This window comes from Paenibacillus puldeungensis (assembly GCF_042678945.1).
GTDB classification, from domain to species: domain Bacteria; phylum Bacillota; class Bacilli; order Paenibacillales; family Paenibacillaceae; genus Fontibacillus; species Fontibacillus puldeungensis.
The window spans coordinates 57,672-173,014 of sequence record NZ_JBHTLM010000004.1 but is presented as its reverse complement, the minus strand read 5'-3'; the positions used below and the strand labels follow the sequence as shown (position 1 = coordinate 173,014).

General features: G+C 48.0%; 111 protein-coding genes, 4 tRNA genes, 1 pseudogene and 1 other annotated feature (2 of these 117 cut by a window edge). Of the genes and pseudogenes, 26 read left to right on the top strand and 90 right to left on the bottom strand.

Annotation, left to right across the window (positions count from 1 at the left end; genetic code table 11):
* The 11 genes from fmt to ACFQ3W_RS07610 all read right to left on the bottom strand — a co-directional run.
* Positions 1–330 carry the 5' end (the start) of a methionyl-tRNA formyltransferase gene (gene fmt, locus ACFQ3W_RS07660; protein ID WP_379318278.1) on the bottom strand. The gene continues 615 nt to the left of window position 1, outside the view, so 330 of the gene's 945 nt are visible here — the first part of the coding sequence; the start codon lies at positions 328–330; its stop codon lies off the left edge, out of view.
* A 9-nt stretch (positions 331–339) separates the two neighbouring features.
* A complete protein-coding gene (gene def / locus ACFQ3W_RS07655) occupies positions 340–825 on the bottom strand; it encodes a peptide deformylase (RefSeq protein WP_379318276.1) in 486 nt (161 codons plus the stop codon).
* A gap of 275 nt (positions 826–1,100) precedes the next feature.
* The gene (gene priA / locus ACFQ3W_RS07650) at positions 1,101–3,635 is read right to left on the bottom strand and encodes a primosomal protein N' (protein ID WP_379318274.1); all 2,535 of its coding nucleotides are present in this window, start codon (positions 3,633–3,635) and stop codon (positions 1,101–1,103) included.
* The gene (coaBC, locus tag ACFQ3W_RS07645) at positions 3,632–4,852 is read right to left on the bottom strand and encodes a bifunctional phosphopantothenoylcysteine decarboxylase/phosphopantothenate--cysteine ligase CoaBC (RefSeq protein ID WP_379318272.1); all 1,221 of its coding nucleotides are present in this window, start codon (positions 4,850–4,852) and stop codon (positions 3,632–3,634) included. Before coaBC ends, priA begins: the two co-directional genes overlap by 4 nt.
* Positions 4,853–4,930: 78 nt before the next feature.
* A complete protein-coding gene (rpoZ, locus tag ACFQ3W_RS07640) occupies positions 4,931–5,152 on the bottom strand; it encodes a DNA-directed RNA polymerase subunit omega (protein ID WP_379318270.1) in 222 nt (73 codons plus the stop codon).
* 32 nt (positions 5,153–5,184) lie between these two features.
* Complete coding sequence (gene gmk / locus ACFQ3W_RS07635; protein WP_379318268.1) at positions 5,185–5,769, bottom strand: guanylate kinase; 585 nt, start codon at positions 5,767–5,769, stop codon at positions 5,185–5,187.
* A gap of 14 nt (positions 5,770–5,783) precedes the next feature.
* On the bottom strand, positions 5,784–6,044 hold the full coding sequence (remA, locus tag ACFQ3W_RS07630; protein ID WP_018751582.1) for an extracellular matrix/biofilm regulator RemA: 261 nt from the start codon (positions 6,042–6,044) through the stop codon (positions 5,784–5,786).
* A gap of 51 nt (positions 6,045–6,095) precedes the next feature.
* Positions 6,096–6,983: a YicC/YloC family endoribonuclease gene (locus ACFQ3W_RS07625; protein ID WP_379318635.1), complete on the bottom strand. Its 888-nt coding sequence runs from the start codon at positions 6,981–6,983 to the stop codon at positions 6,096–6,098.
* Between the two features lie 38 nt (positions 6,984–7,021).
* Positions 7,022–8,917, bottom strand: coding sequence for a bifunctional homocysteine S-methyltransferase/methylenetetrahydrofolate reductase (locus ACFQ3W_RS07620; RefSeq protein WP_379318266.1), 1,896 nt, complete (start codon positions 8,915–8,917; stop codon positions 7,022–7,024).
* 931 nt (positions 8,918–9,848) lie between these two features.
* Positions 9,849–10,685 (bottom strand): diaminopimelate epimerase, encoded by an 837-nt coding sequence (gene dapF, locus ACFQ3W_RS07615; RefSeq protein ID WP_379318264.1) that lies wholly within the window; start codon positions 10,683–10,685, stop codon positions 9,849–9,851.
* Between the two features lie 126 nt (positions 10,686–10,811).
* Positions 10,812–13,616, bottom strand: a complete 2,805-nt coding sequence (locus ACFQ3W_RS07610; protein WP_379318262.1) for a calcium-translocating P-type ATPase, SERCA-type — start codon at positions 13,614–13,616, stop codon at positions 10,812–10,814.
* A 218-nt stretch (positions 13,617–13,834) separates the two neighbouring features.
* Between ACFQ3W_RS07610 and ACFQ3W_RS07605 the strand changes: the two genes are divergently transcribed.
* Positions 13,835–15,610: an Rqc2 family fibronectin-binding protein gene (locus ACFQ3W_RS07605; RefSeq protein ID WP_379318260.1), complete on the top strand. Its 1,776-nt coding sequence runs from the start codon at positions 13,835–13,837 to the stop codon at positions 15,608–15,610.
* Between the two features lie 80 nt (positions 15,611–15,690).
* Here ACFQ3W_RS07605 and ACFQ3W_RS07600 read toward each other — a convergent pair whose 3' ends face one another.
* The 9 genes from ACFQ3W_RS07600 to ACFQ3W_RS07560 all read right to left on the bottom strand — a co-directional run bounded on the left by ACFQ3W_RS07600 (position 15,691) and on the right by ACFQ3W_RS07560 (position 24,632).
* Positions 15,691–16,572: a PHP domain-containing protein gene (locus tag ACFQ3W_RS07600; RefSeq protein WP_379318258.1), complete on the bottom strand. Its 882-nt coding sequence runs from the start codon at positions 16,570–16,572 to the stop codon at positions 15,691–15,693.
* Positions 16,573–16,606: 34 nt separating this feature from the next.
* The gene (locus ACFQ3W_RS07595) at positions 16,607–17,512 is read right to left on the bottom strand and encodes a selenium metabolism-associated LysR family transcriptional regulator (RefSeq protein ID WP_379318256.1); all 906 of its coding nucleotides are present in this window, start codon (positions 17,510–17,512) and stop codon (positions 16,607–16,609) included.
* Positions 17,513–17,634: 122 nt separating this feature from the next.
* On the bottom strand, positions 17,635–18,072 hold the full coding sequence (locus ACFQ3W_RS07590; RefSeq protein ID WP_379318255.1) for a hypothetical protein: 438 nt from the start codon (positions 18,070–18,072) through the stop codon (positions 17,635–17,637).
* Positions 18,073–18,332: 260 nt separating this feature from the next.
* Positions 18,333–18,596, bottom strand: a complete 264-nt coding sequence (locus ACFQ3W_RS07585; RefSeq protein ID WP_379318254.1) for a YlbG family protein — start codon at positions 18,594–18,596, stop codon at positions 18,333–18,335.
* Positions 18,597–18,678: 82 nt separating this feature from the next.
* The gene (locus ACFQ3W_RS07580) at positions 18,679–19,116 is read right to left on the bottom strand and encodes a YlbF family regulator (protein WP_379318252.1); all 438 of its coding nucleotides are present in this window, start codon (positions 19,114–19,116) and stop codon (positions 18,679–18,681) included.
* A gap of 106 nt (positions 19,117–19,222) precedes the next feature.
* Positions 19,223–21,163 (bottom strand): helicase-associated domain-containing protein, encoded by a 1,941-nt coding sequence (locus tag ACFQ3W_RS07575; protein WP_379318250.1) that lies wholly within the window; start codon positions 21,161–21,163, stop codon positions 19,223–19,225.
* On the bottom strand, positions 21,160–22,848 hold the full coding sequence (locus ACFQ3W_RS07570; protein ID WP_379318248.1) for a DNA repair helicase XPB: 1,689 nt from the start codon (positions 22,846–22,848) through the stop codon (positions 21,160–21,162). The genes ACFQ3W_RS07575 and ACFQ3W_RS07570 overlap by 4 nt, the downstream gene beginning before the upstream one ends.
* Positions 22,849–22,995: 147 nt before the next feature.
* Entirely contained in the window at positions 22,996–23,418 is a 423-nt protein-coding gene (locus ACFQ3W_RS07565; RefSeq protein ID WP_379318246.1) for a CBS domain-containing protein, read from the bottom strand.
* Positions 23,419–23,462: 44 nt separating this feature from the next.
* The gene (locus ACFQ3W_RS07560; RefSeq protein ID WP_379318244.1) at positions 23,463–24,632 is read right to left on the bottom strand and encodes a M20 family metallopeptidase; all 1,170 of its coding nucleotides are present in this window, start codon (positions 24,630–24,632) and stop codon (positions 23,463–23,465) included.
* Positions 24,633–24,866: 234 nt separating this feature from the next.
* On the opposite strand from ACFQ3W_RS07560, the gene ACFQ3W_RS07555 reads away from it, so the two are divergent.
* Both ACFQ3W_RS07555 and ftsW read left to right on the top strand, forming a co-directional pair.
* Positions 24,867–25,208 (top strand): YugN family protein, encoded by a 342-nt coding sequence (locus ACFQ3W_RS07555; protein WP_379318242.1) that lies wholly within the window; start codon positions 24,867–24,869, stop codon positions 25,206–25,208.
* Positions 25,209–25,220: 12 nt separating this feature from the next.
* A complete protein-coding gene (ftsW, locus tag ACFQ3W_RS07550) occupies positions 25,221–26,471 on the top strand; it encodes a putative lipid II flippase FtsW (RefSeq protein ID WP_379318240.1) in 1,251 nt (416 codons plus the stop codon).
* 77 nt (positions 26,472–26,548) lie between these two features.
* Here ftsW and ACFQ3W_RS07545 read toward each other — a convergent pair whose 3' ends face one another.
* Positions 26,549–26,911 (bottom strand): Asp23/Gls24 family envelope stress response protein, encoded by a 363-nt coding sequence (locus ACFQ3W_RS07545; RefSeq protein ID WP_379318238.1) that lies wholly within the window; start codon positions 26,909–26,911, stop codon positions 26,549–26,551.
* A gap of 166 nt (positions 26,912–27,077) precedes the next feature.
* Here ACFQ3W_RS07545 and cax point away from each other — a divergent pair, with 166 nt between their 5' ends.
* A complete protein-coding gene (gene cax, locus ACFQ3W_RS07540; protein ID WP_379318236.1) occupies positions 27,078–28,148 on the top strand; it encodes a calcium/proton exchanger in 1,071 nt (356 codons plus the stop codon).
* Between the two features lie 159 nt (positions 28,149–28,307).
* On the opposite strand, the gene ACFQ3W_RS07535 is transcribed toward cax, so the two are convergent.
* From ACFQ3W_RS07535 to ACFQ3W_RS07515, 5 genes are all read right to left on the bottom strand, one after another.
* The gene (locus ACFQ3W_RS07535; RefSeq protein WP_379318234.1) at positions 28,308–28,595 is read right to left on the bottom strand and encodes a DUF1507 family protein; all 288 of its coding nucleotides are present in this window, start codon (positions 28,593–28,595) and stop codon (positions 28,308–28,310) included.
* A gap of 182 nt (positions 28,596–28,777) precedes the next feature.
* Positions 28,778–29,023 (bottom strand): HPr family phosphocarrier protein, encoded by a 246-nt coding sequence (locus ACFQ3W_RS07530; RefSeq protein ID WP_379318232.1) that lies wholly within the window; start codon positions 29,021–29,023, stop codon positions 28,778–28,780.
* An 81-nt stretch (positions 29,024–29,104) separates the two neighbouring features.
* Positions 29,105–30,220 carry an aminopeptidase gene (locus tag ACFQ3W_RS07525; RefSeq protein ID WP_379318230.1) on the bottom strand — a complete coding sequence of 372 codons (1,116 nt, stop codon included), beginning with the start codon at positions 30,218–30,220 and terminating at the stop codon, positions 29,105–29,107.
* 147 nt (positions 30,221–30,367) lie between these two features.
* On the bottom strand, positions 30,368–31,216 hold the full coding sequence (locus ACFQ3W_RS07520) for a hypothetical protein (RefSeq protein ID WP_379318228.1): 849 nt from the start codon (positions 31,214–31,216) through the stop codon (positions 30,368–30,370).
* Between the two features lie 186 nt (positions 31,217–31,402).
* On the bottom strand, positions 31,403–33,385 hold the full coding sequence (locus ACFQ3W_RS07515; RefSeq protein ID WP_379318225.1) for a sensor domain-containing diguanylate cyclase: 1,983 nt from the start codon (positions 33,383–33,385) through the stop codon (positions 31,403–31,405).
* Between the two features lie 471 nt (positions 33,386–33,856).
* Here ACFQ3W_RS07515 and rpsD point away from each other — a divergent pair, with 471 nt between their 5' ends.
* Entirely contained in the window at positions 33,857–34,456 is a 600-nt protein-coding gene (gene rpsD, locus ACFQ3W_RS07510) for a 30S ribosomal protein S4 (protein WP_379318223.1), read from the top strand.
* Positions 34,457–34,512: 56 nt separating this feature from the next.
* On the opposite strand, the gene tyrS is transcribed toward rpsD, so the two are convergent.
* Together tyrS and ACFQ3W_RS07500 are read right to left on the bottom strand one after the other, a co-directional pair.
* The gene (gene tyrS / locus ACFQ3W_RS07505; protein ID WP_379318221.1) at positions 34,513–35,769 is read right to left on the bottom strand and encodes a tyrosine--tRNA ligase; all 1,257 of its coding nucleotides are present in this window, start codon (positions 35,767–35,769) and stop codon (positions 34,513–34,515) included.
* Positions 35,770–36,002: 233 nt separating this feature from the next.
* On the bottom strand, positions 36,003–36,149 hold the full coding sequence (locus ACFQ3W_RS07500; protein WP_379318219.1) for a hypothetical protein: 147 nt from the start codon (positions 36,147–36,149) through the stop codon (positions 36,003–36,005).
* Between the two features lie 177 nt (positions 36,150–36,326).
* Here ACFQ3W_RS07500 and ACFQ3W_RS07495 point away from each other — a divergent pair, with 177 nt between their 5' ends.
* Positions 36,327–39,425: a transglycosylase domain-containing protein gene (locus ACFQ3W_RS07495; protein WP_379318217.1), complete on the top strand. Its 3,099-nt coding sequence runs from the start codon at positions 36,327–36,329 to the stop codon at positions 39,423–39,425.
* A 181-nt stretch (positions 39,426–39,606) separates the two neighbouring features.
* Here the strand turns inward: ACFQ3W_RS07495 and acsA are convergent, their stop codons facing one another.
* Positions 39,607–41,331, bottom strand: coding sequence for an acetate--CoA ligase (acsA, locus tag ACFQ3W_RS07490; RefSeq protein ID WP_379318215.1), 1,725 nt, complete (start codon positions 41,329–41,331; stop codon positions 39,607–39,609).
* A gap of 299 nt (positions 41,332–41,630) precedes the next feature.
* Here acsA and ACFQ3W_RS07485 point away from each other — a divergent pair, with 299 nt between their 5' ends.
* Together ACFQ3W_RS07485 and ACFQ3W_RS07480 are read left to right on the top strand one after the other, a co-directional pair.
* Positions 41,631–42,263 (top strand): GNAT family N-acetyltransferase, encoded by a 633-nt coding sequence (locus ACFQ3W_RS07485; RefSeq protein ID WP_379318213.1) that lies wholly within the window; start codon positions 41,631–41,633, stop codon positions 42,261–42,263.
* A 60-nt stretch (positions 42,264–42,323) separates the two neighbouring features.
* Positions 42,324–43,502, top strand: coding sequence for an acetoin utilization protein AcuC (locus ACFQ3W_RS07480; RefSeq protein ID WP_379318211.1), 1,179 nt, complete (start codon positions 42,324–42,326; stop codon positions 43,500–43,502).
* Positions 43,503–43,529: 27 nt separating this feature from the next.
* Here ACFQ3W_RS07480 and ACFQ3W_RS07475 read toward each other — a convergent pair whose 3' ends face one another.
* From ACFQ3W_RS07475 to ACFQ3W_RS07460, 4 genes are all read right to left on the bottom strand, one after another.
* The gene (locus ACFQ3W_RS07475) at positions 43,530–44,252 is read right to left on the bottom strand and encodes a 5'-methylthioadenosine/adenosylhomocysteine nucleosidase (protein WP_379318632.1); all 723 of its coding nucleotides are present in this window, start codon (positions 44,250–44,252) and stop codon (positions 43,530–43,532) included.
* Between the two features lie 160 nt (positions 44,253–44,412).
* A complete protein-coding gene (gene ccpA, locus ACFQ3W_RS07470) occupies positions 44,413–45,417 on the bottom strand; it encodes a catabolite control protein A (RefSeq protein WP_379318209.1) in 1,005 nt (334 codons plus the stop codon).
* 112 nt (positions 45,418–45,529) lie between these two features.
* Entirely contained in the window at positions 45,530–45,871 is a 342-nt protein-coding gene (gene ytxJ / locus ACFQ3W_RS07465; protein ID WP_379318630.1) for a bacillithiol system redox-active protein YtxJ, read from the bottom strand.
* 113 nt (positions 45,872–45,984) lie between these two features.
* Positions 45,985–46,428, bottom strand: a complete 444-nt coding sequence (locus ACFQ3W_RS07460) for a hypothetical protein (protein ID WP_379318207.1) — start codon at positions 46,426–46,428, stop codon at positions 45,985–45,987.
* Positions 46,429–46,652: 224 nt separating this feature from the next.
* Here ACFQ3W_RS07460 and ACFQ3W_RS07455 point away from each other — a divergent pair, with 224 nt between their 5' ends.
* On the top strand, positions 46,653–47,189 hold the full coding sequence (locus tag ACFQ3W_RS07455) for a type 1 glutamine amidotransferase domain-containing protein (protein WP_379318628.1): 537 nt from the start codon (positions 46,653–46,655) through the stop codon (positions 47,187–47,189).
* Positions 47,190–47,295: 106 nt separating this feature from the next.
* Here ACFQ3W_RS07455 and ptsP read toward each other — a convergent pair whose 3' ends face one another.
* From ptsP to ACFQ3W_RS07425, 6 genes are all read right to left on the bottom strand, one after another.
* Complete coding sequence (ptsP, locus tag ACFQ3W_RS07450) at positions 47,296–49,038, bottom strand: phosphoenolpyruvate--protein phosphotransferase (protein ID WP_379318205.1); 1,743 nt, start codon at positions 49,036–49,038, stop codon at positions 47,296–47,298.
* Between the two features lie 157 nt (positions 49,039–49,195).
* Entirely contained in the window at positions 49,196–49,624 is a 429-nt protein-coding gene (locus tag ACFQ3W_RS07445) for a CoA-binding protein (protein ID WP_379318626.1), read from the bottom strand.
* 36 nt (positions 49,625–49,660) lie between these two features.
* Entirely contained in the window at positions 49,661–50,953 is a 1,293-nt protein-coding gene (aroA, locus tag ACFQ3W_RS07440; RefSeq protein ID WP_379318203.1) for a 3-phosphoshikimate 1-carboxyvinyltransferase, read from the bottom strand.
* Positions 50,954–50,977: 24 nt separating this feature from the next.
* Positions 50,978–51,490: a shikimate kinase gene (locus ACFQ3W_RS07435; RefSeq protein ID WP_379318201.1), complete on the bottom strand. Its 513-nt coding sequence runs from the start codon at positions 51,488–51,490 to the stop codon at positions 50,978–50,980.
* A 203-nt stretch (positions 51,491–51,693) separates the two neighbouring features.
* Positions 51,694–53,103 carry an NADP-dependent phosphogluconate dehydrogenase gene (gene gndA, locus ACFQ3W_RS07430; protein ID WP_379318199.1) on the bottom strand — a complete coding sequence of 470 codons (1,410 nt, stop codon included), beginning with the start codon at positions 53,101–53,103 and terminating at the stop codon, positions 51,694–51,696.
* A 193-nt stretch (positions 53,104–53,296) separates the two neighbouring features.
* On the bottom strand, positions 53,297–53,893 hold the full coding sequence (locus ACFQ3W_RS07425) for a hypothetical protein (protein ID WP_379318197.1): 597 nt from the start codon (positions 53,891–53,893) through the stop codon (positions 53,297–53,299).
* 353 nt (positions 53,894–54,246) lie between these two features.
* Between ACFQ3W_RS07425 and ACFQ3W_RS07420 the strand changes: the two genes are divergently transcribed.
* A complete protein-coding gene (locus ACFQ3W_RS07420) occupies positions 54,247–54,876 on the top strand; it encodes a YktB family protein (RefSeq protein WP_379318195.1) in 630 nt (209 codons plus the stop codon).
* A 24-nt stretch (positions 54,877–54,900) separates the two neighbouring features.
* Here ACFQ3W_RS07420 and ACFQ3W_RS07415 read toward each other — a convergent pair whose 3' ends face one another.
* Positions 54,901–56,175, bottom strand: a complete 1,275-nt coding sequence (locus ACFQ3W_RS07415; protein WP_379318193.1) for an MFS transporter — start codon at positions 56,173–56,175, stop codon at positions 54,901–54,903.
* A gap of 189 nt (positions 56,176–56,364) precedes the next feature.
* Between ACFQ3W_RS07415 and ACFQ3W_RS07410 the strand changes: the two genes are divergently transcribed.
* Positions 56,365–57,840, top strand: coding sequence for an aminotransferase class I/II-fold pyridoxal phosphate-dependent enzyme (locus ACFQ3W_RS07410; protein ID WP_379318191.1), 1,476 nt, complete (start codon positions 56,365–56,367; stop codon positions 57,838–57,840).
* Positions 57,841–57,900: 60 nt separating this feature from the next.
* Here the strand turns inward: ACFQ3W_RS07410 and ACFQ3W_RS07405 are convergent, their stop codons facing one another.
* Together ACFQ3W_RS07405 and ACFQ3W_RS07400 are read right to left on the bottom strand one after the other, a co-directional pair.
* Positions 57,901–58,272, bottom strand: a complete 372-nt coding sequence (locus ACFQ3W_RS07405; RefSeq protein ID WP_379318189.1) for a DUF1292 domain-containing protein — start codon at positions 58,270–58,272, stop codon at positions 57,901–57,903.
* Positions 58,273–58,383: 111 nt separating this feature from the next.
* Positions 58,384–58,938 carry a copper amine oxidase gene (locus tag ACFQ3W_RS07400; RefSeq protein WP_379318187.1) on the bottom strand — a complete coding sequence of 185 codons (555 nt, stop codon included), beginning with the start codon at positions 58,936–58,938 and terminating at the stop codon, positions 58,384–58,386.
* 181 nt (positions 58,939–59,119) lie between these two features.
* On the opposite strand from ACFQ3W_RS07400, the gene ACFQ3W_RS07395 reads away from it, so the two are divergent.
* Positions 59,120–59,854, top strand: a complete 735-nt coding sequence (locus ACFQ3W_RS07395) for an MBL fold metallo-hydrolase (protein WP_379318185.1) — start codon at positions 59,120–59,122, stop codon at positions 59,852–59,854.
* A 77-nt stretch (positions 59,855–59,931) separates the two neighbouring features.
* Here the strand turns inward: ACFQ3W_RS07395 and ACFQ3W_RS07390 are convergent, their stop codons facing one another.
* Both ACFQ3W_RS07390 and ACFQ3W_RS07385 read right to left on the bottom strand, forming a co-directional pair.
* On the bottom strand, positions 59,932–60,171 hold the full coding sequence (locus ACFQ3W_RS07390; protein WP_379318183.1) for a DUF3892 domain-containing protein: 240 nt from the start codon (positions 60,169–60,171) through the stop codon (positions 59,932–59,934).
* 67 nt (positions 60,172–60,238) lie between these two features.
* Positions 60,239–60,694, bottom strand: coding sequence for a GNAT family N-acetyltransferase (locus ACFQ3W_RS07385; protein WP_379318181.1), 456 nt, complete (start codon positions 60,692–60,694; stop codon positions 60,239–60,241).
* A 79-nt stretch (positions 60,695–60,773) separates the two neighbouring features.
* Between ACFQ3W_RS07385 and ACFQ3W_RS07380 the strand changes: the two genes are divergently transcribed.
* Positions 60,774–60,926 (top strand): hypothetical protein, encoded by a 153-nt coding sequence (locus ACFQ3W_RS07380; protein WP_379318179.1) that lies wholly within the window; start codon positions 60,774–60,776, stop codon positions 60,924–60,926.
* A 24-nt stretch (positions 60,927–60,950) separates the two neighbouring features.
* On the opposite strand, the gene ACFQ3W_RS07375 is transcribed toward ACFQ3W_RS07380, so the two are convergent.
* A complete protein-coding gene (locus tag ACFQ3W_RS07375) occupies positions 60,951–61,196 on the bottom strand; it encodes a hypothetical protein (RefSeq protein WP_379318177.1) in 246 nt (81 codons plus the stop codon).
* A gap of 148 nt (positions 61,197–61,344) precedes the next feature.
* Here ACFQ3W_RS07375 and ACFQ3W_RS07370 point away from each other — a divergent pair.
* The 3 genes and pseudogenes from ACFQ3W_RS07370 to ACFQ3W_RS07360 all read left to right on the top strand — a co-directional run bounded on the left by ACFQ3W_RS07370 (position 61,345) and on the right by ACFQ3W_RS07360 (position 63,133).
* Positions 61,345–61,417 (top strand) — tRNA-Val (locus tag ACFQ3W_RS07370).
* Positions 61,418–62,045: 628 nt separating this feature from the next.
* Positions 62,046–62,159: pseudogene (locus ACFQ3W_RS07365) on the top strand (excalibur calcium-binding domain-containing protein); the annotation flags it as partial.
* Between the two features lie 497 nt (positions 62,160–62,656).
* On the top strand, positions 62,657–63,133 hold the full coding sequence (locus ACFQ3W_RS07360; protein ID WP_379318175.1) for a hypothetical protein: 477 nt from the start codon (positions 62,657–62,659) through the stop codon (positions 63,131–63,133).
* A 25-nt stretch (positions 63,134–63,158) separates the two neighbouring features.
* Here ACFQ3W_RS07360 and ACFQ3W_RS07355 read toward each other — a convergent pair whose 3' ends face one another.
* Entirely contained in the window at positions 63,159–63,641 is a 483-nt protein-coding gene (locus tag ACFQ3W_RS07355; RefSeq protein ID WP_379318173.1) for a VOC family protein, read from the bottom strand.
* A complete protein-coding gene (locus ACFQ3W_RS07350; protein ID WP_379318171.1) occupies positions 63,622–64,464 on the bottom strand; it encodes an HAD family hydrolase in 843 nt (280 codons plus the stop codon). Before ACFQ3W_RS07350 ends, ACFQ3W_RS07355 begins: the two co-directional genes overlap by 20 nt.
* Positions 64,465–64,692: 228 nt before the next feature.
* Here ACFQ3W_RS07350 and ACFQ3W_RS07345 point away from each other — a divergent pair, with 228 nt between their 5' ends.
* Positions 64,693–64,857, top strand: coding sequence for a hypothetical protein (locus tag ACFQ3W_RS07345; protein WP_379318169.1), 165 nt, complete (start codon positions 64,693–64,695; stop codon positions 64,855–64,857).
* Between the two features lie 234 nt (positions 64,858–65,091).
* The gene (locus ACFQ3W_RS07340) at positions 65,092–65,628 is read left to right on the top strand and encodes a DoxX family protein (RefSeq protein WP_379318167.1); all 537 of its coding nucleotides are present in this window, start codon (positions 65,092–65,094) and stop codon (positions 65,626–65,628) included.
* A gap of 57 nt (positions 65,629–65,685) precedes the next feature.
* On the opposite strand, the gene ACFQ3W_RS07335 is transcribed toward ACFQ3W_RS07340, so the two are convergent.
* Entirely contained in the window at positions 65,686–66,297 is a 612-nt protein-coding gene (locus ACFQ3W_RS07335; protein ID WP_379318165.1) for a phosphatase PAP2 family protein, read from the bottom strand.
* Between the two features lie 223 nt (positions 66,298–66,520).
* On the opposite strand from ACFQ3W_RS07335, the gene ACFQ3W_RS07330 reads away from it, so the two are divergent.
* Positions 66,521–67,168: a helix-turn-helix transcriptional regulator gene (locus ACFQ3W_RS07330; RefSeq protein WP_379318163.1), complete on the top strand. Its 648-nt coding sequence runs from the start codon at positions 66,521–66,523 to the stop codon at positions 67,166–67,168.
* Positions 67,169–67,224: 56 nt separating this feature from the next.
* Here ACFQ3W_RS07330 and ACFQ3W_RS07325 read toward each other — a convergent pair whose 3' ends face one another.
* A complete protein-coding gene (locus ACFQ3W_RS07325; RefSeq protein ID WP_379318160.1) occupies positions 67,225–67,476 on the bottom strand; it encodes a DUF1450 domain-containing protein in 252 nt (83 codons plus the stop codon).
* A 189-nt stretch (positions 67,477–67,665) separates the two neighbouring features.
* On the opposite strand from ACFQ3W_RS07325, the gene ACFQ3W_RS07320 reads away from it, so the two are divergent.
* Entirely contained in the window at positions 67,666–68,283 is a 618-nt protein-coding gene (locus ACFQ3W_RS07320) for a superoxide dismutase (protein ID WP_379318158.1), read from the top strand.
* Between the two features lie 97 nt (positions 68,284–68,380).
* Here the strand turns inward: ACFQ3W_RS07320 and ACFQ3W_RS07315 are convergent, their stop codons facing one another.
* On the bottom strand, positions 68,381–69,406 hold the full coding sequence (locus ACFQ3W_RS07315; RefSeq protein ID WP_379318156.1) for a LacI family DNA-binding transcriptional regulator: 1,026 nt from the start codon (positions 69,404–69,406) through the stop codon (positions 68,381–68,383).
* Between the two features lie 112 nt (positions 69,407–69,518).
* Here ACFQ3W_RS07315 and ACFQ3W_RS07310 point away from each other — a divergent pair, with 112 nt between their 5' ends.
* Positions 69,519–70,433, top strand: coding sequence for an ROK family protein (locus ACFQ3W_RS07310; RefSeq protein WP_379318154.1), 915 nt, complete (start codon positions 69,519–69,521; stop codon positions 70,431–70,433).
* 31 nt (positions 70,434–70,464) lie between these two features.
* Positions 70,465–71,409, top strand: a complete 945-nt coding sequence (manA, locus tag ACFQ3W_RS07305; RefSeq protein WP_379318152.1) for a mannose-6-phosphate isomerase, class I — start codon at positions 70,465–70,467, stop codon at positions 71,407–71,409.
* Between the two features lie 106 nt (positions 71,410–71,515).
* Here the strand turns inward: manA and ACFQ3W_RS07300 are convergent, their stop codons facing one another.
* The 5 genes from ACFQ3W_RS07300 to ACFQ3W_RS07280 all read right to left on the bottom strand — a co-directional run bounded on the left by ACFQ3W_RS07300 (position 71,516) and on the right by ACFQ3W_RS07280 (position 76,834).
* Entirely contained in the window at positions 71,516–72,034 is a 519-nt protein-coding gene (locus ACFQ3W_RS07300; protein WP_379318150.1) for a DinB family protein, read from the bottom strand.
* A gap of 19 nt (positions 72,035–72,053) precedes the next feature.
* Positions 72,054–72,266: a DUF3006 domain-containing protein gene (locus ACFQ3W_RS07295; protein WP_379318148.1), complete on the bottom strand. Its 213-nt coding sequence runs from the start codon at positions 72,264–72,266 to the stop codon at positions 72,054–72,056.
* Positions 72,267–72,272: 6 nt separating this feature from the next.
* The gene (locus ACFQ3W_RS07290; protein ID WP_379318146.1) at positions 72,273–73,121 is read right to left on the bottom strand and encodes a ComEC/Rec2 family competence protein; all 849 of its coding nucleotides are present in this window, start codon (positions 73,119–73,121) and stop codon (positions 72,273–72,275) included.
* Between the two features lie 149 nt (positions 73,122–73,270).
* Positions 73,271–75,538: an Ig-like domain-containing protein gene (locus ACFQ3W_RS07285; protein WP_379318144.1), complete on the bottom strand. Its 2,268-nt coding sequence runs from the start codon at positions 75,536–75,538 to the stop codon at positions 73,271–73,273.
* 495 nt (positions 75,539–76,033) lie between these two features.
* Positions 76,034–76,834 carry an HNH endonuclease gene (locus ACFQ3W_RS07280; RefSeq protein ID WP_379318142.1) on the bottom strand — a complete coding sequence of 267 codons (801 nt, stop codon included), beginning with the start codon at positions 76,832–76,834 and terminating at the stop codon, positions 76,034–76,036.
* Positions 76,835–78,177: 1,343 nt separating this feature from the next.
* Here ACFQ3W_RS07280 and ACFQ3W_RS07275 point away from each other — a divergent pair.
* Positions 78,178–79,161 (top strand): hypothetical protein, encoded by a 984-nt coding sequence (locus ACFQ3W_RS07275; RefSeq protein ID WP_379318140.1) that lies wholly within the window; start codon positions 78,178–78,180, stop codon positions 79,159–79,161.
* Positions 79,154–79,279 (top strand): hypothetical protein, encoded by a 126-nt coding sequence (locus ACFQ3W_RS07270; RefSeq protein ID WP_379318138.1) that lies wholly within the window; start codon positions 79,154–79,156, stop codon positions 79,277–79,279. The genes ACFQ3W_RS07275 and ACFQ3W_RS07270 overlap by 8 nt, the downstream gene beginning before the upstream one ends.
* A 558-nt stretch (positions 79,280–79,837) precedes the next feature.
* On the opposite strand, the gene ACFQ3W_RS07265 is transcribed toward ACFQ3W_RS07270, so the two are convergent.
* The 15 genes from ACFQ3W_RS07265 to ACFQ3W_RS07195 form a co-directional block, all read right to left on the bottom strand.
* Complete coding sequence (locus tag ACFQ3W_RS07265) at positions 79,838–79,978, bottom strand: hypothetical protein (protein WP_379318136.1); 141 nt, start codon at positions 79,976–79,978, stop codon at positions 79,838–79,840.
* Positions 79,975–80,271, bottom strand: coding sequence for a hypothetical protein (locus tag ACFQ3W_RS07260; protein ID WP_379318134.1), 297 nt, complete (start codon positions 80,269–80,271; stop codon positions 79,975–79,977). The genes ACFQ3W_RS07265 and ACFQ3W_RS07260 overlap by 4 nt, the downstream gene beginning before the upstream one ends.
* A gap of 173 nt (positions 80,272–80,444) precedes the next feature.
* Positions 80,445–80,530: transfer RNA gene (locus tag ACFQ3W_RS07255), tRNA-Leu, on the bottom strand.
* Between the two features lie 90 nt (positions 80,531–80,620).
* Entirely contained in the window at positions 80,621–81,091 is a 471-nt protein-coding gene (locus ACFQ3W_RS07250) for a DUF523 domain-containing protein (protein ID WP_379318132.1), read from the bottom strand.
* 172 nt (positions 81,092–81,263) lie between these two features.
* Entirely contained in the window at positions 81,264–81,548 is a 285-nt protein-coding gene (locus ACFQ3W_RS07245) for a hypothetical protein (RefSeq protein WP_379318130.1), read from the bottom strand.
* Positions 81,549–81,724: 176 nt separating this feature from the next.
* On the bottom strand, positions 81,725–82,087 hold the full coding sequence (locus tag ACFQ3W_RS07240; RefSeq protein WP_379318128.1) for a YmaF family protein: 363 nt from the start codon (positions 82,085–82,087) through the stop codon (positions 81,725–81,727).
* A gap of 500 nt (positions 82,088–82,587) precedes the next feature.
* Positions 82,588–83,583, bottom strand: coding sequence for an arsenic resistance protein (locus ACFQ3W_RS07235; RefSeq protein WP_379318125.1), 996 nt, complete (start codon positions 83,581–83,583; stop codon positions 82,588–82,590).
* Positions 83,584–83,836: 253 nt separating this feature from the next.
* A tRNA-Ile gene (locus tag ACFQ3W_RS07230) sits at positions 83,837–83,910 on the bottom strand.
* Positions 83,911–83,921: 11 nt separating this feature from the next.
* A tRNA-Met gene (locus ACFQ3W_RS07225) sits at positions 83,922–83,995 on the bottom strand.
* A 60-nt stretch (positions 83,996–84,055) separates the two neighbouring features.
* Positions 84,056–84,196, bottom strand: a complete 141-nt coding sequence (locus tag ACFQ3W_RS07220; protein ID WP_379318664.1) for a hypothetical protein — start codon at positions 84,194–84,196, stop codon at positions 84,056–84,058.
* A gap of 165 nt (positions 84,197–84,361) precedes the next feature.
* Positions 84,362–85,870 (bottom strand): ABC transporter substrate-binding protein, encoded by a 1,509-nt coding sequence (locus ACFQ3W_RS07215; protein ID WP_379318123.1) that lies wholly within the window; start codon positions 85,868–85,870, stop codon positions 84,362–84,364.
* On the bottom strand, positions 85,867–86,760 hold the full coding sequence (locus ACFQ3W_RS07210; protein WP_379318121.1) for an ABC transporter ATP-binding protein: 894 nt from the start codon (positions 86,758–86,760) through the stop codon (positions 85,867–85,869). Before ACFQ3W_RS07210 ends, ACFQ3W_RS07215 begins: the two co-directional genes overlap by 4 nt.
* Positions 86,761–86,763: 3 nt before the next feature.
* On the bottom strand, positions 86,764–89,655 hold the full coding sequence (locus ACFQ3W_RS07205; RefSeq protein ID WP_379318119.1) for an ABC transporter permease: 2,892 nt from the start codon (positions 89,653–89,655) through the stop codon (positions 86,764–86,766).
* Positions 89,655–90,758 carry an efflux RND transporter periplasmic adaptor subunit gene (locus tag ACFQ3W_RS07200; RefSeq protein WP_379318117.1) on the bottom strand — a complete coding sequence of 368 codons (1,104 nt, stop codon included), beginning with the start codon at positions 90,756–90,758 and terminating at the stop codon, positions 89,655–89,657. Before ACFQ3W_RS07200 ends, ACFQ3W_RS07205 begins: the two co-directional genes overlap by 1 nt.
* A complete protein-coding gene (locus tag ACFQ3W_RS07195; RefSeq protein WP_379318115.1) occupies positions 90,721–91,584 on the bottom strand; it encodes an ABC transporter ATP-binding protein in 864 nt (287 codons plus the stop codon). Before ACFQ3W_RS07195 ends, ACFQ3W_RS07200 begins: the two co-directional genes overlap by 38 nt.
* 222 nt (positions 91,585–91,806) lie before the next feature.
* Between ACFQ3W_RS07195 and ACFQ3W_RS07190 the strand changes: the two genes are divergently transcribed.
* Positions 91,807–93,414, top strand: coding sequence for an S-layer homology domain-containing protein (locus tag ACFQ3W_RS07190; RefSeq protein WP_379318113.1), 1,608 nt, complete (start codon positions 91,807–91,809; stop codon positions 93,412–93,414).
* Positions 93,415–93,663: 249 nt separating this feature from the next.
* On the opposite strand, the gene pyrE is transcribed toward ACFQ3W_RS07190, so the two are convergent.
* The 10 genes from pyrE to lspA all read right to left on the bottom strand — a co-directional run bounded on the left by pyrE (position 93,664) and on the right by lspA (position 105,818).
* Positions 93,664–94,305: an orotate phosphoribosyltransferase gene (gene pyrE / locus ACFQ3W_RS07185; RefSeq protein WP_379318111.1), complete on the bottom strand. Its 642-nt coding sequence runs from the start codon at positions 94,303–94,305 to the stop codon at positions 93,664–93,666.
* Between the two features lie 2 nt (positions 94,306–94,307).
* Complete coding sequence (gene pyrF / locus ACFQ3W_RS07180) at positions 94,308–95,057, bottom strand: orotidine-5'-phosphate decarboxylase (RefSeq protein WP_379318109.1); 750 nt, start codon at positions 95,055–95,057, stop codon at positions 94,308–94,310.
* A gap of 56 nt (positions 95,058–95,113) precedes the next feature.
* On the bottom strand, positions 95,114–98,326 hold the full coding sequence (gene carB / locus ACFQ3W_RS07175) for a carbamoyl-phosphate synthase large subunit (RefSeq protein ID WP_379318107.1): 3,213 nt from the start codon (positions 98,324–98,326) through the stop codon (positions 95,114–95,116).
* 3 nt (positions 98,327–98,329) lie between these two features.
* Positions 98,330–99,466 carry a glutamine-hydrolyzing carbamoyl-phosphate synthase small subunit gene (gene carA, locus ACFQ3W_RS07170; protein ID WP_379318105.1) on the bottom strand — a complete coding sequence of 379 codons (1,137 nt, stop codon included), beginning with the start codon at positions 99,464–99,466 and terminating at the stop codon, positions 98,330–98,332.
* Positions 99,467–99,591: 125 nt separating this feature from the next.
* Positions 99,592–100,896, bottom strand: a complete 1,305-nt coding sequence (locus tag ACFQ3W_RS07165; RefSeq protein ID WP_379318103.1) for a dihydroorotase — start codon at positions 100,894–100,896, stop codon at positions 99,592–99,594.
* A gap of 74 nt (positions 100,897–100,970) precedes the next feature.
* Complete coding sequence (locus ACFQ3W_RS07160; protein ID WP_379318101.1) at positions 100,971–101,882, bottom strand: aspartate carbamoyltransferase catalytic subunit; 912 nt, start codon at positions 101,880–101,882, stop codon at positions 100,971–100,973.
* Position 101,883: 1 nt separating this feature from the next.
* The gene (pyrR, locus tag ACFQ3W_RS07155; RefSeq protein ID WP_379318099.1) at positions 101,884–102,429 is read right to left on the bottom strand and encodes a bifunctional pyr operon transcriptional regulator/uracil phosphoribosyltransferase PyrR; all 546 of its coding nucleotides are present in this window, start codon (positions 102,427–102,429) and stop codon (positions 101,884–101,886) included.
* Positions 102,430–102,960: 531 nt separating this feature from the next.
* Entirely contained in the window at positions 102,961–104,214 is a 1,254-nt protein-coding gene (locus ACFQ3W_RS07150) for an LL-diaminopimelate aminotransferase (protein ID WP_379318097.1), read from the bottom strand.
* 153 nt (positions 104,215–104,367) lie between these two features.
* Positions 104,368–105,324, bottom strand: coding sequence for an RluA family pseudouridine synthase (locus tag ACFQ3W_RS07145; protein WP_379318095.1), 957 nt, complete (start codon positions 105,322–105,324; stop codon positions 104,368–104,370).
* A complete protein-coding gene (gene lspA, locus ACFQ3W_RS07140; protein ID WP_379318093.1) occupies positions 105,321–105,818 on the bottom strand; it encodes a signal peptidase II in 498 nt (165 codons plus the stop codon). Before lspA ends, ACFQ3W_RS07145 begins: the two co-directional genes overlap by 4 nt.
* Before the next feature lie 211 nt (positions 105,819–106,029).
* Here lspA and ACFQ3W_RS07135 point away from each other — a divergent pair, with 211 nt between their 5' ends.
* Complete coding sequence (locus tag ACFQ3W_RS07135; RefSeq protein ID WP_379318091.1) at positions 106,030–106,767, top strand: TraR/DksA C4-type zinc finger protein; 738 nt, start codon at positions 106,030–106,032, stop codon at positions 106,765–106,767.
* On the opposite strand, the gene ACFQ3W_RS07130 is transcribed toward ACFQ3W_RS07135, so the two are convergent.
* The 10 genes from ACFQ3W_RS07130 to ACFQ3W_RS07085 all read right to left on the bottom strand — a co-directional run.
* Positions 106,754–107,071, bottom strand: a complete 318-nt coding sequence (locus tag ACFQ3W_RS07130) for a DUF5665 domain-containing protein (protein WP_379318624.1) — start codon at positions 107,069–107,071, stop codon at positions 106,754–106,756. The two genes, ACFQ3W_RS07135 and ACFQ3W_RS07130, sit on opposite strands and share 14 nt — an antisense overlap.
* Positions 107,072–107,255: 184 nt before the next feature.
* The gene (gene ileS / locus ACFQ3W_RS07125) at positions 107,256–110,351 is read right to left on the bottom strand and encodes an isoleucine--tRNA ligase (RefSeq protein WP_379318089.1); all 3,096 of its coding nucleotides are present in this window, start codon (positions 110,349–110,351) and stop codon (positions 107,256–107,258) included.
* Positions 110,352–110,402: 51 nt separating this feature from the next.
* Positions 110,403–110,714 (bottom strand) — a binding site (T-box leader).
* A 220-nt stretch (positions 110,715–110,934) separates the two neighbouring features.
* Entirely contained in the window at positions 110,935–111,441 is a 507-nt protein-coding gene (locus tag ACFQ3W_RS07120; RefSeq protein WP_379318087.1) for a DivIVA domain-containing protein, read from the bottom strand.
* A gap of 124 nt (positions 111,442–111,565) precedes the next feature.
* Positions 111,566–112,348, bottom strand: a complete 783-nt coding sequence (locus tag ACFQ3W_RS07115; RefSeq protein ID WP_379318085.1) for a YlmH family RNA-binding protein — start codon at positions 112,346–112,348, stop codon at positions 111,566–111,568.
* A gap of 10 nt (positions 112,349–112,358) precedes the next feature.
* Entirely contained in the window at positions 112,359–112,631 is a 273-nt protein-coding gene (locus ACFQ3W_RS07110; RefSeq protein WP_379318083.1) for a YggT family protein, read from the bottom strand.
* An 8-nt stretch (positions 112,632–112,639) separates the two neighbouring features.
* A complete protein-coding gene (locus tag ACFQ3W_RS07105; RefSeq protein ID WP_379318081.1) occupies positions 112,640–113,086 on the bottom strand; it encodes a cell division protein SepF in 447 nt (148 codons plus the stop codon).
* The gene (locus ACFQ3W_RS07100) at positions 113,086–113,778 is read right to left on the bottom strand and encodes a YggS family pyridoxal phosphate-dependent enzyme (protein WP_379318079.1); all 693 of its coding nucleotides are present in this window, start codon (positions 113,776–113,778) and stop codon (positions 113,086–113,088) included. Before ACFQ3W_RS07100 ends, ACFQ3W_RS07105 begins: the two co-directional genes overlap by 1 nt.
* Before the next feature lie 8 nt (positions 113,779–113,786).
* Positions 113,787–114,647 carry a peptidoglycan editing factor PgeF gene (pgeF, locus tag ACFQ3W_RS07095; RefSeq protein ID WP_379318622.1) on the bottom strand — a complete coding sequence of 287 codons (861 nt, stop codon included), beginning with the start codon at positions 114,645–114,647 and terminating at the stop codon, positions 113,787–113,789.
* 64 nt (positions 114,648–114,711) lie between these two features.
* Complete coding sequence (locus tag ACFQ3W_RS07090; RefSeq protein ID WP_379318077.1) at positions 114,712–115,023, bottom strand: YlmC/YmxH family sporulation protein; 312 nt, start codon at positions 115,021–115,023, stop codon at positions 114,712–114,714.
* 211 nt (positions 115,024–115,234) lie between these two features.
* A protein-coding gene (locus ACFQ3W_RS07085) for an FAD-dependent oxidoreductase (protein ID WP_379318075.1) crosses the window boundary here: on the bottom strand, positions 115,235–115,343 show its 3' end. The gene runs 1,841 nt beyond the window's last position; 109 of the gene's 1,950 nt are visible here — the last part of the coding sequence; its start codon lies off the right edge, out of view; the stop codon is at positions 115,235–115,237.

Below are 115,343 nucleotides of genomic sequence, written 5' to 3'. Positions count from 1 at the left end.
CAGCGAGCCGTGGACATTCAAGCAACCATACTGTGGTAAATCAAGTACGCCTTTCGGCAAAATCTGTCCATACGCCGCTGTCACGATCAAATCAGGGCGAAGTGCTGCCACCTCCGCTACCGCTTCCGGCGCTCGCATCCGGAGAGGCTGCAACACGGGAAGCCCGTGCCGCAATGCCGCTTCCTTGACCGGAGTGGGAGTCAATATTTTTTTCCGCCCTTGCGGGCGATCCGGCTGGGTCACAACCCCAACTACATTGTAGCCTTCCTTCAGCAATGCCTCCAAAGATGGAACCGCAAAATCCGGAGTACCCATAAATACGATATTCATCGACTCACATTACTCCTTTTTCTCTTCCCCTTCTGGGGTAATTTCGTAGATTCTTTCCGCAACATCCGTATACAGAACGCCGTTTAAATGGTCGATTTCGTGTTGAAACGCTCTTGCTAGCAGCTCAGAGCCTGTATAGGTCACTTCGTTTCCGTTCCGATCCAGTCCTTTCACTGTAACAGTCATAGCCCGGCGCACATCCCCGCGGTATCCTGGAATGCTAAGGCAGCCTTCCGGTCCGAACTGCTCACCTTCCGTGGACACGATTTCCGGATTAATCAGCTCAATTAAACCGTTCTCGTCGCCGACATCTACTACAATCGCCCGCTTCAAAATACCGATCTGCGGAGCGGCAAGTCCTACTCCCTCTGCGTCGTACATTGTATCCGCCATGTCTGTCAGCATCTTCTGGACATTCGGGGTGATTTTCTTAATTTCCTTTGCTACCTGATGCAGCACTTCATCTGGTTCAATTACAATAATTCGAATTGCCATCAAGGCACTTCCTTTCCTCAAAGAACTATAATGATTCTAAGTGTAATTTGTGCATTTACTTTTAGCATTTGGATGTATTTCTACGTATTAACTGCAAAAAGTACAGCTAAATCGAAGTAAAATGTACGTCGCCATGGTTTTTAATCTATGTAGATGCACTTTTTACAATTAAATGAACAAAAATAAGATAAAATTCAAAAATAAATGTAGAAAATGCATCTATTTTAGCCCCTGTGGGCTCGGCTATTCAGAAAAATTCTTCGGCTGTATTAAAACTACATCAGCATTTGCGGATCGACATCGATGCTGATTTGGAAGTCGCCGTCCTTCAGTTGATCAAGCGTGGTCGCAGCTGTCTCTCTAACGAGGCTCACCGCGTCCAAATCCCCGCGATATTTCACCATGCATTGGAACCGATAGCGGTTCTTAATGCGCGGAATAGGTGAAGCCACCGGACCGAGAATATCGAGTGCACTAGGGGTAAGTCTATCCAGACTTCCGAACCATCCTAACCGCTGCGCTTTGGCGCGTAAATCTCCGGCAAAGTTTTCCGCCATCCGTAATAGTAACGGTAGTTTCTCGTGAGACAGGGTTACTAAAATAAGTCGGCTATATGGAGGATAGTAAAGTGCTCTCCGGTGCTTCAGCTCCTCTCGCACAAAGGAGGTGTAATCATGTCCGCTGGCATGCACGATCGAATAGTGCTCCGGCATATAGGTTTGGATAAACACCTCGCCCGGCAGCTGATGCCGCCCTGCCCGACCAGCAACCTGCGTCAGCAGTTGAAACGTCTTCTCTGCCGCGCGGAAATCCGGAAAATTCAGCGCCGTGTCCGCCGCGATGACCCCTACGAGCGTTACGTCCGGAAAATCCAGGCCCTTCGCAACCATCTGAGTTCCTAACAGGACGTCGCCTTTTTTGTCACGAAAAGCTTGAAGTAATTTTTCGTGAGAACCCTTCTCACTGGTTGTGTCCACATCCATGCGAATGACGCGGATGCCCGGGAACAGCTTGGCTAGCTCTCCTTCCACCCGTTGGGTGCCCGTACCAAAATAGCGAATATGCTCGCTGCCGCATTCCGGGCAAACTGATGGTGCCGGTTCGGCATAACCGCAATAATGGCAGCGCAAATTGTTAGATTTCTGATGGTAGGTCAGCGAAATGTCGCATTCGGGACAACCGGCCACGTATCCACAGGTACGACACATCACAAACGTAGAGTACCCGCGTCGGTTCAGAAAAAGCACAGTCTGCTCGCCGCGTTCAAGTCGAGCAGCTATCCCTTGGTGCAGTGCCCGACTAAACATCGAACGGTTTCCTTCCTTCAGTTCTTCCCGCATATCGACGATCTGAACCGCGGGAAGCTGACTGCCTGATGGGCGCTGCTTCATTTCCAGCAGGACCGGCGCGAACTCTTCATGCCGATCTCCACCCCCGGAGCGAGCAGCATGGTAGCTTTCCAGCGAGGGAGTAGCCGAGCCTAAAATAACGGCGGCCCCGTGCTGCCGGGCCCTCCGCACAGCCACATCACGGGCATGATATTTCGGCGTCTCCTCCTGCTTGTAGGACGTTTCATGCTCCTCGTCCATCACGATCAGCCCTAAATTTTGAAACGGAGCAAATACCGCCGAACGAGCGCCGATTGCCACTTCTACGCGCCCTTCCCGGATTTTGCGCCATTCGTCATAACGTTCCCCCGTCGATAACCGACTGTGCATGACGGCAACCTTGCCGCCAAAACGGCCTTTGAACCGCTCGACCATTTGTGGGGTAAGCGATATTTCCGGGACGAGCACGATCGCCTGCCGTCCGAGTGAAATGCACCGTTCTATCGTTTGCAGATACACTTCCGTTTTCCCGCTGCCCGTCACGCCGTGGAGCAAAAATACTTCATGGCGGTGTGCATCGAGCGCCGCGATAAGCCTCCGGTAAACATTCTCCTGCTCAGGTGTGCGCTCCAGTGGCGTGCTCCCTTTGAAATGACGGCCTTGGTAAGGATCGCGAAACACTTCCACGTCCTCGATCACCGCAAATCCTTTCTCGGCCAGCTTTTTTACCGTTCCCGCTGTTACCCCCAGCGTAGAGAGGACCTCCTGAAGGGAGATTGGAATACCAACCTCCAGAAGAAACTCAAGCACTTCCTTCTGCCGTTTGGCCTGTGCAGTAAAGGAAGAAAGCGCAGCCTCGGCCTCATCGCCCTGAACCGCTACCGAAACGCTTTTTATCGTTTTTTTGCGGACCTTGTCCTTGATGACTTGACTTTCTGTTAATGTCCCCCGGCGAAGCAGACCTTTGAGGATACCCGGGTACGCCGGAAACCTGGCGCTTAGATGGTCCATCAAGACGTGACCCGAAGCCCTTACATATGCGACGATTTGCTTTTCCTCATCCGTCAAAATCGGTAGTACCGACATGCCCTCCTCATCTTGGGGAAGTTCGTCATTGTCGGCTACGCTGATGTAGCGTTCCGTCTTTCCCTTCAAAGCCGTCGGGATCATCGCCTGCAAGGTAGCAATCATACTGCAGGCATACTTGCGACTCATCCAACTTGCCAGCTCCACCAGATCCTGCGGAAGCGGCGGAAGCAAATCAAGCATCTCTTGAATCGGCTTCATACGAGCAGCGTCCATCTCCGGCTGCTCATGCAGCGAGATGACGAAGCCCTGAATGGTTCTCCGTCCGAATGGTACGGCAACCCGGCTTCCAATTTCCAACCAGCTTGCCATAGATTCAGGGATTAAATAATCAAAAGGCCGATCGGTTTCCCGGCTCGGCACATCGACGATCACTTTGGCCATTCTGTATGTCATTGCCGAGAACCCGCCAACCGGGCCGCCGCCAGCTCCATAATTCGCAAGGCTACTTCTTCCTTGGCCATGCGAGGAATGGACTGAACTAGGCCAGATGCATCGTAAATGTTGACAACATTTGTATCAGAGCCAAATCCAGCTCCTTCCGCCGTTACGTCGTTGGCAACAAGCAGGTCGCAGTTTTTGCGCTTCAGCTTGTCCATGGCGTGCTTCTCCAACTCATCCGTCTCAGCAGCAAAGCCTATAAGAAATTGATGCGTCTTTTGTTTGCCTAACGATTCCAAAATGTCGATGTTTTTCACTAGTTCCAGAACGAACGCTTCATCGCTCTTCTTGATTTTGTGCCGGGCGGTTTCCTTGGGCCGATAATCCGCGACGGCTGCAGCCTTGACGAGAATATCGGTCTCTTCCCAAACGGCCGTCAACGCTTCATACATCTCCTGGGCAGATGTCACCGTAGTTACCGGAATTTCAGGAGGAGGCGACACCTGCGTGCTTCCAGCGACGATCATAACCTCAGCCCCTAGGCGCTGTGCCGCTTTGGCTATAGCGAAGCCCATTTTCCCCGAAGAATCGTTGGAAATAAACCGGACCGGATCGATTCGTTCAACAGTGCCGCCTGCGGTAACGACAATCCGCTTCCCAGCCAGCGGTCTCTCGGCAAGCTTTGCTTGACGCGCAAAGAAATCTTCCACCACCGAGGCAATCGTTTCCGGTTCTTCCATCCGTCCCTTTCCGGTATAGCCGCATGCCAAAAGCCCCTCTCCGGGCTCAATCATCATGACACCGCGCGAAACCAGTTCCTCCATGTTCCGGGTCACAGCCGGATGCATATACATATGCACATTCATAGCTGGAGCCAGCATGATCGGAGCCTGCGTCGCCAGCAGCGTTGTAGATAGCATATCATCAGCGATACCTGCGGCCATTTTACCGATAATGTTAGCCGTTGCCGGCGCAACCAGAACGAGGTCCGCCCAATCCGCCAAATTAATATGCGCAATCGATTCCGGGTGCTTCTCATCAAAGGTATCGGTATATACAAAATTTTTGGACAACGCCTGTAGCGTTAGTTCCGTGATAAATTTCGTCGCAGATTCGGTCATGATCACCCGCACTTCAGCGCCCTCTTTGACAAGCTTGCTGCATAAGGAAGCGGCTTTAAAGGCGGCGATTCCGCCGGTGACGCCAAGCAAAATCTTTTTGCCGGATAACATTCGGTATCTCCTCGCTTTCTCCCTACAGAAAAAAATAACAACCTCGCGGTTGTCAAAAAGCAGCCCGGAGGCCGGAAATTATTCTTTTTCTGAGGTTTGTTCCCCAGCTTCATAGTTAACCTTGATGTAATCGCCATAAATTTCTTCCAAAGCTACGCCGACTTGTTTATGCGATTTTGGCTGTTTCAGTTCGCTTTTTTCCCCTTCGCGAAGCAGTCTGGCTCTTCGGGAAGCTGCCACAACTAAGGAATATTTACTGTCAACTTTTTCGAGCAACTTGTCAATAGATGGATACAGCACAAGTAACACCTCTTCTTTTCGCTTATCGCTGCTTAATTTTTGCACTCTTTTCTAATCTTGCAATGTTCGGCAACGATGATGGATTGTATTCTTTTGCAGGCAAGATCGATTTCGTCATTGACGACGGCATAATCATAATTTTCCATCAGTCCGATCTCATGGGCCGCCACTGACATTCTATGATCGATCGTCGCCTGATTTTCCGTTCCACGTCCCTGAATCCGTCCTTTGAGCTCATCGAGCGATGGCGGAAGCAAGAAAACAAACACGCCTTTTGGAAATTTCTCCTTGACCTTGAGAGCACCTTGGACCTCAATCTCCAAAATGATGTCCTTGCCACTATCTAGCGTTTCCTCTACAAAATCTCGTGGAGTTCCGTAAAAATTGCCGACGTATTCAGCGTATTCCAGGAGTTGATCATTGTTAATCATCTCTACAAATTGTTCACGGGTCTTAAAGAAATAATTGACGCCGTTTTCTTCTCCAAGACGGGGCTGACGAGTCGTTGCGGAAACAGAATAAACCAACTCCGGCATACGCTGCCGCAGTTCGGTGCAAACCGTACCTTTTCCGACACCCGACGGTCCCGATAAAACGATAAGTAACCCTTTACCCATAATTCTCTCCATTTTTATTCGTCGTTGTCTTCATCTTTGGTGGACAGACGATGTGCGACCGTCTCAGGCTGAACCGCTGACAAAATGACATGATCGCTATCCGTGATGATCACAGCACGAGTCCGGCGTCCATAAGTAGCATCGATCAGCATATGGCGGTCTCTCGCCTCCTGAATAATCCGCTTGATTGGAGCAGATTCCGGGCTGACGATTGAAATGATTCGGTTAGCCGATACGATATTTCCAAAGCCGATATTAATAAGTTTAATTGCCATATTTAGGTAGTTCCCCCTATTTGCTTGACTCACCTTGCGTTAAAAGTCACGTTATTCGAGATTCGCCGCTTGTTCGCGGATTTTCTCTAGCTCCGCCTTCATTTCAACGACAAGGTTGACTAGAGCCAAATGATTGGCTTTAGATCCAATCGTATTGGTTTCCCGGTTCATTTCCTGTATGAGAAAGTCCAGCTTGCGACCAACCGGTTCTGAAGCTTGGAGCAGTCCGAGGCATTGCTCAAAGTGACTCTTCAATCGAATCAACTCTTCATCAACATTGGACCGATCTGCAAACACGGCCACTTCCATCGCAAATCTCTGTTCATCAAAAGGTCCCTCAAGCAGCTCGGCAAGCCGTCCCTTGAGCCGACTTTTGTATTCCTTCACAACCTCCGGCGAAATACGCACCATCTCGTTGTGAATCTCCACCAGCCGGTCAAGCCGCTGCTTCAAGTCAGACACTAAATGCCGCCCTTCCCGCTCGCGCATGCTGACGAGTCCGCCAATAGCTTCCTCGAGCCCTTCGCTTAGCACTCGCTCCCATTCTGACTCCATTCCGTATAAGTTAGAAGAAAGATCCGAAGTGGATAAAACGTCAGGCAGGGAAAGCAAATCCTTGGCGCTGAGTTTGGCGTCCACAGCATAGCGGTTCCCAAGCTCTTCTGCGGCCCGTAAGTAAGATTCAACTACAGGCCGATTCAGTACCATTGGAAGGGAGCTTGCATCCTCAAGTTCTTTGCTGATATATACGTCAATTCGTCCCCGTTTAATATGGCGCTGAACCAAACGCCTTAGTCCGTCTTCATAGCACGTCCATTCCCTCGGCATCCGAAGTACGATTTCCGCGTATCTATGATTGACGGATTTAATCTCGAATTGAACGATAAAACCGTCATAATGTTTAACGGCTCCACCGTAACCTGTCATACTGTGCGACAAAGGCATCACATCCGTTACCCTATTGTAATTGATTATTTTCAGTGAGACAAGTGGGGTGAACTTTGTTTCGACTTCTCCCGAACATATTTCAATAAAGCGACATTCATTTCATAGAACATAAATGGCGTCATCAAATAGATTCCGTTAAAATGCTCCATCGCCGTATCCAGAAGCTCCTTAGCGATTTCAACCCCCATGGCGCGCCCTTCAGGACCCTGCAATCCCTCCATGCGCTTGCGAACATCGTCCGAGAGCTGAATTCCTGGGACTTCATTGTGCAAATATTCAGCGTTTTTGCCGCTGGCGAGCGGCATAATGCCGATAAATATCGGAATATCTAAATGTGCCGTCGCTTCTTTAATCGAAACGATCAATTCCGAGTCATACACCGGCTGCGTCATAATAAAATCGGCACCTGAGGCAATTTTTTTCTCCAGCCGCTCTACCGCTTTGTGCAAATGCTTAACGTTTGGATTGAAGGCTGCGCCCACCACGAATTTAGCTTTTTGTTTCAGCGGCTTGCCAGAGAAAGAAATTCCGTCGTTCAGTTGTTTAATCATGCGGATAATTTCAAAAGACGTCATATCGTACACCGAGCTGGCTGCGGGCAGATCTCCAAACCGCGCCGGATCCCCTGTTACGGCAAGCACATGGTCAATACCCAAAGCGTCAAAGCCCATCATATGCGACTGCGTCCCGATCAGATTGCGATCCCGGCAGGCGATATGAACGAGCGGACGAAGTCCAAGCTCGGTTTGTACAAGATGTCCGAGCGCCATGTTGCTCATGCGCGTCACCGCGAGCGAATTGTCCGCCAGTGTTAAGGCGTCGACTCCGGCCGCCTTGAGCGCAGCCGCTCCCTCCATGAATTTGCCGATGTCCAGATCACGCGGCGGATCAAGCTCAACAATAACTGTATGGCGTTCCTTCACCAGCTCCGTAATGCTTGGATCGGCTGAGCGGCCTTGTCTTTCCCCAGTTGGCTTGGCTTCAGCAGACTCCTCCATCTGGAGACGAATGGTAGAATTAGCCCCCGGGAGTTTTCGTTCGTCCGCCAAAGGCTTTGGAACATATTCACTGAGGGCTTTCGCTGTCGCCGCAATATGCTCGGGCGTCGTACCGCAGCAGCCTCCAATTATGCGGACTCCCATATCCGCAAACGATTTAGCACATTCGCCGAAATATTCGGGAGATGCTCCATATACATATTTTCCATCCACATAGTCCGCCAAACCTGCATTCGGAAATACCGACATCGGAATGTCAAGCGGCCCATGCAGTCCGGCCATTACGCTCATAATGCCTTTAGGTCCCGAATGGCAGTTAAAACCGAGCACGTCGGCGCCTTCCTGCAGAAGCGTGCCAAACGCTTCCGGGATCGCAAAACCGTCCAGTGTGCGCCCAACCTGATCAACGGCAAATTGGCAGATAACCGGGATCTGCGTCAACTCTCTTGCACGCTGTAACGCGATCCTCATTTCCTCCAGATCGTAGAACGTTTCAAATAGCAGCGCGTCAACATCCTCGGCCAGTAGCGCAGCAATTTGCTGTCCAAAATGGATTCTAAGATCTTGAGTAGAAACATTCGCCCGCTTGCCGCCGCGAATCGAACCAATCGCTCCCGCTACATACGCATTGCTTCCTGCGGCTTCCTTCGCGATACGCACGGCCGTGCGGTTGATCTCTTCCACTTTATGCTCAAGCCCAAAATTCGATAGCTTATAATAATTGGCCGAAAATGTATTCGTCTCCAGCAATCTGGCTCCCGCCTCAATGTAATGCCGATGTACATCGCCAATGACGTCGGGGCGAAGCAGATTAAATTCTTCATATGATATGCCGACCGGGAACCCCAATTGGTACAAATACGTACCCATCGCCCCATCGCCGACCAAGACCTCTTTTTCCCAACATTTTCGCAAATCCGGCTTCATGCTGCTGTACCTCCTGACTGCCCGATAAGGCGGATCTCTATACCTGGGATTGTCCAGGCGCAAACTTATTCATAATAATGTATCATAAATCGCTCCGAATGGTAAGATTAATTGCAATAAGTGCATTCGAAAAATCGGATTAAGAAAAACACCTGACGGTGTCCTTTGAGATAGCCTTGACTTCTACATTGGAGTGATGGGAGGGATGGGTATGGGGTTTCACCCGCTGTTAAAGTCGTGTTCCTATGGAATGGATGATATGGTAAGAACACGACTTTAAAGGCGGGCCGTAAACTTTCCACCCCATACCCATCCCCTCTTCTGTTCTACTTCCTGCTCCCTGCAGCTGTTGAATCTCACCGATCTTCAATCCGGTACTCATGTCTACGAATCCCTATGTGCCCCGGGATCAATATAGGTTCTTGCCTCCCTCACCACCCACCACTAAATGTATTTAATGCAGCTATTTTGGAGTGAAGTGTGAATTTTTGGATTTTAACTGCAAAATGTACATCTAAAATGGATCGATTTGTATTGGCAGGGCTATTTTGTTCCTTTTAGTTGCACTTTTTACATTTAAATGCTCAATATTCCCAATAAGGAGATGTTTAACTGTACGAAATGCATTTAGTAAGTTTACGGTAACGGCAAGTCCTACGATACCATTCTTCACTCGTTGAGAGCGAGGAGCAGAAGTCCAAATTTTCGCCCCTTATCTTCATTTTCTGCTAAGAATAAGCTTCAATTCACATTTCGGTTTGCTATGAATCAAGCAGACAAAAAGAGGGACTACCTGGCGCACTTTGTCCAGATGTTGAATAGTAGGACTCCGGTGAAATTTTATAAATTCTATTTAAAAAGCCGGAAACCCGACAACTTCGGGCTTCCGACTCTTTACTCTTTCACAAAGCAAGTATCAAGCGACCGATCCTTAAAGCTGTATGCTGCCTTTATACACCGCTTCGGCCGGCCCGGTCATATATACGTGATTGTCCCGCTCATCCCATTCGATAAACAGGTCTCCGCCTTTTAGACCAATCCATGCCGCCCGATCCGTTAGTCCGTTGAGGACAGAGGATACCAGCGTAGCGCAAGCGCCTGTCCCACAGGCCAGCGTCGGACCTGCTCCGCGCTCCCAGACCCGCATTTCCACGCGGTCCCGGCTGGTGATGGTAGCAAACTCGACGTTTATTTTTCTCGGAAAATAAGGATGTACTTCGAGCTTTGGCCCCCATGTCGTCAAGTCGAAATGTGGAGCATCGTCCACATAGATAACGCAATGCGGATTGCCCATGGAAACCGCTGTAAAGCGAAACTCACGGCCGTCTGCCTCGATCGGCTGATTCAGCACCGGATTTTCGGACAGCGTCGTCGGAACGGTCAGACCGTCCAGAATCGGCTCACCCATATCAACGCGAACCGTTTTAACGACGCCCGATTCCACCTTCAGGCTTACCTGCTGCACGCCCGCGCCCAGCGTCTCAATCGTGATTTGCTCTTTGCCAATATGCCCGTGGTCATAGACGTATTTGGACACACAGCGAATCGCATTCCCGCATTGCTCGGCTTCGGTACCGTCCGAATTGATGATGCGCATTTTGAAATCCGCCTTCTCTGACGGAAGGATAAACACCAGGCCGTCCCCGCCCACGCCAAAATAGCGGTCGCACCATTTTATCGCAAGCTCGGATACGTTGTCCGGGAGCTGCGTTTCGCCATAAAATACTAAAAAATCATTGCCCAGTCCATGCATTTTCGTAAATTCCATATCTAAACCCCATTCCTTTACAACTTTGCGAGCTGCATATGCGTACCTGTTATTATACACCATTCTTTGGCAAAGCTTGCCTGATGAGGTTAGTCTATAATTTGGCGGGCTGAAAATCTATTGATTTTATGCACGAATATTTGTACTTTTCGCGGTTACTAATGGACGCGGTCCGCTTGGACGACGGCGACGTTTTCCGGACCAAACGCTTCCGGCTCCCATCAGGAAGGTCGGAATTCCGGCGGCTACAAGGGTAATGGCCCATTCACGCATTCCGAGCGGCACCGTTTTAAAAATCGGCTGCAGCGGCTCAATGTACATAACGCCTAAGAGCAGCGCGATCGAGGACAAGACAGCGACGACCAGGTAACGATTTTGCAAAATGTTGCGATGGAAAATCGACCGGGAGCTGCGGCAATCAAATACGTGGATAAGTTGGGCCATAACCAGCGTTGCAAAGGCTACCGACTGCGCCTTGACAAGCTGAGCCGCGTTGTCCGGTGCCGCCTGCAGCGTTAACCAGAAGGCACCAAGCGTACAAAAGCCGATCAAAAAGCCACGGCTAATGATTTTCCAGCCTAAACGTCTGGCAAAAATGTTTTCGTTCGCTCCGCGCGGCTTATGCTCCATCAAGTCTTTTTCCGGCTGATCCACCCCAAGCGCCATAGCCGGCAAGCCATCGGTGACGAGGTTTACCCACAAAATCTGGATCGGCAGCAGTGGAAGCGGCAGCCCGGCCAGCATCGCGAAAAACATCGTCAAAATTTCACCGACGTTAGAGGCAAGCAGATAGCGGATAAATTTCCGGATGTTCTCGTAAATGTTCCGACCTTCTTCAATAGCGGCGACGATTGAGGTAAAATTGTCATCGCTCAAGATGAGCGAGGAAGCCTCTTTGGAGACGTCTGTGCCCGTCATACCCATCGCTATGCCGATATCCGCCGCTTTGATGGCCGGGGCGTCGTTGACGCCGTCCCCGGTCATTGCTACGACATGGCCTTTACGCTGGAGCGCTTTGACGATTCTAAGCTTATGCTCAGGAGATACACGAGAATAGACAAAAATGTTTTCCACGCTGTTTTCCAGTTCCTCGTCGCTTAGCGCTTCGAGCTGCTGTCCTGACATGGAGGACCCGCCTCGAGGCAAAATGCCGAGGTCGGACGCAATCGCCTCTGCGGTAAGACCATGGTCGCCGGTAATCATCACGGTTTTAATGCCTGCCCGCCGGCAAACGGTAATGGCATCCTTCGCTTCACGCCGCGGCGGATCTATCATCCCCGTAAGGCCCACAAAAATCAGCTGCGATTCTACACTATCCTCATGGTCAGTGCCTTCGTGGGGCTTTAAATCGCGATAAGCCATACCCAGCACGCGCAGTGCGCTCCGGGCCATGCTCTCGTTAGCCGCCTGAACCCGCTGTCTTAGCGTTCCGGTAAACGGAACAACCTTGCCTTCCCAGAGGATGTAGCTGCAGCGCTCCAGCAGCATATCAGGCGCTCCTTTGACGAAGACCATTTTCCCGCCTTGATGCGAAACGATAACGGACATTCGTTTTCGTTTCGAGTCAAAAGGAAATTCCTTATCCCGGATGTACATGCTGCCCAGAGCTCCCGGGGACAGGCCCATTTTCGAAGCTAACGTCACCAAGGCACCTTCGGTAGGATCCCCCTTCAACTTCCACACGGAACCAGTGGGAACTACTTCTTCCTTCGTTTTTTTTCGGCCACGCTGCTCCTGGTCATCCTCATAAATAACTGCATTGCTGCAGAGCGAGCTAATTTGCAGCAGTCTTCGCAAGCTTTGATCTTTACGTACATCGACCGGGCTGCCTTGTTCATGAATGTCGCCTACTGGCTCATAGCCTTCACCGGCCACCTCCATCGCTCGCCCTTCAAGCCATACTCGGGTTACCGTCATCTTATTTTGCGTAAGCGTACCTGTTTTGTCCGAGCAAATGACCGATGCACAGCCGAGCGTTTCTACGGATGGCAGCTTGCGCACAATCGCCTTCCGCTTGATCATCCGCTGCACCCCAAGAGCTAGCGCAATCGTAACGATTGCCGGCAGGCCCTCCGGAATTGCCGCCACCGCCAAGCTAACCCCGGCAAAAAACATGCTGCTGGCTTGCTGGCCCTGCAGAATCCCCAGTAGTACAACGACGACTGTTAACCCCAGCGCCATGTAAATCAAAATTTTACCGAGCTGTTCTAAGCGGCGCTGCAATGGTGTTTCCTGAACCTCTGTATTTTGGATCAAGTCGGCGATTTTGCCCATTTCCGTGTCCATCCCGGTCCGAATGACGACCCCTCGTCCGGTGCCGCGCGTAATCATCGTGCCCATAAAGCCGATGTTCTTCTGATCGCCTAACGGAACGTCCGACTCTGCGAGCACCTCGCTATGTTTGCCTACCGGATGAGATTCGCCCGTTAATGCCGATTCCTCTACGTCCAGGCTGTTCGTGGAAAACCAGCGAACATCCGCCGGAATTCGATCGCCGCTTTCAAGAATAACGATATCGCCAGGAACCAACTCCCGGGCAGGAATATGCTTGACCTTGCCCTGCCTTACCACATTCGCATGTGGTGCGGACAACTCCTTAAGCGCACGCAGAGAGCGCTCCGCTCGAAATTCCTGTATAAATCCAAGAACCCCGTTTAGAACAATGATCGCTATGATCGTCACCGCGTCCAAATATTCACCGAGAAATCCGGAAATCAGCGTAGCGCCCATGAGCACCAACATCATAAAGTCCTTAAACTGGTTCAAGAACAACAAAATCGGGGAAATCCGCTCTCCTTCCTGAAGCTCATTCCAGCCGCTCTCCTCACGTCTTCGTTGCGCTTCCTCATCGGTCAGGCCCTGTTCACGCGTGACGCCGAACCGCTCCAGAAGCGCTTCACTTCTCCACTGGTGCCAGTTTTTTTGTTCCATCCTCCCTATTCCCCTTCCGTTTATTGTGCAGTTTCTGCGTGAAGGCTTTTCCACCTAGGGTAAATGTATTCCGGCCAGTCCCAAATTATCACAGCGGTCCTCTTAAGTTTTTGCCTGAAGTATGGCATCATAGAGGAGTCGCCACCTTTTCACGGCGGCCTAGATCAGGTGTTAGTTATCATACGATTTACATTTATAGAGACAGGAGATTATTACTTATGGCACTCGACGGCATTGTTACCCGAGCTATCATACACGAACTGCAATCGTGTATAGGAGGGCGCATCAATAAAATACATCAGCCCGCGGCCAGCGATATCGTCTTCAACCTGCGCACACAATCAGGTAATCGGCGTCTATTGCTATCGGCAAACCCGACTTATCCGCGGGTGCACTTCACGGAAGAGTCATTTCCGAATCCACTGGAAGCCCCTATGTTCTGCATGCTTCTACGCAAGCACTTTGAAGGCGGCACAATTGAAGCTGTCACCCAGGTGGGCATGGAGCGGATCATCCATATCGATGTACGTCAGCGGGATGAGCTTGGGGATCTTTCCCTGAAGCGGATTATCATTGAATTAATGGGGCGGCACAGCAACATCATTCTGGTCGACCCTGCCACCGATATTCAGCTCGACGGTATTCACCATGTGACTCCTGCGATCAGCAGCTTCCGAATCGTGATGCCCGGGTTCACATATACGAAACCGCCGGAGCAGCACAAGCTGAACCCGCTGGAGGCAGGGTATAGTGAGTTTCTAAGCGCCTATCATGAAGCCGAAGAGAGCGAGAAAGACGGGGCGCCAAAAAGCATGTGGCTTGTGGAAGCCTTTAACGGGTTAAGCCCGCTGATTGCAGGTGAAATCTACGCCCGTGCCGACATGGAAAGTCCGGCTGCCGTAGAAGGGGGAATCGCCAGCTCCGCCGAAGCGTTGTGGCAAGCTTTTTCCAAAATGATGAAGGACATCCGTGAGCATCGCTATTCCCCGGTAACAGGAGAAAATGCCAAAGGAAAAAGCGTATTTTCGGCCGTTCATTTGGCGCAGCTTCAAGGCGATATTCGCACCTATCCGTCCATCAGCGAATGTATGGAGGATTACTATGGGGACAAGGCGCTTCGAGATACGGTAAAGCAAAAAACAAGCGATCTGCTGCGGTTTTTGCAAAACGAACGGAACAAAAACGTCAAGAAGCTGTCGAATCTGGAAAAAGATCTAAACGAGGCGGAAGACGCCGATCGTTACCGCATCTGGGGTGAACTGCTGCTCCCATCCCTACACGAAATTCGCAAGGGCGACCGCTTTGTAGAGCTTGTAAACTACTACGATGAAGAGCAAAAGCTAGAGAAGATTCCGCTTGATCCGCTGCTCACACCGTCGGAAAACGCTCAGCGATATTTTAAAAAGTACAACAAATTCAAAAACAGCCTGGCCGTCATCGACGAGCAAATGAATCTGGCACGCGAGGAAGTTACCTATTTGGAAGCCCTGCTTCAGCAGTTGAGCGATGCCACGCTAAGCGATATCGATGAAATCCGCGAAGAGCTAACGCAGCAGGGATACCTTCGAGACCGGAGCAAAAAAGGCAAGAAAAAGAAAAAGAACGATCGACCAACGCTTCATGTGTACACCTCTTCGGAAGGGATTGAAATGTATGTTGGTAAAAATAATTTACAGAACGAATATGTGACGAATCGGCTCGGTAAGCCAAACGACACTTGGCTCCATACGAAGGATATTCCGGGATCGCATGTGCTGATCCGCAGCGAAGCGTTCGGCGAGGCTACCCTGAATGAAGCGGCACAGCTTGCAGCTTTCTATAGTCAGGCCAAGCAATCGAGCAGCGTGCCGGTCGACTATACGCTAATCCGCTATGTCCGGAAGCCAAGTGGAGCCAAGCCGGGCTTCGTCATTTACGACCACCAGCGGACGTTGATCGTTACTCCGGACGAACAGCTCATAAAAGGGCTGCACAACGTTGTAAAAAACGGCTAATCTCACTGAAAAAGGCCCCTACTCTCCTTTGGGAGAGCAGGGACCTTTCTTTTTTGTCCATAACACACTAGCGTTTAGGGTTAAGAGGAGCCTAATTGTCCAGCCAAAGCCGCCTGCTTCAGCCGTTCCACCGTCTCTTCAGCTACATAGCGGCTGCCTAAATCACCATGAAACACAACACCCTGCCGAACACCGTGATAATCCGAGCCGCCGGTTGGGATCAAACCATACTGGTCAGCTATGGCCAGATAACGCTGCTCGTCTTCAGCGCCGTGATCGGAGTGGAACACCTCAATCCCGGCCGGCTTGCCGCTCTCGATGATCTCCGTAACCAAATCGTCATTACTGTACAATCCCGGATGAGCCAAAACCGGTGCTCCGCCGGCCTCACGGATCCACTCCATCGCCTCAACCGGGCCAATTCTCGGTAGAGAAGCATAGCCCGGTTTTCCTTCGGCCAGATATCGGTCGAATGCATCTCTCATGTCCTTCGCAAACCCTTTTCTTACTAAAGTGTCCGCGATATGAGGTCTGCCCAGGCTTTCGTCCGGACGAAGGGGCCGTGATAGCCCGTCCTTCACCTCTTGTAGCGTAATATCTATACCCAATTGCTGAAGCTTCTCGATAATCCGCTCATTCCGCGCCCCGCGCACTTCCCGAAGATGAGCAAGTCGTTCCAACAGCAGGTTATCCTGAATATTCAAAAAGTACCCGAGCACGTGGATATCTTTACCGCCCGCCCGTGTGCTGATTTCAATGCCGGGAACGACTGTGATTCCTATCTCACGTCCGGCTTGCAAGGCCTCGGCTACACCGGCCACCGTATCGTGATCGGTGATCGAAAGGCCAACTAAGCCATTCTCTTTGGCCAGCCGCACGTTTTCCGCCGGCGTATTCATGCCGTCCGAGGCCCGCGAATGGGTATGTAAATCAAACCGGTTACTCTCTCTATAAAGCTCCATATCCATTCCTCCTGCATCATAGCTAATAAATGACTTACGTGGTAAACGGGTGTTCCCGTAAAAAAGTTAAAAACGTAACCGCCGGAACCGGCAGCAGCGTCGATTTCAAATGAATCGAGTAAAACATCCGTTTGAAGGATACATCCTCAATCTCCAGTATTTCCAGTAAACCCAGCGCCTTTTCATGCTTAACGGAGGATGGGGAAATGATCGTAATTCCAACGCCGGCCTCCACTGCCGATTTAACTGCCCCCGTACTTCCCAATTCCATTATAGTCTGTATCCGATCCGGATTAAGTCCTCGCTGATTAAACACCTCTTCCATCACCTGGCGAGTGCCGGAGCCCTTCTCTCGAAGCACAAACGGGTATGAGATGACCTCCTCGATCGAAACCGTGCCCTTTCCGGATAACGGATGGCCTGCCGGAACGATTAACTTGAGTTCGTCCTCCATGACTGGCTCGGAGACGAGATCCGGGTGCTGAACAGGCGCCTCGACCAAGCCAAAGTTCAACTGATGATTTACGATCTCCTCGATAATTTGAGTCGTATTCATCACTTTTAGCATGATCGATATCTGAGGGAATTGCTGTCCAAACGGTCCCAGCATACGAGGCAGAACGTATTCCCCAATGGTCAAGCTTGCACCAAGCTGAAGTCTGCCCTCCAGCATCGAAGCGAAGCGGGACATCGCCTGCTCGGTCTCCCGGATCAGTTCTAAACTTTGCCGCGCATAAGGCAGCAGCGTTTTTCCCGCTTCAGTTAAGTCGATCCTTTTCGTGGATCTAACGAGCAGTTTACTGCCGAAATAATCTTCTAATGACTGTATCTGCATCGTTACCGCAGGCTGTGTCATATGGAGCGCCTGGGCCGCAGCGGAGAAGCTGCCCCTTTCCGCAACGGTATAAAAAATGTGCAATTGGTGGTAGTTTAACGCCATAGTCAGGCTGCCTCCTTTCTCATCCCATACAATAGCAGACTTAATTGCACAAAAAAAGCATGCCGTTCTCGGCACGCTTTTGCTGGTTCACTTTTTTTACCCGGGAAGAGTTCTTATGGAGACTATCTGCGTTTACGACTGTTCTTCATCAGAGTCATTCGACGTGAGTGACGAAGCCAGGAGTAATAAGATTTTAAATCGCGCAATTCTATCGTTTCCGACATCCGGCCAAGAAATGTCACCACGATCATTCGATGCATTGGGCGACCCACCAGGTCGAATTCCCCTTGAATTTCTGCAAATTCGGCCACCATCACAAGGTCATCGTCGATCAAATATACATCTTCTTCATTTCGATAATAAGGAGTAATGCGCCCTTGTTTTAAACATTCCCATGTCCAGTTAGCGATATTTTCCATTTCAATGTTTTCCCGGTCAATCCGGTCCTGATATCTGGTTTTTGCATGGTTCGTAATCACGATGTCGGCAACTCTTTTATCTCCCAAAACAATGTGGAAAGCTTCATAAGTTCCCCACCGCTCCGTCGCCCTATCTCTCATGCCGGATCGCACCTCACATCAAATAGATAAAATAGGTCTAATTAACTAAGTACTTTTGCCTATTATATTACATCATCACCTATTTTTCTACAAGGCAAGCGCTAACATTTGTCGTCAAAGTTGTCTCATAGGCTTTTAGAATCAGTTTAATGATCTATTAGAGCATATACGTTACACTTCCTCTATTTATAGAAAAACGCCTCATCGGGCCAAGTGACTTGGACCAATCAGGCGCTTTAGGGTTTTGATTTGGCAGCTAATTATAAGCCGTAATACCGGGTTTTGTCCGGCACGTCCTTACTGTACTCCGTTTTAATCTCTCCACGATAGGAGCGTTCGATTTTGCGGACAAAGGACAGCTTGCGAATGTTACGCATTGTATCCTCCGCACGTTCCGTATTCACATACATAACCACATAATGCATACGGCGGGATAAATAATGCACGGTCCCGTATTTATCCAAGTTTCTTGCTGCTTTTAGATCGCTAACCCAAATGATATAGCCTGTACGCTCGGGAAACATGACTTCCCCCTCCCGCCTTAACTGAATTTATTCTCGGCATAGTACGGGCTTTAGCGCCTGCACTACCCCAATCTTCCTTGCTTTAACCGCAGCTGCACTTCCCGCCACTGCCACATCCGCCTTTAGGGAAGGGATCGTTGCCCGGAACTTTAATGGAATCGGATACGGCAAATGCAATCATTTCCGACATCTCGTGCAAAATGTCATCCAATTCAGTCTCCGCTGCCTTAAACTTGCGAACCGCCTCGAACTGTTCCAATTCCTTCTCTACCGCAGCAACCCGATCCTTGGCTTCATGATAGTTAGGGTGAAAATGACCGAAGCGCTCCGTCTCCCGGAACAACTCTTTTTGTGCATCCAGCTTCTTAACCAAAGCCCGGATATCAGCGTCTTGCTCAACACGCTGCTTCCAATATAAATACTCGGATACAGCCGAGGATTTATTAATCATATCGCCTAATTCATAGGCGTATGTCAGCACTTCGGCCATGTCGACCGTGTTCTTCTCGATTACGCTCATGAATTTCAACTCGATTCACTATATTTTCTACCTGAGTAGACGAAATAATCATACCACAATCTAGTGGGGAGCAGAAGAGGTTCATCCTTCCTAGTCAACCTCTCTATTACATCATTTCAGGGACAAGTAGCCGAAGTGTCTCTATATCGTTGGAAGATAATACGACCTCGATATCTTCCATCATAGCGTTTGTCAGCAGATTTCCCTCAGAGGAACTGAGGCTAACCTTTACGGACCAATCTTCGCCGCCAATGAGCTCCACTGGCAGGCATTCCATCGGTGGTTTCCCGGCGATTTGGACCCTAAGTTTCGTATGCCATTCCATGGCCTGCGCAATGATTTTTCGCGCGGTAGAGCTATGGTAAGCTCTCGTCTCTTTCCACCACATTACCGGGAGCTCCTGAAGCCCCGGAAACAGCTGTTCAGCACTTGGCAGCTCATTGTCCGCCTCATAGAAATGCAGGCCTGCCCCCTTGAAAATCCAGCCTTGACCCTGAAGCATCTGCGCTGATTCAGGGTCATCCAATTTGGAAATGCCTTCCTCCTCAATTCTGGGGAATATCTGCTCCTCCCCCGATTGGTTTCGGTTATCCCGGGGAGACAAACGCTGCTCCTCCAGTATTTTGCGGATTTTCCCTTCTTCCTCCGGAGGAACTATAAAATCGAGCGGACTGATTCGTTCCACCTTGCCTTGAAGCGAAGGGAGTGAATAGATCCTCTCAGCGGCCTCATGGTCAGCACAGCGAAGAAGCAGCTTTTCTTCGAACGCAACGCGCCCAAATTCCCGCCCCCACTGCTGTAGGGCAAGAATAATCGATTCCGGAACATATGCGGCGTGTTTACGGAGGAAAGCTAGGATATCGTCCGGGGTACGGCCGTGTTTTGATGCTTGCTTGACGCTATCCTTACTGATACGGTAAACGCTCATCGTATCCATGATTATGTTTTCCGAGCAAGCTTCAAGCTCAAACCGTACTAACATAGGCACATCGGGGGGAACGAGAATTTCAAAATCCGGCTGAACGATAATGTAACCGTCTTTAGCGATATTTCTCTCCTTGGTAAGGTGGTCATTGGTGATAGCTAGCCTATCCCGCGATATAATCCACCGAAATACCGCTTCTCCCTCCTGATTCTCGCCAAGCTCCATCCACCCAAAGCCCGCCATAGCTTGTAACCAGGCATTGATCCAATCTTTACGTTCCTCGGCATACCCAGAATTAAAGTATCCGAGCTTCGTCAACGAATTCAGCAGTTCCCTGCGTGAGTACCAGGTATCCTTCTCTAAGTCAGGTGTGGCCAAACGCAGCGCAACATGCTGGAGACCAGCCTCCGAGGGAACATAGCGCTGCAAAATTTGCCGCAGCAAAACCATATTCATCGTTTGAATGTCCAAGTTAAGCCAGCCCTTTAGAGAGAAGTGATTCAGCCGCCAAAAAGCCCTATCCTTGTCGATCAGATCAAGTCCCATTAAAAGATCGAGGATCACGGCTAGTTGAGGTGAATAAACATCCTGGTGCGGATAGTTCAATTGAAGGCCGATTACGTCATGCTCACTTAATTCAATTCGGCTCTCCAGCTTGCCTTGCTCTTTCTGGTGAATCGTCCCTTTGGCCGTTATTCGCAGTCCGTTTTCGGCGATCCAGGTAATAGCCCTGAACAGATCGACTGCTAGTCCCGCTTTCGACTCTTGACCAGACATCACTTGCTTGGGCTGCCATGGATTTAGGGAAGAGTATCCCCATGATTGCTGCAGCTGTAAAATTCGATTCAATGGAATATAAAAGAGCTTTTCGCCCCAGGCTTTCTTAACCGCTTTAACATCTCCTTGGCGCAGCAGGCTCGGAAGAGCAGCACGCAGCTCGGCACCAGACCATCCGTCTCTAGCTGCGGAACGGATAGCCTCCAGCTTGAATGGCTGGCCGGCAAACTTACGATACAGCTGCAGTAGCACTGCATGAGCCGTTTCCGGCAGCGGGAACTTCTCCCTAAGCAATTCATCGCTTGTGTGGACATCCAATTCGCTTTGAGCTTTGCTGACCTTCATGCTTCAAACACCTCCCGCTCACGCTGCACTGCATATTCATAACCCTGCTCAAGAAGAAATAACTGCCTTCGCAGCGCAAATTCCTGCTCTCGTGTATTCTCCGATACCAGCGTGTAGAAATAAGCGGAACTACCGTCCGCCTTCGGACGTAGAATTCTCCCTAGCCGCTGGGCTTCCTCCTGCCTCGATCCATAGCTTCCCGATATTTGGATCGCCACTGAGGCATCAGGCAAATCCACGGCAAAGTTGGCCACCTTCGATACGGCCAGAACCTGCAACTCTCCCTTGCGAAACGCCTGAAACAGCTTTCCCCGTTCCGATTGAGCCATGCTTCCAGTAATGAGCGGGATACCGATGTCGGATGCAATGCTGTTCAATTGCCCTAAATATTGCCCGATAACCAGCACCTGGCGGTCCTTGTGACGTTTGAGAAGCTCGCGTACAACTAGGTTCTTGTGCGGGTTTTCCGCAGCAATCCGAAACTTCTCTCTCCCTTCGGCTTCGGTATATTTCTGCTGATAAAGCTCCGGCATCGTTACTCGAATTTCCTGACAATCCACTTTGGCGATAAAACCATCGGTTTCCAAATCCCGCCAGGGAATTTCATAGCTTTTCGGACCGATAAGGGAGAATACATCCCGCTCGCAGCCGTCCTCGCGAATAAGCGTCGCTGTCAGCCCTAGCCGCCGGGTCGCCTGGATATCTGCGGTTGCCCGAAAAATCGGTGCAGGAAGCAGATGAACCTCATCGTAAATAATGAGCCCCCAATCCCGCTCGTTAAACAAGGACATATGTTTAAATCCATCATCTTTTCGGCCTCGGTGGGTTAATATTTGATATGTTGAAACCGTCACCGGCTTTACCTGCTTCCTTTCTCCGGAATACTCGCCCACCGATTCCGCGGGTAACGTCGTTTTAGCTGAAATTTCGGAAATCCATTGGCGAACTGAGGTTACATTGGAAGTAAGAATCAATGTCTCGCACTGAAGACGCTCCATCGCGGCTAGACCGACCACGGTTTTTCCCGCGCCGCAAGGCAGGACAACTACCCCACTGCCGCCGTTTCCTCGCTTTCCTTCAAAAGCTTCAACCGCCGACGTTTGATAGGCTCGCAATTGAAATTTCCGCCCGTTGGGCAAAACATCTCGAAGTGTAAAGCTAAGTGACTCGCCGCTATGATAACCAGCTTCGTCAATAACCGGGTACCCGAGGCGGACCAGCTCCCGCTTTAATATTCCCCGGTAACTTGCCGTAAGCCTCATATGACGCTCATCAAGCAGCTCCATCCTGTCGTCGGGAAAGTCAATTTGGCCAGCAAGCTCCTTAAGCAAGCCATTTTCCGCGCCTACATATTCAAGCTCAAGCTGTTCGGCTTCTGATGCCGGGTACAATCTAAGTATCCCGTATCTCGACACCCACTTACGGATGCCTTCGACAACTCCCCCGGGAATCTCCCAACGAGACATCGCTGCAAGTCGATTGATAATGGCATCTGCATCCATCCCACCAGCTGCAGCATTCCACAAACTCAGTGGGGTAATCCGATATGTATGATAAAAGGCTGGGCTTTTAACCAGTTCGGCGAACCCGGTTAACTGCTCGCGTGCAGCTTCAAATCCGGGGTGCTCTTTTTCTACCAAAACGGTAAAATCACGCTGAATGATACACGCTCCTGCTTCATTCAATGGATTTGCCCTCCCTCCAAAATTTTAAATTAACGCGATTAGCTGGGTAATGCGTGCTTCTCGGCACGTTACATCTTAAAAAGGAGAAGCTCGCCGCAGCTGCCGCGAACTTCTCCCCCAGGTTCCCACCCTTTTGCTCAGGCTAATTTAATGTACCTGCTCCGAAATTTGCGACAGGGCCTCCCCAGCATTGTCTGCAAAAATATTTCGTACCGCCATATCCCCAATCGACACGATCCCAATGAGCCGGTCGCCCTCAGTTACCGGTAACCGCCGAATTTGCTGTTCAGCCATCAGTTCTGCCGCTTCGTCCACTGACATCTCGCGGGAAGCGGTCTTGATACCTTTGGTCATTACAGTATCGATAGCGGTGGAACCAGGGTGTTTCTCGGCAATGCATCGGATCACTAAGTCCCGGTCGGTGATTACGCCAATCAGCTTATCGCCATTTTCAACAACCGGAATAAAACCGGTATCGTTCTCTTTCATTTTGACAGCAACCTCATAAACGTTGTCTTGAGGCGTCACGGTTACAACATCATTGGTCATAATTTCACTAACTTTTTTCATTAGAATCCCTCCTTCGGAAATAGAATTCCAAAATCGGGATTTAATTATGCGTGCTCCTCCATATACGACTCGGCCATTGTAATCAGGAGTCCCGCAGCATAAAGCATAGCATCCTCATCAATATCAAATTTAGGATGATGATGCGGGCGGTCCGCGCTTTTCTCAGAATTTCCTGCGCCAACTAGCATGAAGCATCCTGGAACCCGCTGCAAATAATATGAGAAATCCTCGGCCGGCATAATTTTCGGGGATATCTCGGCCTTCACTCCAAATACGCTGGGAGCCACCCTAAAAAACCGATCAAATTCATGCTCATCGTTGATGGTGCTCGGGTATCCCATCATATAAGTGATGCTTGCTTCCGCACCATACCCTTTTGCCGTTCCCTCCGCTAAATCATAAATCCGGCTGCGGATCATTTCGCGCGTATCCTCACGAAAACAGCGAGCGGTCCCCGATAAGCGGCAGCGGTCTGCAATAACATTCTGGGCCGTACCGCCCTGGATGGAACCAATCGTAACCACGGCAGGATCAAGGGGATCGATAGAGCGGCTGACGATGCTCTGCAATTGCATGACAAGTGCCGAAGCCGCTACCACACTATCGATGGTTTTATGCGGCATACCGCCATGCCCCCCTCTACCCTGGATATCGATGAAAAACTCATCCGTCGAGGCCATCAGCGGCCCTGGAGCGCTTGCCACCGTACCTACAGTGATAGGCGTCCAGAGGTGCACGCCATAAATCGCGTCAACTCCGTCCAGCACTCCCTGCTCGATCATCGAGGCTGCTCCGCCGGGGTAGGTTTCCTCGGCCGGCTGAAAAATCAGCCGAATTTGTCCGCGCAACTGATCCTTCATCTTGCAAAAATACTCGGCAACGGCAAGCAGCGTGGCCGTATGCCCATCATGGCCACAGGCATGCATGACGCCCGGGGTTTGCGAGGCATATTCGCAGATTTTCTCATCATGGATCGGTAGAGCATCCATATCAGCCCGCAACGCTACAGTTTTACCTGGCAAGCTACCCCGAATGTTTCCGACTAGTCCAAATCCTCCGACATTCGTAGAGACCTCCACGCCAAGCCTCTGCAGCACCTCTGCTACGAAAGCAGAAGTTGCCTTCTCCTTAAAGGAAAGCTCCGGATGACGGTGAAGATGCCGCCGCCGTTCCACCATTAATGGAAACAACGCGCGCAAAATTTCCTGTTCCATTGTCTCCAGCTCCTTTTTCGCATCCTGGGCATTTAAGCCGCTTTCTTCCGCCCGGAGGAAATTGATTCAATTTCTATTATTGTAACAGAAAAGTGCAGAAGTATATCATGCCAAGTAGAGAAATCGTCCTCTTTTGAAAGGGTTTCCCATGCTTGCACAAGTGATGGAAACATAATATCATGGGAAAGAGAATGATAGTAGTTATAAGTCATATTGAAGGGGGCATTTCTGTACATGATCGTGGACAATACCGGTTTGAGCGGCTTAAGAAGCGAATTGGCTTATTTGGACGAATCTGCAGAAAAAGTTGGATTTGTTCGCTGGCAGTGGGAATATTACCGGGCTACATACGATTACAAAATAGAGTACAACAACCATGATTATTTTCTGCGTATCAATACGCGTGCTGTGGAAGGCAAATTGGAGCGTCCAGACACGGTTTTGGCCATTGAAGCGGTCTATATGGGGCGGGCCACTTTCCCTCATGGTTTGGAATACGAATCCGAAATTCCCGCAATGGTGATGAAGACCGCAAATCATAAACTAACTGAGCTTAAGGAACTTCTTGAGGCATAGAGTGAGAAAGCCATGAGAGACAACTCAGAGACACAAAGACGCGGGGCGCCCGATTTCCAATTGCTCATCCTCACTTTGCTGCTGGTAGGCTTCGGGATCGTCATGGTATTCAGCTCCAGCTCCAGCATCTCACAGGTAAATAAAATCTTCGGATATGACCCTATGTATTTTACTAAGAAGCAAGCCATTTTTGGCGTTGTCGGCCTAATCGGAATGTTCATCACGATGAACATTCCTTATCAAAAATTCAAGAAGCTGTTTATTCCGGTTTTTATTTTTGCCATCATCATGCTTATTATCGTTCCTTTTGTAGGCGGGGATATCAATGGTGCATCCAGCTGGTTCAGAATTGGTAAGCTTGGCATCCAGCCTACAGAACTTGCCAAAATCACAACTATTTTATATCTTTCCGCACTGATCTCCAAAAAGGGCGAGCGATTCCGCGATTTGCGAACCGGATATATCCCCGTTATGGTCATTGTTGGATTTGTGGCCGGTTTGATTATGTTGCAGCCTGACCTCGGGTCTTGTTTGATTCTCGTGGCCACCTCGGGTCTCATTATCTTTGCCGGGGGAGCGAATCTGAAGCATATACTTGGCTCAATCGCTCTATTGATTCTTGGCGCAAGCATCGTCATGGGTGCCAGCGCATTAATTGACAAAATTCATCCGAGCGAAACGACCACTGCAGAAAATCACTACAAGATGGGTCGGATTCAAGCATTCATTAACCCATGGGAGGACCCTCAACATGCCGGCTACAACCTGCTTCAATCGCTCACGGCAATCGGGCATGGCGGACTGACCGGTACGGGGTTTGGCCAAGGGATTCAGAAGCTCCATTATTTGCCCAATGCCTACAATGACTTTATATTTTCTGTCATAGGAGAAGAATTCGGTTTTATCGGTACTTTTATCTTTCTGCTGTTTTACATTTATTTTATCTGGAGGGGTTTGCTGGTCTCCCTCAGATGCTCCAGCACATTTGGGACTTTAACCGGAGTCGGCATTATGGGTCTCATTGCCATTCAGGCCTTCGTCAATATTGGCGGTGTAACGAGAACGATACCTATAACCGGGGTTACGCTGCCGTTTATCAGTTCCGGGGGATCTTCTCTTCTCGTCATGATGGTTGCGATGGGAATCGTGCTAAGCATCTCACGGGAATCGGCGCTTCCGGCCAAGCAGGAACGCACCAAATCGATCGTCGTGAAGGATGCCGCTCCATTTGATATGAAAGCTCAAAGACGACGCCAATTTTAAAACGCAAAAAAGAGAGGCTACTGGATAAACCCGGTAGTCTCTCTTTTTATATCAGCTATAATGGTCTTTCAAGGTAATTACATCTCGTCATCTTTAAAAGCGACACTCTCAACCTTCACATTGACTTCTACAACTCTAAGCCCAGTCATGCTTTCTACAGCCTCACGCACATTTTGCTGCAGCATCCGGCATACCTCATGGATTGGCGTTTCGTACAGTACGATAATCCGCAGATCAATGGCCGCTTCCAATTGACCGACTTCAACCGTTACGCCCTTTTGTACATTTTTGCCGCTTAACCGTTTAGCCCATCCTTCCGACAATCCCCCGGACATGGCTGCAATTCCCGGTGTTTCCAAGGCTGCCATTCCGGCAATTTTGGCTACGACATCGTCCGAAATTCGAATGAGCCCATTATCCAACTGCAGTTGTTCGGTCATGGTAAAACCTCCTTCAACCTCATTAATTTCATTGTAATTGGTAAGTCGTTTTAAAGCAAATGTAGACCTTGATAATAATTTTAGTTTATAATACTTCACGTTGTTAGTTAAATCATTTTAAATTGTTCAACATGGTTTGTCCAAATTTATCGTACTGAGGTGTGTTATGAAAAAATATGTAACTCCCGCTTTGATGTTCGGTTTCTTTGTGCTCAGTGCAATCGGACACTACGCTCACTGGCCCGCAACGCTACAGTTTTTCATTTCGGCCATCGCTGTTGTATTCGTCGCCGGATTTCTCGGCAGATCGACGGAAAGTGTAGCACATTACGCAGGCCAGCGTTTGGGTGGCTTTCTCAATGCGACCTTTGGCAACGCTGCCGAGCTTATCATCGGGATTTTGCTGGTCAAAGAGGGCCTCTTTGACATGGTAAAAGCCAGCATCACCGGCTCCATCATCGGCAACCTCCTGCTAGTACTAGGCCTTAGCTTATTCGCCGGCGGTTTGAAATTCAAGGTGCAAAAGTACAACGTTGCACTTGCCGGCATGAACGGGTCGCTTATGATTGTAGCGATTATTGCCCTGTTCGTTCCAGCGATCTTCCTGCAAACTCATGTGCTGCATGAAGAAGACAGAACCTCGCTAAGTCTTGTCGTAGCAGGTATTCTCATCGTGGCTTACTTACTGTGGCTTGTCTTCTCGATGATCACCCACAAGAATTATTTGGCGGACATTACTGAGGACGGAGAAGAAGAGCTTCCCCATGAGCACGCTCCCGCTTGGTCCAAAGGTCGTTCGATCCTCTATCTTGTACTCGCCACGGTCATGGTTGCTTTCGTTAGTGAATGGCTTGTACATACGCTCGATACGTTTACTGCCAAGTTCGGACTAAGCGAAATATTTGTCGGTGCCTTCGTCGTGGCGATCGTTGGTAATGCCGCTGAGCATAGCGCAGCTATTATGCTGGCCATGAAGAACAAAATTGGTGCAGCGGTTGAAATCGCCGTCGGTAGCAGCCTGCAAATTGCCCTCTTCGTGGCTCCTGTGCTAATTTTCGTCAGTCACTTGTTCGGCCGTCCGATGGACATCGTATTCACCGTTATCGAACTTGCCGCCATTGGGGTATCCGTGTTTATAGCCAAATCAATTACACAAGATGGCCAGACGAACTGGTACGAAGGGCTACTGCTCATCGCAGTATACGCTATCCTTGGCGCATCCTTCTATCTTGTATAAGGAACTCTACACTTAACAGCAGCAAGGGGCGAACTCGTCCAACAATCCAACAACAAAACAAGCGTATGCACCCGGAAAATAATCCGAGATCATACGCTTGTTTTTCACTTAGGCGAAGCATTCGTTTCCTTAGCTTACACCCTTTTTTGTATCAGACCCTTACTCTCTATTGTTCATGGCCTCGTAGAGCGATGCCAGATTCCGTTCAAGTCTGCTCAAAATTTGTTTACCTACCAGTTCCTCAATTAAACCGATCCGAACGGCATAATCCACTTGTCTGGAAAAACCGTACATTTGGGTGTCCAGAACTTCCTCATAGAGAGGGCAATACCGTGTGGCCAGGTTCTCCATCTGTACTTCGATCAGCTTTTCTATTTTATCTGCATCTTCTTTCAGAAGATTAAGTGCTTTAAGGTTCAGTTGTTCCTGCAATTCAGATGAAGTCATGCTTCTTCCCCCCTACGTCCAATATCGTCACACAACTACTCTATTCTTAATATTAGACGAAATTGAGAGCCAATACAAGAACCCCGGCAAATTAACCCGCAACCCGAGGGCATATTTGGAAAAGGCCCTATAACGTTAAAAAACACCCCTACCTATGCAGGTAGGAGTGTCTTCCGATGTAATTATTCAGCAACGACTTTCACGTCAAGACCGTATTTTGCAAATACCTCGGTAACCGCTTTTTTAGCTTCATCCGCATCCGGTCCATGAACATGAAGCTCATAGCTTTTCGTGTTCACGAGTGTGGTGAAAAGGCCGAGAATACTTTTTACATCGATGTACTTGTTGTCAGCTTGAAGCACAATGGAAGAAGTGAATTTGCCAGCGGTTTGGGCAATTTCAACTACCGCTTCATTGTTCGTGGCCATAAGAATCCCTCCGTGATTAACTTTGGAATAACATACCTTTACTATACCTTGAATCCGTTTTCCAAGCAAGAAATTTTGTGATTATTTCAGGTTTTCTGGATTTAACGGTTCAAGCTCCGGCAGGACAAATATGCCGTCTTTACGGATCAACACATCGTCAAAATAAATTTCCCCACCGCCGTAATCAGGACGTTGAATCAAAACCAAATCCCAGTGAATGGAAGAACGGTTTCCGTTGTCTGTATCTTCGTAAGCTTGACCTGGGGTAAAATGCAGGCTGCCTGCGATCTTCTCATCAAACAAAATGTCCTTCATCGGGTGCAAAATAAACGGATTGAAGCCAATCGCAAATTCACCGATATATCTTGCGCCTTCGTCGGAATCCAGAATATCATTCAAGCGTTTGGTATCGTTACTTGTAGCTTCTACAATTTTGCCGTTTTCAAAACGGAACTTGATGTTCTCAAAGGTAACGCCATTGTATAGCGTAGCTGCATTGTAGCTGATCGTACCGTTAACGGAGTCGCGTACAGGAGCGCTGTATACTTCACCATCCGGAATATTTTTCTGCCCGGAGCATTTCTCTGCACCGATATTTTTGATGGAGAAGGTCAAATCGGTTCCTGGCCCAGCAATCCGGACTTTGTCCGTACGTTTCATCAGATCGGCCAAAGCATCTTGCGCACGGTCCATCTTAGCGTAATCAAGGTTGCATACATCGAAGTAAAAATCTTCGAAAGCCTCGGTGCTGACGTTGGCAAGCTGCGCCATGCTTGGGTTTGGATAACGAAGTACAACCCATTTCGTTCTTTTAACCCGTTGCTCACTATGTACCGGATGGGAATACAGTGCATTATACAGCTTCATCTTCTCCTCAGGTACATCAGACAGATCGTTAACATTAGATCCTGCCCGAATGCCGATGTAGCAATCCATCATTTCCATTCGTTTCAAATCGTATTCAGCCCAGGTTTTGATACCTTCCGGGGTTGCATATTTCAGAATAGAACGTTGCACGGCCTTATCGGTAAGCTCCACAAAAGCGTTTCCGCCCTTTTTGCCTACTTCTTCGACAACCGCCTTGAGCAAATCGCGTTCGTCGCCAATCATTTCAACCAGCACGTTCTCTCCAGGCTGTACATCGACGGAGTAACCTACAAGGTTTTCCGCCAGCTTTTGAATTCTAGGATCTCGCATCTTGACTTAACGCCTCCTCAAAAATGAGCGGGCTCTCTTCATTGACGGAAACCTAATCCGATCTCGAAGAACCCGCGTGTTGAACAATGGTTAATTCTTTTTCTATTGTATCACGATGGGCCCGGGAAGTCAGCCTGACATAGGAGGTTAACGGTATCCATCAAACCGCGTGTCAGTGTACAACACCTCATGCTTAGAGGCTCCTTGAAAAGTTACATAGTCAACGGTCGTTTCTGAGGTTAATCTAGCAGGAAGCCCTGTTTTTCGATCAATCGTCAAATGATAGACCACATTCGCATTCATTTGCTCCAGCATCTTCTGCAGTTTAGCATTTCCTGAAGTCCAAAGTGTGTTAAGTTCCTTTTCTACAATATCTTGACGGCTCGCATCTACCTTTTGCAGCTTGTTCTCCAGCCCGAATCCTAAGCTGCTCATTTCCTCCAGAAGACGATCTTTCATCCGCAAGGTAGCCTCACTAGGATTAAGCACAATCCTCAGCACCTTTGTACCACGAGCGGCCCCGCTTTCTGCAGTAATCGTCTTGGAAGTACCTTTGATCTCTTCGAGCTGATGGAGCGGATTAAGCCGCGTCAGCCCACGAACCATCATATCGTTTTCGTTTGATTGAAGCCTCCAGCCTCCTCTTTCCCACCTGAGCTTGAATTTCGATTTGGAAAAGGCCCCCGCCTCAGCGGTCCGAACACGACCTGAAGAAGGATTCTGGGGTATAACAGTCTGTATGCTTAACTCCCGGTGATTGTTTAATCGCCCAGTATAGCTGATATTTTCCTTCTTAGCAGCCTCATCTCCTCGCTGCAGCGCTGCTAGCCCTTGAAAGGATAAAGAATCGCACCCTGCAAGCCCGGACCAGGTGAAGTTAAACCATTGCTCGGGAGTCTTCTCCTCCCTTAAGCCGCAGGCAGAAACAGCTATCATGATCATGAAAACGAATAGCCCTATAACCGCTTTTTGATAACTGAAAGTCAGCTTGTTCATTCAGTTCCGCTCCTTGCCTAACGTCATGAAATCGTATCAGGAACGCTACTTATTAAGAGTTCGTTAGTGGTAGCCTACCTCCGTTACCTGCAAACTATTCGTCAAACAAAAAGGAGCGTCTCCGAGCCAAATACATGGCAGTGAAACACTCCTAGCAAACATTTATTAACTGGTCCAAAAGCGGACTCATGTTCTTTTACATCTCTCAGCGATTTGCGTCTGATTGCGGCCATTGTTTTTTGCCTTATACAAAGCCATATCCGCCTCATAAAACAAAGTCTCGACGCTGACCTTATCGTCTCCCAGAACCCAATCTGCAATTCCGCACGAGACCGTAACCGTTGGGTCCGTATCCATGGCAACCCGAAGGCGAATTGTCTCTGCAATTTGATAGGCGTTGTCGGCATCAGCTCCCGGAAGATATACCGCAAGCTCTTCGCCCCCCCACCTAGCGGCGATGTCCGTTTTACGAATGGAGCTTCTCACAATCGCACAGACCTGTTTCAATATTTTATCCCCTGTTTGATGACCATAGGTATCGTTAACCTGCTTAAATAGATCAATATCTACGATAATTAAGGAGCCATTTACGTCCTTCTTCTGAAATTCCTGAATCGCATCATCTACATAATGACGGGCATAAAGTCCTGTCAGCATATCTCTGTTAGCCATTCTTCGGACCTCAGCGTGCAAGGATGCGTTGGCAATTGCCAGGCCTATATGTGAAGCAAGTACCTGAAGCAATTTGTAATTCTCGTACGAGAAAAACCGTATCTGTCGGTGTGTAAGCATGATAGCGCCGTTCACTTCTCCCCGAACGATTAAAGGAGCGGCGATAAGAGAGCGTGAGTTGGTATCATCCATCAACCGGGAAGGTACCTTCCCATGCGCCTTGTAATCTGACAAAATCATCGGCTCTTTAGTAGAATACACAAGCCCGCTAAATCCGTAGTCCTTCGGAAATGTTTCCTTAGACAGCCCTGGAACATTACAAGACATGATTTCAAAGCTATCGCTCTCTTTGTTTATTTGAGAGATGCTGCAATATTCTGCCTTGAAGATCGAAAGCAGCTCCTCGGTAGCAAATTGGAATACATCCTTCAGTCTAAGGCTTTGATTCAGTCTCTTGGCCAATTCGTTAATTAATCGCAGTTCGCTGATCAGCAGGTTGGACTGCTCATAAAGTTTGGCGTTCTCAAACGCTGTTCCCGCGGTATCTGCCAGCATGCCAATCAATTGAAAATCGACATCATCGATCAGATCGCGTAAAATGACGAAATGGAAAATACCATAAACTCCTTGCTTGCCGCTTAACGGAGCCGCGAGCTCCAGATACGCTTCACCTTCCATATCCGGCTGCACTCTATGCAGCACGCGATCCTCCATGAACGCCCTGACACAAATATGCTCTTCGTTTCCCTGCAGATGCAGAGATTTGACGCGAGGGTCCCGGCTTAAATGATCCTGAGACATGAGAAGCTCCAGCTTGGCAGCAGGGTACATCCCAGAAACAAGCTCAAAGATTTCTGTCAAAACGGAATCGACATCAATCTTATCGTGCAGCTTCTGCACCACCTCAAACAGCATCGATCGCCGGTGTTCTTCACGTTTAGCCTGCTGCTGCAGCAGCAGCAAGTCAGAAATAAAGATGGACTCATAATTTTTATAAAAGCATGTCCGAAAATGCAGTATTGTCGTTCTCATCAAAAGCAAAGCCGCTTTATGGTCGCAGCCCTGAATACGACAGCCTAGAACGGCAAACAATTCACCCTTGGTTCGCGTAAAGACAGGAACAGCCACATAACTGCCTCCCGGGAACGGAATGGCTATCGCATCCAGCCGAAGAATACAATTCAATACCGTCTCAACAAGAAGCTCTGACTCCCCTACCTCCGGCATTTCATTTGGTTCATTCGGGTCGGTAGCGATCAATTCCCCTTGATGATTTGCTACGAAAAATCGTGCCTCGCTTAGCTCCGGCAGTTCCGTTATTTGGCTTAACCACTCAACGTAGCCATTCAAAATAATCGATTCCATATAAGGATAGTCATAGACTGTAATATCAAGCTGACGCAACCACTTCGCATACATGTCCCAATCTTCGAACAGTGGCTGGGTAGAAGCATTATTCATCTTCATCGTCGGGTGCCCCCGGGATTGGTTTATCATTTAAAGGCTCCTTTTACCGCATGCTCCTCACAAAGCGGCGATGTTCGAGTGTGTAGGTATGATCTGCAGGCCAGCCATCTAAACACTATTGACGTTATGTTCTCATGAACTTCTGTATGCTATATTTATTTTACTATCTTCCAAATTGATTTGCATTAAAAATTCTTCACTTAGAACTATTTTTTTAGGACAAAAGCCCTATCGACAAATTATTCCTTTTTTAAACAAAAGCTCTTGTTGACAATAGGCCTAGTGTTCATATAATATATATTGTTGAAAAAGACTGGATAGAGTCTTTATTAGGGCGTAACGCATGCGAGCACCCTCTCGGTTTTTGTTGCTGACAGGACAGCGGCTGAACTTTCTTGTCAGTGAGCGTATTTTTCTTATCTATCCTTCGCTCATTAAACAAAACCCGCGCAAGTAGAACCCTACACCGAAATTTTAAAAACAAAGGAGTCTACCTATACAATGGCACGTTACACTGGTCCTAAATTTAAACTCAGCCGCCGTCTGGGCATTTCCCTTAGCGGTACAGGCAAAGATTTGAAACGCCCTTTTCCTCCTGGACAACATGGTCCTAACCAACGGAGAAAAGTAAGCAACTATGGCATGCAGCTCATGGAAAAACAAAAACTGCGTCATATGTACGGCTTGGGTGAAAAGCAATTCCGCACTTTGTTTGAAAAAGCGCAAAAATTGCCTGGTATCGCCGGCGAAAACTTCATGTTCATGCTTGAAACTCGTTTGGACAACCTCGTATACCGTCTGGGCTTCGCTAACTCCCGTGCAGGCGCACGTCAGTTGGTATCCCACGGTCACGTGATCGTTAACGGTAAAAAAGTGAACATCCCTTCTTATCTCGTAAGCCTTGGCGATGTAATCAGCCTGCGTGAAAGAAGCCGCGGCCTTTCCTCTGTTAAAGAAGCTTTGGAAAACCGTACACATCTTCCAGCTTACCTGGAATTCAACGACACTGCTCTTGAAGGCAAACTGATTCGCTTGCCTGAACGTTCGGAGCTGTCGCAAGACATCGACGAAAAGCAAATCGTCGAGTTCTACAACCGCTAATATTCACAAACAAACGGCCCAAGTCGATATCGACTCGGGCCGTTTTTCTTTTAGCATTATTTGATCGAGAGCTTAGCGAATTTACGTTTACCCACCTGAATAATTTCACCACCGGCCAGTTCTACTTCAGCGTTCGGATCCGTCAGCTTCTCTTCATTTAGTTTAACAGCTCCCTGTTGAATACTGCGTTTTGCTTCTCCATTTGAAGACGCAAAGCCAAGTATGGTCAGAAGTTTGATCACCCGAATCTTCCGCCCATCTTCCAACTCGGCAACAGGGATCTCTTTCTCCTCAATATCCTCTGGCAGCGCCCGCTGCTGGAATACGGTCACGAAATGCTCCTGCGCCGCATCCGCTGCTTCAGATCCGTGGTACATCCGAACAAGGGTGTAGGCCAGCTTCATCTTAGCATCACGTGGATGTACAGTACCTGCTTTTAGACCCTCCGTAAGAGCTTCCAGTTCCTCGTTCGACAAGTCGGTGACGAGCTCATAGTATTTCATCATCAGCTCATCCGGTACGGACATCGCCTTGCCGTAGATTTCGTTGGGCGCCTCATCAATACCGATGTAGTTGCCAAGGCTTTTACTCATTTTTTGCACGCCGTCCAGCCCTTCAATAATTGGGGTCATGATGGCAACCTGAGTGTCCACACCATATTCTTTTTGCAGCGTTCTGCCCATAAGCAAATTGAACTTCTGGTCGGTTCCTCCGAGCTCAATATCGCTTTCCAGCGCCACGGAATCCATCCCTTGCATCAATGGATAGAAAAACTCATGAATGCTGATCGGCTGCCCACTCTGATAACGTTTGGTGAAATCGTCCCGTTCAAGCATACGAGCTACAGTTACTTTTGCAGAAAGCTTCACAACATCGGCAAAAGTCATCGGCGCAAGCCACTCGGAATTGAAATGCACATGTGTTTTTTCTGAATCAAGTATTTTAAAGATTTGCTGACGGTACGTTTCAGCGTTCCGCTGCACGTCTTCTTCTGTCAATTGTTTGCGAGTTTCCGATTTGCCGGTCGGATCACCAATCCGTCCCGTAAAGTCGCCGATGATCAGTTTTACCTGATGACCTAGCTCTTGAAACTGACGCAGTTTCTGCATAACTACCGTGTGACCCACATGAATGTCAGGCGCAGACGGATCGAGCCCCAGCTTCACCTTAAGAGGTTTGCCGGTCACGACCGATTTCATCACCTTCTGCTTTAATTCATCCTCCGGTACAATCTCAACAACTCCCCGGGAGATGATTTTCAGTTGGCGATCCACTTCTTCCTGCTGCTGAACCGTTAATTCTTCCCATTTCATGGTGTACATCCTCCTTAATTCAATTTGGATTTGTCAATCGACTTCCGAGCTATGAAACAGAACGCAAAAAAGCTCCTTCTCATCCCAAGGGACGAGAAGGAGCTGCTCGCGTTACCACCCTAATTAAAACCGCTGTTAGATTTGTGCTACAATCATTTAAACATAAAAATCACACAAAGCTAACTAAAAAACGGTTTTCACTTCATTTCCATAACGGTCATCCCGGTGCCGGACTACTGACGAAACTTACGCGTTCCCCCGGACGGCTCCAGACGGTAATTCAAAGAGGATCCGCCCATTCGGTTCGCAGCGTCCACCGATTCTCTGAGCGACGGGATTCCGCCTCTACTTGGTCTCTCTAAGCCTTTGTCGATATGCATTTATGATATTTTATATCACAGAAGTATTTTATAAGTCAAACCCCGGTGAACCTAAGGAGGCTCTTCAAACAAAAATTCCGACAGCTTCCTCGCCGCGTATTAGGTCGAAAAAAGCTGAAAAAACATTCAAATTCCCTTTTTTATGCTATAATGTTGCTGTTAAAAGGAGGATAATGCATGGTTCATGAGAACGACAAAAACTCCGGCAAGGAAGGGCGCAAATCCCGGAGCAACAAGCCGGCCAACAAGCGGAAAAAGAGCCGCTGGGTCTGGAAAACACTGGGCTGGCTCGTTCTGATCGGTTTCGTCGGAGTTCTTTTTGCAGGAGGCGCCGTATTTGGATACGTATCCTCTATCGTCAAAGACGATCCGGTGCGATCACGTGCCGATATTGAAGCGAAAATCAATCATAATGAGATGACAGGATTCGCCTATTTCCGGGATGGCACACCGATTGGGCAGCTTCGCTCGGAAGAAGACCGACGCCCCGTCACTTATAAGGAAATACCCTCATCAGTAATCGATGCGGTTATCGCAATCGAGGACAATCATTTCAAGGAACATATCGGAATTGATTTTAAAGGTACACTGCGTGCGGTGAAGCAGCGACTGCTTCACGAGGAAGTCCAAACGGGCGGCAGCACGTTGACCCAGCAGCTTGCTCGGCGCGTTTTCCTAAATCTGGACCGAACGGATGACCGCAAGGTTAAAGAGATGCTGCTCGCCCTTCGCCTGGAACGATTTTTGTCCAAGGAAGAAATCATAACGGCCTACTTAAACAAAGTACCTTTTGGAAACGGATCAAATGGATATCAGGTTTATGGCATCAAGGCGGCAGCTAAGGGCATATTCAACGTGACCAAATTGGAAAATCTAAATATCGCCCAAGCGGCCTATTTAGCCGGTTTGCCTCAGCTTCCCTCCTCATATTCCGCCTTTAATGGAAAAGGGGAATTTAACGAAAATGCATTCAATCGGGCGGTCAAACGCCAGCATTTGGTGCTGCAGCGGATGCTCGAGGAGAACAAAATTACGAGCGCGCAATACAATGAGGCCCTAGCCTTTGATATCAAAGGTTCGCTTGCTCCAAAAACAAAAAAAGCCTATGAAACCTTCCCTTATTTAATGCTGGAAACGGAACGCCAGGCGGCACAGGTTATCGCGCAGCTAAACAATCCGAAAATGACCAAAGAAGAATTGGCCAAAAACCCGCAAATCCTTGAGGAAGCGCGGCAGGAATTGCTAACCGGTGGATATCAGGTTGTTACGACGATCGATAAAAAAGTCTACAATTCGATGCACAAGGTATCCAATAACAAAGACAATTTCTCGCCTTACAGCAAAACGAAGGGGCTTGAGCAGGTTGCGTCTATGATGATCGATAATCGGACCGGCGCGATTCTGGGCATGATCGAAGGCCGTGATTTCTACACGGAACAGATGAACTATGCGACGCAAATGAAGCGGCAGCCAGGTTCCACGATGAAGCCGATCGCAGCGTATTTGCCGGCGATTGAAGAAGGGCTGATTCAGCCTGCTAGCATCATCGACGATTCGCCGATTATTTTGCGAGATTATCAGAAGGGATACCATATCCCGGTCAACTCCAGCGGCGGATATAAAGGCCTGGTAACTGCTCGTACGGCGCTTAACGAGTCCCGCAATATCCCGGCGCTTAAGGTGTTCAATCAAATTATCGGAATCAATAAGGCTTGGGACTTCACCAAAAAACTTGGAATTACTACGATTGAAGACGAAGATTACACCGCACAAACCGGTGTGCTCGGCGGGCTCAAGTACGGGGTGACCGTGGAAGAGCTCACCAATGCATACAGCTCGATTGCAAATGGCGGGGAATTTAACGACGCCTATATGATCGAGAAAATCGTGGACTCGAAAGGTAAAGCCGTTTACAAGCATAAGGCAGAGCCGCAACGCGTCTTCTCCGAGCAAACGGCGTATTTAATGACCGATATGCTGCGCACTGTCATTAAGGACGGGACAGGCAAATCGATTAAGAAGGATTTCAGAAATTACGGAAAGATCCCTGTCGTTGGCAAAACAGGTACAACGCAAAACTATGCGGACGTGTGGTTTATGGGGTATTCACCGGACGTGACGCTTGGCGTATGGATCGGTTATAAAGAGCCAGTCAACACACTTTCGGATGAAGGGAAGAAGCGTGCTCGTAAAATATGGGCTCTTGTGATGAACGAGGTTACCGAAAATGAAAAAGATCTGTTTGTCACAAAACAATTCACTAAACCGAACGGCATCGTCACGAAGACAGTTTCCGGATATAGTGGAAAACTGCCAACTTCATTGACGTACCAAGCTGGCAACTTAGTCACCGATATTTTCAACGCCAAATTCGTACCTACCAAACCTGACGATGTGTTGATTCGCGCCAAGTATGTAACCTACAACGGCGTCAATTATGTTCCTAATGAGTCCACACCATCGGATATGTTGAAGGAGAAAGTCGTTGTTCGCCGCGAGAAACCAATCGCAGAGCTCGTTAAGGAATTGGAGAAGGCTTTTGCCTCCATGAGGGGTGAACGTAATTCACTAAGCTACTATTTGCCAAAAGATGCGGGTGAGGATGCTCCATATAAGCCGGATCCGCGTGTTGATGACGGCAAGGCGCCATCTGCCCCTACCAGCGTCAGCATCTCGTCGGGCGGCAGTTCTGTTACGGTCTCGTTCCATAAGAACAGTGAAAAAGATGTGGTTGGCTATCGCCTCTATCGCTCCGTTGACGGAACCAAATACCAATATACAGGTAAAGCTGCGCTCACCGGAGAGTCTACTTCGATTACTGATTCCGGCGCTTCCAGCAGCGCCTCCTACTATGTTACAGCGGTCGATGTAAGCGGAAAAGAATCCGCTCCTAGCGCCATTGTAGGACATGGCGGAACAGTACAGCCGGATGGTACGAACGGTTCGGAAGGCGATCAAAAAAACATAGGTACCGGCGATACTCAAGGAGATCACGGCACAACAGGCACTCTTCCGGCGCCTCCAGGCCAGGTAAGCGTCAAGAAGGGGGACAGTGAGATTACGGTGAACTGGAGCGGCAACGACGCTCTGGACCTTGTCACAAGCTATAACGTCTACGTCTCCGATGCCGAAGGCGGCACCTACTCAAAAGTTGGTTCCACCGGGGATACCCATTATTCATTCAAAACTGACTCAAGCAATGTATGGGTAAAAATTACCGCAGTCAATGAGCTTGGAGAATCCGAAGCGTCTAGTCCGGCGGAGTATAAAAAATAGAATATTGTTAGCAAGGGGTGTAAGTTCGTTTCCGAACATACACCCCTTCTTGTTTTTATGAGCTTCACCAACATGCAATTTCACATGCGCAACAACGGCCGTTCTATTCTGAACGTACTCGGCCAAAAAGGCAAAACAAAAAAGAGGAGAACGAGCCCCCTCTTAATGAAATAAAGATATATCAGTCCTCAATCGTAGACAAATCCCCTGTTGGGAGGTTAAGTTCCCAAGCTTTCAGTACGCGGCGCATGATTTTACCGGAACGTGTCTTTGGCAGCTTATCCTTAAACTCGATTTCCCTAGGTGCCGCGTGAGCGGACAACCCTTCCTTCACGAACTTCGCGATCTCCGCCTTAAGTTCCTCAGATGGAGCGAAGCCTTCCCGCAGGGAGATGAAGGCTTTGATAATTTCTCCGCGAACCGGATCAGGTTTGCCAATGACGCCAGCTTCTGCGACAGCTGGATGCTCTACGAGCTTGCTCTCTACCTCGAAAGGCCCAATGCGCTCGCCGGAGGAGTTAATGACATCGTCGATCCGTCCCTGGAACCAGAAGTACCCGTCTTCATCAACGTAAGCAGTATCGCCGGAAATATACCAGCCCGGAATGCGGAAATATTCTTCGTATTTCGGAGCATTGTTCCAGATCAGCCGCATCATCGACGGCCACGGCGTCTTAACCGCCAAATTGCCCATCCGATAAGGCGGCAGGACTTTTCCGTTATCGTCAATGACAGCGGCCTCAATGCCTGGAACAGGCTTACCCATAGAGCCGGGCTTGATCGGCATGGATGGGTAGTTGCAAATCAATTGTCCGCCCGTTTCCGTCATCCACCACGTATCGTGAATCCGGTGGTTAAACACCTTCATTCCCCAACGCACGACTTCCGGATTCAGCGGCTCGCCAACGGACAAGATATGCCGGAGCGAGGACAAATCATACTGCTGGATCATATCCTGCCCCGCTCCCATCAGCATCCGGAAAGCGGTCGGTGCGCTATACCAAATCGTTACTTTATTTTTTTCAATCGTCTGATACCAATCCGCCGGACTAAAACGTCCCCCGCGTACCACATTGGTAACCCCATGCAGCCAAGGGGCGAATATTCCGTAAGATGTACCTGTCACCCAGCCTGGGTCTGCTGTACACCAGTACACATCGTCTTCCTTCAAGTCCAACACTACATTACCGGTGTGATAGTGCTGCAGCATGGCATTATGAACATGATACACGCCTTTCGGCTTGCCGGTTGAACCGGAGGTATAATGCAGGATGAGTCCGTCCTCCCGATTCACCCATTCAATTTCGGCTTCTGGCGAAGCCTTATCCATTTCCTGCTTAAGATCAACGATTCCAGCCTCATCCGGAATCTCTTCCCCGACTACAAATATCGTTCGGAGCGCCGGCAGCTCCTCGCGTCTTACTCTAGTCAGCAGCGATGGGGTGGTCACAAGCGCAACCGCTCCGCTATCTTCGAGCCTATCCTTTACGGCTGTTTCCATAAACGCTTCGAACAATGGTCCGACCACTGCCCCGACTTTAATCGTCCCGAGCACGCTCACATAAAGCTCCGGTGTCCGCGGCATAAACACAAAAACGCGATCCCCTTTGGAAATCCCGTACTTACGTAGCACATTGGCGAAGCGGCCCGTCAATTGCTGCATATCTTCAAAAGTATAAGACTCGTCGCGTACCGCATCGCTAAATCGAAGGGCTACACGATCCCCCTTGCCAGCATCGACATGCCGATCGATCGCCTCATAGGCCAAATTCACCCGTCCCGTAACATACCAAGAAAACTGCTTTTCTACGTCGTTCCAGTTAAAATTTTCATAGGCTTCTTCATAGTTGTTCATGTTGGACGACGGAGCTCCCGCCGAAATAACTTCCCCTTGCAGTTGACTCATCGTTTCATCCTCCTTCATCTTTGTAACAACCGTTGTACTAGATCAAAAATCATGAAAACGGATACATAGTGGTGTAAGGTGAAACCTATTTTGAGCGCGATGTGCAGACAGGCATCCGTTCCAATCTCGATAATCCACACTCCATGTCTTCAAGAGATAATAATCACACAAACAAGCTACAAATGTGAAAATTTTATGTCGGAAATCATTATATCATACGTTTTTGTACACAGGCTATACTTTTCAAATTTTCATTTTTCTGTTATAAGTGAGGGGAACGAGCAAAGGAGGCGGCAATCATGGAACACCGAAAAACTTATATCCGCCATACCCTGCCCCACCATAATCATGAAATTGTCATAGAAGGCCCGGTTACTCCTTCTCACCTAAAGAGCTTGCGGATGCATAAGGATCTGGATGCGTTTCGCAAACCGGACGATCAACACGCAGCGCTGGTGGAAATCGCCGGTCTTCCCGAAGGGCGTATTATCCTGGCCCGTGAGGATACGACCATCGTCGGCTATGTCACCTTCCATTATCCCGATGAGATGGAGCGCTGGTCCCAAGGGCATATGCTTGATTTAATTGAGCTAGGGGCCGTAGAAGTAGCAGACGAGTACCGCTCCCTAGGCCTCGGTTCCAAGATGATTCGGACAGCCTTCGAGGACGGCCAGATGGAGCGCTATATCGTTTTTACAACGGAATACTACTGGCATTGGGATCTAAAAAACAGCGGATTATCCGTTTGGGATTACCGTAAAATGATGGAGCGTCTGATGAAAACGGTCGATATGGTCTGGTACGCCACGGACGACCCGGAAATTTGCTCTCATCCGGCCAACTGCCTCATGGTACGGATCGGCAAAGAAGTGCCTTTGACCTCCGAGGAGCAGTTCGACCGGATCCGATTTCAACAGAGATTTATGTATTAATGTGCAAGTCTGGCGTTATGGTCTATATTCTAGCGATCAATAAGGAAGGCGTGTGATTTCATGCCTGGAAGTGCAGTATTCGTTCATCATGAACAAAGCTTAAATTATCGGTTTCATGACAACCATCCATTTCATCCGGTACGGCTGCAGCTAACGCTGGATCTACTAACGGAACTCGGTGCTTTAGATACGGCTCATCTGATTGAACCGCGCCCCGCTTCAGAGGAGGAGCTCCGCTGGATTCATCAACCGACTTATATCGAGGCGGTAAAAAAGCTGAGCGTCTTATCGCCCGATCCCGCTTGGATCAGCCGAGCGGAGCAGTATGGGCTTCTTGACGAGGATACGCCGTATTTTCACGGAATGCATGAGGCAACCTCCCATGTAGTTGGAGGAACGATTGCCGCGATGGAGGCAGTGCTTTCGGGAGCCAGCACACATGCGCTGCATATGGCAGGCGGTCTCCATCACGCCCTTTCAGGGAAAGCTGCAGGCTTTTGCATTTACAACGACGTCGCCGTCGCCATTGCTTATGCCCAGAGACAATACGGCGCACGTGTCCTTTACGTCGATACGGATGTGCATCACGGGGATGGGGTACAGTGGAGCTTCTATTCAGATCCTGATGTATGCACCTATTCCATCCATGAAACGGGTAAATATTTGTTTCCGGGTACCGGTTTTGTTCAGGAGCGTGGTGAGCATCATGGGTACGGCGCCTGTTTGAACATTCCTCTGCAGCCTTATACCGAAGATGGATCATGGATGGAGTGCTTTGAGGAATCCGTCCGAAGACTAGTTGATCATTATAAGCCTGACCTTATTGTCAGCTTGCATGGCTGTGATGCCCACGCCTTGGACCCCCTGTCGCATATGTACTGCAGCATGTCCATCTATCAGGAGATGCCGGCGATTCTCCACGAGCTCGCCCACACCTACTGCGAGGGACGTTGGGTAGCGGTTGGAGGCGGCGGCTATGACTTCTGGAGGGTTGTTCCTCGTGCCTGGAGCCTGCTCTGGCTAGAGATGAGCCAGCACCCGCTGAAATCCAGCTTGCACCAATTTCCAGGTGAACGTCTGCCAGAGGCTTGGATCAGCAAATGGCAAAGCCAGGCACCGGTTCCGCTGCCTACGCATTGGCTTGACGATTTATCCCATTGGAGCGACATCCCCAGACGAGCAGAGATTACAGCAAAAAACCGCGAGATGCTCGCGGTTGCTCTACAAGATTATCCATAATAGAAAATAAAAAAACTGTCCTATTCATTATTCTACTGCCAGTGAATCCAAATGAAGCACCAAATCGTTGATCACTTCAAAAGAACGCCGAGAGGCCAGTGAAGTAAACTCGGCGAAATTCACGTTAGCTGTGCCGTCTGCTTTGTCGGAGATGGAACGGAGGACGACAAAAGGAACCTTATTCATAAAACATACTTGCGCCACAGCCGCCCCTTCCATCTCGACGCATGCGCCGTTCATTTTCTCATACAGAAACGAGTTCACAAACTGATGATCAGCTATAAACTGATCCCCTGACAAAACTCTGCCGGTCATATACTTATGCCCCTGGCACAGCCTCTTACAGGCACTCTCAGCCAACCGAATCAGTGCAGAATCCGCCGGAAAATCGGATACCTCCTGATAAGGGATCGTTCCCCGTGGGTAACCGAGGGGAGTAACATCCATATCGTGCTGCTGGCATGATGATGAAATTACGATATCACCAACGTTAAGAGCGGGATCCACCGCTCCTGCAACTCCCGTGAACCAAACGGCATCAACGTCAAATTGGTTAATAAGCAGCTGTGTGGTTACTGCCGCATTGACTTTTCCGACCCCCGATTTACACACAATGACCTCTCTACCATGCAGCTTTCCCTTCACAAAACGAATTCCCGCCGCAACTATCGGCTCTTGATTCTCGATCCTGTCTAGAAGGAGCGCGATTTCTTCATCCATAGCCCCCATGAGACCGATTGTTTTGATCACCAAAGGTCAACAACTCCTCATTTACATTTCACCTATACCATTCATCCTATCCTAATCACATGCATCTACATACTTAAAAAAGCTCCTTGGGAAGGAGCTTTTTCCGTTTATAACCTTTTTCATATATATTTTTCTATGTGTAAAACTCTTTCTATTCCGATCAAATATGACTAACAGACAACCGTAAAATTGTCTCATGCGGCAATATAACCCGAGGATTATCCACCGTTTCTTTCTTCATCAACTTCGTCAACAAACGCATTGCTACAGCGCCGAGGTCGTACATCGGTTGAGCTACGGTGGTCAACTGCGGACGCACCATCGATGCCATGCGGATATTGTCAACGCTGATAATCGAGAAGTCATCAGGAACTTTGAGCCCTTCGTCCTGAATGCTATGAATGGCACCGATCGCCATTTCATCCGTTGCTGCAAATATAGCCGTTGGGCGTTTCTTCAGCCCCAAAAAGTATTTCATCGCTTCCACGCCGGATTCATAACGGTAATTGCCGATCCGTACCAAATCCTCTTGGTACTGAATTCCCGCCGTTTCCAGTGCGCGTTTGTACCCTTGGAAGCGAGCATAACCGTTCGCAGGGTCCTGCAGTGTTCCACTAATCATCGCGATTTCTCGATGGCCGTGTCGGATCAGTGTGCTAACCGCATCGAAAGCCGCCGCCTCATGGTCAATATCGACCGAAGGATATAATCCTTTGTCATCACTGGTTGCGCAAAGCACAATTGGAACCGCGGAAGTCTGGAACGCCTGAATGTGCTCGTCCGTCACCGTACCGCCCATGAATAGGAGCCCGTCCACTTGCTTCTCAAGCAAGGTGTTAATGACGCGAATCTCCTTCTCTTTCCGCTTGTCCGCATTACACAAAATAATGTTATAGTGATACATGTTGGCGATATCTTCGATACCTCTGGCGATTTCCGCAAAAATCGAATTCGAGATGTCCGGAATCACCACGCCAACCGTGGTAGTCTTCTTGCTGGCAAGACCTCTTGCTACAGCATTAGGACGATAGCCCAAACGTTCAATCGCTTCGTATACCTTTTTCCGGGTCTGCGGCTTCACATTGGGGTTATTATTGACAACCCGTGAAACCGTGGCCATCGAGACGCCTGCTTCACGTGCCACATCGTAAATGGTAACCGTCACATTATTCTCTCCATTGCCAATAGATTTTCACTCGTCCATCCGGTAAAGTTCAAGGCTTCAATTAAATTTATGATACGACAAAATACTACTTTGTGCAATGATAACGCTTCATTTAAAGCAGATTCTTCTCCAATTCCGTTTTCGTGATATGGGAATGGGACGTATGCCATACCGCTTGCCCGTTCTTAATTAGGATTGCTTGAGGTGATTCGTGTTTTACGCCGAGCTTTTCTGCCGCTTTATTCGACACGGCTCGATCTTCTACAACGTAAACCAGTCCGTATGTAACCTCTTCGTTTGGTGTTCCCTGCAAATAAGCCTCAAGTTCCGAGTGCGCTCCTGCGCTTATTGGACAGCGGGTGCTGTGTTTAAAAAGCAGAAGAGGCTGATTGGAGGAGCGGTCCAAGGCGTTATTAAGCTCCTCGCTCGAAGAAATTCTCATCAGTTCGGACACGATCATTTCACCCTCTTTTCCATAAGAAATTTCCAGATGTTCTATCCGTTAAATATCTTAACAAAAATGTAAATGTAAAAACAACATTATTCAGAAAAAACGTAAAATAACGATCAATTTGCTTTAGAAAGTTGACGTTTTCTTACATATTTAGACAATTGGGAAAGGCGTTTGGAAATATCGTTCATCCACTCTATATCTCCCATACCTTTTGCACAGCCATATACATCGAGTAGCAGATTGATTCTTTCCTCACATTGTTGCTCCAGCATTACTCTAAAAGAAGGTGCGTCAGCTCGGTTCCATTGACGATATATTCCAAAAATAAGGTCGGCCAATTCGTTGATCTCCGTAAAAGTGACTCGGACGTTTTCCTTGTTCTGTTTTAACTCTCTTAAAAGGTCCGTCAAATCATCTCTTATTTCCGGAAACACTTCATAATTACAGCAATCCTCGCATTCATAAATAGGCACTCGATCAATTTCATATGAACCTTCAAAAATAACCAGCCTGAAGCCAAGGTTCATAGTTTGTCCGCAATGACAGTGCTCACGCACAAAATCACCTCATCTAATCCTCTACATTTTAATAGCACCGATGAATATTCATTTATATTCGACTAGCCTATATCCTTCTCCTGCAATTAGTGGTAAATCCTTAAAATTACCATGTATGGAAAGAAGGGCATACGCCGCCCGGCATGAAAGTATTTATCTTTTTTGATACAATTAAAATATTGAAACGGTATTTCGTCAAGAGCGCTAAAGGGCGGGAGGGAACGATTTTGAGACTTATTGGGAAAAAGATCATTGCCTTAGTTGATGAGGAATTTGAGGATTTGGAGCTCTGGTACCCGATCTATCGGGTACGCGAAGAAGGAGCTGAAGTCCACCTCGTAGGACCGGAGAAAGGGAAAAAATACATTGGCAAGTACGGCGTGCCCGCACAGGCCGAATTCTCTTTTGAGGAAATCGATGCCAGTAACTATGATGGCATTCTTGTCCCCGGCGGCTGGGCACCGGATAAGCTGCGGCGATACAGTCAGGTGCTAAATATCGTTCGCGAGCTGGACAAAGTAAAGAAACCGATCGGGCAAATTTGCCACGCTGGGTGGGTGCTCATCTCGGCCGGGATTTTACGCGGCGTTACCGTTACGTCTACCCCGGGCATCCGAGACGATATGGAAAATGCCGGAGCCATATGGAAAGACGAGCCGGTCGTCGTGGACGGGCATATTATTTCGGCCCGACGGCCACCGGATTTGCCGCCATATGGAAAGGCCTTTGTTGATGCGCTTGCCGAGGCAGAACGCCGGTAATATTTAAGAGAATGAGTCATTTTTTTACCGGCATTTGCTCCTTGAAACGGCAAACCGCCGTCACCTTAAACCGGCGACAGCGGTTTTTTTTACCCTTTTTTAGAACTCAATTGCAGAGCCTGTCTTTCTCCATCTCATGTCCGAAGCGGATTAGCTCAGCTTCTATCTGATCACTGGTTGGCAAGCGATAGCAAGCAGCCCCGACTCCTTTGCTTTCCTCAGCCGTCGAATTCAGAATTCTATGCTTCACTCGAAGCAAGGATTGCGGCGACATGCTTAGGTCGCTCACGCCAAGATGAAGCCATACCGGTACCGCCTTCTCATCCCCGGCCATTTCTCCACATACGCTGACGGGAATTCCTGCCGATTTAGCGGCCTGTACCGTTTGCCGCAGCAAGCGAAGTACAGCCGGATGGAATGGATGGTACAGATGAGCGATCTTCTCATTCATCCGGTCAACCGCTAAGACATATTGAACCAAGTCGTTGGTTCCAATACTGAAGAAATCCGCTTCCTCCGCCAGCAAATCGGCAATCGCCGCTGCTGCCGGAACCTCTATCATAATGCCGACCTGAATCTGCGAATTGTACGAAATGCTCCGCGCATCCAAATCCCGCTTCGCATCCGCCAAAATCCCATTGGCCTCCCTGATCTCTTCCAAAGAGGAAATCATCGGGTACATGATCTTGACGTTGCCGTAGGCGCTGGCGCGTAAGATCGCAGTAAGCTGAGTCTGGAACAGTTCCCGTCGATCTAGACTAATCCGAATCGCCCGATAGCCCAATACGGGATTATCCTCTTCCGGCAGTTCGAAGTACTCCAGCTGCTTATCCCCGCCGATATCCAGGGTGCGAATGACAACAGGATGAGTCCCGGCCTTCTCCGCAACCTGACGGTACACCTCAAACTGCTCTTCTTCTCCAGGGAAAGAGGAACGATCCATGTACAAGAACTCCGTACGGAACAGCCCCACACCTTCGGCACCGTATTTAAGGGCCAGCTCCAGATCTTTAACGGAACTGATATTGCCCGCCAAACGGACATGTACGCCGTCTTTAGTCACCGACTCTACCGCAGCCAGCAGTTGAAGTTGCTCTTTCCGGCGGCGCTGCTTCTCGGCCACCTCGGTATATCGATCGACGATATCCCGCTCTGGATTTAAATATAAATATCCTTCGTCACCGTCGATAATTAGCAGATCTCCCGTTTGCAACGGTTCAGAAAGCTTATTCTCGAGTCCTGATACGAGAGGAATCCCTAGCGCCCGGGCCATGATTGCGGAATGAGACGTTTTCCCGCCAGCCATCGTTACCATGCCAAGCACGTTATCCGGATTCAAATGGACAAGCTGGGAAGGCGACAGTTCCTTAGCCACCAATATATAAGGCTGCGTATCTGCCGGCAGCGTAATATCCGGAGTACCCAACAAATGCTTAAGCAAGCGATTTCCGACATCTTTGATGTCGAGCGCCCGCTCCTTCATGTATTCATCGTCCAGGAGATCAAACATCGTTACAAAATGGTCGATGGCTTCCTTCACAGCAACCTCGGCCGCCTTGTACTGACGTTCGATAATTCCCCGGATTTCACTCATAAAAACGGGATCTTCCAGAATGGCCAGGTGAGCATCAAAAATTCCCGACTCCTCAGCACCGACCGTTTCCTTGATCTCGTTTTTCATCACTTCTATCTCGGTTTTGGATGTCCGAATCCCCTCGTATAACCGTTCGAATTCTTTCGCCAGATCAACCTTATCCAGTCGCTGATCCGGTACATCCCATTCCCAGGCGGGCAGCACAAAAGCCTTGCCGATCGCTACTCCCGCTGCTGCGCCGATCCCCTGTATCATGTATTGCCCCCCTATGTCCTGCTTCTGAAGTATCTTTATAGGATACCCTCTCTCTATTCCATTATGGTAATCCTAGCCCGTTAAATTTGTCAAAGGAAAAAAGCCCGGACCAAAAAGGGACCTTCGCAAAGAATAGTCCCCTTCGGCAATCAAGTAGCTATTTTCTTTTTCCGATCAATATGCTGTCTTCAACCTTGATACAGCGGTCCATAATGACCTTAAGGCCACCGTTTGAGGCAATCTCATAGGCTTCATCGCTTGAAATACCAAGCTGCAGCCAAAGCACGCGGGCCCCAATCTTCACCGCTTCCTCCGCTACAGGGGGTGTCTGTTCACTGCGGCGGAATACGTTAACAATATCAACTGGTTCCGGAATTTCCGAAAGTGAGGAATAAACTTTTTCGCCAAGGATCTCCCCGTTTACCGTAGGATTGACCGGAATAATATGATAACCGTTGTTTTGCAGCGCCTGGGCTACCATGTAAGAGGTACGATCGGTTTTGTCGGACAGGCCGACTACGGCGATGTTGCCGGCGTTCAGTAGGATTTCCTTGATTTCTTCACGACTTGGATTCTCAAATGCCATCATTGCTTCCTCCCTTAAATGGTTGCTGTAATATGTTTATTCTACCCTCTCGATCGATGCGCCAAGCGTAATCATATGATCAAAAAATTGAGGATAAGATTTTGCAACATGATGAGCGTCCTTGATGACAAGCGGCTTTTTGCAGCGCAAGCCTACAACAGTAAGCGCCATAATCACTCGGTGATCGTAATGCGCATTGATCTCGACCCCGCCTTCCAGACCGGACGGGCGCCCGTGGACGATGATTTCCGCCTGCCGCTCCTCGACATCCGCCCCTGCTTTTTTAAGCTCATGAAGGTAATCGGTAATTCGATCACATTCCTTATAACGTAAATTTTCCACATTGTAAAAACGCGAGGTTCCCTCCGCAAAGACGGCAGCGGCCACCATGGCCAGCACGGCATCTGTCGCGGCGTCTCCGTCAAACTCCACAGGGCGCAAACGACCGTTTCCTTGTATATGCACCGTCCCATCCTGATGGGTCAGGGGCACATCCATCATTTGGAGAACATCCACCACAGCGCGCTCCCCTTGCTTGCTTTGTTCGGCTAGTCGATGCACCTTCACGTTTGACTTTGTGACGGCTGCCGCCGCCAAAATCGCCGCGGACCCCGGATAATCTCCCTGAACCGTATAGGTTTTCGCTTGATAAGACTGGCCCCCCGGTACACGGAAATGCATGTAGTCGGAGCTAGCGTGAACCACAATGCCAGCCTGCTCCAGCACCTCCAACGTTTGTCCCACAACCACCTTGGATTTGAGATCATCCAGCACTTCGATTTCGCTGTCTTCCTCCAGCAGAGGTGTAAGGAACAGAAGCGCACTCAAATACTGGGAGCTTACCGCGCCGGATACCCTAATTTTGCCACCCTTTGGCACTCCGCCGCGGATTGTAATCGGCAGGCGGCCTTCGCGATGCTCTACCTCTACACCCATCTGGCCAAGCGCATTAATCAAATCGTCATGCGGGCGTTTGCCGAGCGAATCCGGGTACGTGTTAACAAACGTTACCTCAGGGCATAAAGCTGCGATTGCCATCAGGAAACGCAGCACTGCTCCGGCATTGCCGACGTTAAGCTCTTTTACGTCTTTAGGGCGACGGCCAAAGCCTGTAATTACGATTTTTTCCTCATCCTCCGTAAGAACCGCGCCAAGATCGGCAATGCAACGGCGCATCGCGTCACTGTCTTCGCTATGAGCGGGATAGTTTACCGTACTAGTCCCTTCCGCCAAAGCGGCGACAAGCAAGTAACGGGTCGTATAGTTTTTGGAGGACAAAGCTCCAATCTCACCGTTTAGTTCAGGCGTAGGCCTTACGATAACGTCCATGTTCATTCCCCTTTTCATTGTTATTTAGCCGCGGTAATGCGTTAAAATATCAGCCGTTACTTGTTCCACACTTTTCCCCGTTGTATCAATCATATAGTGGGCAAAGTCATACGCGTGCTTGCGCTCTTCAAGCAGCTTCATAATCCGTTCTCTCGCCCCGCCGGCAAGCAATGGACGATTGTCATCCTCCCCGACACGGGTTACGATTTCCTCGGGCGCAGCCTTTAAGGCAATAACCAGGCCTTTGTCCAGCATCACACGGCGATTCTCCTCACGCAGCACGACGCCCCCGCCGGTCGCTAAAACGACTCCCTTCTCTTCAAGGGCGCTATCAAGGATCGAAGCTTCCATATCACGAAATGACGCCTCGCCTTTCTCCCTAAAAATTTCTGGAATCGTTAGTCCAGCCTTCTCCACAATCCGCTGGTCAAGATCAACCAACTTCAGCCCCGTTTTGATAGCCAAGGAAGCGCCTACGGTTGATTTTCCGGTACCCATCATCCCGATCAGGACGATATTTTTAATAGGTTTATGCACGTTAATTCACCTTCGGTCTGAGGCTTTGATATAAACTTTTTCATATCATAACACAGGCTGGTATATTTTGAACACGCACATGCCTCCTAGTCCATGGCATAATTTGATAAATCAAATCAACTTGTACTGCAAAAAAGCGTCTAAGGGTGCTAAACCGCTCCCCTAGACGCCGTGGTCAAAACGTTTCTAGAATTTTCGTTATCTTAGAACCATTGATGGTGGAAGACGCCTTCCTTATCAACCCGTTTGAATGTATGTGCACCAAAGTAGTCGCGTTGCGCTTGCAGCAGGTTGGCCGGCAGACGCTCCGTACGATAGCTGTCATAGTAGGACAGAGCGCTCGAGAAACCAGGAACCGGAATTCCGTTCTCTACCGCGACGCTGATCACTTTACGCCAAGCATCTTGGTAGCTTTCCACAACATTTTTAAAGTAAGGGTCAAGCAGCAGATTTTTGAGCGCAGGATCGCGGTCATAAGCATCCTTGATGTTGTGCAAGAACTGCGAGCGAATAATGCAACCGCCGCGGAAAATCATTGCGATATTGCCGTATTTCAAATCCCAACCGTATTCATCGGAAGCGGCACGCATTTGAGCAAAGCCTTGAGCATAAGAAACGATCTTACTAGCGAACAGAGCTTTACGGACATTTTCAATGAATTCCTGTTTATCGCCACTAAATGACTTCCTGGCTGGACCGTTCAAAATCTTGCTGGCTGCGACACGTTCTTCTTTCATCGCTGACAAGAAACGGGAAAATACGGATTCCGTGATCATGGAAAGCGGAACGCCCAGGTCGAGCGCACTTTGGCTTGTCCATTTTCCGGTTCCTTTTTGTCCGGCGGCATCAAGGATCACGTCAACCATCGGTTTGCCGGTTTCTTCATCATATTGGGAGAAGATGTCGGCAGTGATTTCGATCAGATAGCTGTCCAGCTCTCCTTTATTCCATTCGGTGAAAATCTCGTGCAATTCCTTAGCGTCAACGCCAAGCACGTCTTTCAGCATATGATAAGCTTCGCCGATCAACTGCATATCGCCATATTCAATGCCGTTGTGCACCATTTTTACATAGTGTCCGGCACCGTCCGGTCCGATGTATGTACAGCAGGGATCGCCGTTTACTTTGGCAGAAATAGCCGTCAGAATCGGTTCAACGAGTTTGTAGGCACTTTCTTGTCCGCCCGGCATGATGGCTGGGCCATTCAAGGCACCTTCTTCCCCACCCGATACCCCGGTACCGATAAAGCGGAAACCTTTGGCTTCAAGCTCCTTGCTGCGGCGCTGCGTATCCGGGAAGTGCGCGTTACCTCCGTCGATAATGATGTCGCCTTGATCCAGGTACGGAAGCAGTTGTTCAATTGTAGCGTCTGTCGCAGGACCGGCTTGTACCATAATCAAAATTTTACGCGGTGTTTCTAACGAATTTACGAATTCTTCGACGGAAAATGCACCGACCAGGTTTTTGCCCTTGCCTTCATTTTCCAATAGATCATGAGTTTTTTGCGGAGAGCGGTTGAACACCGATACGGTGAAGCCCCGACTTTCAATATTTAGGGCCAAATTTTTGCCCATAACGGCTAAGCCGATAACGCCGATTTGTTGTTTTGACATGGTCTCCATCCTTTGCACACTATATTTTTTTCAATATTATCATTTTAACTCTTTTGTGTACAGAAGTGAACCCCGAGCGGCCATCCAAAAAACAACCCCTGATGCTCAGGGGGAAAACATGCAATGATATTTCGCATAAGCTATTTATTTGGAGGCAGAAGCTCTTCCTCGATAGAGTTGACCAAAATCAGAATTACCATTCAAGACGGATGAGTTCCATCCGCAACTTACGAAGCTTCTCCTTGGAGGCTTCAGAAGCAACCGTATCACCCTGCTGCAAGGCTTCATACAGCCTCTCGAGTTCGTCATCAAGCTCCTGCTGGAGGCTCTCTAGCTGCTGCTCCGCCGACTCCGAAGCGAACAATTCAGCCATTCGTTCCACATCGGCGGCAGGGCCTTTCTGATAAATCACCCGGTGCTCCATCCCGGAAATCTCCACCAGCCGAATGACTTCTCCGAACAAAATATTTTCAATGTAAATTTGCCGATCCTTAAACCGCTTGACCACCGCGTGTCCGCGCAAATCCCCGATCAGCTTTTCCAGCCAATCCGCCAGCTTCGCATCGCGAATAACATAATCGCCTACCAGCTTGTATCCTTTGGCGAGACGCTGAAACCTCAGCTTCGTCAGCTTTCGCCCCGTGCGTACGGAAATAATGAACACGGACTCGTTCTCGCTCCAATATAAAGAATACCCGTCTTGAATCAAATCACGGATTAATTGTTGTATGTGCCGGCGATCAAATCGGAGTTCCAGGTTGCAATATTCCACCTCGTAACTTTTATTCACGGCACTCCCTCCTAAAAGTTTTGTGAGCATTAACTTCCTGTTGCACTTCGAACAAAACTTGCTACGAAAGCATACGCTTAGTTTTGTGAGCGTTAACTTCTACGATTACTTCGGACAAAACTTGCGTTACCGTTCTTATCTCCATCTTATGTCAAGGAACTTGGATTATTGATTAATTTTAACCGTTTCGGGCAGGGTTAACGCGGACTTGCTAAAAATTCAGACGATGCTGCGACCTGCACATTTTTGATTCGTTTAAATCGCTGAACAGACGACAGGGAACGATATGATATACTGGAAGAACCATAGTAACGACCTTTACTCGATGTATGAATTTGGAGGTATAATCACATATGAATTTTACCGGTTTTACAAAAGAGGATTTTCAAGCCCTTACGGTTCCCGGCCTAGAGCCACGCATGGAAGCCATCATCGGCAGAGTAAGACCTAAGCTTGAGGTGCTTGGAGCGGAGCTGTCGCCATATCTGTCCGCGCTTTGCGGTGAAGAAATGTTTCCGCATGTGGCCAAGCACGCCCGGCGTACAGTGAACCCGCCGAAGGATACCTGGGTAGCCTGGGCAGCCAGTAAACGTGGATACAAAGCGCTGCCCCATTTTGAAGTCGGCATGTTCTCTACCCATTTGTTTATCGTTTTTGCCGTCATTTATGAAAGTCCAAACAAGACTGTTTTTGCCCGTTATTTGGACAAGCATGCCTCAGAGATTAAGAAGACGCTCCCTGACAGGTTCTATTGGTCCCTTGACCACATGGATCCTGGCGGTACCTCTCATGCGGAAGCCAACAGCGCTCAGCTAAAAGAATGGGCTGAGAAGCTAAGTACGGTAAAGAAAGCTGAAATCATCTGTGGACTTCGTTTGGAACAGGACGAATCCTTGTTGGGAGACGGTGGTAAGCTTCTAAAAACGATCGAGGAAACGTTCGAAGCCTTGCTGCCCTTATATAAGAATGCATTTTTGCAATAAATACTGCTGCAGCCTCCCAAGATACTATCTGGAGAGGCTGCTTTCATGTCGCTCCAAGGCAATATGCAAAAAGAACAAAATGACCATTGCAGTGCTACTAGCTACGAACGGAGCCGGGGGGCCAAGCAAATCCCACAGTTTTCCGGACAAAATCGGCCCAGCCACCATGCCGGAGCCTTGAATCGTAAGAAACAGCCCCCATACCGTACCTTTTTCCCCTTTAGGAAGCATGTGTGAAATCATCGTATCCCAGGTAGGGAGAATTAAGGCATAGCTAATACCTATCAGAATGACCAACATCCAAATCATCGGGGTGGAACGGATCATGGAAAACAAGCCGATAGATGTTGCCGACAGTGCAAAGCCGATATGTAAAAACCAGCGTGTTCCGAAACGGTCTACGAGCTTGCCGATCGGAATCAGTCCGATAACCGTAATTCCCCCTCCGATAATTAGCATGATACTGTAAGTTTCCGGTGAGAAGCCAAGCTCTGTCCGTACGAACAAGGTGATCACTGGGGTAAGCAAGCCGATGGCAAAAGATTGCAGAAATAATGAAGGGTATAGCAGCGGGCTAACGTGCAAATTGTCACGGACTTGACGAAACGTTTTACGGATGTTATTCAGCACCCCTCCCTCCCAAAGCGAATGGCCTTGAGTCGAACCAGCTGTATTTACGGCCTGTGCCGATGCTGATAAATGAACAGGCTTTTTGCCGGGAAGAACCAACGACACGACAATAATCGTAGCGATGCAGCCTAACAAAAACCAAAATACGGGCCGATAGGAATTTGAACCGTCTACGAAAAAGTTAATAATCACAGGTCCTAATCCTGTCCCGCCGAGGCTGGAAATTTGAATGACCCCCATCGCAGTTCCAAAATTTTTGCTTTGCTCCGTAACGGCCGAAATTCCCATCATGACGCAGGGCCAAAGCGGTGCCGTTCCAATCCCGAGCAGTGCACAGCCGAGAACAAGGAACCCCATCGTATGCAGGAAGGCGATGATAGAAACCGCCCCAAGCGTAATGCAGAGCCCTAGCGTAATTGTTGTGCGAAATCCGATCCGTTCAATTAACCATCCCGCAGGACTTCGGAACACATTGTCTCCGATATATTGCAGCGAAAAGGACAAACCAATAGCAAAGGCGCTAAGCTTAAGCACATCTCCCATGTAAACAGGAAGTATGGCGACGATTAACGATCCTTTTACAAACTCCACCACAAACATAATAATCCATAGGCTGGCAAACGTAGGATTGAGCAAATTTTTACGTGCTAGTCTAGAAGTCAATTCCATAAATCTGTATCCCTCCCCATCATTAACGAAAAATGAATTCTTCCTATTAGTCTGTCCTCTTTTTAATGCAACTTACACCTATCAGATTCTTTTTTGTGCTTCTTCTGCAAGGTTCACTTGCATTCCAAGCTATTTTTGCTATACTCAATTTTGTTTGAAAAATTGATATGAAAGGCAGGGATGGCCCGTATGGATCATCAAAGCACGCCGCTATTTACTGCTCTTAAGAAGCACGCGGCCGGCAATCCCGTTCAGTTTCACATTCCCGGTCATAAGAAAGGGCACGGCACAGACCCAGAATTTCGCGAGTTTGTTGGCGACAATGCTTTGTCCATTGACTTGATCAATATCGCTCCCCTAGACGATTTACACCAACCAAGTGGTGTCATCGAACAGGCGCAAAAACTGGCTGCCAATGCCTTTGGCGCAGATTATACTTATTTCTCGGTTCAAGGCACTAGCGGTGCCATTATGACAATGATACTATCCATTTGTTCTCCCGGTGATAAAATTATCGTCCCGAGAAATATTCATAAATCGATTATGTCAGCGATTATTTTCGCGGGGGCCAAGCCTGTGTTTGTCTCCCCTACACAAGATAAAAATCTCGGCATCGATCACGGCATTACGACATCTTCGGTGCGTCGGGCTCTGCAGCGTCATCCTGATGCCAAGGCGGTCGTGGTCATCAACCCGACATACTTTGGGGTTTGTGCCAACTTAAAAGAAATCGTGGATTTAGCCCACAGCTTCCATGTTCCCGTTCTGGTCGATGAGGCACACGGCGTACACATCCACTTCCACGAAAAGCTGCCCATGTCCGCAATGCAGGCGGGCGCAGATATGGCGGCCACTAGCGTGCATAAGCTCGGCGGATCGATGACACAAAGCTCTATCCTGAATTTGAACGTCAAGAATGGATATGTGAATCCACAGCGCGTTCAAACGATTATTAGTATGCTGACAACAACTTCAACCTCCTATTTGCTACTTGCTTCGCTTGATACAGCCCGGAGAAATCTAGCGCTGCATGGTCATGAATTGGCCGAGCAGTCGATAGAGATGGCTGAATATTTACGAGGTGAGATCAATAAAATCGAAGGCCTGTACTGCTTTGGACGCGAAATTTTGGGCGGAGAAGCAACCTTCGACTTTGATCCTACCAAAGTAACGGTTCATGTCCGCCATCTTGGCATAACCGGCTATGAGACGGAAAATTGGCTGCGCGACCACTACAACATTGAAGTCGAGCTCAGCGATATGTACAACATACTCTGCCTCATTACGCCAGGCGACACAAGAGAAACGATTGAAATATTGCTTAGTGCGCTGCGCGATCTTTCGAAAACGTATTACAAAGAAAATAATGCCAACGAACTGGTCGTAAAAGTTCCGGAAATCCCGCAGCTGTCGCTCATTCCGCGCGACGCCTTCTACGCGGATACGGAAGTTATCCCTTTCAGAGAATCGGCCGGTCGGATTATCGCCGAGTTCATTTATGTGTATCCGCCAGGGATTCCGATTCTGCTTCCAGGTGAAGTCATTTCCCAGGACAACATCGACTACATCGTCGACCACGTTGAAGTCGGATTGCCTGTAAAGGGTCCTGAAGATCGATATATTAATAACGTGAAGGTAATCGTAGAGGCTGACCCGATTTTCTAACTATAAAAACCACAAAAGCTCCCCATGGATTGGGGAGCTTTCATCTTATCGCAATATGGATTAGGCTTCATCCATTTGGGAGACGAGCTCATTATAAGCTTCCTCCACTTGCTTCCACTCTTCTTCGTCTTCAATATTGTAAAGCACCATTTCTTCGTTTTCTTCTTCCATACGGAGAATGATGCCGTCCGCTTCCGGATTGTTACGTTCTAACAGAAGCGCATATACTTTTTCACCTACGTCGAAGGTTTCGACAAGAACCATTTCTACGTCATTTCCCTCTTCGTCTGTCAGAGTCAACACAAACTCTTCGTGCTCATGATCGTGGTCATGGTCGTGTCCGCATTCACAAGCTTCACCATGTTCATGTTTATGCTCGTGGTCGTGCCCGCACCCACACTCTTCGCCGTGTTTGTGATTATGGTCGCTCATTCAATTACCTCGCTTTGAAATTTTTGATGGTTGACATTTGCTGTGTCCCCATGTATCGTATCACTTTTACAGGGTGCAGGTCAATTTTGTCAATGACGGCCAAGGCTTTACCTAATTCAAAACATTGATTCCTTTTTCCGAAACAAGCATAAAATCAGAGCCATTTGAAGGCTTCATATAAAAGCCCACAATATATCTCCCGGACGTTTTGAAATCATAGGTGAAATCCTTCGTTCGGAACCAGAAATTGTCTTTCTGATCTTTAATATCATCAGTTTGGATTTCTTTGGTTGAGCCATCCGGTGCTGTGATCGACACCCGAACCGCCGAGATGTCTGTCTTCAAATCATCGATTTGAGAGAATACGTTAAATTTCAGCTTTCCAGTCTTCTTAACATCTCCAAATACTCCATCATCCGTAAAAAGAAACATGTGGACATTCGGTTTGTAATACTTTACCGTCTTGGTGTCATCGTTGTATTCAACCAACCCATCGAGATTACGCACTGGTACATATGTCTTTCCATCTACGACGTAACCTCCATCTTGTATTTCATTCCCGTTCAGGAAAAGCTTTACTTTTTGGCTCGCCGCGTCTGCAAACAGCAATGAGCCCCCCATTAGAGAGAAAGCGACTACAAGTAATGCAACTCTTCTCCATTTCATAGATTTGGACCCTCCATTTAATTCATGTTGATGTAAGTTTATACTCTCGGAGTAAGGGCAAGTTGCGGTCCAGAATGGCTGAGGCCTGATATTTTTTTATCACGAGTGCTTGGCTTTCGTTTCTTAAGCAAATCGTGTACATTAAATGGGATAAGAGCTAATCTCTAGAGGAGGGATACCCATGACCTTACGACTGCAAATGCTCGGTACGGGCGGCGCTTTTGCGAAAAAGTACTTCAATAATAACGGACTGCTGTGTACAGAGGATTTCACACTGTTGATCGATTGCGGCATAACGGCTCCGCTTGCGCTCCATCAGCTCGGCAAACCGCTGGAGAAAATCGACGCTATCCTCGTCACCCATATTCACGGGGACCATGTTGGTGGTCTCGAGGAACTTGCTTTCCGAATGAAATTTGTCTATGGGAAAAAGCCGGTTCTCTATGTAGCTGAAAGCTTGGCCGAGCCGCTATGGGAGCATACGTTAAAGGGGGGACTCACTCAGGAAGGGATTGCTTGCCTCGAAGACGCCTTTGATGTGAAGCTTTTGCGAGAAGGCGAGCCAACTCAGCTCTCCCCCAAGCTCACCGTGGAGCTGATCCGCACTCCCCATATTCCGGGGAAAGCGAGCTATTCTTTGTACATAAATAACGAAATTTTTTACAGCGCGGATATGATATTCCAACCCGAACTTCTGACCAAGCTCGTTTATGAGCGGAACTGCCGTAAAATATTGCACGAGGTGCAGTTGACGGGTCCCGGGCAGGTGCATACGACCCTGCAGGAGTTGCTCAGTCTGCCTTTCGATATCCAGAGCAAAATTTCGTTAATGCACTATGGGGATGAAATGGAATCCTTTATCGGAGCAACCGGTGAGATGAGCTTTCTTCGACAGCATGAAGTATATACTTTGTAAAAAATATGAATTGCAGCGTTAAAAAACAACCTCCCACAGCTTGATTTGCTGGGGAGGTTGTACTTTTTTAAGAAAGGCTATTCAAAGCGAGGTAAACTGTCCAGATTGTTCGTCGGATCCCCGTCGGCATCACCGCGGATGTGCATTTCGCCATCCCGGCCTTTAAACACATTAACGCCGGCTATCGCACCGGCCCTTACCTCCTGCAGCGCTTGTTCATAATTAAGAATCCTACCGCTCGACGTTTTAAAAGCCTCCAGGTCGCCATCGCCATTTTTACGGACAGCAATAAATGTTTCTCTCGTGTTCAAGGCCATTCACATCACATCTCCTTGCATGGAATATGAAGTTAGAATACCCTGAAATGGCGAAAACTATAGCGTTTTATAAAGTTTTTAGTGCTTTGACCATCCGAACATGGGGAATACCGGCATCGTCAAACGGCTCGGTTGAAATCGTTTCGTAGCCCAGCTTCGCGTAAAATACCTCCGCCTGGCACTGAGCGTCAAGGACTGACTTTGTTAATCCGAGCTCGCGAGCCAGCTCTTCAAGCGCGATTAACAGTATTTTTCCGATGCCTTGTGAACGAAATTCCTTACGCACGGCGATTCGCTGCATTTTGGCGGAATTATCTTTGTAATAAATCAAGCGACCTGTGGCGGCATATGCGCCTTCCGCTTCAATCAGCACATGATGCACATCAGGACCGATTTGATCGAATTCGTCAATCTCTAGATCAAGCGGAACCTTCTGCTCCTCTACGAACACTTCCTTACGAATCTCGAGGCATTTCTGCAGCAGTTCCTCCGTCTTAACAGGTATAATCGTAGCAGCTGACATCCCATTTCCTCCCAGCGTTTCACCTTGATCGGCTTGTCTAAACTGCATCATTATACAAAAAAATAGTTTTCATGTATAGTTGAAGTATCGTTTTATCATTGAAAGGAGCTGTCTGTCGTTTATGGTCCTTGGTATTACAATCGCCGCTGCCGTACTTATTGCAGTGCTTTTGATCGTGTTGATGTTCTATGTTACCAAAAAGGGCTATTCCCGTAAGTGGGATGAGGAATAAGGTAAACTAGGGTAGGGACTGTCCTTAGTCTTTCGAGTATACATCCTCACTTATAGTTGGCGAATATACCCCATCCGAAACGGAGTTTCCAAACGGCCAAGGGAAGCTCTGCACTTGCTTATTTAGCGTAACCTGGCTGGGAAGCAGGCTGCATGCACTGACGATTGCTAACACAAGAACACTAACCAGAATGACAGCCCAGCTTGCTATAAAGCTTGAACCACTTGCCAGTCGACCCGAAGGTCGTCTGCTTTTTCGACGCATAATCATGCATTCCTTCCTCTCATGAAAAGTTACATTTTTTGTGAAATGTGGTATTATTCCATTGTTGGCCCAAGTCCTTTACGATATACGCAGAAAATGTTTGACAGATTCCTGTCCACCTGTTATGATAAATTTCATCTTCACTATATTTTATGATCTGCTAGCTCAGCTGGGAGAGCACTATCTTGACAGGGTAGGGGTCAGTGGTTCGAGCCCACTGCAGATCATCGCCAAGAAGCCTTGTGTATCAAGGCTTCTTTTCTTTTATCGCTTGGCATTAAGTTAGAGCCAAATTGGCCTTTGGGGGACAAAATGGGGACAAACGCTTATTTACCATCACATGTCCGCATATTTTATGACTAGACTGGACTAATTTCTACATAGCAGATGCAACCGTCAGTAGCTAACGGTTGCAACGATTCCGCGCAGCTCAGTATCTCCGAACTCACCGTACACCTTTGAAGTGAACGAATACAAAACGATAAATTCTGCTGATTAGTAATAACGAAGATTGATCACTACGGGGTTGCCTGTGTGGTCTTTCTCTTGTTTAAAGCAGGAGATAAAAATAGTATGACAAACTTAATAAGGATATAAAACCCAAGAAAGGAAATGAGCGAAGTGCCAAAGAAAATCATTTCCATTGTGATGTCCCTCTCACTTGCGCTAACAATGGCGACAGGAATTTCAGCAGCTGCCGGGAAAAATACTCTCGGTATAACAAAAAAGAGCACTATTAACACGATGAAAGTCGATAGCGTAGCTGCTGTGAAGAAAACGACAAAGAAAAAATCGACAAAATCAAAGAAGACAAAACAAAGCACTAAGACTAAACAGTCAAGCGGCGGTGTGACTTACAAAAACTGTACGGCTGCTAGAAATGCAGGTGTGGCTCCTCTCTACAAAGGTGATCCGGGATACAGTAAGAAATTAGACCGTGATGGTGATGGAGTAGCGTGTGAACGATAATAAGATAGGCCGCTGAAGAACATTAAAAGGAAGTGATAAAGATTCGATTATTAGATACGCTCGAGAGAGATTTTCCTTTGGGCGCTTTGTTTATATATGCCTTTGCATTTTATGTCACTTTACGTATGATTCTAGGTTGGTTTAAAAAGCCAATAAAACAACATGTGCTCATTATAGTGATTTATTTTGTGATCTTGATAGGTCTATTAATTATGTTTTTCAGATTAGCCATTGAAACTTTTTTTAAGTAGTCCAACACTTCCCGCCTCTCTACCGTATAGCCTCGCGTTATACTCGTTGAGAGGTGTTTTTATGTTTATTGATCCAATAGCCAAATCCAATTAAGACAACCCCAGTTACTTTTCAATAAAACGCTGAACTTGTGAAAATATCAACCATTTGCACGACATATCCACTTTACAGTATTATTCTTCATTTGGTAAATTTAACCTTAATAATATTGAACAGCATTAAGACTATTAGGTGAGGTGAAGCCCGTGTCTTTTATCTCTTTTGGCAATACCAGCAAGCACCGTCCAAAAGTGTTTTATATCGTTTATTCTATCTTCATGCTTCTATCGTATTACAGTTACGTGCTGCTAGACGATTATCGGCTAGGCAGGTCCAGCTACTGGATGTCAAAGAGCAGCATCACACCCCAAGATTTGGCGTCCATCAACCGACTTGGAAATTGGATCTCCACACTGGAATCCGTGTCCTTTTATCTATTTCTCTTAGCCTATATCGTCATTCACATCTTCTCCAAGAAAAATGCTAACGTATTAATGCGTTTTCTATTACTCAATGGGGCTCTATTTGCAGGAATCGCAGCCATCAACTACATCATTTTTCTAGTTACTGCTCTACCTATCGGCAATCTCATGCAGCCTTTGATATGGCCTTTAAATGTGCTTGTGATGCTGCTTATTTATGTCCTGTGGTTAAAATTCACGCAAAGAATAGCTCATACTTAAGGAAGGCGGAAGGCCTCTCGTCCCCTTACAACCATTTCTCAAATGCTGGCATTTTCCTCCCGTGAAGCTGCTCCCATTCGTCCCAGGCCATTAATTCCAGGTCAGGCCTAGATGCATCTTCCAGCATGGCGAGCAGCTCGACGGAATGTCCGTCCGGATCCTCGAAATAAATCGACACAGCCGGCATAAACGGAAAAACAATCAATTTCTCCGAGCTTTCCCCATAAAAATTTTCGGATTTGATACCGAGCCCCTCCAAATAACTACGGGCTTTCAGTATGTCTGCCAAGTCTACCTTAAACGCAAAATGCTGCCGCTGTATAAGCGGGGAGGGATAGTTTTCCCGGATTCCCAGCATGGATTCCCCAGGTTTTCCAACCCAATAGAACTTTGATTTTCGGATCGGGTCTTCATGGAGAGGGATGATATTAAGGAGTTTCTCGTAAAAAAGAGCCGATTCTATGTAGTTACTAACGTTAATATGAGTTTCAAAAATGCCACGAATCATGGTTTTCCATTCCCCCCATCTTCTGAACTGAAAGCTCCCGGTATGAAGAGATGACGAAGTCCGCTTCAGCTAGACCCGTGCCGCCAAATTTGCTTGGTATACTTATCCCAACAGCGACGGCAGAACCCGCAGACCTGGCCATTAGCATATCTCCGTTCGTATCGCCAATAACCGCCGTTCGTGAGCAGCTTACCGACAATTTACGGCAGGCTGTTTCCACCATTTCGGGATACGGTTTTCCTTGCGTTACCTGATCTGCACCGATGCACACGGCAAAATAGTCGCGGATTCCAAGCCATTCCAGGTGTTTCTCAGCCGCCTCCGTTTCGTCCGCCGTGACAACCCCCATCACGATTCCGCTGCTCCGGCATTGCTCAAGAAACTGCAACACATCAGGCATCAGCTTCGCCGTTCGTGAGGCTTCCAGGTACCTGTCCGCATGGACTCTACTGCTGTGCGCCAGCACCTTGGCTTCCGCCCATGACAAGCCTTTACGATACCCTTCCCAAGTCAAGAGGGACAGCAGCTCATCTACGGTTCCCATGGAAAGCGGTCCGTTCCGATCATAATCCGAGATCGCTCCGTTTTCATCGTAGGCTATCCCCCACTTCTGCAGGAAACAATCTTGGAGCGGGGGCAGATTGCGCTTTTTGAGTTCCTCCGAGAAGTGGACATAGAGCAGCTCGCTCCACCGCCCCCAGGTATGGATAAAATCAATCAATGTACCGTCTTTATCGAATAAAATAGCTTCAACCTCATAAAGATGTCCCGCAACAGCCAACTGCGGCAAGTCGTGTACCTTTTCTGATCCATAATCATTCACTTCGTATCGACTCCCGTCTCTTCTATTTCCTAACGGTACTACCCACTACAAATGAAGTTTCACCCTTTTTCCCAAACTTATTGTAAGTGTAAAACCTTGATGAAAGGTTATCAAGTACGTTGTTTATATAAGGGATAAAAAGTATTTTGCTAACAAATGATAACCAAACAACGCACTACACTACCAGCTGCTATATCAATATTGTTACTTAGAAAGGAGTAAAACCCCATGGAAAAAGGACTTGGGCATGGCCCCGGCGTTGATCCGATTCCCGTCCCGCAGCATCCTACGGCCGCAACTGAGAAGCTTGAGGATCTCGTCGAAGGCCTCATGGGAGAGCCCGAACAGTCAACTGTCGGCAATAAAGAGAAAAGAACCGAGCATAAAAAGTGACTCAAAGAGCGCCTTGGAACTCCGAGGCGTTTTCACTTGCTGATAAAATCTTCGCTTAGTCTTTTTCACCCTTCATTTTACCAACACGGATGTTGTCTAAAAACTATTTATTTAAAATTTTAATAATTGTGATTTAAATCACAATATATGTGAAAAAGGTCACATATAATAAAGACATCAAAGATGATCATCCAATAAAAACCAAAAACGAGCAATCGTAAAGGAGTGGAAATTATGTTTAACAATTTTCTGAGAACGAATAAAGTGGCAATGTGGTTTCTGACCTTCATTCGGATTTACCTCGGGTACCAATGGATCGAAGCAGGCTGGCACAAGCTCACGGGCGGTTTTGACGCCGCAGGTTTTCTTACCGGAGCCATCGCGAAAAGTACTGGTGAACACCCCGCCGTTCAAGGCTGGTGGGCAGCGTTTCTGCAGCACTTCGCACTGCCAAATGTAGATATCTTCAACGTCCTCATCCCTTGCGGGGAGTTCCTCGTCGGGTTAGGTCTCATTCTCGGTACCTTCACCACCTTTGCCGCACTGATGGGCCTGATCATGAACGCCGCCTTCCTCTTCTCGGGAACCGTAAGCACCAACGCCCAAATGCTCTTGCTTGAAGTACTGGTGATCGTCGCGGCAGCCAACGCCGGTAAAATCGGTCTTGACTACTACGTACTCCCTTACCTCCGCAAACTGTTCCACAAAAACACAGGCCCGGATGCCGGTACTCCTAAACAAACGTTGAAAATTAAACACACTCAAGCTTAACAAGCTTGAACAAAAGGATGGTTCTCCAATGGAGGACCATCCTTTGTCGTTAAAGAGTTATGAACGCACATGAGTCCGATTTACTGCCCGGTAACACAGCATCGCGACAATAGAGCCTGCGAGGAAGCCCCCGACAATATCGCCGGCAAAATGAACCCCTAGGTACAATCGGCTAATACCAATGAGTAAAATCATGAAAACAACGACGGTACCCCAAATCTGATTCCCTTTTTTGCTCGAGCTAAGCAGCAGCATCGCTATCAGTCCGTAAAAAGCCGCCGATATCATCGCATTGCCGCTTGGAAAACTGTACCCGTCAGGCGCCACCAGACTATCCCACAGATCAGGCCGTTCCCGATGAAACAACAGCTTGAGTCCTTTATTAAGCAGCCATGCGCCCACTAAACTCACCGTGAGCCAGATGGCATAAGCGCCGCGGCGAAGATATAAAAGTGTCCAACCTAAAGCGAGCGCGAGAGCTACTGCAAACCCAGCGGTTGTCCCAAGCATTGAAAATCCTTCAACAGCCCCGTTCCAACCTTCCGATCGAAGATTGAAAAAGAAATCGCCGATGCTCCGTTCAATCGATTGCAACCCCTCTGTATGTATCCCAAATCCCAACGCAATGAAACAGACCGCGAGTAGTGCTGCCGTAGACCAAAACCTCATTTTTTTCCTCCTCTTTCCATCTTTCTCTATAATCCCGTATATTGTACCGATTTCCCTTTTCCCAGGCAACCCCGATTAGAGCTCCTATGTTTTTGTAATTATACTTACTATACTTTAATGTTGACTAAGTTTGGCCAAATCAACTACAATGCAGTAGAATCCATCATGGCCAGGGAAACGCTGTAGAAATAGCGGAGTCATTCCCCCGGAAGGGAGTATCGATATGGGACATAATAAAGAGCTATCCACCCGAGAGCGGATTCTTCATATGATGAAAACGACCGGGCCACTCAGCACCAAGGAAATCACGAATGAGCTGCAAATTACCGAAATGGCCGTCCGGAGACACCTCGGAACGATGGAGCGGGACGGACTAATCGAACCTAAAATGATCCGCCAGACCTTGGGCCGACCGACGGCTGTATACGGATTGACGGATTCTGCCGAAGGACTTTTTCCTAAAAATTATCATACGTTAACGCTCGATTTGCTGGATGAACTAGCCGAGGAAAGCGGCGAACAGATGGTTGACCGGTTGTTTGATCGGCGTAAGGATCGATTAACCCGCAGGTACAAAGAGCATATGACTGGAAAAACACTTCCGGAAAAAGTGCAGCAGCTTGCGGAAATCCAAAATGAGAGCGGATATATGACCGAATGTGAGCAGACCGACAATGGAGATTTTGTGCTGATGGAACACAATTGCCCGATCTCTCAGATTGCCAACCGCTACAATCATGCTTGCGACTGCGAGCTCAACCTGTTCGAGTCTCTACTTAATACAAAGGTCGAAAGAACAGAATGTCTTGCCCAGAACGGGAAAAAATGCGTTTACGTGATACGCCAACAGGATAAGCTGAATAAAGAGTAAGGCAGCCTTAATGGCTGCCTTCTTGCTTTTAAATATAACATCGATAAACGTTTCCCTTATATATCGTAAGCATGTAGTTCGTCTTCTATCGCTCGCTTCGTCAGCTTAAGACACTCTTCCTGGGTTTTGGCAAATACCCGCTTGCCGTTAACCAATACATATGGTCTCTTTCGGCATAAACCGCATAAACTAAGGCAGTCAGCCCGCATTACGGCAATTTCGGGATATTCCTGCTCCAACTGCTCCAGATCCAATGCGCTCATCAGGTTGCTGTCGCAAACCTCGACGATGACGATACCCATTCCCATGGCAGGATCACCCCATATTTAGAAGTCCTTGTTCGATCAATCATTATGATGACTAACTGGGATTTTGTCAACGTCCACAGTCTAATTAACATACTTAATATACATTTATGTTGACTAAGTTCGAATACAGTTCTATAATGAGGTTGTCGGAAACAAATTACATAAAACAATTGAGAGGATGAATAACAAATGGCACATCAATTACCTGCTTTACCTTACGCTAATAACGCACTTGAACCGCATATCGATGAACAAACGATGATGATTCACCATGATCGTCACCATAATACGTATGTAACTAACCTGAATGCAGCTTTGGAATCCGCTCCTGAGCTTCAATCCAAATCCGTTGAGGATTTGATTGCTGATCTGGACAGCGTACCTGAAAGCATTCGCACGGCAGTTCGCAACAATGGCGGCGGCCATGCTAACCACTCGCTGTTCTGGGAAGTTATCGGTCCAAATGGCGGCGGCCAACCATCTGGGAAAATTGCCGAAGCTATTAACAACGAGCTTGGCGGCTTCGACAAATTCAAAGAAGATTTCTCGAAAGCAGCAACAACTCGTTTTGGTAGCGGCTGGGCATTCCTGGCTGTAGACACTAACGGCAAATTGTCGGTATACAGCTTGCCAAACCAAGACTCCCCATTGATGGAAGGGAAAACTCCAATCCTTGGCCTCGATGTTTGGGAGCATGCTTACTACCTGAAATATCAAAACAAACGCCCAGATTACATCGCTGCTTTCTTCAACGTCGTCAACTGGTCTGAAGTTGAGAAACGTTACGAAGCTGCACTGAGCAAATAAGAGAGCTCAGCTCTTATGATATAAATGATATTTCATAAAAAGAAACGGTAAGGCTATTTCAGCTCTACCGTTTCTTTTTTATCATATGATCGACTTATCACTGCAATTCTTTCACAGAATCACGAATCACCATGGTTGGAGCCACCCTCCGATGAATCGCTTCCCGCAAACCGCCGTACTCTGATAGCAGCAGCGAAACGGCGGCATCGCACATGTTCTCCTTCTCCACCCGCATCGTCGTCATACCTAACTTTACCTTGCTCACATAGTGCAGATCATCAAACCCGGCGATGGATACCTCATCTGGCAGCAATACGTTTCGTTCCGCGAGTAAACCGGCAAGAATATAAGCAATTCGGTCATTCCCGCAGAAAAAAGCGGTTGGCCACTCAGACAAGCGCTCCAGAAAAGCAGCGATTTCCTCGGTAGTATGGCCATAACCCTGTGAAATCGTAAGACTGCAATCCGAGCAAGCTTCTAGGCCGTGATTTTGCATCGCTTTCCAGTACCCGAACCATCGATCCTCATGGCTGGTCGTCAAATTTGTCGGCCCAATAAACCCAATCTTGCGGTGCCCGGCTTGAATAAGATAGGTAACCATCTCATAAGCCCCTTCCATATTCGCCGATGTTACAACCGGACAAGGAAGATCGCGATAATAGGAATCGAGCATCACCAGCGGCATATCCATTTGCCATAGAAGACGAGCGTACGCCTTATCCGCGATTCCGAACAAAATAACGCCCCGATACGGAATATCCGTGAATTGACCCGGTAGTTTCAGCTCTAGTTCCATATCGTGGTCTATCGGGGTTATCACGGCATTAAGACCTTGCTTGCGGGCACTCTTCTCCAACCCCCATATCATGTCGTGAAAAAACTGAAAATGGTCGTTATCCTGATAGCTCATAATCCGTTCCGGAACGATCACAAGAACGTTGGAATTTCCCGCTTCTTTCGCACCAAATGGACCATAGCCCATCTCTTTCGCGGTTTGCCGGATCAATATGCGCATTTCTTCACTCACGCCCCGCTTGTTCATCAAAGCTAGAGAGACCGCGTTTTTAGAAATTTGCAATTTGTCGGCGATATCCTGCATTGAAATTTTCTTTTTCCGGCCCATTCTTTTCATTCCTTCCGAAACATGCTAAACTTAGCCTAAATATACTTTACAAAATAATATATTGTCAAGTTTGTCAAGTTAAAGTGCGAATCGATAACAGGAGGAATGCAGATTGAATTACGCAATCGGGATCGATATCGGAGGAACCAAGACGGCAATTGGCTTGGTAGATCAGAACGGAAGCGTTCGGGTTAAAACTTCTTTGCCTACTGACCAAACCATAACTCCAGAGATAATGGTGGATCGTATGGCCGATACCATTAAAAATATGCTTGTTGGGGAAGGCTTAAACGAGTCCGACGTACTCGGAATTGGCGTAGGCGCCCCTGGACCGCTTAACACCAAGGAAGGGAAAATCGCCGAACCGCCAAACCTTCCGAGCTGGTGGAACTTCCCGGTGGTGAACTCACTGGCTCGCCATTTCAGTGCGCCGATTCGTCTTGAAAATGACGCCACCGCTGCTGCTCTGGCCGAGAAATGGCTTGGAGCTGCCAAAGAAGCGGAGCATTTCGTGTTCATCACGATCAGCACGGGCATCGGTGCGGGCATTTACTCCCATGGCAAGCTCATTACAGGAGCTACCGGCAACGCCGGCGATGTCGGCCATTTTGTAGTAGACCCAGCTGCAGGCACGTGCGTTTGCGGACAAAAAGGTTGTTGGGAATACGTTGCTTCAGGTACAGCCGTGGCCAGACAGGCCTCTGCACTGCTCGGACGTGAAGTTTCCTCCAAGGAAGCTTTTGATCTGGCAGCAGCTGGAGATCCGATGATTGGTCCGCTCGTCCAAAAAATATTCCAGTATATTGGCATCGGCTGCGTCACGTTAATCAACACCTTTGACCCGGAAAAGCTGGTCATTGGCGGCGGCGTCTCCCAAGTTGGCGCGCCGCTATTCGATGCGGTAAAGGCTTACGTTTCCAAGCATGCGCTTAATCCTTCTGGACGCAAGACACCGATTGTTCCCGCAGCCTTGCATCAGGATGCCGGGCTCATTGGAGCAGCTGCATTAATTCACATACCATACTGACTTAATGTCTAAATAAAGGAGATAAACCGAAATGAACGAACCGATTTTTTTGCAACCCGTATTTCAGGAACGTATTTGGGGCGGAACGAAGCTAAGAGATCTATTTGGCTACGCTATTCCGAATGACCATACCGGTGAATGCTGGGCAGTTTCCGCTCATCCAAATGGCCAAAGCGTTGTTAAAAGTGGACCGTACCAAGGGATGAAGCTGGGAGACCTCTGGACCTCGCATTCTGAGCTGTTCCGGTCGAACTCCACCGTATTTCCCCTGTTAACGAAGCTTCTTGACGCCTCGGATGACTTGTCAGTACAGGTTCATCCGGATGATGAATATGCCGGAAAACATGAAAACGGAGAACTTGGCAAGACGGAATGCTGGTACATCGTTGACGCCGAACCAGGCTCCGCCATCGTCTATGGTCATGAGGCAGAAACGAAAGAACAACTGGTCAATATGATTAATGACGGCGATTGGGATGACCTTCTGACTCGAGTTCCGGTTAAACCTGGGGACTTCTTCTACGTTCCTAGCGGTACCATTCATGCCCTGGGTAAGGGCATCGTTGTACTGGAAACGCAGCAAAGCTCAGATACGACGTACCGCGTATATGATTATGATCGTAAAGACAAAAACGGAAATACTCGGGAGCTTCACCTAGAGAAAGCAATCGAGGTCACGACCATCCCTCAGGCTTATGAGCCCATTAAATACGATAGCACCAAAAGAGAGGGAATTACCGTAACGTCTTTTGTATCCAATTCTTTCTTTACAGTAGAAAAATGGGACGTAGACGGCCTCGCCCAAATACCTGCAAATGACAAATATACGATCTTCAGCGTGCTGGCCGGTAATGGCACATTAACTGTAGCAGGGCAAAGTTATCCGCTAGCTAAAGGGGATCACTTCATTCTTCCTGTAGAGTTCGGTCCGTATCAATTGGACGGCAAGCTTGAATTTATCATGGCGCACGAATAAGCGACACACACCAGCACAAAAGCGCGAGCGTAAAGAAGCCATCGACTTCTTCCACTCGCGCTTTTTACCATACTCTAAATTTGCAGTTTCCGTTCGTTAAATCGCTTCAAACCTGCAAATAACGCTCTCGAATAATGTTAAGGTGATGATTCGCATGCCCTGCCATAATAAAGGCAAGCGCTCGTGCAGATACATTCTTATCACTAGCGGTTCCGATGCGCAACCAAGCATCATCATCAAGCTGACGAACCAGCGCTAACGTCGATTGTCTCACGGTCGCAAAATCGCTGAGCAGCTCTGACACTGAAAACCGACCAAAATGTGCATTGCTGACAAATAAAGATTCTTCGAACGAAGGAAGCGGCGTTTTATCGCCTCTCGCAATTCTCAGCAGCCGGTAGCTCATAACACGCTCTGTATCGGTGATGTGCCCAAGTACTTCTTTTAAGCTCCATTTCCCTTCCGCGTAGCGAAAATCCCCTTGCTCTTCAGTACAATGGCCTAATTGTCGGACGGCGAGTTCAGGCTGAGCCTGTAGCAGGCTAACAACTTCCCCTTCCGGAACTAGCTGAATATACGGTTCAAAATATGCTGCATACTCACCAATCGCTGGCCTTGTTAACATACATTTCCCCCTTAATGAATTATTCTTCCCATACTTCATCCATCAGCTCTTTGATTTCTCTGCTTCGATCATCTGTTTTGTTCCGATTTGTCATCCATTTGTTACCATTCCATTCTACCACATCTCCGGCTTTTACCGTTGGGTCAACCAGCTTTCGCGGAATATCTCGCGTTTTGCCGTCCGATTCGATAATGCAAAAGTCACCTTCAAAGCCTTCTACTATATGGGCCATGCGTTCTCACCTTTCCGTCGTGATTTTGTACTTCTCACCGTCGGATGCAATCTCGACCGTTCCCTGTCGGTCGTTACGATATATTTTAGTATGGTGCTTCGCTAGTCGATCAAGGATAAGCTTAGTAGGGTGCCCGTATGAATTTTCACCGACTTGTATGACGGTGTATTTTGGATTCACTGCATTAAGAAAACGCTCAGAGGTTGAAGACTTTGATCCATGATGTCCTACCAGCAAAACATCAGCTTGCAGGTTAGCCCCGGAGGCGATCATTTCCTTTTCACTATCACGTTCAGCGTCTCCGGTAAGTAAATATGAGGTGTTGCCATAAGTCACCTTCGCGACAGCACTCATATTGTTATTATCCTCCGCTGGCTTCACAGGAGCGAGCATTCGGACCTGAACCTTGTCGTCGAATTTTAGTTCTAGCCCCGCTTTAGCTGTTTTCACCTTAAGACCTTTAGAGCGAATAGCCTCAAGCACCGATTTAAATGTCTGTGTGTTGGACGTAACCTTAGGCATATATACCTCTCCAATGTCCATATTGCGAATGACACGATCGAGGCCTCCGATATGGTCAGCATCGGGATGAGTACCAATGACAATATCAAGCCGATTTACACCATACTTATGAAGATACTGAATCATGGCCTGTTCCTGACTGTTATTCCCGGCATCGATAAGCATCGTTTTACCACTTGGACTAATGATAAGCTGAGAAGCCCCTTGGCCGACATCTAGAAAAATAACCCGTAGTTCGCTCGTTGATGTTACACCGGGAGAATTGGATGAATTATTTAACGCCTCCCCGCCTACCGTTCCTTCGATACTTATGCCGCACCCAGATAACAACATGCAAAATAGGCATAAGCAAAGGACCATCCGCATCACTTTGCCCATCAAACCCAATTTCCTATAACAATACTGATGTCTGCTCATTGATGTAGTCCTTTCAAAAAAAAGTCCGCCTTATTTTACCATAAGGCGGACCCCTTGTTTAGGTTTTATTTTACCGATACGCTAATGGTAACTGTCTTTCCCCCGAATTTAGCTTTAATCGAGGCACTGCCTTTAGCTACCGCTTCAATTCGCCCGGCACTCACTTTGGCGACGGAAGGTTTAGAACTGGTCCAAGTTGCGCTGTCCGTTACCGCTGAAGTTTTCCCGGTATCGTATTCAGCCGTAATGACGACCGTTTTAGCGGATCCCGGCGCCAGTACCAACCTCTTCTCTTCCACCGTAAGCTTGTTAAGCTTCGGTACCACATTAATCTTTACACTTACACTTTGACCTTGATAAGAACCGGTGATGGTAGCCGTACCTTCAGCGATGGCTTTGACCGAGGTCGTGGAAATGCTGGCAATATTTTCGTTTGAAGATTTCCAATCCATTTTGCTGGATAAGTTGACCGTTTTGCCGTTCGTGTAATAACCTGTTGCCTTAATCGCTTTTGATTTTTTCAAATTCAATTCTAGCGTTTGCGGGTCAACTACAATCTTGGTGATTTTAGGCTCAATCGTTACCGGAATGCTGAGTGTCTTATTCGAATAGGTCGCCTTCAACGCAGCGGTACCTTTCGTTAAGCCTTTAATCTTCTTCCCGTCAGCCGTAGTTTTCAATACCGCATTGGAACCTGTTACAGTCCACTCCAAATCCGTAAGATTTGCGGATTCTTCCCCATTTTCAAATACAGCATTTACTTTAGGAAGAACTGTATCTTCGCCAATGACAAGGCTTAAGCGTTCATCTTCAGCAACCAATGCCAACACTTTTTCCTTAACAGTCAACTTCACAGTAACTACACTTGAACCTGTACCACGAAAAGCGGAATTTGAGGTTAGCGCCGAGCCGATCTCCGGAAGTTTCCCGGTCAATGTCACAGTGGACGAAAGCGCAGTTCCACTCGTTTCTTTGGAAACGATTTTGCCGTCTTTTACCGTTGCGATGTCATCATGATCCGAAGTCCAAACCATCGTATCGGTCAAGTCAATCTTGTCGCCGTCCAGTTTCGTAGCAGTAACTTTAGGAACACTGACCGAAGCCCCTTTTAAAAGATCTAGTTCGGTCTTTTCGGCTTCAAGCTTGGTAATCGTTGGGTTGACGGTCAGTTTGAAGGTCTTGCTTACACCTTGATAACTAGCTTTGATGTTCGTTGTCCCGGCTGCTTTCGCTTCAACCACTCCGTGACTATCTACCGTTGCTGTCATTTTGTTGGAAGAGGACCATTCGGCACTGTCGCTCACATTCGTAGGTTGGTTGGCGCTGCTTCTCACTTCCGCCTTCATTTGCAGCTTTTCGCCTATAAAAAGCATTTGATCCGCAGTAGGCGTAAGAATAATGGCCTCATAAGGAGCGCGTACATAAATATCTACGCTCGTTTGGTTGCCCAGATAAGATGCTTTAATGGTCGTTTTGCCGACCGTGAGAATCGTTACTTTACCGCCCTTCACTGTAGCCACGCTGGTATCCGAAGAGCTCCAAGTCGCCTTGTCCGATACATCGGATTCCGTCTTGTCTGCGGACAACACAGTTTTAGCACGCAGTTGGATCTCTTTGTCCGCCATAATGGACTCAATATCCTGATTTTCGCCAACAAGCACATCAGGGGAGGCAACTTTATACAGCTTCAGAGCGGAGTAAGGAGAAGTTACCGTAGCTTCATAGGAATCCGTAAGGCCGAGATATTTTGCGGTAATTGTCGCCTTACCTTCACCTACCAGGGTAATTTTCCCTTTATCAACCGTCAAAACGGCGGCATTGGATGAACTCCAGTCCGCATCTGCCGTTACGTCTTTTGGATCAATCATCGTACTGTCCGTTTTAGCCAACGCTTTTACAAGCAAATCCTGTTCATTGCCGTTTAGGCTATATTTGCCGCTCAGCTTGTAATCCAGGGTTAGTTTCGAATATGTATCTACAACTTTTACAGTAATAATCGAAGAAGAACCCGAATATACCGCTTTAATGATGGCTGTACCACTTTTCGTAGGAGTTACTAAACCTTTATCCAGTTTAAGGGTAGCCCCATTATCAGAAGTATAAGTCCAAGTTGCATAGTCCGTTACATCTTTCTTTGAAGTGGAACCTTCCACGGAAGCCCATACCTTAAGCTGCTTTGTCTTGCCGACTCCAAGCTCAAACGTCGTATTCTCACCATCGATGGCTATAGAATTCACGTCTCCGGCGGCTGCAAAAACACCTGTTGGAAACAGGGCCGCAAGGAGCAGGGCCATAGTGAGGAACCACATCGTCATTTTCCTGTTAGCAAACATTCATTTCTCTCCTTTGGTTTTTTGTCACTCTAACCGGAACCTTTTTCCAGTCCTCTACATTTTGTATCGACATTTGGGAGTCATTTCGTTACCTTTTGCTAGAAAAAAATGCCTTTATTCTTTGTACAAGCAAAATATGATACCAATCCTCCCAACTGGATACATTTTACTATACTATCGTAACGGTTGCTATAAACGTTGTATCTAAACCACTTTCAAATCATAACAACCCGTAAAACGGGTGGTTTTTTGTTTCGCACGCTTCGAGTACTCAACTGGCTTAAGCCATAAGAAAAAAGCGTCCCATCGTCTATTCACGATGGGACGCTAATATATGCTGAGGACCGGGCTCGAACCGGTACGGTTGTCACCAACCTCAGGATTTTAAGTCCTGTGCATCCTTGCCATTCGCCAAATCCGCATGTTTAATAATCGGATAGTCCTGTGTACTTAACTTATTTATATCAGCAAATGGAGGGGAACACAAATTCCTATTCATGTACACTTCGCTTTGTTCTTTTCCACTAATTCAATTAACTGTTCAATCGTCAATGGGTTACTTTTACGATGATGAACCATTCTGTGACAGTTAGCGCACAAGACCGCAATATCTTCTTTTGGATCAACATAGTGCTCTTCTTTAACACTTGAAAGTTGTTTGATGTGGTGTATCTCAATAAAACCCTTTCCGTGAGTACCATATTGTTCTTCAAAATTAAACTTGCAACCCATGCAAGTTACACCATGATATAGGATTGCTGCTTTCTTTATCTTAGGATTGCGTTCATACTTATTGAGTGCAGATAACTTCATTGTGCCTTCTTTATGCAATTCAACTTCATCAAAATAATCCGATACATCATAAGAACTGTCATTCATAATATATTGCTCTAGAACATCCCTCTTTGGCGCATATATCCATCCGTAATGCCCCTTTAAAGTCTTCTTAGAAACCGTATATCCATATGAGTCCGCAACCGTAATCAACTTATTCAAATAATTATCGTAGTCTTCAGGTGGAACAGGATCGAAGTATGTTTTTAATATTTGTTGAGTCTGCCCCCCACTACCCCAGCCTTCATAATTTACGTGAGTTGTATCTACGTAACCGATGAATTTGCTGGGCGCAAAAATATCTAGTCTCGGGTGGTAGTACCAGTGGAAGAATCTCGAGAATCTTTGGCTTGCCTTGCTTTGAGTATGTAATCCTCGATTGAACTCAACCATATTGCATTCGATATACTCCCACTTCCACTTTTCAATAGGCATAGAATTCACACCTTCATTATGGCTCATCACTGCCAGAGTAGTATTTAGCTTATCCCTCAATATACCGAAGTGTCCGAAAACTCGCACTATAGCAAGTTCTCGGACATCGGTTTGTATTGATGTATCCTCGATATTCCGTCCATCATCCTGTGGACGAGATCATGGATGTGACCATAGTAACGATTACTAGTAAGGTACATTCTAACTCTTCTGAAGGTTCTCATAGATGCTCTTTAATTCAAGATCAATCCTTCTTCTGTCAGATCCTGAAACTATACCTGCGACTGTCTGCCAAGATAGTCCCTTGAACCAACCTATAATATCTGTTTCTCTTCTTTTTCGAGAATAGCTGTTAGCCAATCTTGTTGCATCTACTCGCTCGATATTTAAAGTCAAAACAAGGTTAAGCGAATCAAAGTTAGGCACACCTTCACTCGATAGTATCGACAAATCCTTAACTCCTGATCCGAAGAAGATATTTCTGCATCGTGCCTCATATTCCATTAGTTCACTGACACCGAATAAGGCCCAAGGTAGAAATCACTGGTATTATCGAAAAAACCTAGTTTACATCCACACTAAGCTAATCATCTAGTCGGATAATAGGATTATACCACTGATCCCACTCATCTTTGCCTTATCTTTCTTAGATAGTAAAACGCATGGTGTAACAAGCGAAACAGGGTCTGTCTCCTATTTAGTTTGGTTGAGCCATCGAAGATGATCCCGCTTATTGGAGCCTGAAAAGTGATAACATATGGCTTAACATTGGTTCGCCACTCATCAATAGACTTCCGTTTACCAAGTACTCTTAGGATGTTTCCGCGAACTCAGGCATAACCGCAATATGACGCACATCGCTGTTCTCCCAAATTTCGTTTAACATATACAAGCCTGTAATATTCTTTAGACTTGGCAGTTTTAGTTTTCATTGTTACCCGCTCCTACAGATTAATGACCTTATAGTAACCGTCGCCGACCCTCTCGAAATCATTAAACACAGTGGTGTGATGTCGCTTCGCGTTAGCACAGCATTTTGAAACGATATATGTCCTGATCGTCGATCAGCATAGTTCGTATTATTGCGCTGTATATACTCAATAGCTTCCTTAGGTGTGAACCGATTTTTCCCTTTGGCTTTAACTATCGATCTCGTTACCTGTAACAGCTCATCCCTGCAAGTGCTTTTCATTCGGAATCGCTCCATTCATGGTTGTCCTCATCTTACCATGAACTTCATTTTCCAGAATAGTAAGCTTCTATTGTGATTGAGTGTTGTGATTAGAGCGAATGTCCAATTCATTTCCGCATTCAACATCCATTGTTTTCATATTGTAGGCGGGCTACAATCTGTTCAAGAGGTGAGAACAATGTTGAAAGAAGAACTCCTTGAACAAGTTCGAGAGCACGGAATATCAATAAGCAGCAATATGATTGAGCGGTACGTCGAATATGGTCTTATCGTTGGAAATCGTGTTAGTTTAGGATTCTCCCAGGGTGTCGTTACCCACTACGATGCGCGGACAATAGACACTATTGTCTTAATTGATAAGCTTAAGTCTAGTAGGATATGTAAGCACCAGAAGGACTATATTTTCATCCTTTATTGGAAAGGCTATCCCGTTCAGTGGGACAAGCTAAAAGCTCGACTTATCGAATTCCATTCGATCATTATGAGTACATTCAAGGAAATTGCAGGTTATACTGCTCATCCTGACTATCCAGAGATCATTGATGATATCGCAACAGACGAGGCGGCAAATGCCCCTAAAGCAATTGGTCGGCCTTCAAAAGAGTTTGAAGAGAAGCAAAAGATCGAAGCACAGGAAAATGCTAAGCGGTTAATACTTCTAAGCAAGCTTATCTCTGATATCATTTCGAAGGGAACCATCTCTCAGGAAGTGTTTCGTGTCTTCAATCAACTATCCAATGTCGGATCGGAAATTGCAGGCGATACAATCCTTGAGTCTACAAATGCATGGTTACAACAAATGACCTGGAGGAATGCGGTTAGACAATCCGACGAACAGGACTATCGAGAAGCGTATGAGCTCATACATTTGCTTAAGGATTATTGGTCAGACCTTAAAACCCACTTTGGAAGCGTATATGACATTCCCTTCTTCGGTAACAGCATCAAGAACCTTGAGGATTATTATCAAATAAAGTTCATTACAGACAAGCCATCGTTCTACAGATATGTACTGATTGTCCTAATAAGTGGCGGTTTTCGTCAGCAGCTCATGCAGTTCTTGATCGATCCCACAACTAGAGAGAACTGGAATCAAATTATCGCTTCCCTGCCCGCTCTACTTGCTCAGACTTCGGGAGAGGAGGTGACACTCAATGGGTAACGTTGGAATCGCATTAGGCGGCGGCAAGGCCTTCTCTGCTCCTGCATGGTTCATTCTGGTTCTTATCGGCTTGGCTGTTATCGGCATCAACCATGTAATCAAAAAGGTAAAGAACTAAAACGAAAGAGCACCTACTCCTTGAGGGAAAGGTGCTCATCATTCTTTATTTTAGCTTTACCATACGCTTCTTCGATGGAAGCAGCCTTTTAATTGGTGAAGCCATTGTAATGCTGGTTCTTTAATTCATTATTCGTTAGCTCCACATACCGTTTCGTCATCTCTAATTGTGACGTGACCTAGCATCCGTTGCAACGCTAATGCACTCCCGCCTTGCCTCAGGAACAATATAGAGAATGAGTGCCGCAGATCATACGGAACAATATGCGTTCCGAGCTTCTTGCAGTAGAATTCAATCCTGTCTCCCATGTATGCCGATTTAGCGGTTTGCCCTCGTAAATGCAGAAGACAGGAACTGACTCGTCCCATTCATCTAGTCTGACCGATATTAGTTCAGAAATAACCTTGGCGCTGTCTCGGGCAAATAATGAAGCGTGCGGAGGCTTTCGCCTTAGCCGTCTCCTGCCTTACTTCAACTTCCAGTTCTCTGATATTAATATCCGTTCAAGAAGCGCAAACGCCTCTTTAGGCAGTATTCCAGTGTCCAGAAAGAAGAGCATTAAGGCTTGATCGTGAGCCTCGTATAAGTGCTTGTATCGGGAGAGATAAGCAGTTCACGAATCACGTTCTCATCCAGGTTGACGATACGCCCTTCCGCTTTTCGCTTCTTGAAGTTCAGAAGTGGATTATCATCAATCATTCCTTCGTACACCAGTTAAAGAACGTACTCAGATAGACGAGCCGATTATTGTAGGTCGCAGGTTTAATGCCATCCGCGCCCAAATAATCATACGCGCTCTTTTCAAATCCCTCAGCATCACGTGGTTTTCCCACTTCGGGATATCGACGGAAAAAGCGATTCACATGTTCCCTGTAGTCATTCATCGTTTGCTCGGATATCCCCTGTGCCTTCTTCCAGATCACAAACTGTCCAAGTGCCACCTCATATGTTGCTGGAGCCGACTTCTTTACTTTTGTTAAACGTCCTGCCAAAACAAAAACCTCCTTCACCTTCGCCTGAGATTTACTCAAGCGCCGCAAAGGAGGATTCATGCTTTCTCACTAATCCTGTGGTCAAAATGATCGATTCAGCTACACAGGACCAAGGGATTATGTACGATTTAGCGAATATCACCAAAGGGCCTTAACCCTGAAAAAGCTTATGATGCCGAGGACCGGGCTCGAACCGGTACGGTTGTCACCAACCGCAGGATTTTAAGTCCTGTGCGTCTGCCTATTCCGCCACCCCGGCAAATATGGAAACCTTGATATCATCAAGCATCTCCAAAATGCTGCATTTAATATTATATACAGATTGGATCATAAATTCAATATAAAATCTTTACTCACCGGTATCCAAGATTTCATCAAGAAACTGGTGCTCCGACATTACTTTAAATCCCTCTCTCCGCAATAGTGCCGCTGTTACACCGTTTCCGGCTATTTTTTCACCAGAAAAAGTGCCATTATAGATCATCGTAGTCCCACAGGAAGGACTGAACTCTTTGAGGACGACTTTAACCGCACCAACCTCGCGTGCAGTTCTTAACGTTTCATAAGCCCCTTTGACATACAGCTCAGTGACATCCTGACCCGATTTATCAATCACCTTGGCCTTTCCCTCCAGAACGTCTTCTCCAACTCCCCCAATGATCTCAGCCGGTTCTCTCGGCGTTGCAAAGCCTCCCAGCAGTTCCGGACAAACGGTGATTGCCTTATGATCTTGCACCAGTCTTGCGATCGCATCCTGCAGGCAATCCGTTCCATTGTATCTGACCTTCAAGCCGGCTAAATATGAGCTGACTAAGTACATAAGGCACCCACTCCAATAAATAATAGATAAGTAGACATAAACTATAGCAGCTAAAGCGCAAAGAACATGCTGAGAGATTATAACATAGGAAAATAGCTTTCGTCTGTTTCAGGAAAAATTCATCTTATTATTTTTACTATCTATTGCCATCGGAGGGTTAAAATTCGACACCCTACCTATTCTTCTGCAATTCGCAAATGGTCGCTGCAATAGCTTCGGCATGCTTTGTAGCGGGAATTTTTCCGATATACTTCCCATATTTATCCCCGCTTAATCGCAGTGGTTCCTCTTTCATAGCGGGAACAAACAGACCGAGTATCGACAATCCAACCCTGCCAAGTGGAAGGACCATCTTTTTCGTACCGCAGGCTTGCTGGGCAATTCGAACAATTTCATGTCCGAAAATAACGTCCGAAGCTACAATGTCATCCAGGTTAAAGGCATCCCCAACAGCCAAAACCAGGTGGTTAGGGTTACGAGCTGCTCTGCAAGTTCATCAAGCTTTTCACGAAATTTCAGCTCAATTGTGCAACCGGAACTTAATCTAGAACTAAAAAAAGGATAGGCCCATAGAGCATATCCGTTTAAATATTAAATCCGCGTTTTATCCCTATTCACATACAAATGTTCTCATTAAACCAGAGGCGCTTGAATTAATGTCGCGAAATTGAATCGGTGTACGTGACCGTCATTTAATGTAGTTTGACCAGTAACAAAATGTACATGTTTTCCATTTCCGACTGGGATAGCTGGTCCTGTTCTGATTTTCTTCAATTTATGAAAATGGTTCAAGAAATCCGTTCTTTCCAAATTAATTTCATGAACATGACTTTTTCCTACCCGAATCGCTTGCCCTGTAACCCCTGCAAAGCGATGGTTATGTCGATCTGCACCTTCTTCAGCCAATTTGGTGCTGCCTTCAAATTCATGTACATGTCTCTGTTCCTTTTTCACCCCTGTTCGTTTCTTCTTTATCCTTGGTGCCTTCTTGTGCATCCGCCCCATGCCTCCTTGAACATTTTTGAACTTCCGTACATCTTATTAAGGCAAATTCGATAAGTTCAGGGCTACTATCATGGGGACTAATAATTTGTTCAACGATGCGTTAGCCTGCTAAAGTCAATTACTAGGCATCTGTACAGTCATTTAGTTATTTACCTACATAGTATACGCATGTAAGAAAAAGAATTTGAAAGAACTCGAACTGATTCCCTTTGATAAGGAGTGAATTCAAATGGCATATATGGCACTACCACCACCACCCATTTTCGTCCCAGAAAAACCTGCGGTATCTTATATAATCGACTGCGTATATCAATACACTTATGTTTGGTTATGGAATGGAGAAAGCTTTTGGTTTTACCCGACGCAGGTCGAATATAGTGAAGTTTCAGGCTATCGTTGGAATGGAGTATTCTGGATGCCTTACAGAGTCAATCCAGGGCTTATCAATGCAGTTTCATGTGCTCCAGTTCCTACTCTATATTAGAACCTGGTTAAACTTTTTTGTTCCCTTGGGAGCGCCACGATGTCCAATGTGCAGCGCTCCTTGGAACACAACGTATATAGACAAGCTCGGCAATTAGTTCTACTACGGTTTGAGTGACTACTACAGCCGCTGCAATCGCAGCCATTTCTTCAGGTAGAGTAAGGGCTAAAGGAAGTACGACTAAAGAATTCCGTGTCCCTGCGCTAAAAATAAGGGCTCTCCCATCCTTAGGACCGATTCGAAAAAGGGATGATACCGATCGTGAAATAAAAGGAGTAATTATATGGAACAGAACATAGATGGGAATAACCGCTATGATTACACTAAAATCTTCATACACCCTCCCGATCTGTGAAGCAATTACGATAAAGAGAACAAGTGCCATAAAAGGAACTGGAAGCCATGCAGTTAATGCTAATGGTTTGGAGCCCTTAGCGCTTTTCTTAGCCCAGAACTGAGCAGCTAATGCAAGCAGCAATGGGACAATAATCAAAAAGATAAACGCCTCAACAAATGGGCCAATTTTTACAATTTCAGCTGCTTCCGGGCCAAGGAAAAGCCATAAGTAAAACGGGAGCATAATCATTTGAACTACGAAAAGGATAGGCGTAGATGCAAGAATCAACTTCTCGTTCCCTTTCCCTAAATGGGTAAAAACAATAACGTAATCAATACATGGGGATAGAAGCACAAGACAAACACCAAGAAGAACTGGGCTTGGTTGAGGAAAAACTAAAATTAATATATAGACTAGAACTGGAATTAGAACAAAATTAACAAGCAGTAAGGCTCCCATAAAACGCCCATTAGAAAGAGCCTCTCTCAAGTTAAGAAACGGAATTTGACAAAACATACTAAAGAGAAGAAAAGCAATCATTAATGATATAGCGTGTTCTAGAAACAGACCTATTGCGGGACTTACCAATCCAATTGCTGCGCCAGATATCAATGCTGCTGCATAAACTCCTATTTGATTCTTCTCCATACTTTCCAGACTAAGCATCTATATACGCTCCCCTTTTATATCCGATTTATACCACGAACAGGGCAGCACCCAAATAATCGTTCGGCAACCTCACGTTTCGAACTTCTTTACACCGAGGGCAATCTACGTTGCCTTTACCCACAGCTTTATGGTAAAAATTCATAGATTGAATAGCGAGAGGTGATTGCATTGGGTAAAAAGAGCATTAATTTACTCTATCATTCCCCGAACATAGCAAAAACCCCTTGCTAGGCAAGGGGTTTACGCATAATGGGCCCTGAGGGACTCGAACCCCCGACCAATCGGTTATGAGCCGACCGCTCTAACCAACTGAGCTAAGGGCCCGAATATCAAAATTGCGGGGGCAGGATTTGAACCTGCGGCCTTCGGGTTATGAGCCCGACGAGCTACCGGGCTGCTCCACCCCGCGTCAATAAACAGCGACAATTAATACTATACATGATAAATGCCAAGGGAGTCAAGAGGTAAGTCAAGGAATAAAGCGTACGCCGTACTTTCCTTTTCTTGAGCGGAATATTTCAATTTGCCGCATGTCATCAAAGCCATAAATCCAACCGTCCTGCTCCAGTCTGCGCGCTAAGCAGCCTGCTTGAAATTTCGTTTTATACAATTTATTAAAGTATACCCATCGCATGCCTGTTTAGACCATCCTTTCGCTAAAAATGTAGATATTGTCCTCGCTATATAGAATACCCAAGAACGACCAAAAAAAGCCGCCGGAAGATCCCGGCGACTTTCCCTGTATTTACATGAACTACCTTGATGCGTTTTGTGCTCACCCTTTGCCGCCGTTATTAGTCGGTATGAACGGCGTACCATCATCCTGGAATTGGGTTTTCGGGTTATTTTTAATTTCCAACAGCATTTTGTTCCCTTTATCTTCCCATTCCTTGAGTGCCTCGGCTGGCGTTTTCTTATTATCCAGTACTTCTTTAAAGTAATTATGCCCGATATTAGTTACACCGTACAGTCCCGGTTTATCTTGCATCAATTTCTCTTCTTTTGGATTGGTTGGGGCACTAGGTTTCAGAAGATAGAACGCTTGAATGTTGTAATCCAAGCCTTCTTTAGGCTTAATATAAGTTTTACGGGATACCATTTCATAAGAGTTACTGCGAGATTTAAGCTTCGCCCAATCCTCACTGTTTATAAATTTAATGAAGTCCCAAGCCGTTTCCGGATTTGGAGCAGAGCTGTTGATGGCGAACGTATTGTTTAGCCAAATATTGCCGCCGATGTCCGGTTTTTCTGGATGCACGGGCACAGATACTACGTCCCAGTCGATCGACTTGAAGTTCTTAATTTTTGCTGCATTGTTGTTCGCGTCAGAAATTTCATTCACATAGGAGCTTTCACCAATCGTCATGGCTACTTTACCTGAAAGGAACATATCCCCGTTAATAGGCGTCCAATTTTCTCCATTATTCATATCATTCATACCGCTATTGCTGTCCGGAATAACTTTGTCCTTGGCCAGCTTGCTCATCGTTTCCCATACCTTAGTCCATTGAGGCGAATTAACCGTCATTTTCTCAGCTTTATCGTCAAACGTTTTGAGCTGCAGTGCATTTACATAGGAAGACTGCATGTCATAAAAAGGATCACTGCCTTGGTAACGGTTGAATGAAAATCCGTAAACACGATCTTTCCCTTCACCTTTGGCTAAACGACGAGCCAGGTTGAAGATATCATCCCATGTCATTTTATCCTTTGGCGGTTCCACTCCGGCATCTGTAAACATCTTCTTGTTAAAATAAAGTGCCGATGAAGTAAAGGAAGGAGTCAGTGCATACAAGTTGCCATCCCCCAAATCCTTTATCCCGTCAATGACGGATGGAACGAAGTCGGCCGTGTCAAATTTATCCTCTTGAATCATTGGGTCGAGTTGCTTAACCATATTTTCTTGAATGAGCTGATTAAGTACAGAAGTATCGGTTACCACAACATCGACCGGATTGCTGCCGGTCATAATTTTTTTCATGCTGGCAAGGTAGTCCGGTTGTTTCGTTTGCTGCGTTCCATCGTCATACCGATATTGGCTTTGGTCAATGGCCGGCACAATTTCAATTCGGACATTTTGATGGGTGAATTCATAAATATCTGTGTATTGCTGGCGGAAGTAAGAGTCGTCATACCCGCCATAAAGTACGCCGATCCGCAGTACCTTCTCCTGCTCGGTCTCTTTCGCCTTGCCGCCAGTACATCCGGCTAACAGCCCCAATGTCAGCGTTGCTGCAAGTGATACTGTTATAATCTTTCGAAGTTTTCCATGTCTTGCTCTCATGATTTTTCCCCCTCTAATGATTTCGGTGCTGTAATAATAATTTTCTCCCCGTCAAACTCCATGCTTGCCCGGCCACCAATACCGACAGCCTCCAAATATTCCTTGGGCACCTGGAGTCTGCCAACCCGATCGACAACGACAAAAGCTTCGTGGACTTCCTGCAGCCCGCCATGAGAAAACCCGGACTCCATCGATGCCAAATCCAGATTAGGATTTCGCTTCACGAATTCTGTACTCGTTAGCCCATCGCGGATCGCAACAACTCGATCCACCTTCCCGGCAAGCGCCAAATCATGGGTAACAATAACGATCGTAATCCCTAACTCACGATTGACATTCCGAAAGATTTGCATAATCTGATCAGAAGTCGATGTATCGACTGAACCTGTCGGTTCATCGGCTAATAACAGCTTTGGTCGGTTCGAGAGCGAAATTGCGATAGCTACACGCTGCTGCTCACCGCCGGAAAGCTGATGGAGCTTGTTATGCATTCTGTCTTTTAGCCCTACCCATTCAAGCAGCTGCTTCGCATAGGCACGGTCCAATTTGCCGGTGAGCAACATTGGCATCTCAACATTTTCCAGAGCCGTTAAATAAGGAAGAAGGTTGCGCGCATTGTTCTGCCATACGAATCCAACGGTATTACGCTTATATTCAACCAGCTGATCATCCCGAATCTTGAGTAAATCCCATCCCCCGACGGAAACCTGCCCGGCCGAAGGCCGGTCAAGTCCGCCGAGAATGTTCAATAGCGTCGACTTGCCACTGCCGCTATTCCCGATAATGGCCATCATTTCACCTTGCTCCACGGTTAGGTTTAAGCCTTGGAGCGCTACGACCTCGATGTCTTCGGATTTAAAAATTTTAACTAATCCTTCGCAATGAATCATCTTCTACCGCTCCTCTCCCATTTTAACCGCTTGATGTACGCGCAGGCGGCGAATTTGCCACATAAGCAAACCGGCACCAAGTAACAGCATCACCAAAACGACGATGTAGAGCTGAAGTGTATCCTGCGAATTAAAGACGATACGGAACGGCGGTACTTGCGTCGTTACATTGTCGGCTGTTTGCAGGAACGGAAGATACAGCTTACCGGCTATTTTCCCAATTGCAATACCGAGAATAATGGATAGCCCTGCCGTTAAAATTTGTTCCGTGAGCAGCATAAAAGTAAGCTGTTTACGAGAAAGGCCCATAGCTCGCAAAATCCCGAATTGAACGACCCGTCCGGACAGATTGAAGAACCAGTAAAGAATGTAGCCAATCAGTGAAACCATTACCGAGACGAGGAATCCGAGACTGAGTATCCCGAAGACGCCCCCACGGGTCGGATGCTTGCTCTGAGTGATCAGTTCGCTTCGAACATCATCCACCGATACTAAGTCTACGCCTTGCTTAGCCAATATAGGTATAAGCGGTGCAACTTTCGCACCCGGCTTCATCTTCAGCCATACCTCGTATGGAATGAGCGGAACCTGATCATATATATAATCGAGGTTGGCGATAATAAATGGAGTCTTATCCGGATATTGGCTAGGCCAGTAAGGAACAATGCCGTAAACGGCAAATTCCACCGTCTGATCTCCAATCGAAACCGAAAAGACATCTCCCGGCTTCAGCTTATATTTCTCTGCAAAGTTGGTCGGCACTAAAGCTGCGCTTTCGTTCATTCCCAAAAAATTCAAATAGTTATAAGGGTGAACTGGGAACAGATCGTTGCGGAACCAGGCTACTTTAGAAAAATCGAGGTTATCGATTCCCATGATGTTGCCCTGACCGGCGGAGCGACCGGAAACAATAATGCTGCCTTTGGTCTGGAGTACGCGAGCCGCATGCTCTACACCATCTAGCTTGCGAAACACTTCAAACGGAGGTTCCGAATAGACCTCCTTCGTAGGCTTAGCATTTTGACCCGAGCCGCCTTGACCTCCACGACCAGGAGACCCTTGGCCACCCCCTTGTCCTTGACCTTGGCCCTGTCCTTGGCCAGAGCCGCCTTTACCAGGTCGGCTGATTTCAGGGGTGGATTGCCACACCGTCTTCATGATTACGTCGGTCCCGTATTTGTAAAGCGTACGTTCTGTCGAGTTCAAGTCAATCGTTCGAGCCGCCGAGGCGTTATACACCCCGAGTCCTAACGTCAGCACGAGCAGGATCATCAACGGATAATATGACGAAGACGAGCGCGACAGCTGGGTTAAGCTTAAATAATAAGGTACTGGCAGCCACTTTTTCCCGAGCCAGCCGATCAGTTTCAGCAGCCACGGAAAGACCCTCAGAAAGAATAGACCTATTGAGAATATGGCTAGCGCCGGTACAAAGAACAGGAATGGTTGGACCTGAAGTTCATCCGTTGTCATCCCCGTTTGAAACGTCAGCATTTGCCGTTCATTAAACAAATAGTAGCCGTAGCCGGAAATACCCATCAGCACGATATCCAAGTACCAACGCTGCCAAAATGGACGGCGATCGGAACGCGCCTGCTTCTGCTTAGCTTTTACGATGGACTGACGAGCGTAAGAAACCGCCGGCAAAAGCGTCGCCAATATCGCGATGACTACAGCAGCAATTCCAAGTGCCATAGCATCGAAATTAAAACCTACCGGAATCGATTTCCGGTTAACAAAGGTTAGGAATCCATCGGCTGCCCCGATACTTTTGGACATAAACCATCCGAGTAGCGGTCCTGCCACCAAAGCAAGGACTCCAAGAAGTATACTTTCCAGCAAGTAAATAAAGATGATCTGTTTCGTTGACGCTCCCCGGCTGCGCAGCACGGCGATGTCACTCTGCTGCTTGTCGAGCGACTGACGGGCATTCATCACAATATAATAGAACACCATGGCAATCATCGGTGCCGCCAGTGTAAACAGCAAAGTTTGCATCTGCAGGCTTTGCTTGCGGAAATCACTCAGCAGATTGTTGAATGATACATCAACCTTCGTATTTTTCAATTTCTGAAAAAGATCTACGTTCAAGCGTTCAAGAGTTCCCGATAACGTAGAGAGCTGACTCGTTTTTATTTCTCTAAGATCAAAAGCATAATACCAGTTAGCGTTGTGAAGCGGAATGTGCTTTTGCTGAAGCAAATCGTCGTTAAATGCCTTCTCTGAGACGTAGAAGTTATTCATCATTCCTTCAAAGTTTTGATACCAATAAGGATCAGTATCTTTGGACGCTTTGAACGTACCGACAATCTTAACCTTCAGCGTAATGTCAGAACCACCGGAAACAGGATACTCCATAATGTCTCCAACATGCAGATCCTGACGGTACATCGCCTCCTCCAGCATTAATGCCTCGATCGTATCCCCATCAGCTTGATCCGAAAACATTTTGCCCCCGGTCACTTCGGCATGATCCTTTAGTCCGCTCATGGAAACGATCGACATCGATCTGGTTCGGCTTGCGTCAACTTTGGATGGATCGACCGGATAGACTTCCGTTCCTCGGATAGCTCGCACGTTTACGAAAGCATCATATGGAAACCCGATTTCCTTCGGAACCTCTTTGGCAATATATTCATTGACGGCCTTAAGGCCATTTAAATCCGTCTTCGTTCCTCCCTGCGCCTGATAGCTCATAATGAGAGATCCGGCCGGAAGCCCTTTGCTCTCCTCTTTGAGCGTACTCGATACGACTCTCTTCAAGGCGCCGTCCGAGTACATCGGGATGCTTACCGTGAACGAGACGGCAACAATAAGACCTAACAAGGTACTAAGCGTCAGCCATTTCGTGTTCCACATTTTGCGGAACAATAAGCGTAATAAAGGTACACCCATTAACGACCCACTACTTTCTGCCCTGGCGTGAGTCCCTTAACGATTTCCACATCCGTTGAGGTTTGCATTCCTACCTCCACATCGGCCTCGCGTTTCGTCCCATCATCTTCAACGACTTGAACGTAAGTCCGTGAACCGATCGAGCGGAGTGCGGAAATCGGAATTAAAATAGCATTTTCCTTTCGCTGCGTAACAATCGAAACGCTAAGAGGTCTGCCTCGTTCCATCCCTTTGGGCCATTTATCAAGCGATACGATGACATACTTGTCAATAGAGTCTTTCTCAGGCGGTGTTCCTGATCCGCCACTGTTCCCATTACCACTGTCGGAAGAGGTGGTATTATTAGCCGGCATCGCTTTAACTTTTCCTTGGAACGTACCTGCAGCGTTTATCTCCACTTTTGCTTTCATGCCGACGGCGATTTTCTCCAAGTCTTCTTTGGAAAAAGAAGCAGCTACTACGAGTGAAGAAGTATCGGACAGGACTGCGATCGGATCATAAGCTTTGATAACGCCACCCTTTTCGGCTTTGACGGAAACGATCGTTCCCGAAAATGGGGCTCTTAGCGTACCATCGGCAATTTTCTTCTCCATATCCTCCAGGTCCTGACGTTGCTCTTCGAAAACGATCTGCGCTTCTTCGAACTCGACAGGATCCTTCTCATCCTTCGTACGAAGCGTCTCCTTCATTTGGATTTCCTGCTTACGGAATTCCAGCCGTTTCTTGCGTAAATCCTTTTGCAAAGCCTCAACATCCAATTCGACGAGTACATCGCCTTGTTTCACTTTATCGCCCGCTTTGACGCGCACATTTTTGATATGCAGACCATCCCCCGTAAAATAAAGCGGCTCCTCTCGCTGGCTCATCAGCTTGCCGACAGCACTCACAGGTATCTCAATCGTTTCCGTGCGCACTACATATTCCGGCTTTTTCGAAATGGTCGGCGCCTTAATGACCGGAATGGTCTCCTCCTCTTCCTCGTTAGGGAGCAGAGAGCAACCGGTAGAGGCTACGAGCGTAATACAAACGGTCAATAGCCCCAGCGTTCGCAATAGCCCCCCTTTCTTACTCGACAAATTTTCCATCCACCATTTCGTAAACATGGTCTGCTACCTCCAAGATTGTGGGATCGTGTGTCGTCATACAAATCGTCACTTGCTCCGTATGTATGATGTTCTTAAATACTGCCATGACTTGTGCACCCATTTGTGAGTCCAAATTGGCCGTTGGTTCATCGGCCAGCAGCAATTTTGGCCGGTGGGCTATCGCTTTGGCGATCGCAACGCGTTGTTGCTCCCCCCCGGACATTTCAAACGGTCGGTGAAACATTCTTTTTCCAAGCCCAACCAGTTCCAAGCAATGCGTTACGCGTTGTTTCCATTCATGAGAAGGAACCCCCGCCATCCGTAAGGACAACTCAACATTTTCCCAAGCAGAAAGCAGCGGCAAAAGCGCATAAGCCTGAAAAATAAAGCCGATCTGATCCCGCCGCAGCACCGTCCGCTTCTCATCGCTGAGCTTATGCAGAGGTTGGTCACGAAACCATATTTCCCCAGACGTAGGTTGGTCCAGACCGCCCAGCATGTTGAGCAGCGTTGTTTTCCCCGAACCTGAGCGCCCTCGAAGCATTACAAGTTGACCGGGAAGCACTTCCATATTAATGCCTTTAAGCACCTCTATTTCCCCGCCGCCAACCGGAAATGATCTTCGGACTTCTTTGACATGGAGAATCGGACCACTCTCTTTTTCCTGCTGAGCTGCTTGCTCGGTGGCTTTGCCCAGGTTCTCCTCTTGAACTGCCGCAGCCTCGGACGATTCAAGGTGGGGATTCTCCAAAGCTCCCTCAGCAGGATGATCATCTACGTCCTCTGGAATATGCGCTTCTTCAGGCTGCTTTGGTAACTTTTCTTTGCGAAGCCATCGCATCATCTTGTATCGGTCTCCTATATGTTTATTTGTCGTTCATCCCGCACGCTCTCTTGTCTATGAAAGCTTTACGTCTAGCATTATAAACGAAATTCTATGGCAAAAAGTTACAACGTTTTTTACGAAATTGATATTTTTACTTCCATATTTTTTACACTGAAGGGAGTCTATTTTTCTGGTAATATAATGGGTATTGCTACTAAATACGGAAAAGAGGCCTATCTATTGAAAAAAATAATTACGATGCTAACGCTGGCCGTTTTACTATATTCAGTCGCAATTTATCAGAAAGAATCGGTTTCTGCCAACGATTTACCCTATCAGGATATCGATGGAAGCTATGCTAGAGAAGCTATTGTTCGCTTAAATGAAAATAGTATTATGAAGGGGACGTCTAGCTCCCTATTTTCACCTACAAGATCAATTACAAGAGCAGAATTTATGACAACTTTAGTTCGTATTTTTAAGCTGGAATCCGTTGCGTCTTCGGTGCCGGCCTATCGTGATGTGGCTAAATCCGCCTGGTACTACGGTACGGTGCAAGCTGCTACAGAAATAGGTCTTACGGAAGGCGTAGGTAACAGCCTTTTTAAGCCAGTAACACCTCTTACTCGCCAGGAAGCCGCCGCTTGGATCGTTCGAGCTTTAAAGCAAAACGATACATCCAACACCGCCCCCACTGGATTCAAAGATGATGCTTCCATTGCAGATTGGGCCCGCCCTTACATAAATACCGTGTCACAACTCGGTTTAATGGAGGGGAATGATGGTAAATTTAATCCTAACCAGTCGATCACAAGACAAGAAACGGCCGTGATCCTGGATCGTATTCTGCAAAATGACCGCTGGGGTGGAGCGATTGCAAAGACGACAAATTCGAGGGAGACGATCCAGCTCGGCTGGCAGTATGGCCAATCGACGGAAGCGTATCAGCAATCCATTGTTAACTCAAACGTAAATGTTCTCGCTCCTAGGTGGTTTTTTCTTGAAAGTACCGGGAGGTTTTCCGATCATAGTGTTCCTTCTCTTGCCACATGGGCGAAAACCAACAACAAACAAATATGGGCTTTGGTCGGCAACCGGTTTGATCAGGAAGCAACGCATAAGCTGTTGTCCTCCTCCCAGTTGTCCGCAGCTGCCATTCAAGATTTAAAATCATTTATCCAAAAATATGAGCTAAACGGCATTAACTTAGATTTTGAAAATGTTCAGGCTTCAGATCGGAATTTGTTCACAAGTTTTGTTGCGAGCCTCGCTGACGAGCTCCATACCATCTCCGCTTCCTTGTCCGTTGATCTACCTCCGGATTTGGAAAGCGACTGGTCAGCGGCCTATAATTATGAACAGCTCGGCAAAAGCGCAGATTATATCGTCATCATGGCCTACGATGAGCATTGGAGCGGGTACACCGCCGGGCCGGTCGCTTCGTTACCATGGGCTCAGAAGCATTTGGACAAGCTGCTGCCTCGCATATCCGCCGATAAACTCATATTGGGCATGCCCCTTTACAACCGCGATTGGACGATCAGTAGCCAGGGAACGACCTTAACTTCAGAGGATGTGCTGCTTCCTGAGCAGTATAAACGTATGAATCTTTATGGAGCTGCTGCGAAATGGAACACGACCTTGGGTCAGTATACGATGGATTATTGGACCTCAGGAGCGTTGCACCGAATTTGGCTTGAGGATTCCCGCTCACTGGCGCAAAAATATAAAATGGCGGCAAACCGAAACATCGCCGGATACGCCTATTGGCACATCGGCGGTGAGTCGCCGGATATATGGACCAGTCTGCAAAATACGGAAAAGTACGGCGAATATACGTTTAAGTAGTGCTTATTGTTAAATGAAGAACGAACCTAGGTCGTTAACATTTTAGGGCCGCTTAGTTGTTCGACTGTGAAAGAAACAACAGCCGCTGGAGAGATGCTCCAGCGGCTATTTCACCTTACCAATTTCTATAAATCTTCGTTTCGTTCAACGCTGAACAAAATGCAGTTAGCAGATCACAGTTATGTCGATCGCAGTGCCCCTGCATTCTATTCGTCATCGTACAATCATTCTGCTTCTATTCATTTACTCTTAATTTCCAAAAGATGCCGGGTCCTGCCGCCACGATTTCAGCAGCTCTAAATCCTCCGGCTTAATGTCTCCGCGCTCCACAGCGACGTCGATCAGCGCTGCATAGTTGGACAATGTTTGCAGCGGAATTCCCGCCTCGGCAAACGCATTAACCGCTTTGTCCAGCTGGTAGCTGAAAATAGCCAGCACAGCCAATGGCTCAGCGCCTGCATCGCAAACGGCGAGCGCCGCTTTGAGCGAGCTGCCGCCGGTTGATATCAAATCCTCGATCACGACTACCTTTTGACCGGGTTTGATCAAACCTTCGATTTGATTTTCTTTGCCGTGGCCCTTGGCTTTATCTCGAATATAAGCCATCGGCAGACCCAACTTCTGCGCCGTAAATGCGGCGTGAGGAATACCCGCCGTAGCCGTCCCTGCAATGACCTCAGCTTCGGGGTAAGATTCACGAATAAGCGCTGCAAAGGAGTCCGCTATGAGATCGCGGATTTCAGGATAAGACATTGTCAGCCGATTATCGCAATAAATCGGCGATTTGATCCCCGATGTCCAGGTAAAGGGTTGGTATGGGCGGAGTGCAACGGCTCCGATATCCAGCAGATTTCCGGCGATTTGTGCAGCAACGGTTTTGGAATTAGCCATGACTAAATCATCTCCTCAATTATTTTCTCGGCAGCTTCTCGTGGATTTGGCGCTGCGATAATCGGACGAGCAACCACGATATAGTCGGTCCCTTTCGCAATCGCTTCCTTCGGAGTGAGTGTACGGGCTTGATCATTCGATTGGCTGCCCGCCGGGCGAATCCCCGGTGTAACCGTAAGAAAGGCTCGTCCACAGCTGGCTTTGATGGCAGGTACCTCTAAAGCGGAGGCGACGACACCGCTTAACCCAGCTTCTTGGGCAAGCGACGCATATCGAACCACTGATTCCTCCACGGTCCCTTGTATACCGATTTCCTTATTTAGCATGTGCTGGTTCGTGCTCGTCAGCTGAGTGACCGCAATGATATGAGGCATCTTCAAGGACGCACCCGCCTCAAGCGCACTTTGTGCTCCTTCTTTGGCCGCCTTCATCATTTGCAAGCCCCCGGCGGCATGCACATTGAACATATCTACACCAAGGCGAGTGACACTGTTTGCGCCACCTTTGACCGTGTTCGGAATATCGTGCATCTTGACATCGAGAAACACAGAATAACCGAGGTGCTTCAACTCGCGGATAAAATCAGGACCGGCGGCATAAAAAAGCTGCATGCCCACCTTCACGTAGCACGGAATTCCTTCCAAAGCCCGTATCAGCTTTTTTGCCTGCTCTACATCGGGAAAATCAAGCCCTACCATCAGCCGTCCGGCTGCCTGTTCGAATGGACTCAAATGCTGTCTCCTCCTTGTCATACTTGCGGCTCCGAAGCATCAGCTTCCGAGCCGCATATTTTCTATAGTCTACAATTTTATCGGGATGGCATCGCTTGTGAGGAGAAGTTAATCGTCTCCAGCATCTCCATCAACGCGCGGACTGTATCGAGAGAGGTCATACACACAACACCGTTCTCCACCGCTTCGCGGCGAATCCGGAAACCGTCTCGCTGCGGCTCCTTGCCTCTGGTCAGCGTATTGATGACGAAGTGCGCCTCTCCGTTTCGGATCAGGTCGAGGATGTTAGGTACGCCTTCCGACAGCTTGTAGACGGTCGTGACGTGAATTCCCGCCTCGATCAGAGCAGCGGCCGTACCGTCCGTCGCGATGATTTTGTAGCCGAGGTTATAGAAGCCTCTGAGCAGTTCCACCGCTTCCTGCTTATCTTTGTCCGCTACGGTGGCGATAATCGCCCCGGTTGCCGGGATCTTCATGCCTGCGCCGATCAGGCCTTTATATAGTGCTTTGGCATATTGCGGATCGCGGCCCATCACTTCCCCGGTCGATTTCATTTCCGGCCCGAGCGTTGGCTCAACCCGGCGCAGCTTGGCGAAGGAGAACACCGGCACCTTGACTGCAACCTGATCGCTTTCCGGCCACAGGCCGTCCTTGTACCCAAGATCGCTAAGCTTCGTACCTAAAATGCACTTCGTCGCTACGTTCGCCATCGGGATGTTCGTTACCTTGCTCAGGAACGGCACTGTCCGTGAGGATCTTGGATTGACCTCGATCACATACACTTCATTTTTGTAGATGACAAATTGGATGTTGACGAGCCCTACCGTTTTCAGCTCTTTGGCGATCTTAATCGTGATGTCCACGATTTTCTCCTTCAGTTCGGCAGACAGATGCTGTGGCGGGTATACGGCGATCGAGTCGCCGGAGTGTACGCCAGCGCGTTCGATATGCTCCATGATACCGGGAATCAATACCGTCTCACCGTCACAAATCGCGTCAACCTCAACTTCTTTTCCGAGCATGTAGCGGTCGATCAACACCGGATGCAGCGGATTGATATTGACGGCTTCTTTCATATATTTCAAAAGCTCTTCATCAGAGTAGACGATTTCCATCGCCCGCCCCCCAAGGACATAGGATGGACGAACAAGCACCGGATAACCGATCGCCTGAGCAGTTCCAACAGCTTCTTCAACGGATGTTACCGTGCTGCCTAGCGGCTGAGCGATATGCAGTCTTGATAAGAGCGCCTCAAACCGTTTGCGATCCTCCGCCTCATCGATGCTTTCCAAAGAAGTACCCAGAATCCGTACTCCGGCGGCTTGCAGCGGAGCGGCAAGGTTAATCGCCGTTTGGCCGCCGAACTGTACGATAACGCCTACCGGCTTCTCTTCCTCAATAACGTTCATGACATCCTCAAAGAACAGCGGCTCGAAGTACAACCGGTCCGAGGTGTTGAAGTCCGTCGAAACCGTCTCTGGATTATTGTTAATAATGACTGCTTCATACCCAGCCTTCTGAATCGCCCAAACCGCATGGACCGTTGAGTAGTCAAATTCAATGCCTTGGCCGATCCGAATCGGTCCGGAGCCAAGCACGACGATCTTCTCTTTTCCGGTCCGCACTACTTCGTTCTCCGTCTCATAAGTCGAGTAATAGTAAGGGGTGGAGGCTTCAAACTCGGCAGCACAGGTATCAACCATTTTATAAACTGGACGCAAGCCGTGTTCCTTACGGAGAGTAGTAACCTCTGCTTCCGTCAGGTGCGTACCCATCGGTTGCCCGGCAGCTCGCAGCTCGGCAATGGACCGGTCGGTAAAGCCTAACCGTTTTGCCTCATATAAAGTTTCATAAGTGAATTGCTCATCGGCTGCAATCACCTCTTCAAACTGTACCAACCTTTCGATCTTGTCGAGGAACCACCAATCGATTCCAGTCAGGTCATGAATGTTCTGCAGCGCATAGCCGCGGCGGAACGCCTCGGCGATCAAGAACAGCCGTTCATCATCAGCTTTCGTCAATCGTGCTTCCAGCGTCTCCTTATCCAGATTCTCTGTGCCTTTCAGCTTAAGCCGATGCGTGCCGATTTCCAAGGAACGGACCGCTTTTTGGATTGATTCTTCAAACGTCCGCCCGATTGCCATAACTTCGCCGGTCGCTTTCATTTGGGTACCGAGCTTCCGGTTGGCGTGTATGAACTTGTCAAACGGCCAGCGCGGAATTTTGCTGACGATATAGTCTAGCGTCGGTTCGAAGCAAGCGTAGGTTTGGCCTGTAACCGGGTTGACAATCTCGTCCAGGGTATAACCTAGCGCAATCTTGGCTGCCATTTTGGCGATTGGATACCCCGTCGCCTTGGATGCGAGCGCCGACGACCGACTGACCCGTGGATTAACTTCGATGACATAGTATTGGAAGCTTTGCGGATCCAGTGCGAACTGCACGTTGCAGCCGCCTTCGATGTTTAGCGCACGAATGATTTTCAGTGAAGCCGACCGAAGCATCTGGTATTCGCGGTCGGAGAGCGTCTGGCTAGGCGCAACGACGATGCTATCGCCGGTATGTACACCAACCGGGTCAAAGTTCTCCATGTTGCAGACCACGATACAGTTGTCGTTCGCATCACGCATCACTTCATATTCGATTTCTTTCAGGCCAGCGATCGATTTCTCAATCAAGCATTGCCCGATCGGACTGTAGCGAATGCCGGAGGCTACCGTCTCGCGCAGCTCCTCTTCCGTTGCGCAGATGCCGCCGCCAGTACCGCCGAGCGTATAAGCCGGGCGAACAATCACAGGATAGCCGATTTCGCTTGCAAAGCTCAGAGCTTCTTCTACCGACGTGATGATCGTGCTTTCCGGTACCGGCTGTTCCAACTCCCGCATCAGTTCACGGAACAAATCGCGATCCTCCGCTTTTTCAATCGAGGTCAGCTGCGTACCGAGCAGCTTCACATTTTCTCGCTCAAGGACTCCTGCACGTGCAAGCTCTACGGCCATATTCAACCCCGTTTGGCCGCCCAAGGTTGGTAGCAAGCCGTCCGGGCGCTCCTGCCGAATGATTTGCGTCACGAATTCAAGCGTGATCGGTTCGATATATACTTTATCTGCCATGTTCGTATCGGTCATGATCGTCGCTGGGTTGCTGTTTATCAGGACTACTTCAACGCCCTCTTCCTTTAGCGCCTGGCAGGCTTGCGTCCCTGCGTAATCGAACTCTGCGGCCTGGCCGATGACGATCGGACCGGAACCGATGACGAGAATTTTCTTAAGTTCTTTGTTGATCGGCATGACTTACAGTTCTCCTTTCGCAGCGGCCAACAGTTCGGCCTGACGAGGCTTTTGCGGATGCAGCCGTTTGTGTTCGCGAATCATTTCGATGAATTGATCGAACAGATAGCTGTTGTCGTATGGTCCCGGGGCGGCCTCCGGATGGTACTGCACCGAAAAAGCCGGGTATCTCTTATGCTTCAATCCCTCAATCGTCTTATCGTTATTGTTGATATGAGTCACTACCAGATCCGTTCCGGCAAGGGAGGATTCCGTTACCGTGTAACCATGGTTCTGGGAGGTAATATAACAGCGTCCTGTTTCTAGATCCTTTACCGGGTGATTACCGCCGCGGTGCCCGAATTTCAGCTTCTCCGTATCAGCTCCGCAAGCCAGGGCGAATAGCTGATGTCCAAGGCAGATGCCGAAGATTGGATACTCGCCGAGCAGCTCGGAAATCATCTTCGCGGCGTAAGGGACGTCCTTCGGGTCCCCAGGACCGTTGGACAGCTGAATCCCGTCAGGGCACAGGCGGCGGATTTCATCTGCCGTTGTATCATGCGGTACGATGATGACGTCGCAGTCGCGTTTGTTCAGCTCGCGCAAAATTCCGCTCTTTGCACCGAAGTCAACCAGCACGATCCGTTCCTTCGAACCTGGACTGCTGTATACATGCTTTGTAGAAGTTTGCGCCACTTGATTTCGCAGCTCGTCGATGCTCGTTTGCAGCATCATTTCCTTCAGCTCTTCTACCGATTTTGTAGAGGTGGTCAGAATCCCTCTCATCGTTCCCTGATGACGGATGATCCGCGTCAGCATACGCGTATCGATGTCGGTAATCCCAGGGATGCCGTATTCCTTGAGCAGATCGCCCAGGTTGTACTGCGCCCGCCAATTGCTTGGTGTCGGCTCATATCGGCGCACTACAAACCCGTGAATCGAAGGGGCGATCGACTCGAAATCATCCCGGGATATGCCGTAGTTTCCGATCAGCGGGTAAGTCATCGTGACGATTTGTCCGCAATAAGATGGGTCAGACAAAACCTCCTGATAACCCGTAATTCCCGTATTAAAAACGACTTCGCCCGTTTTGTTTCCTTCCGCTCCGAACGAGGTTCCGGTAAACAGCGTGCCGTCTTCCAACAACAATCTTGCCTGCATCCTGCAGCACTCCTTTACACTCAACTTTTTAGAGGTGATTCCATAACAGTCAGTTTAAATTAAGTAGTTCCTCAGTTCTCAGCTCAGACACTATATTCATTAAAGCCCATCTATTGGCTAGTTTCTCACGCGTTCTCTTCTGACCAAACGATCTTACCGCCTACAACTGTCGCAACAGGCCAGCCCTTCAGCTTCCAGCCGGTAAACGGGGTGTTGCGGCCTTTTGAAGCAAATGTGGCCGGATCAACCGCCCGCTCTTCATTCAAGTCGATGATCGTCAGATCCGCCGGCGCTCCCGGCTTCAAGCTGCCGGCCTCAAGTCCAAACACCCGCGCAGGATCGGAGGTCATCCGCCGAACCAGCATTTCCAGGCTCCAGCGGCCCTCGGCTACAAACCGGGTGTACAGCAACGGAAACGCTGTCTCGAAGCCGACGATCCCGAAGGGGGCAAGCTGCATTCCTTTCGCCTTCTCCTCTGCACTGTGCGGAGCATGGTCGGTAACGATTATGTCGATCGTTCCGTCCTCCAAAGCCTCGATGCACGCCACGACATCGCGTCTGGACCGCAGAGGAGGGTTCATTTTCCAGTTTGCGTCCAGCCCCGGAATGTCCTCATCCGCCAGGACCAAATGGTGCGGACATACTTCTGCGGTCACGTTGATGCCGATCTCTTTGGCCTGACGGATCAAGCGGATCGATTGCTCCGTACTAACGTGACACACGTGGTAGTGAACACCCGTTGCTTCCGCGAGCAAAATATCCCGCCCGACGTGAATCGCTTCCGATTCGTTCGGGATGCCTTTAAGGCCATGCTTCCGGGCAAACTCTCCTTCGGCCACAGGCGCTCCCTCTACCAGCGAGTTGTCTTCACAGTGGGCGATAACTGGCATTTCCAGCGCTGCGGCCAACTTCATCGCATCCTTCATCATTTGCGCTGTTTGCACGCCGACGCCGTCATCGGTAAAGCCGATCGCACCCGCCGCCTTCAATGCGGTAAAGTCGGTGAGTTCTCGTCCAAGCTCGCCTTTCGTAATTGCCGCATAAGGCAGCACATTGACCAAGCCTGCTTCTTTCGCTTTTTCCTTTACCAGTTTCAAGGTTTCCGGATTGTCGGTTACAGGCCTCGTGTTCGGCATGCACGCTATCGTGGTAAAGCCGCCTTTGGCCGCAGAACGTGAGCCCGTTTCAATCGTTTCTTTATGTTCAAAGCCCGGCTCGCGCAGGTGAACATGCATGTCGATAAAGCCGGGAGCAACCAGCTTCCCCTCCGCATCGATCACCTGAACGTCGCCATCTATTTTCGTTTCTCGGTGGCCGACAAGGCTTGCAGGTTCTATTTTTTCGATATGTCCGTTCTGAACAGTAATTTGGGTAAGTTGAAGCTCCCCATTTTCGTCCAAAACATTCGCATTCATAATGACTAGCTGCATGGTTTTATCGTCCTCCGCTCTTCGTTCATAAGTTTTCCTATACAGTCACTATCGCATCCGCTCAGTCGGTAAGATTACAACAAAGCACGCTCCATTACGGCCATCCGAATCGGTACCCCATTCTCCATCTGTTTAAAGATCCGGGACTGCGGGTGCTCTACCAGGGCATCGTCGATTTCCACGTTTCGATTCACCGGAGCCGGGTGCATGATGATAGCATGCGGTGCGAGCTTTGCGGCTCTTTCCTCCGTCAGGCCATAATGCAGCCGGTATTCCTCCGGTGATTTGAAGATGCTGCCTTCGTGTCGCTCGAGCTGCACCCGCAGCATCATGACAACGTCAACGCACAGCGCTTCATCCATCGACACATACGGTGCGTATGCGGCCAGCTCCGGAGCTTGCATATTCTCGGGAGCGCAAAGCTTCACTTCGGCACCGAACTTTTGTAATGCCCACAAGTTGGAGCGAGCTACACGGCTATGCTTGATATCCCCGATGATCGATACCTTCAGCCCTTTCAATTCGCCAAAGTGACGCTTCATCGTATACAAGTCGAGCAGCGCTTGCGTAGGGTGTTCGTTGTTTCCGTCGCCGGCGTTGACAAGTGGTACGGAAATTTTTTCAGCCAGTCCCTCAAGCATCCCAATGGGTTTGAGGCGGATGACGCCTGCATCGATTCCCATCGATTCCAAGGTACGGACGGTATCGTAGATCGATTCACCCTTTTCGACACTGGAAGCCGCTGCAGTGAAGTTGAGAACCTCGGCGCCAAGCCGTTTCTCGGCCATCTCGAACGAGAAGCGGGTACGTGTGCTATTTTCAAAAAACATATTGGCAACAAAGTGGTTTTTCAGGATCGGGATTACTTTATCTTCCTTATCATCCCAGTAAGCAGCTCGATCTAGGATCGACGAAATTTCCGACGCGCTCAGGTTTTTTAGCCCAAGCAGACTACGTTCCTTTACTGCGGAAGTTGTTAAGGCCATCTTAGTTCTCCTCCCGTGCATGCAGGATACGAACTAGGTCAGTGCCGTCATGTTCCTCTAGGAGAACTTCAATTTCTTCAGCCCGCGATGTAGGCACGTTCTTTCCGATATAATCCGCCCGGATTGGCAGCTCCCGGTGTCCCCGGTCCGCCAGCACTGCGAGTTGAATCGACTCCGGACGTCCGCAATCCATGATTGCATCCATCGCCGCCCGAATCGTGCGCCCTGTGTAAAGCACATCATCGAACAGAATGATTTTTTTGCCTTGGATGGAGACTGGGAAGGAGGCTTTCTTCGCTCCCCGCTCGGATTCCTTATTGTCGTCCCGGTAGGAAGTAACGTCCAGCTCCCCCCAGAGAATCGTTGTTCCTTCGATACTTTCCAGTCGCTCGGCCAGGCGTTTGGCGAGGTATACCCCGCGCGTCTTAATGCCGGCCAGAACGCAGTCCTCTATACCTTTATTACGCTCCAGGATTTCATGAGCAATTCTTGTTAATGCTCTGCGAATTGCTGTTTCGTCCATAATGATATGACTATCAATGCTCACAGCTTTGGCCTCCTTAAGGACTATGAATTTTACACCCGGTGATTCGGTCCGTGATAGGCATAAAAAAACTCCTTGCCTGGATCCAGGCAAGGAGTTTTGAGTCACAGCTAAACCATGACTGTCATGTGGGTTTAAGACAAACTCCGTTATTCAAACGTAGTCCGTCTTATTCACCATTCACGTTACCTTGCCAGCCTCACGGGACTGTTTTAAAGGTGCTTATTGATTTACATGAATTATGACAGAATGAGGTTAGCCTGTCAAGACACTTGGCCTGAAAAAGCAATCGCCCGATTCCGAGGAAAAAGTCATCCCCCTGTAAAGAGGTATAAAATTGTAACTTAACTTGTTAATAATTATACATTCTATCTTATATTTATTCAACAATGATTTTCTGTTACTTTCTTGCCTTCAGCTAGGGGCTTCCCTTATCCAACACAAAATGGGCCGACCAAGAGCTTACAGCCCTTGATCGACCCTTTTATGCATGACATCTTATATTAATTGTATTCCGTAAAGGATTTATTTCGCTTAAAAAATAAATTTCAAATCGCCAAGACGGCGTTTGATTTCCGAGATGACTCGGTGTTCCTCTTCCTCACCGTCCGCGATAAACGTGACTGAGAAGCGGATATAGTGGCCTGCATCATCCCAAGGTACTGTGGAGATCAATTTCTCACGGATCAAAAACTGCGAGAAATCCTCAGCCGAAGCGAAGGTTGGACCACCTTCAACACCTTTAGGTGCTTTAACATACAGGAAGAACGAGCCTTGCGGCTTTTTCGCTGTAAATCCAAGATCCTTCAGAGCGCTAACCAGCAGTTCATGACGGCGAGAATATTTTTCCGCAATCTTCTCTGTAATTTCCGGATGCGCAAGACCATAAGCGGCCGCCTTTTGGATCGCTATGAACTGTCCGGAATCGTTGTTGTCTTTCACATCGCTGAATGCTTTAACGACAAGCGGGTTACCGGCTACAAAACCTATTCTCCACCCGGTCATGTTGTAAGACTTGGACAAGGAATGGAGCTCTACACCCACATCCTTTGCGCCAGGAACCGATAGGAAGCTAAGTGGCTTCAATCCGTCGTATGTCAAAGCGGCGTAAGGTGCGTCGTGCACGATAACTACGTGATATTTCTTTGCCCATGCTACGACTTTCGCGAAAAATTCCGGCGTGGCACTTGCCCCTGTCGGATTGTTCGGGTAGTTCAAATACATTAGCTTCGCCTTGCGTGCAATATCTTCAGGAATTGCATCCAGGTCCGGCAAGAAATGATTTTCTTCGGTCAACGGTACGGTATATACCTCGCCACCCAAATACTTCGTATGCGTCCCGATAATAGGATAGCCTGGAACTGTCATAATCGTAATGTCACCCGGGTTAATGAAGCAGGTTGGAAGCATCGCAATCGCCGGTTTAGAACCGATCGAGTGAACAACCTCCGTTACCGGATCGATGCCTTCCACGCCGAATACTTCATGCAAATACTTCGCTGCCGCTTCCTTGAAAGCAGGGATGCCGTTATCCGCATAACCACGGTTTTCGCGTTTTGCGGCTTCCTCAGCCAGCTTGGCCACGATTCCGGCATCAGCCATATCGTCAGGCTCACCAACGCCCATGTCGATCAACTCAATATCTGGGAAATCCTTTTTCGCGGCTGCTTTTGCCCGTTTGATTTTCTCAAATTTATAAATGGCGGTATCTTTACCGTAATTCGCTCCGCCGATGCGGTCTGCAAACTGCTGTTGAATGTAAGTTTCCTGCCCATTCACCATACTCATAAACAAGCCCATCTCCTTCGCTGATCATAACAATTCTACTTAATTAAATATGAGGGAAGTCCCCTTCTGAGAGAATGGATTAATTCTCCGAACGTTTGTACTTTTTGGCAAGGCTGCCGCCCTGCCGCAGTGCAGCAGCTCAGCATTATTCAGTTAGCGATTTCTCAGGGATTGAAGCACGTCCTCCATATCAGCCGGGATCGGAGCAGCAAATTCCAAGTAACGTCCATCTTCAGGATGCTCGAAGCCAAGTACGGCTGCGTGCAGCGCTTGCCCTTCCATCTTAATCCCTTTGCTGCGACCATATAGCGGATCCCCGACAAGCGGATGGCCGATAAATTTCATATGCACGCGAATCTGGTGTGTTCGGCCGGTTTCGAGCTTCAGCTCCAGCAGCGTGTAATCGCCAAAACGCTCCACCACATGAAAATGGGTGACGGCATGCTTGCTGTTGCGATCTATCACGGTATACATTTTCCGGTCATGCGGGTCTCGTCCAATTGGTGCGTCCACTGTCCCCTGATCATGACTGACATTACCGTGGACAAGTGCATAATATTTACGTGTTACCGAATGGGCTTTGAGCTGTGCTGCGAGCGAAGCATGCGCCTTGTCGTTCTTCGCAGCCATAATGAGACCGGACGTATCTTTATCGATACGATGTACAATCCCCGGCCGCAGTTCTCCGTTGATACCCGACAGGTCTGTGCAATGGAACATGAGCGCATTAACGAGCGTCCCGGTCGCATGGCCAGGGGCAGGGTGCACAACCATACCGCGTTTTTTATTCACAACGATCACATCCCCATCTTCATAATAAATGTCGAGGGGGATGTTTTCAGGAATAATTTCGACGGGCTCAGGCTCGGGAACGATTAACGTTACCCTGTCCCCATCCGCAGTTTTATAGTTCGCTTTTACTTGGGCATCATTAACCAGGACACTCCCGGACTCGATCCAAAGCTGTATCTGGCTCCGCGAAACATCTTCATCCAGCTGTTCCTTGACGTATTTGTCGATCCGCTCCTTGGCTGAGGCGGCATCAACGATCCATTCGTATTTATCTTCTTTGTCTTCCTCGTATTCATCAAATTCTTTGTTTACATTCATACGTTTTCCTCATGCTCTTTTTTTGTTTGTGCCGATTGCTTCTCCCTCCGGATCTCCAGCAGGGAATCCAGGATGATTAGAGCCACACCAACCACAATGCAGGAATCGGCCACATTAAAAATCGGGAACGTGTAGGAGCCGAAATTAAACTGCAAAAAGTCGACGACCTCACCGTTTATGGCCCGATCCAGAAAATTGCCGATGGCCCCACCGAGAACAAGGGATAGTGCAACTGGCAGCAGCTTGTTCGGCTGATTTTTCACTTTTAGCATGTACCAAACAATTCCTATCACAACGACGGTTGTAATCACAATAAAGAACCAGCGCTGATCCTGCAAAATGCCAAAAGCGGCGCCACGGTTGCGATGAGAGGTGATCAGAAAAAAGTTTCCAATGACCGGAATCTGTTCTCCAATAGTTAAACCGGTTGCAATTAAATATTTTGTCCCTTGGTCAACCAGAAATACAATTAATGCGATCAAAAAATATACCACGCGGTAGTCACCTCATTTTTCAGGTTCCCCGCCGATAGATGCGGCAGGATTATCCACTTGTAAGCCCTGTATATTGTAGCACAGGCGGAAATCGCCCGTCCATGCGCGAAAGGATTTTCCTTAGGTAATTCGTCATGGTTTTGCGCAAAATAGCGCTATAGAGGTCGTATATAATATGTTCAACAGGACCTGGAAGGAAAGGAGAGCCCTCATGTCGCATTTAACGAAACAGCAATTAAATGAGCTTGAAACCAGGCTCAAAGATGCACGCACGTCGATGATTGAAGAGTTATCTGGCAATGATCATTACGGGATGAACGAATCCCTGCGCGACAACACCAACGAGCTTAGCCCGATCGACAACCATCCCGGTGACCTTGGCTCAGAAGTATATGAACGAGGAAAAGACCTCGCGCTCGCAGAACATCATGAGCTGCAGCTAGCACGGATTGAAGACGCGTTACAAAGGATACAAGATGGCAGCTACGGTGTATGCGCGACCTGCGGAAAGCCGATTGATTACGAACGCCTAAGCGCTATTCCAGAAACCGCCTACTGCAAGGAGCATAGCCCTCAATCCTTCGTTTCGGCGAAACGGCCAATTGAGGAAATTTTCCTGTCTCCTCCGTTTGGGCGTACCAGTCTCGATGAACGCGACGATCAAAACGGCTTTGATGGGGAAGACACCTGGCAAATCGTCGAAAGCTTCGGGACCTCAAATTCGCCGGCCTATGCTGAGGATTCCGAGGTGGATGATTATAATGATATGGAGATCGAAGCCGACAGCGAGTTCGACGGGTTCGTCGAGCCGTACGAAACATTCGTTGCTACCGATATTTATGGCAAAAACGTTTGCTTTTACCGTAACGGAGTATACCGGAAACATATGAGTGCCACTGAGCATTTAGACAGTGAGGACTCACTCGGAACTGGCCCTAATACGTATTAAGCTCCAGCTGTCTTTGCACGATCCGAACGATGTCGGCGATGTAGTCACCGATAATGGGCAGGTTCAGTGCGCCGAGAATTTGCAGGATATAAATAATAGTTGCCGCAAAAAACGTAAAGCCGATGGCCACGCCGACTCCTCTTGCTGTTCCTGATAATACATTTAGCCAAATCAAACGCCATGGGCGGTTTAACAGTTGGGTATATTCGGCGATACGCGATTTCTCAAGCTCTCTTGTCAAAGCGAGGATAAGACGATATATCGCGCTCAGCTTCTCTTCCGTCGATGCAGGAAGCTCTTCCATCGGCGGTTCGGGAGCTGTTTTTTGACCGGTCATCCATACCCCATCCTTTGCTATAGTAAAAATACAAACGAGCTTTAGCACCTCTACCTTGAAAGAGGAAAGCCTAAGCTCGTTTGTTTCAATTACTATTATTATGGCCGTCTGCCATGTGGGTCATACAGCCGTAATTATTTATAGAAGAAGATTAAGCTTCAATAGAGATTCCGATCGTTTTGCTGCCGAGATCTGCCTTTTCCGCCTTCTCATCGAGCTGACCGAAAGCTACGTCAGTAACAAGCACGTTCTCCCGTAGTACATGATCGAAGGCAGTAATAGCTTTCTTGAGTTCATCATCTACATCGAGTGTAAGGTGCACTCTTAAATCGATCGGTAAATCAAGCTTCTTCCGTGTATCCTGAACCGCACGAACCACCTCACGAACCCAGCCTTCTTGTTCGAGCTCAGGCGTAATGTCCGTGTTGAGGGCCACCGTAATGCCGTAACCGGAAGCGGAAGCAAAGCCCGGTTTTGCCTGTTTCTCAATCAGCAGCTCATCCGCCGTAACCGTCAAAGCTTCACCATCAGGAGTTGTTACATCTAGCTTGCCATTCTCCACGATCGCACGAGTCTCTTCTGCCGGACGGCTCTTGAGGTACCCTTGCAGGAAACCGACATTTTTACCGTATTTTTTCCCGGCAACCTTCAGGTTCAGCTTCAGCACGAAATCAACAAACCCGCTGTCACTCGTCTCGATATCGATTTCCTTGACATTGATCTCTTCCTTAATGATCTCCTCGTATTCACTCACCGCAAAATCACGATTCATCGATACGATTACGCTATGCAGCGGCTGCCGCGTCTTAATTCCCGTTTCGTTTCGAACGTTACGAGCGAGTTCAACGATTTGACGGGCGCTTTCCATATCCTTCTCCAATTCGAGATCAATCAACGATTCGTCGGCTTTTGGATAATCCGCCAGATGAACGCTCTCCCCGCCGCCCAGGTTCGTAAAGATGTCCTCAGCCAGCAGCGGCGCAAATGGCGCGATCAGCTTGGACAGTGAAAGCAGCACACCCGTCAACGTCTGGTAAGCGGACAATTTGTCTTCCGTCATGCCACTGCCCCAGAAACGGTCGCGGGAACGGCGGATATACCAGTTGCTCAGCTCATCGATGAAGCCTTCGATCGCCTGAGAAGAGTTGACGAAGTCGTTCACGGCAAGGCCTTTGTCGACCACGAGAATCAAGCTGTTCAGCCTTGACAAAATCCAGCGGTCAAGCTTATGGCTCGATGGACGGAAAGGATGTTCCTCCGGCTTATAGCCGTCGATTCCGGCATACAACGTCAGGAACGCATGGGTGTTCACCAGCGTATCGACTACTTTGGATTTTGCTTCCGCCACAATGCCTTTGGAGAACCGTTTGTTGTTCCAAGGTGCACTATCGGACAGCAAAGCCCACCGGAACGCATCCGTACCGAACTCTTTGATGATATCCCACGGATCGATAACGTTACCTTTCGATTTGGACATTTTCAAGCCATTCTCGTCCAGCACGAGGCCGGTAGCAATAACCGCCTTGTAAGGAGCTTTCCCCTTGAATAACGTAGATACGGCCAGCAAGCTGTAGAACCAGCCCCGCGTTTGGTCGATACCTTCGCAAATCATGTCAGCCGGATATTGATCTGCAAAAGTTTGCTCATTTTCAAACGGATAGTGGTGCTGGGCAAAAGGCATCGAGCCGCTGTCAAACCATACGTCGATAACCTCGGACGTCCGCTCCATAACTCCGTTTTCGCAGTGTGGACACCGTACTTTAACTTCATCCACGTATGGCTTATGAAGCTCCAAATTTTCACTGACATGTCCTATAGCATGCTCGCGCAGCTCGGCTGCACTGTGCGGCGCAAACTGCCCTTTGCAATCCGGACATACCCAAACGTTCAGTGGAGTTCCCCAGTAGCGGTTACGGCTGATGTTCCAATCCACTAGCTCTTCTAGAAACTTACCAAAACGTCCATCGCGAACATGTCCTGGGAACCATTCGACCGAGTTGTTGTTTGCAATCAATTGATCTTTAACCGCGGTCGTCTCGATAAACCAGCTGTCCATCGCATAATACAAGAGCGGAGATTTGCAGCGCCAGCAGAATGGGTAGCTGTGCTCGTATTTTTCCTTGCTGTAGAGAAGTCCCTTCTCGGACAGGGTCTTAACGATATCCAGGTCGCAGTCTTTAACGAAACGCCCGGCAAAATCACTAACTGTATCAGTATAGCGACCCTGACCGTTAACCACGCTCACAAAGCTGATGCCGTTCTCGCGGCACGTACGGTAGTCGTCTTCACCATGAGCCGGAGCCATATGAACAATCCCGGTACCGCTGGCATCCGTAACGAAAGAGGCGCCAACGATAACATTGATTTTATCCGCTTGGATGTAGCTAAACGGAGGGGTATATGTTTTGCCGATGAATTCAGAACCCTTGTGAGTCGAAAGGACGGTGTATTCACCCTTCATCACTTTCTCAACAAGGTTTTTGGCGACAATGTATACGCCGTCCTCCTGCTTCACTTTGGCATATTCCATGTCTGGATTCATCGCCAGGGCAACGTGAGCCGGCAGCGTCCATGGTGTGGTCGTCCAGGCCAGAACATATTCGCCTGTGTCATGCAGACGGAATTTCGCTGTCGCGCTGAGATCCTTCACATCTTCATAGCCCTGAGCCACTTCGTGGGAGCTGAGCGACGTTTGGCAGCATGGGCAATACGGGCTGACACGATGGCCACGATACAACAAACCTTTGTCGTGAATCGTCGCCAAAATGTTCCACACACTCTCGATATAATTGTTTTCCAGCGTCACGTAAGGATTGTCGAGATCGGTCCAATACGCAATTGCTTCAGTAAATTCGCGCCACTGCTTTTCGTAGCCAAATACGCTGTCCTTACATTTCTTCACAAATTCCTCAATGCCGTACTTTTCAATTTCCTGCTTGCCCGAAATGCCCAGTTCTTTCTCAACACCGAGCTCTACAGGCAAGCCATGCGTATCCCAACCTGCTTTGCGGACGACACGATACCCTTTCATCGTCTGATAACGCCCGACAAAGTCTTTAATAACCCGTCCTAATACGTGCCCGATATGCGGCAGCCCGTTGGCTGTTGGCGGCCCTTCATAAAATACGAAATTGGGACGTCCCTCACGATTTTCAATACTCCGCTTGAACGTGTTCTCCTTGTTCCATTTGTCCAGTATACGCAAATCGCGTGTACGAGCATGTTCTTTGACATCGACTTTTTTCATGACACTACTCCCTTTCACTTAGCATGGAAAAAAACAAAAAAAGCCCCGCCCCAAAGGGACGAGACTTTAGCTCGCGTTACCACCCTTGTTTCATGAACGCTTGGCTTATAACAACACCTAGCAACATGACACCTTGATCCCATACGCTTCATATGGGGCCGGGTTAACGGCCGACAGCCGGCAAAGCTTACGCTTTCTTCATCAGAAGTCCAAAAGATGTCTTCTTGAACTTCCCTCTAAAAAAATTCAGCTTTACTTCTCCGGGATGATATTCCGTCTGCGCATTGAACATTGGCTTTCAGCAAGATGCCAACTCTCTGAGGAACAATTTCGCAGCGTACTGGTTCCCATCATCAAATCATTTTAAATTTTTAACGTTAATCAACTACATTATGTTTATATTTATAACTTATTCATGTCCCTCATGTCAACATGAGAAGAAGCTATAAATGGCTCCATGTTATGTAACATTAGAGAAAGGCATCATTGACATCGCTGCGCACACACCGGGAAATTAAAACGCCATGCGATGGCTGATTGCCTTCAAATGGCGTTTGCTTCCTGAAATTGACCTTGGGCTTTCTTAGTATAGCTCCTGTACCTCAGGTGTTTTGTCATGAGATTGTTCGCGATTTTCCAGCGTATCCCAACCGTCACCGCTCAGCAAATCAAGCTGCGCTTCCACCAACGTCCGGAAACGGGCACGGTAGATGGAAGCCTGCTTCTTCAGCTCTTCAACTTCCATGGCAATCTTCCGCGATTTCGCCAGTGATTCATTGACAATTCGGTCGGCGTTCTTTTCCGCTTCTTTGACGATCAGCTGCGCTTCCTTCTTCGCGTTGTTCTTCACATCATCCGCTGCTTCCTGTGCAACGATAATTGTCTTGCTCAGCGTTTCCTCGATATTGGCGAAATGATCCAGTTTCTCTTGCATAGCTAGAAGCTGATTATGAAGCTCTTTGTTTTCCCGGATCACGATTTCATAGTCTTTGATTACCTGGTCAAGAAATTCGTTGACTTCATCCTCATCGTAACCGCGAATACGTCTGGAGAACTCTTTGTTATGTATATCCAGCGGCGTTAATGGCATGATCCCCACCTCCAATAAAATTCGCAAGCATCCTTAAAAAGATTTTGTGGCGTCCTAACTCAAATGAACAGGATTAGTTTGAACTATCATATTCGACAATAATCGGCCATCTCCTGCAAAGTCCTCATACAAATTTGCCGATTTTAACGCGGTGTCTGCCTTTTTTGGTCAATCCATCTATCTCAAGCACCTTAAAACGTCCAAATCCTTGCAGTGCCACAACATCTCCGGATTTCAGCGACTTCGAGGGATCCTCCTCAACTCTCCAGTTAACACGGCAGCGCCCCGCCTTTATAGGGATCAAAACTTTGCTCCTGCTTAATCGAAAAACGTCACTGGCGATTCCGTCAAGTCGTAAGGAGGCCACCGTAAGGTCCAATTGCTCAAGTTCTTTCTCCGCTGTGATTAGGCCGTCCAGCTCCAAAATCTCCGTAAGCACTTGCACGCGGTGCACTTGTCGAAGGTTCATATCCAAAAAGGAAGCGATTTCTTCGGCGATTACAACGTGACAGCCGTCTTCACGAACGTGAATATCTCCGATTTTCTCCCGTTTTAAACCAAGCCCAAGGACAGCTCCTAAAAAATCGCCGTGCTGCAAAGTGGGAAACTTTTGATCCTCTGAAGTGATGCTAAGTACCTTCATCCCCATCGGCTCAAGGCGCAGGTCCCTATAGTCCGGGGCTACCAGTCCGCGGCAACGTTCCGCACCTTCATATCCTCCGTCCAGCCGAAGCGTTACATCCGGATGCCGATTGGCTAAAGACTCCATAATAAAACACTGCCGCGGATCCAAAAAGTCAGTACGCTTGACTTCATGGTATTCCCCGGCATTTACGACCCATTCCCAGGCCCGATCGACAAAAGGACGCTCCTCTGGACTGAAGTGTTCATAAATATCAATTCGCATAAGGTTCACGTCATCCAATTATATAATGTAAGATGCTGATAAGCCCACTCGCAGCCAGCTGCAAAACTAACAGCGCCACAATCGGAGATATATCAATCATTCCCATGATAGGAGGAATAAATCGCCGGAACGGAGCCAAAAATGGTTCCACCAGCTTGCCGAGTAGTTCGCCGATAAAGCTATCTCGGGCATTCGGTACCCAAGACATTAAGATATAAACCAAAATCATATAAAAATAAATATTGTACAGCAGCCACACAATCGAGTCGATATTGTAAATCAAAGCTGTCTTCACCTCATTCTGTTATAATCGGGGTCTTCGGTCAGTATTTCCGTAATGGACCCCTGAATTTCGACGGTGTCCGGGGTGCAAAGAAAAATATTACTGCCGATTTTGGATATACCACCACTTAACGCATAAATAGTACCACTCAAAAAATCGATAATACGCATCGCCTGGTCGTTGCGTACCCTCTGAAGATTCACTACTACGGAACGATGGGAACGTAAATGGTCAGCGATCTCCTGCGCCTCGTCATAAGAACGCGGTTCATAGAGGATGACTTTTACATTTTTCTGGGAGTGAATGCTGACGACGTTGTTCCCTCTTTGATTTCTACGTGTTTCAAAGCTAGGAGTTTCAAGCTCTTCTTCTTGGTCAGATATTCCTTCCCTCTCCACAATCTCTTCCTCTTCCTGAAGGCCCAGCATGTTCATGAACCGGTTCATAACTCCCATTACGTCTCTTCCCCTTTCCCCACTAAAAGAGTACCAAGGCGAACCCAGGTCGCCCCTTCTTCAATCGCTACCTCAAAATCGTCCGACATCCCCATCGACAGCTCCGTGAGGGGTTCTTTCGTCAGCCCCTGTGCATTCAACTCATCGCGCAGCTCCCTAAGCTTCCGAAAAACGGGTCTAGCTTGCTCCGGATCGTCTACAATCGGGGCCATTGTCATAAGTCCGATGATCTTCACTCGGGTTAATGACGCCGTTTCCTTTAGAAACTCGGTCGCCTCTTCCGGAGTTATCCCTTGCTTGGACTCTTCGCCTGAAACGTTAACCTGCAAAAATGCCAAAATTGTCGTATCGAGCGCCGCCGCCCTTTTCTCCAGCTCCAGGGCTAAAGAAAGTCGGTCCAGCGAATGAATATATTGAAATCTACCGATAACGTCCTTTACCTTTCTGCTCTGCAAATGGCCGATAAAATGCCATACACCTCTGCCTTGAAGCGCCTCCCATTTAGGGACGGCATTTTGCGGACGGTTCTCTCCAATATGGACAATCCCTTCGTCCAATACGGATCTCGTCAATTCCAGCGACACATATTTGGTCACGGCGACGATGTTCACATCTTCCCGCTTACGTCCGCTGCGGTCGCACGCGGCTTGGATGCAGCTCTCTACATGCTTAATTCGTTCCTTAAGCGACATAGAAAGGATCACCTCACTTTCCTGCCAATCCAGCTAGCCATCCTACCCGTTACTCCATTTTGTTTGCGATATGAGAAGAACAACTCGGGATGACAGCTTGTACACCACGTTGTACATTCGATATGAGTCGGCAATATTCCTGCTTTTATCATAATGATTCGATTCAATTCTTTCAAGTTCAGCATGGTTTTTCCATCGTGCTGAGAAGGGGCGAAAAGAGAGTGGGCCTCGTAATCCGCCTGGGTTGCACCGATCGTTTCAACCGCCTCCCGTACCTTTCCCATAACCATCTCGTCCACCTCATAGCAGCATTGTCCGATGCTCGGCCCGATGGCTGTTCGAATTTCAGCACGGTTGCTGCTGAATTCCCGCTCCATCGTGTCAATGATCGCATGAGAGATAAGCTTAACGGTTCCCTTCCAGCCGGCGTGTGCAAGTCCGATCACTTTGTTTCTGGGATCCAGAAAATAAAGCGGTACGCAATCAGCATAAAACGATGTCAGCAAAACATCAGGTTCATTCGTGACGAGACCGTCCATATCCTGAAAAGCGCTGCTTCGATCAGCGTATCCTTTTCCTCGATCATTTTTACGGACTACGGCGATTTTCGTATCATGAACCTGCTCGCCGCATGTCCAGGTTTCCGGGTTAAAACCCAGCGTCTCTGCTAGGCGCCGCCGGTTCTCCAATACGTGCTGGGGGCTATCTCCCACGTGATAGGCCAAATTGAAGCTATCATATGGCGGCTCGCTTATTCCTCCGCTCCGGCTGGTGAAACCTGCGGTTAGCCCTGGAACCAGGTGGATCCAGCCTTCGAGTTCAAAGCGCTCCTGAGTTTGATTCATAGGGTTCCTAACAAACGGTTCCATCATCCATCCCCTTCGCTTTTTTCTGACTCCATTAAGTGTACCACAAAACGGCAGTACCTTCGCCCTAGCTTCTCCGTTCTGCCCGGCCATCCCGATCAATATAAACGGTCGTCTCATATTGCGGTTGAACTCTGGACTCTCTAAGCTCATCCATTTTGACCAAAACGACATCAGAGCCAATTTTGACGATATTTTTCCACGGAATGATAAGATCACTACCACCGCCGAACAGTCCCATAAATTTCGTGTTCACCGGAACGACAATCGCCTCGATGACTCCTTGTTTAAGGTCAAGCTCCAAGTCGCTAATATGTCCTAGCCGTTTACCGTCTACTACATTAATGACGTCCTTTGTCTGGAAATCAGAAATTTTCATACTCGCTCTCACCACATTGTCCATATTATGATCGCCCCCGTCCGCCCTCGATACATACCGTCCCTTTACTATATGATCGATGTTTCGAAAAAATTAAGAAAACCGTTCGGGTTGTCATAAATAGGGAAAGGGACTACCCTATAGGATCCTTAAGATCCTATAGAGCAGTCCCTATGTTTAAAAGCTGTTCATTGCATAAGCAAATATTTTCTTACAGTCCGAGAGCGCCGATAGCAGCATCTTCCCCGCCAAGACGACCGGAAGTAAAGGAGTAGCCGATGCCTACGCCGTTTCCGACATAAGTATCGTTAAACAATACG

What these genes read in the sequence shown, in the direction of transcription:
- gmk (WP_379318268.1), bottom strand. Translation starts at nt 5,769, where the DNA reads ATGGGTAAAGGGTTACTTATCGTTTTATCGGGACCGTCGGGTGTCGGA.
- acsA (WP_379318215.1), bottom strand. Translation starts at nt 41,331, where the DNA reads ATGAGTCAACTGCAAGGGGAAGTTATTTCGGCGGGAGCTCCGTCGTCC.
- ACFQ3W_RS07345 (WP_379318169.1), top strand. Translation starts at nt 64,693, where the DNA reads ATGGAAAAAGGACTTGGGCATGGCCCCGGCGTTGATCCGATTCCCGTC.
- ACFQ3W_RS07530 (WP_379318232.1), bottom strand. Translation starts at nt 29,023, where the DNA reads ATGGCCACGAACAATGAAGCGGTAGTTGAAATTGCCCAAACCGCTGGC.
- ACFQ3W_RS07130 (WP_379318624.1), bottom strand. Translation starts at nt 107,071, where the DNA reads ATGGAAGAGCTTCCTGCATCGACGGAAGAGAAGCTGAGCGCGATATAT.
- def (WP_379318276.1), bottom strand. Translation starts at nt 825, where the DNA reads ATGGCAATTCGAATTATTGTAATTGAACCAGATGAAGTGCTGCATCAG.
- gndA (WP_379318199.1), bottom strand. Translation starts at nt 53,103, where the DNA reads ATGTCAAAACAACAAATCGGCGTTATCGGCTTAGCCGTTATGGGCAAA.
- ACFQ3W_RS07270 (WP_379318138.1), top strand. Translation starts at nt 79,154, where the DNA reads ATGGGTAACGTTGGAATCGCATTAGGCGGCGGCAAGGCCTTCTCTGCT.
- ACFQ3W_RS07315 (WP_379318156.1), bottom strand. Translation starts at nt 69,406, where the DNA reads ATGGGCCGGAAAAAGAAAATTTCAATGCAGGATATCGCCGACAAATTG.
- ptsP (WP_379318205.1), bottom strand. Translation starts at nt 49,038, where the DNA reads ATGATACAGGGGATCGGCGCAGCAGCGGGAGTAGCGATCGGCAAGGCT.
- ACFQ3W_RS07595 (WP_379318256.1), bottom strand. Translation starts at nt 17,512, where the DNA reads ATGGCGTTAAACTACCACCAATTGCACATTTTTTATACCGTTGCGGAA.
- ACFQ3W_RS07215 (WP_379318123.1), bottom strand. Translation starts at nt 85,870, where the DNA reads ATGAGAGCAAGACATGGAAAACTTCGAAAGATTATAACAGTATCACTT.
- ACFQ3W_RS07205 (WP_379318119.1), bottom strand. Translation starts at nt 89,655, where the DNA reads ATGGGTGTACCTTTATTACGCTTATTGTTCCGCAAAATGTGGAACACG.
- ACFQ3W_RS07420 (WP_379318195.1), top strand. Translation starts at nt 54,247, where the DNA reads ATGAATTTTACCGGTTTTACAAAAGAGGATTTTCAAGCCCTTACGGTT.
- ACFQ3W_RS07160 (WP_379318101.1), bottom strand. Translation starts at nt 101,882, where the DNA reads ATGGCCTTAACAACTTCCGCAGTAAAGGAACGTAGTCTGCTTGGGCTA.
- ACFQ3W_RS07535 (WP_379318234.1), bottom strand. Translation starts at nt 28,595, where the DNA reads ATGACTTCATCTGAATTGCAGGAACAACTGAACCTTAAAGCACTTAAT.
- ACFQ3W_RS07400 (WP_379318187.1), bottom strand. Translation starts at nt 58,938, where the DNA reads ATGAAATGGAGAAGAGTTGCATTACTTGTAGTCGCTTTCTCTCTAATG.
- ACFQ3W_RS07090 (WP_379318077.1), bottom strand. Translation starts at nt 115,023, where the DNA reads ATGAAAATTTCTGATTTCCAGACAAAGGACGTCATTAATGTAGTAGAC.
- ACFQ3W_RS07330 (WP_379318163.1), top strand. Translation starts at nt 66,521, where the DNA reads ATGGGACATAATAAAGAGCTATCCACCCGAGAGCGGATTCTTCATATG.
- coaBC (WP_379318272.1), bottom strand. Translation starts at nt 4,852, where the DNA reads ATGTTATCCGGCAAAAAGATTTTGCTTGGCGTCACCGGCGGAATCGCC.
- ACFQ3W_RS07580 (WP_379318252.1), bottom strand. Translation starts at nt 19,116, where the DNA reads ATGAGCGTAATCGAGAAGAACACGGTCGACATGGCCGAAGTGCTGACA.
- ACFQ3W_RS07320 (WP_379318158.1), top strand. Translation starts at nt 67,666, where the DNA reads ATGGCACATCAATTACCTGCTTTACCTTACGCTAATAACGCACTTGAA.
- ACFQ3W_RS07240 (WP_379318128.1), bottom strand. Translation starts at nt 82,087, where the DNA reads ATGCACAAGAAGGCACCAAGGATAAAGAAGAAACGAACAGGGGTGAAA.
- ACFQ3W_RS07280 (WP_379318142.1), bottom strand. Translation starts at nt 76,834, where the DNA reads ATGAGCCATAATGAAGGTGTGAATTCTATGCCTATTGAAAAGTGGAAG.
- cax (WP_379318236.1), top strand. Translation starts at nt 27,078, where the DNA reads ATGAAAAAATATGTAACTCCCGCTTTGATGTTCGGTTTCTTTGTGCTC.
- ACFQ3W_RS07565 (WP_379318246.1), bottom strand. Translation starts at nt 23,418, where the DNA reads ATGAAAAAAGTTAGTGAAATTATGACCAATGATGTTGTAACCGTGACG.
- ACFQ3W_RS07390 (WP_379318183.1), bottom strand. Translation starts at nt 60,171, where the DNA reads ATGGCCTTGAACACGAGAGAAACATTTATTGCTGTCCGTAAAAATGGC.
- ACFQ3W_RS07235 (WP_379318125.1), bottom strand. Translation starts at nt 83,583, where the DNA reads ATGCTTAGTCTGGAAAGTATGGAGAAGAATCAAATAGGAGTTTATGCA.
- ACFQ3W_RS07480 (WP_379318211.1), top strand. Translation starts at nt 42,324, where the DNA reads ATGCCTGGAAGTGCAGTATTCGTTCATCATGAACAAAGCTTAAATTAT.
- pyrE (WP_379318111.1), bottom strand. Translation starts at nt 94,305, where the DNA reads ATGGCTAATTCCAAAACCGTTGCTGCACAAATCGCCGGAAATCTGCTG.
- ACFQ3W_RS07415 (WP_379318193.1), bottom strand. Translation starts at nt 56,175, where the DNA reads ATGGAATTGACTTCTAGACTAGCACGTAAAAATTTGCTCAATCCTACG.
- ACFQ3W_RS07560 (WP_379318244.1), bottom strand. Translation starts at nt 24,632, where the DNA reads ATGGAACAGGAAATTTTGCGCGCGTTGTTTCCATTAATGGTGGAACGG.
- ACFQ3W_RS07485 (WP_379318213.1), top strand. Translation starts at nt 41,631, where the DNA reads ATGGAACACCGAAAAACTTATATCCGCCATACCCTGCCCCACCATAAT.
- remA (WP_018751582.1), bottom strand. Translation starts at nt 6,044, where the DNA reads ATGGCAATTAAACTTATTAATATCGGCTTTGGAAATATCGTATCGGCT.
- ACFQ3W_RS07115 (WP_379318085.1), bottom strand. Translation starts at nt 112,348, where the DNA reads ATGCGAATTGATATTTATGAACACTTCAGTCCAGAGGAGCGTCCTTTT.
- dapF (WP_379318264.1), bottom strand. Translation starts at nt 10,685, where the DNA reads ATGGAATTTACGAAAATGCATGGACTGGGCAATGATTTTTTAGTATTT.
- pyrF (WP_379318109.1), bottom strand. Translation starts at nt 95,057, where the DNA reads ATGACAAGGAGGAGACAGCATTTGAGTCCATTCGAACAGGCAGCCGGA.
- ACFQ3W_RS07590 (WP_379318255.1), bottom strand. Translation starts at nt 18,072, where the DNA reads ATGAGAGATAGGGCGACGGAGCGGTGGGGAACTTATGAAGCTTTCCAC.
- ACFQ3W_RS07265 (WP_379318136.1), bottom strand. Translation starts at nt 79,978, where the DNA reads ATGATTGATGATAATCCACTTCTGAACTTCAAGAAGCGAAAAGCGGAA.
- ACFQ3W_RS07445 (WP_379318626.1), bottom strand. Translation starts at nt 49,624, where the DNA reads ATGGCATTTGAGAATCCAAGTCGTGAAGAAATCAAGGAAATCCTACTG.
- ACFQ3W_RS07100 (WP_379318079.1), bottom strand. Translation starts at nt 113,778, where the DNA reads ATGTCGCTTAAGGAACGAATTAAGCATGTAGAGAGCTGCATCCAAGCC.
- ACFQ3W_RS07620 (WP_379318266.1), bottom strand. Translation starts at nt 8,917, where the DNA reads ATGAAGCCGGATTTGCGAAAATGTTGGGAAAAAGAGGTCTTGGTCGGC.
- ACFQ3W_RS07555 (WP_379318242.1), top strand. Translation starts at nt 24,867, where the DNA reads ATGATCGTGGACAATACCGGTTTGAGCGGCTTAAGAAGCGAATTGGCT.
- pgeF (WP_379318622.1), bottom strand. Translation starts at nt 114,647, where the DNA reads ATGGAACCGTTTGTTAGGAACCCTATGAATCAAACTCAGGAGCGCTTT.
- ACFQ3W_RS07515 (WP_379318225.1), bottom strand. Translation starts at nt 33,385, where the DNA reads ATGATAAACCAATCCCGGGGGCACCCGACGATGAAGATGAATAATGCT.
- ACFQ3W_RS07165 (WP_379318103.1), bottom strand. Translation starts at nt 100,896, where the DNA reads ATGCAGCTAGTCATTATGAATGCGAATGTTTTGGACGAAAATGGGGAG.
- ACFQ3W_RS07605 (WP_379318260.1), top strand. Translation starts at nt 13,835, where the DNA reads ATGGCACTCGACGGCATTGTTACCCGAGCTATCATACACGAACTGCAA.
- ACFQ3W_RS07285 (WP_379318144.1), bottom strand. Translation starts at nt 75,538, where the DNA reads ATGTTTGCTAACAGGAAAATGACGATGTGGTTCCTCACTATGGCCCTG.
- priA (WP_379318274.1), bottom strand. Translation starts at nt 3,635, where the DNA reads ATGACATACAGAATGGCCAAAGTGATCGTCGATGTGCCGAGCCGGGAA.
- ACFQ3W_RS07195 (WP_379318115.1), bottom strand. Translation starts at nt 91,584, where the DNA reads ATGATGCGATGGCTTCGCAAAGAAAAGTTACCAAAGCAGCCTGAAGAA.
- ftsW (WP_379318240.1), top strand. Translation starts at nt 25,221, where the DNA reads ATGAGAGACAACTCAGAGACACAAAGACGCGGGGCGCCCGATTTCCAA.
- ACFQ3W_RS07335 (WP_379318165.1), bottom strand. Translation starts at nt 66,297, where the DNA reads ATGAGGTTTTGGTCTACGGCAGCACTACTCGCGGTCTGTTTCATTGCG.
- ACFQ3W_RS07375 (WP_379318177.1), bottom strand. Translation starts at nt 61,196, where the DNA reads ATGATTATGCGTCGAAAAAGCAGACGACCTTCGGGTCGACTGGCAAGT.
- ACFQ3W_RS07275 (WP_379318140.1), top strand. Translation starts at nt 78,178, where the DNA reads ATGTTGAAAGAAGAACTCCTTGAACAAGTTCGAGAGCACGGAATATCA.
- rpsD (WP_379318223.1), top strand. Translation starts at nt 33,857, where the DNA reads ATGGCACGTTACACTGGTCCTAAATTTAAACTCAGCCGCCGTCTGGGC.
- ACFQ3W_RS07200 (WP_379318117.1), bottom strand. Translation starts at nt 90,758, where the DNA reads ATGTTTACGAAATGGTGGATGGAAAATTTGTCGAGTAAGAAAGGGGGG.
- manA (WP_379318152.1), top strand. Translation starts at nt 70,465, where the DNA reads ATGAACGAACCGATTTTTTTGCAACCCGTATTTCAGGAACGTATTTGG.
- ACFQ3W_RS07120 (WP_379318087.1), bottom strand. Translation starts at nt 111,441, where the DNA reads ATGCCATTAACGCCGCTGGATATACATAACAAAGAGTTCTCCAGACGT.
- ACFQ3W_RS07340 (WP_379318167.1), top strand. Translation starts at nt 65,092, where the DNA reads ATGTTTAACAATTTTCTGAGAACGAATAAAGTGGCAATGTGGTTTCTG.
- ACFQ3W_RS07295 (WP_379318148.1), bottom strand. Translation starts at nt 72,266, where the DNA reads ATGGCCCATATAGTAGAAGGCTTTGAAGGTGACTTTTGCATTATCGAA.
- ACFQ3W_RS07410 (WP_379318191.1), top strand. Translation starts at nt 56,365, where the DNA reads ATGGATCATCAAAGCACGCCGCTATTTACTGCTCTTAAGAAGCACGCG.
- carA (WP_379318105.1), bottom strand. Translation starts at nt 99,466, where the DNA reads ATGCAGGCAAGATTGTTGTTGGAAGACGGCACGCTGTTTACCGGAACC.
- carB (WP_379318107.1), bottom strand. Translation starts at nt 98,326, where the DNA reads ATGCCGATCAACAAAGAACTTAAGAAAATTCTCGTCATCGGTTCCGGT.
- ACFQ3W_RS07300 (WP_379318150.1), bottom strand. Translation starts at nt 72,034, where the DNA reads ATGTTAACAAGGCCAGCGATTGGTGAGTATGCAGCATATTTTGAACCG.
- ACFQ3W_RS07575 (WP_379318250.1), bottom strand. Translation starts at nt 21,163, where the DNA reads ATGAAGGTCAGCAAAGCTCAAAGCGAATTGGATGTCCACACAAGCGAT.
- ACFQ3W_RS07500 (WP_379318219.1), bottom strand. Translation starts at nt 36,149, where the DNA reads ATGCATATCGACAAAGGCTTAGAGAGACCAAGTAGAGGCGGAATCCCG.
- ACFQ3W_RS07210 (WP_379318121.1), bottom strand. Translation starts at nt 86,760, where the DNA reads ATGATTCATTGCGAAGGATTAGTTAAAATTTTTAAATCCGAAGACATC.
- ACFQ3W_RS07600 (WP_379318258.1), bottom strand. Translation starts at nt 16,572, where the DNA reads ATGGAGCTTTATAGAGAGAGTAACCGGTTTGATTTACATACCCATTCG.
- ACFQ3W_RS07135 (WP_379318091.1), top strand. Translation starts at nt 106,030, where the DNA reads ATGTCGCATTTAACGAAACAGCAATTAAATGAGCTTGAAACCAGGCTC.
- ACFQ3W_RS07325 (WP_379318160.1), bottom strand. Translation starts at nt 67,476, where the DNA reads ATGGGAATGGGTATCGTCATCGTCGAGGTTTGCGACAGCAACCTGATG.
- ACFQ3W_RS07150 (WP_379318097.1), bottom strand. Translation starts at nt 104,214, where the DNA reads ATGAGTATGGTGAATGGGCAGGAAACTTACATTCAACAGCAGTTTGCA.
- ACFQ3W_RS07395 (WP_379318185.1), top strand. Translation starts at nt 59,120, where the DNA reads ATGACCTTACGACTGCAAATGCTCGGTACGGGCGGCGCTTTTGCGAAA.
- ACFQ3W_RS07610 (WP_379318262.1), bottom strand. Translation starts at nt 13,616, where the DNA reads ATGGAACAAAAAAACTGGCACCAGTGGAGAAGTGAAGCGCTTCTGGAG.
- ACFQ3W_RS07495 (WP_379318217.1), top strand. Translation starts at nt 36,327, where the DNA reads ATGGTTCATGAGAACGACAAAAACTCCGGCAAGGAAGGGCGCAAATCC.
- ileS (WP_379318089.1), bottom strand. Translation starts at nt 110,351, where the DNA reads ATGAAAAAAGTCGATGTCAAAGAACATGCTCGTACACGCGATTTGCGT.
- ACFQ3W_RS07290 (WP_379318146.1), bottom strand. Translation starts at nt 73,121, where the DNA reads ATGTTGTTATCTGGGTGCGGCATAAGTATCGAAGGAACGGTAGGCGGG.
- ACFQ3W_RS07250 (WP_379318132.1), bottom strand. Translation starts at nt 81,091, where the DNA reads ATGTACTTAGTCAGCTCATATTTAGCCGGCTTGAAGGTCAGATACAAT.
- ACFQ3W_RS07520 (WP_379318228.1), bottom strand. Translation starts at nt 31,216, where the DNA reads ATGAACAAGCTGACTTTCAGTTATCAAAAAGCGGTTATAGGGCTATTC.
- ACFQ3W_RS07145 (WP_379318095.1), bottom strand. Translation starts at nt 105,324, where the DNA reads ATGAATGTAAACAAAGAATTTGATGAATACGAGGAAGACAAAGAAGAT.
- ACFQ3W_RS07545 (WP_379318238.1), bottom strand. Translation starts at nt 26,911, where the DNA reads ATGACCGAACAACTGCAGTTGGATAATGGGCTCATTCGAATTTCGGAC.
- ACFQ3W_RS07105 (WP_379318081.1), bottom strand. Translation starts at nt 113,086, where the DNA reads ATGGGAGTTATGAACCGGTTCATGAACATGCTGGGCCTTCAGGAAGAG.
- ACFQ3W_RS07405 (WP_379318189.1), bottom strand. Translation starts at nt 58,272, where the DNA reads ATGAGCGACCATAATCACAAACACGGCGAAGAGTGTGGGTGCGGGCAC.
- ACFQ3W_RS07355 (WP_379318173.1), bottom strand. Translation starts at nt 63,641, where the DNA reads ATGATTCGTGGCATTTTTGAAACTCATATTAACGTTAGTAACTACATA.
- ACFQ3W_RS07385 (WP_379318181.1), bottom strand. Translation starts at nt 60,694, where the DNA reads ATGTCAGCTGCTACGATTATACCTGTTAAGACGGAGGAACTGCTGCAG.
- aroA (WP_379318203.1), bottom strand. Translation starts at nt 50,953, where the DNA reads ATGGACGTTATCGTAAGGCCTACGCCTGAACTAAACGGTGAGATTGGA.
- ACFQ3W_RS07525 (WP_379318230.1), bottom strand. Translation starts at nt 30,220, where the DNA reads ATGCGAGATCCTAGAATTCAAAAGCTGGCGGAAAACCTTGTAGGTTAC.
- ACFQ3W_RS07585 (WP_379318254.1), bottom strand. Translation starts at nt 18,596, where the DNA reads ATGTTTCCCGAGCGTACAGGCTATATCATTTGGGTTAGCGATCTAAAA.
- tyrS (WP_379318221.1), bottom strand. Translation starts at nt 35,769, where the DNA reads ATGAAATGGGAAGAATTAACGGTTCAGCAGCAGGAAGAAGTGGATCGC.